This is a genomic window from Rheinheimera pacifica, from assembly GCF_900108485.1.
Taxonomy (GTDB): domain Bacteria; phylum Pseudomonadota; class Gammaproteobacteria; order Enterobacterales; family Alteromonadaceae; genus Alishewanella; species Alishewanella pacifica.
This window is the reverse complement of the sequence record NZ_FNXF01000001.1, coordinates 115343-230685: the sequence shown is the minus strand read 5'-3', so window position 1 is coordinate 230685 and position 115343 is coordinate 115343. Positions and strand designations below refer to the sequence as shown.

97 protein-coding genes and 1 pseudogene (2 of these 98 running past the window's edge) are annotated in these 115343 nt (G+C 51.1%); 46 read left to right on the top strand and 52 right to left on the bottom strand.

The window, feature by feature from the left end; genetic code table 11:
- The 3 genes in view from recD to recC are tightly spaced (each overlapping or abutting the next) and all read right to left on the bottom strand, a layout consistent with a single transcriptional unit that may run on beyond the window.
- On the bottom strand, nucleotides 1-450 hold the 5' portion of the coding sequence (recD, locus tag BLW68_RS01025; protein WP_092789265.1) for an exodeoxyribonuclease V subunit alpha. Its footprint begins 1503 nt before the window's first position; 450 of the gene's 1953 nt are visible here — the first part of the coding sequence; it begins with the start codon at nucleotides 448-450; the stop codon falls past the left edge of the window.
- A complete protein-coding gene (gene recB / locus BLW68_RS01020; protein WP_092789263.1) occupies nucleotides 440-4171 on the bottom strand; it encodes an exodeoxyribonuclease V subunit beta in 3732 nt (1243 codons plus the stop codon). Before recB ends, recD begins: the two co-directional genes overlap by 11 nt.
- On the bottom strand, nucleotides 4168-7560 hold the full coding sequence (gene recC, locus BLW68_RS01015) for an exodeoxyribonuclease V subunit gamma (protein ID WP_092789261.1): 3393 nt from the start codon (nucleotides 7558-7560) through the stop codon (nucleotides 4168-4170). The genes recB and recC overlap by 4 nt, the downstream gene beginning before the upstream one ends.
- 171 nt (nucleotides 7561-7731) lie before the next feature.
- On the opposite strand from recC, the gene BLW68_RS01010 reads away from it, so the two are divergent.
- The gene (locus tag BLW68_RS01010; protein ID WP_092789882.1) at nucleotides 7732-10113 is read left to right on the top strand and encodes a fatty acid cis/trans isomerase; all 2382 of its coding nucleotides are present in this window, start codon (nucleotides 7732-7734) and stop codon (nucleotides 10111-10113) included.
- A gap of 26 nt (nucleotides 10114-10139) precedes the next feature.
- Here BLW68_RS01010 and BLW68_RS01005 read toward each other — a convergent pair whose 3' ends face one another.
- The gene (locus tag BLW68_RS01005; RefSeq protein ID WP_177172118.1) at nucleotides 10140-11039 is read right to left on the bottom strand and encodes an NAD(P)/FAD-dependent oxidoreductase; all 900 of its coding nucleotides are present in this window, start codon (nucleotides 11037-11039) and stop codon (nucleotides 10140-10142) included.
- Between the two features lie 174 nt (nucleotides 11040-11213).
- Here BLW68_RS01005 and BLW68_RS01000 point away from each other — a divergent pair, with 174 nt between their 5' ends.
- Both BLW68_RS01000 and BLW68_RS00995 read left to right on the top strand, forming a co-directional pair.
- Nucleotides 11214-11630 (top strand): RrF2 family transcriptional regulator, encoded by a 417-nt coding sequence (locus BLW68_RS01000; protein ID WP_092789259.1) that lies wholly within the window; start codon nucleotides 11214-11216, stop codon nucleotides 11628-11630.
- A gap of 85 nt (nucleotides 11631-11715) precedes the next feature.
- Nucleotides 11716-12327, top strand: coding sequence for a DUF502 domain-containing protein (locus tag BLW68_RS00995; protein ID WP_092789878.1), 612 nt, complete (start codon nucleotides 11716-11718; stop codon nucleotides 12325-12327).
- Here BLW68_RS00995 and BLW68_RS00990 read toward each other — a convergent pair.
- Nucleotides 12324-12947, bottom strand: a complete 624-nt coding sequence (locus BLW68_RS00990) for a LysE family translocator (protein WP_092789257.1) — start codon at nucleotides 12945-12947, stop codon at nucleotides 12324-12326. The genes BLW68_RS00995 and BLW68_RS00990 overlap by 4 nt on opposite strands.
- Nucleotides 12948-13207: 260 nt before the next feature.
- Between BLW68_RS00990 and BLW68_RS00985 the strand changes: the two genes are divergently transcribed.
- From BLW68_RS00985 to BLW68_RS00975, 3 genes are all read left to right on the top strand, one after another.
- The gene (locus BLW68_RS00985) at nucleotides 13208-13468 is read left to right on the top strand and encodes a hypothetical protein (RefSeq protein WP_092789255.1); all 261 of its coding nucleotides are present in this window, start codon (nucleotides 13208-13210) and stop codon (nucleotides 13466-13468) included.
- 4 nt (nucleotides 13469-13472) lie between these two features.
- The gene (locus BLW68_RS00980; RefSeq protein WP_092789253.1) at nucleotides 13473-14018 is read left to right on the top strand and encodes a helix-turn-helix transcriptional regulator; all 546 of its coding nucleotides are present in this window, start codon (nucleotides 13473-13475) and stop codon (nucleotides 14016-14018) included.
- A 180-nt stretch (nucleotides 14019-14198) separates the two neighbouring features.
- Nucleotides 14199-16073, top strand: a complete 1875-nt coding sequence (locus tag BLW68_RS00975; RefSeq protein WP_092789252.1) for a hypothetical protein — start codon at nucleotides 14199-14201, stop codon at nucleotides 16071-16073.
- Between the two features lie 148 nt (nucleotides 16074-16221).
- Here the strand turns inward: BLW68_RS00975 and BLW68_RS00970 are convergent, their stop codons facing one another.
- Both BLW68_RS00970 and BLW68_RS00965 read right to left on the bottom strand, forming a co-directional pair.
- The gene (locus tag BLW68_RS00970) at nucleotides 16222-16620 is read right to left on the bottom strand and encodes a type II toxin-antitoxin system VapC family toxin (RefSeq protein WP_092789250.1); all 399 of its coding nucleotides are present in this window, start codon (nucleotides 16618-16620) and stop codon (nucleotides 16222-16224) included.
- Nucleotides 16617-16847 carry a ribbon-helix-helix domain-containing protein gene (locus BLW68_RS00965; RefSeq protein ID WP_092789246.1) on the bottom strand — a complete coding sequence of 77 codons (231 nt, stop codon included), beginning with the start codon at nucleotides 16845-16847 and terminating at the stop codon, nucleotides 16617-16619. Before BLW68_RS00965 ends, BLW68_RS00970 begins: the two co-directional genes overlap by 4 nt.
- Nucleotides 16848-17008: 161 nt before the next feature.
- On the opposite strand from BLW68_RS00965, the gene BLW68_RS00960 reads away from it, so the two are divergent.
- Nucleotides 17009-17467: an SRPBCC family protein gene (locus BLW68_RS00960; protein ID WP_092789243.1), complete on the top strand. Its 459-nt coding sequence runs from the start codon at nucleotides 17009-17011 to the stop codon at nucleotides 17465-17467.
- Nucleotides 17468-17480: 13 nt separating this feature from the next.
- Here BLW68_RS00960 and BLW68_RS00955 read toward each other — a convergent pair whose 3' ends face one another.
- The gene (locus BLW68_RS00955) at nucleotides 17481-18296 is read right to left on the bottom strand and encodes an AraC family transcriptional regulator (RefSeq protein ID WP_092789241.1); all 816 of its coding nucleotides are present in this window, start codon (nucleotides 18294-18296) and stop codon (nucleotides 17481-17483) included.
- Between the two features lie 172 nt (nucleotides 18297-18468).
- On the opposite strand from BLW68_RS00955, the gene BLW68_RS00950 reads away from it, so the two are divergent.
- Together BLW68_RS00950 and BLW68_RS00945 are read left to right on the top strand one after the other, a co-directional pair.
- Complete coding sequence (locus BLW68_RS00950; RefSeq protein ID WP_092789236.1) at nucleotides 18469-19266, top strand: alpha/beta fold hydrolase; 798 nt, start codon at nucleotides 18469-18471, stop codon at nucleotides 19264-19266.
- A gap of 69 nt (nucleotides 19267-19335) precedes the next feature.
- Nucleotides 19336-20349 (top strand): alpha/beta hydrolase, encoded by a 1014-nt coding sequence (locus BLW68_RS00945; RefSeq protein WP_092789235.1) that lies wholly within the window; start codon nucleotides 19336-19338, stop codon nucleotides 20347-20349.
- A gap of 66 nt (nucleotides 20350-20415) precedes the next feature.
- Here BLW68_RS00945 and BLW68_RS00940 read toward each other — a convergent pair whose 3' ends face one another.
- The 3 genes from BLW68_RS00940 to BLW68_RS00930 are packed head-to-tail and all read right to left on the bottom strand — an operon-like array spanning nucleotide 20416 to nucleotide 23030.
- Nucleotides 20416-21468, bottom strand: a complete 1053-nt coding sequence (locus BLW68_RS00940) for a DUF2955 domain-containing protein (RefSeq protein WP_092789232.1) — start codon at nucleotides 21466-21468, stop codon at nucleotides 20416-20418.
- A gap of 9 nt (nucleotides 21469-21477) precedes the next feature.
- A complete protein-coding gene (locus BLW68_RS00935; RefSeq protein ID WP_092789230.1) occupies nucleotides 21478-22542 on the bottom strand; it encodes an HlyD family secretion protein in 1065 nt (354 codons plus the stop codon).
- Nucleotides 22539-23030, bottom strand: coding sequence for a MarR family winged helix-turn-helix transcriptional regulator (locus BLW68_RS00930; protein ID WP_092789228.1), 492 nt, complete (start codon nucleotides 23028-23030; stop codon nucleotides 22539-22541). The genes BLW68_RS00935 and BLW68_RS00930 overlap by 4 nt, the downstream gene beginning before the upstream one ends.
- Before the next feature lie 197 nt (nucleotides 23031-23227).
- Here BLW68_RS00930 and BLW68_RS00925 point away from each other — a divergent pair, with 197 nt between their 5' ends.
- Both BLW68_RS00925 and BLW68_RS00920 read left to right on the top strand, forming a co-directional pair.
- Nucleotides 23228-24154 (top strand): M14 family metallopeptidase, encoded by a 927-nt coding sequence (locus tag BLW68_RS00925; protein ID WP_092789226.1) that lies wholly within the window; start codon nucleotides 23228-23230, stop codon nucleotides 24152-24154.
- A gap of 292 nt (nucleotides 24155-24446) precedes the next feature.
- Complete coding sequence (locus tag BLW68_RS00920) at nucleotides 24447-25241, top strand: isocitrate lyase/PEP mutase family protein (RefSeq protein ID WP_092789224.1); 795 nt, start codon at nucleotides 24447-24449, stop codon at nucleotides 25239-25241.
- Here the strand turns inward: BLW68_RS00920 and BLW68_RS00915 are convergent.
- A complete protein-coding gene (locus tag BLW68_RS00915; RefSeq protein ID WP_092789222.1) occupies nucleotides 25238-26137 on the bottom strand; it encodes a LysR family transcriptional regulator in 900 nt (299 codons plus the stop codon). The two genes, BLW68_RS00920 and BLW68_RS00915, sit on opposite strands and share 4 nt — an antisense overlap.
- A gap of 89 nt (nucleotides 26138-26226) precedes the next feature.
- Between BLW68_RS00915 and BLW68_RS00910 the strand changes: the two genes are divergently transcribed.
- Nucleotides 26227-27165: a DMT family transporter gene (locus BLW68_RS00910; protein ID WP_092789876.1), complete on the top strand. Its 939-nt coding sequence runs from the start codon at nucleotides 26227-26229 to the stop codon at nucleotides 27163-27165.
- Here BLW68_RS00910 and BLW68_RS00905 read toward each other — a convergent pair.
- Complete coding sequence (locus tag BLW68_RS00905) at nucleotides 27159-27422, bottom strand: Txe/YoeB family addiction module toxin (RefSeq protein WP_092789212.1); 264 nt, start codon at nucleotides 27420-27422, stop codon at nucleotides 27159-27161. The genes BLW68_RS00910 and BLW68_RS00905 overlap by 7 nt on opposite strands.
- On the bottom strand, nucleotides 27415-27669 hold the full coding sequence (locus tag BLW68_RS00900; RefSeq protein ID WP_092789210.1) for a type II toxin-antitoxin system Phd/YefM family antitoxin: 255 nt from the start codon (nucleotides 27667-27669) through the stop codon (nucleotides 27415-27417). The genes BLW68_RS00905 and BLW68_RS00900 overlap by 8 nt, the downstream gene beginning before the upstream one ends.
- A 112-nt stretch (nucleotides 27670-27781) precedes the next feature.
- Between BLW68_RS00900 and BLW68_RS00895 the strand changes: the two genes are divergently transcribed.
- Nucleotides 27782-28030 (top strand): DUF2442 domain-containing protein, encoded by a 249-nt coding sequence (locus BLW68_RS00895; protein WP_092789208.1) that lies wholly within the window; start codon nucleotides 27782-27784, stop codon nucleotides 28028-28030.
- 760 nt (nucleotides 28031-28790) lie between these two features.
- On the opposite strand, the gene BLW68_RS00890 is transcribed toward BLW68_RS00895, so the two are convergent.
- Nucleotides 28791-30251 carry an aminoacyl-histidine dipeptidase gene (locus BLW68_RS00890; RefSeq protein WP_092789206.1) on the bottom strand — a complete coding sequence of 487 codons (1461 nt, stop codon included), beginning with the start codon at nucleotides 30249-30251 and terminating at the stop codon, nucleotides 28791-28793.
- Between the two features lie 107 nt (nucleotides 30252-30358).
- Nucleotides 30359-33268, bottom strand: coding sequence for a ligand-binding sensor domain-containing diguanylate cyclase (locus BLW68_RS00885; RefSeq protein WP_245728244.1), 2910 nt, complete (start codon nucleotides 33266-33268; stop codon nucleotides 30359-30361).
- Between the two features lie 230 nt (nucleotides 33269-33498).
- On the opposite strand from BLW68_RS00885, the gene BLW68_RS00880 reads away from it, so the two are divergent.
- From BLW68_RS00880 to BLW68_RS00835, 10 genes are all read left to right on the top strand, one after another.
- A complete protein-coding gene (locus BLW68_RS00880; RefSeq protein WP_092789204.1) occupies nucleotides 33499-33984 on the top strand; it encodes a PaaI family thioesterase in 486 nt (161 codons plus the stop codon).
- A 203-nt stretch (nucleotides 33985-34187) separates the two neighbouring features.
- On the top strand, nucleotides 34188-34820 hold the full coding sequence (gene gmk, locus BLW68_RS00875) for a guanylate kinase (protein WP_092789202.1): 633 nt from the start codon (nucleotides 34188-34190) through the stop codon (nucleotides 34818-34820).
- A 45-nt stretch (nucleotides 34821-34865) separates the two neighbouring features.
- Entirely contained in the window at nucleotides 34866-35141 is a 276-nt protein-coding gene (gene rpoZ, locus BLW68_RS00870) for a DNA-directed RNA polymerase subunit omega (RefSeq protein ID WP_027670380.1), read from the top strand.
- Nucleotides 35142-35265: 124 nt separating this feature from the next.
- Entirely contained in the window at nucleotides 35266-37389 is a 2124-nt protein-coding gene (spoT, locus tag BLW68_RS00865; protein ID WP_092789200.1) for a bifunctional GTP diphosphokinase/guanosine-3',5'-bis pyrophosphate 3'-pyrophosphohydrolase, read from the top strand.
- A gap of 5 nt (nucleotides 37390-37394) precedes the next feature.
- A complete protein-coding gene (locus BLW68_RS00860) occupies nucleotides 37395-37787 on the top strand; it encodes a RidA family protein (protein WP_092789198.1) in 393 nt (130 codons plus the stop codon).
- Nucleotides 37788-37794: 7 nt separating this feature from the next.
- On the top strand, nucleotides 37795-38619 hold the full coding sequence (locus BLW68_RS00855; protein ID WP_092789196.1) for a substrate-binding periplasmic protein: 825 nt from the start codon (nucleotides 37795-37797) through the stop codon (nucleotides 38617-38619).
- A complete protein-coding gene (gene recG / locus BLW68_RS00850; protein WP_092789194.1) occupies nucleotides 38619-40703 on the top strand; it encodes an ATP-dependent DNA helicase RecG in 2085 nt (694 codons plus the stop codon). Before BLW68_RS00855 ends, recG begins: the two co-directional genes overlap by 1 nt.
- A gap of 66 nt (nucleotides 40704-40769) precedes the next feature.
- Nucleotides 40770-42209, top strand: a complete 1440-nt coding sequence (locus BLW68_RS00845) for a Fic family protein (RefSeq protein WP_092789192.1) — start codon at nucleotides 40770-40772, stop codon at nucleotides 42207-42209.
- Nucleotides 42210-42276: 67 nt separating this feature from the next.
- Nucleotides 42277-43065 carry a putative hydro-lyase gene (locus BLW68_RS00840; protein ID WP_092789189.1) on the top strand — a complete coding sequence of 263 codons (789 nt, stop codon included), beginning with the start codon at nucleotides 42277-42279 and terminating at the stop codon, nucleotides 43063-43065.
- A gap of 201 nt (nucleotides 43066-43266) precedes the next feature.
- Complete coding sequence (locus BLW68_RS00835; RefSeq protein ID WP_092789187.1) at nucleotides 43267-44295, top strand: porin; 1029 nt, start codon at nucleotides 43267-43269, stop codon at nucleotides 44293-44295.
- Between the two features lie 131 nt (nucleotides 44296-44426).
- On the opposite strand, the gene cysW (BLW68_RS00830) is transcribed toward BLW68_RS00835, so the two are convergent.
- The 8 genes from cysW (BLW68_RS00830) to BLW68_RS00795 all read right to left on the bottom strand — a co-directional run bounded on the left by cysW (BLW68_RS00830) (nucleotide 44427) and on the right by BLW68_RS00795 (nucleotide 51106).
- Complete coding sequence (cysW, locus tag BLW68_RS00830) at nucleotides 44427-45293, bottom strand: sulfate ABC transporter permease subunit CysW (RefSeq protein ID WP_092789184.1); 867 nt, start codon at nucleotides 45291-45293, stop codon at nucleotides 44427-44429.
- Nucleotides 45290-46126 carry a sulfate ABC transporter permease subunit CysT gene (gene cysT, locus BLW68_RS00825; protein ID WP_092789182.1) on the bottom strand — a complete coding sequence of 279 codons (837 nt, stop codon included), beginning with the start codon at nucleotides 46124-46126 and terminating at the stop codon, nucleotides 45290-45292. The genes cysW (BLW68_RS00830) and cysT (BLW68_RS00825) overlap by 4 nt, the downstream gene beginning before the upstream one ends.
- A gap of 61 nt (nucleotides 46127-46187) precedes the next feature.
- On the bottom strand, nucleotides 46188-47207 hold the full coding sequence (locus BLW68_RS00820; protein ID WP_092789180.1) for a sulfate ABC transporter substrate-binding protein: 1020 nt from the start codon (nucleotides 47205-47207) through the stop codon (nucleotides 46188-46190).
- A gap of 67 nt (nucleotides 47208-47274) precedes the next feature.
- A complete protein-coding gene (locus BLW68_RS00815; RefSeq protein WP_092789178.1) occupies nucleotides 47275-47442 on the bottom strand; it encodes a YezD family protein in 168 nt (55 codons plus the stop codon).
- A 138-nt stretch (nucleotides 47443-47580) separates the two neighbouring features.
- Nucleotides 47581-48138 carry an NAD(P)H-dependent oxidoreductase gene (locus tag BLW68_RS00810; RefSeq protein ID WP_092789175.1) on the bottom strand — a complete coding sequence of 186 codons (558 nt, stop codon included), beginning with the start codon at nucleotides 48136-48138 and terminating at the stop codon, nucleotides 47581-47583.
- A complete protein-coding gene (locus BLW68_RS00805; protein ID WP_177172117.1) occupies nucleotides 48119-48664 on the bottom strand; it encodes a DUF1993 domain-containing protein in 546 nt (181 codons plus the stop codon). The genes BLW68_RS00810 and BLW68_RS00805 overlap by 20 nt, the downstream gene beginning before the upstream one ends.
- Before the next feature lie 210 nt (nucleotides 48665-48874).
- Nucleotides 48875-50035 (bottom strand): trans-sulfuration enzyme family protein, encoded by a 1161-nt coding sequence (locus BLW68_RS00800; protein ID WP_092789171.1) that lies wholly within the window; start codon nucleotides 50033-50035, stop codon nucleotides 48875-48877.
- Nucleotides 50036-50047: 12 nt separating this feature from the next.
- A complete protein-coding gene (locus tag BLW68_RS00795; RefSeq protein ID WP_218141270.1) occupies nucleotides 50048-51106 on the bottom strand; it encodes an isopenicillin N synthase family dioxygenase in 1059 nt (352 codons plus the stop codon).
- 383 nt (nucleotides 51107-51489) lie between these two features.
- Between BLW68_RS00795 and BLW68_RS00790 the strand changes: the two genes are divergently transcribed.
- On the top strand, nucleotides 51490-54108 hold the full coding sequence (locus BLW68_RS00790; RefSeq protein ID WP_092789169.1) for a TonB-dependent receptor plug domain-containing protein: 2619 nt from the start codon (nucleotides 51490-51492) through the stop codon (nucleotides 54106-54108).
- Nucleotides 54109-54169: 61 nt separating this feature from the next.
- Here BLW68_RS00790 and BLW68_RS00785 read toward each other — a convergent pair whose 3' ends face one another.
- From BLW68_RS00785 to BLW68_RS00760, 6 genes are all read right to left on the bottom strand, one after another.
- Entirely contained in the window at nucleotides 54170-55333 is a 1164-nt protein-coding gene (locus BLW68_RS00785) for a YeeE/YedE family protein (protein WP_092789167.1), read from the bottom strand.
- A gap of 90 nt (nucleotides 55334-55423) precedes the next feature.
- The gene (locus BLW68_RS00780; protein WP_092789869.1) at nucleotides 55424-56347 is read right to left on the bottom strand and encodes a sulfurtransferase; all 924 of its coding nucleotides are present in this window, start codon (nucleotides 56345-56347) and stop codon (nucleotides 55424-55426) included.
- Between the two features lie 187 nt (nucleotides 56348-56534).
- Nucleotides 56535-58547, bottom strand: a complete 2013-nt coding sequence (locus BLW68_RS00775; RefSeq protein WP_092789165.1) for a cation:proton antiporter — start codon at nucleotides 58545-58547, stop codon at nucleotides 56535-56537.
- Nucleotides 58548-58661: 114 nt separating this feature from the next.
- Nucleotides 58662-60008, bottom strand: a complete 1347-nt coding sequence (gene chrA / locus BLW68_RS00770; RefSeq protein ID WP_092789163.1) for a chromate efflux transporter — start codon at nucleotides 60006-60008, stop codon at nucleotides 58662-58664.
- Between the two features lie 122 nt (nucleotides 60009-60130).
- On the bottom strand, nucleotides 60131-61972 hold the full coding sequence (locus BLW68_RS00765) for an SLC13 family permease (protein ID WP_092789161.1): 1842 nt from the start codon (nucleotides 61970-61972) through the stop codon (nucleotides 60131-60133).
- 147 nt (nucleotides 61973-62119) lie between these two features.
- The gene (locus BLW68_RS00760) at nucleotides 62120-63706 is read right to left on the bottom strand and encodes a PGAP1-like alpha/beta domain-containing protein (RefSeq protein WP_092789160.1); all 1587 of its coding nucleotides are present in this window, start codon (nucleotides 63704-63706) and stop codon (nucleotides 62120-62122) included.
- Nucleotides 63707-63932: 226 nt separating this feature from the next.
- Here BLW68_RS00760 and BLW68_RS00755 point away from each other — a divergent pair, with 226 nt between their 5' ends.
- Complete coding sequence (locus BLW68_RS00755; protein WP_092789158.1) at nucleotides 63933-64838, top strand: LysR family transcriptional regulator; 906 nt, start codon at nucleotides 63933-63935, stop codon at nucleotides 64836-64838.
- A gap of 23 nt (nucleotides 64839-64861) precedes the next feature.
- Here the strand turns inward: BLW68_RS00755 and cysW (BLW68_RS00750) are convergent, their stop codons facing one another.
- The 4 genes from cysW (BLW68_RS00750) to BLW68_RS00735 are packed head-to-tail and all read right to left on the bottom strand — an operon-like array spanning nucleotide 64862 to nucleotide 68620.
- The gene (cysW, locus tag BLW68_RS00750; RefSeq protein ID WP_092789156.1) at nucleotides 64862-65689 is read right to left on the bottom strand and encodes a sulfate/thiosulfate ABC transporter permease CysW; all 828 of its coding nucleotides are present in this window, start codon (nucleotides 65687-65689) and stop codon (nucleotides 64862-64864) included.
- Complete coding sequence (cysT, locus tag BLW68_RS00745; protein WP_092789154.1) at nucleotides 65686-66531, bottom strand: sulfate/thiosulfate ABC transporter permease CysT; 846 nt, start codon at nucleotides 66529-66531, stop codon at nucleotides 65686-65688. Before cysT (BLW68_RS00745) ends, cysW (BLW68_RS00750) begins: the two co-directional genes overlap by 4 nt.
- A 2-nt stretch (nucleotides 66532-66533) precedes the next feature.
- Nucleotides 66534-67538, bottom strand: coding sequence for a thiosulfate ABC transporter substrate-binding protein CysP (gene cysP, locus BLW68_RS00740; protein WP_092789152.1), 1005 nt, complete (start codon nucleotides 67536-67538; stop codon nucleotides 66534-66536).
- A gap of 17 nt (nucleotides 67539-67555) precedes the next feature.
- Entirely contained in the window at nucleotides 67556-68620 is a 1065-nt protein-coding gene (locus BLW68_RS00735; protein WP_092789150.1) for a sulfate/molybdate ABC transporter ATP-binding protein, read from the bottom strand.
- A 458-nt stretch (nucleotides 68621-69078) separates the two neighbouring features.
- Between BLW68_RS00735 and BLW68_RS00730 the strand changes: the two genes are divergently transcribed.
- The 8 genes from BLW68_RS00730 to BLW68_RS00695 all read left to right on the top strand — a co-directional run bounded on the left by BLW68_RS00730 (nucleotide 69079) and on the right by BLW68_RS00695 (nucleotide 79144).
- Nucleotides 69079-72159 carry a TonB-dependent receptor gene (locus tag BLW68_RS00730; RefSeq protein ID WP_092789148.1) on the top strand — a complete coding sequence of 1027 codons (3081 nt, stop codon included), beginning with the start codon at nucleotides 69079-69081 and terminating at the stop codon, nucleotides 72157-72159.
- A 128-nt stretch (nucleotides 72160-72287) separates the two neighbouring features.
- On the top strand, nucleotides 72288-73055 hold the full coding sequence (locus tag BLW68_RS00725) for a SapC family protein (protein WP_092789146.1): 768 nt from the start codon (nucleotides 72288-72290) through the stop codon (nucleotides 73053-73055).
- Nucleotides 73039-74100 (top strand): cupin-like domain-containing protein, encoded by a 1062-nt coding sequence (locus BLW68_RS00720; RefSeq protein ID WP_218141269.1) that lies wholly within the window; start codon nucleotides 73039-73041, stop codon nucleotides 74098-74100. Before BLW68_RS00725 ends, BLW68_RS00720 begins: the two co-directional genes overlap by 17 nt.
- A 31-nt stretch (nucleotides 74101-74131) precedes the next feature.
- Nucleotides 74132-75619: a tryptophan halogenase family protein gene (locus BLW68_RS00715; protein ID WP_092789144.1), complete on the top strand. Its 1488-nt coding sequence runs from the start codon at nucleotides 74132-74134 to the stop codon at nucleotides 75617-75619.
- Between the two features lie 23 nt (nucleotides 75620-75642).
- The gene (locus BLW68_RS00710) at nucleotides 75643-76332 is read left to right on the top strand and encodes a DUF6445 family protein (RefSeq protein WP_092789142.1); all 690 of its coding nucleotides are present in this window, start codon (nucleotides 75643-75645) and stop codon (nucleotides 76330-76332) included.
- 125 nt (nucleotides 76333-76457) lie between these two features.
- Nucleotides 76458-77804 carry a Fic family protein gene (locus BLW68_RS00705; RefSeq protein WP_092789140.1) on the top strand — a complete coding sequence of 449 codons (1347 nt, stop codon included), beginning with the start codon at nucleotides 76458-76460 and terminating at the stop codon, nucleotides 77802-77804.
- A gap of 237 nt (nucleotides 77805-78041) precedes the next feature.
- A complete protein-coding gene (locus BLW68_RS00700) occupies nucleotides 78042-78548 on the top strand; it encodes a hypothetical protein (RefSeq protein WP_092789138.1) in 507 nt (168 codons plus the stop codon).
- 44 nt (nucleotides 78549-78592) lie between these two features.
- Nucleotides 78593-79144, top strand: a complete 552-nt coding sequence (locus tag BLW68_RS00695; protein ID WP_092789136.1) for a nucleoside/nucleotide kinase family protein — start codon at nucleotides 78593-78595, stop codon at nucleotides 79142-79144.
- Nucleotides 79145-79235: 91 nt separating this feature from the next.
- On the opposite strand, the gene BLW68_RS00690 is transcribed toward BLW68_RS00695, so the two are convergent.
- Together BLW68_RS00690 and BLW68_RS00685 are read right to left on the bottom strand one after the other, a co-directional pair.
- Entirely contained in the window at nucleotides 79236-79505 is a 270-nt protein-coding gene (locus tag BLW68_RS00690; protein WP_092789134.1) for a type II toxin-antitoxin system RelE/ParE family toxin, read from the bottom strand.
- On the bottom strand, nucleotides 79492-79812 hold the full coding sequence (locus BLW68_RS00685; protein ID WP_218141268.1) for a type II toxin-antitoxin system RelB/DinJ family antitoxin: 321 nt from the start codon (nucleotides 79810-79812) through the stop codon (nucleotides 79492-79494). Before BLW68_RS00685 ends, BLW68_RS00690 begins: the two co-directional genes overlap by 14 nt.
- Before the next feature lie 107 nt (nucleotides 79813-79919).
- Between BLW68_RS00685 and BLW68_RS00680 the strand changes: the two genes are divergently transcribed.
- The gene (locus tag BLW68_RS00680; protein WP_092789132.1) at nucleotides 79920-80264 is read left to right on the top strand and encodes a 5-carboxymethyl-2-hydroxymuconate Delta-isomerase; all 345 of its coding nucleotides are present in this window, start codon (nucleotides 79920-79922) and stop codon (nucleotides 80262-80264) included.
- 82 nt (nucleotides 80265-80346) lie between these two features.
- On the opposite strand, the gene BLW68_RS00675 is transcribed toward BLW68_RS00680, so the two are convergent.
- From BLW68_RS00675 to BLW68_RS00650, 6 genes are read right to left on the bottom strand one after another with little or no spacing between them, the layout of a single operon-like run.
- Nucleotides 80347-82308: a sialate O-acetylesterase gene (locus BLW68_RS00675; RefSeq protein WP_092789130.1), complete on the bottom strand. Its 1962-nt coding sequence runs from the start codon at nucleotides 82306-82308 to the stop codon at nucleotides 80347-80349.
- A complete protein-coding gene (locus BLW68_RS00670) occupies nucleotides 82296-84869 on the bottom strand; it encodes a glycoside hydrolase family 3 protein (protein WP_092789128.1) in 2574 nt (857 codons plus the stop codon). The genes BLW68_RS00675 and BLW68_RS00670 overlap by 13 nt, the downstream gene beginning before the upstream one ends.
- A 49-nt stretch (nucleotides 84870-84918) precedes the next feature.
- A complete protein-coding gene (locus BLW68_RS00665; RefSeq protein WP_092789126.1) occupies nucleotides 84919-87381 on the bottom strand; it encodes a glycoside hydrolase family 3 N-terminal domain-containing protein in 2463 nt (820 codons plus the stop codon).
- A gap of 14 nt (nucleotides 87382-87395) precedes the next feature.
- Nucleotides 87396-88400, bottom strand: a complete 1005-nt coding sequence (locus BLW68_RS00660; protein WP_092789124.1) for a glycoside hydrolase family 43 protein — start codon at nucleotides 88398-88400, stop codon at nucleotides 87396-87398.
- 5 nt (nucleotides 88401-88405) lie between these two features.
- Nucleotides 88406-89923, bottom strand: coding sequence for an MFS transporter (locus BLW68_RS00655; RefSeq protein ID WP_092789123.1), 1518 nt, complete (start codon nucleotides 89921-89923; stop codon nucleotides 88406-88408).
- A gap of 29 nt (nucleotides 89924-89952) precedes the next feature.
- Nucleotides 89953-91293, bottom strand: coding sequence for a family 8 glycosyl hydrolase (locus tag BLW68_RS00650; RefSeq protein WP_218141267.1), 1341 nt, complete (start codon nucleotides 91291-91293; stop codon nucleotides 89953-89955).
- 137 nt (nucleotides 91294-91430) lie between these two features.
- On the opposite strand from BLW68_RS00650, the gene BLW68_RS00645 reads away from it, so the two are divergent.
- Nucleotides 91431-92891, top strand: a complete 1461-nt coding sequence (locus tag BLW68_RS00645) for a sugar porter family MFS transporter (protein ID WP_281246190.1) — start codon at nucleotides 91431-91433, stop codon at nucleotides 92889-92891.
- Nucleotides 92892-92972: 81 nt separating this feature from the next.
- On the opposite strand, the gene BLW68_RS00640 is transcribed toward BLW68_RS00645, so the two are convergent.
- The 3 genes and pseudogenes from BLW68_RS00640 to BLW68_RS21320 all read right to left on the bottom strand — a co-directional run.
- Nucleotides 92973-93341, bottom strand: a complete 369-nt coding sequence (locus tag BLW68_RS00640; protein ID WP_092789119.1) for a VOC family protein — start codon at nucleotides 93339-93341, stop codon at nucleotides 92973-92975.
- Between the two features lie 38 nt (nucleotides 93342-93379).
- On the bottom strand, nucleotides 93380-93964 hold the full coding sequence (locus tag BLW68_RS00635; RefSeq protein WP_092789117.1) for an RNA polymerase sigma factor: 585 nt from the start codon (nucleotides 93962-93964) through the stop codon (nucleotides 93380-93382).
- A gap of 229 nt (nucleotides 93965-94193) precedes the next feature.
- A pseudogene (locus tag BLW68_RS21320) lies at nucleotides 94194-94313 on the bottom strand (IS200/IS605 family transposase); the annotation flags it as partial.
- A 29-nt stretch (nucleotides 94314-94342) separates the two neighbouring features.
- On the opposite strand from BLW68_RS21320, the gene BLW68_RS00625 reads away from it, so the two are divergent.
- On the top strand, nucleotides 94343-94573 hold the full coding sequence (locus BLW68_RS00625; RefSeq protein WP_218141266.1) for a winged helix-turn-helix transcriptional regulator: 231 nt from the start codon (nucleotides 94343-94345) through the stop codon (nucleotides 94571-94573).
- 138 nt (nucleotides 94574-94711) lie between these two features.
- On the opposite strand, the gene xylA is transcribed toward BLW68_RS00625, so the two are convergent.
- Both xylA and xylB read right to left on the bottom strand, forming a co-directional pair.
- Nucleotides 94712-96031 carry a xylose isomerase gene (xylA, locus tag BLW68_RS00620; RefSeq protein WP_092789860.1) on the bottom strand — a complete coding sequence of 440 codons (1320 nt, stop codon included), beginning with the start codon at nucleotides 96029-96031 and terminating at the stop codon, nucleotides 94712-94714.
- A gap of 254 nt (nucleotides 96032-96285) precedes the next feature.
- Entirely contained in the window at nucleotides 96286-97752 is a 1467-nt protein-coding gene (xylB, locus tag BLW68_RS00615; protein ID WP_092789113.1) for a xylulokinase, read from the bottom strand.
- Between the two features lie 211 nt (nucleotides 97753-97963).
- On the opposite strand from xylB, the gene BLW68_RS00610 reads away from it, so the two are divergent.
- From BLW68_RS00610 to BLW68_RS00600, 3 genes are all read left to right on the top strand, one after another.
- The gene (locus tag BLW68_RS00610) at nucleotides 97964-99160 is read left to right on the top strand and encodes a XylR family transcriptional regulator (RefSeq protein ID WP_092789111.1); all 1197 of its coding nucleotides are present in this window, start codon (nucleotides 97964-97966) and stop codon (nucleotides 99158-99160) included.
- A gap of 182 nt (nucleotides 99161-99342) precedes the next feature.
- Nucleotides 99343-101082, top strand: a complete 1740-nt coding sequence (locus BLW68_RS00605; protein WP_092789109.1) for a glycoside hydrolase family 43 protein — start codon at nucleotides 99343-99345, stop codon at nucleotides 101080-101082.
- Nucleotides 101082-103967 (top strand): glycosyl hydrolase 115 family protein, encoded by a 2886-nt coding sequence (locus BLW68_RS00600; RefSeq protein ID WP_092789107.1) that lies wholly within the window; start codon nucleotides 101082-101084, stop codon nucleotides 103965-103967. The genes BLW68_RS00605 and BLW68_RS00600 overlap by 1 nt, the downstream gene beginning before the upstream one ends.
- Before the next feature lie 41 nt (nucleotides 103968-104008).
- Here the strand turns inward: BLW68_RS00600 and BLW68_RS00595 are convergent, their stop codons facing one another.
- Complete coding sequence (locus tag BLW68_RS00595; RefSeq protein ID WP_092789105.1) at nucleotides 104009-104428, bottom strand: GFA family protein; 420 nt, start codon at nucleotides 104426-104428, stop codon at nucleotides 104009-104011.
- 20 nt (nucleotides 104429-104448) lie between these two features.
- On the opposite strand from BLW68_RS00595, the gene zapE reads away from it, so the two are divergent.
- The 6 genes from zapE to BLW68_RS00565 all read left to right on the top strand — a co-directional run bounded on the left by zapE (nucleotide 104449) and on the right by BLW68_RS00565 (nucleotide 109914).
- Nucleotides 104449-105669, top strand: a complete 1221-nt coding sequence (gene zapE, locus BLW68_RS00590; RefSeq protein ID WP_092789103.1) for a cell division protein ZapE — start codon at nucleotides 104449-104451, stop codon at nucleotides 105667-105669.
- 148 nt (nucleotides 105670-105817) lie between these two features.
- A complete protein-coding gene (locus tag BLW68_RS00585) occupies nucleotides 105818-106543 on the top strand; it encodes a 5-oxoprolinase subunit PxpA (RefSeq protein WP_092789101.1) in 726 nt (241 codons plus the stop codon).
- A complete protein-coding gene (pxpB, locus tag BLW68_RS00580; protein ID WP_218141265.1) occupies nucleotides 106540-107259 on the top strand; it encodes a 5-oxoprolinase subunit PxpB in 720 nt (239 codons plus the stop codon). The genes BLW68_RS00585 and pxpB overlap by 4 nt, the downstream gene beginning before the upstream one ends.
- Nucleotides 107256-108200, top strand: coding sequence for a 5-oxoprolinase subunit C family protein (locus BLW68_RS00575; RefSeq protein WP_092789097.1), 945 nt, complete (start codon nucleotides 107256-107258; stop codon nucleotides 108198-108200). Before pxpB ends, BLW68_RS00575 begins: the two co-directional genes overlap by 4 nt.
- On the top strand, nucleotides 108197-109051 hold the full coding sequence (locus BLW68_RS00570; protein ID WP_092789095.1) for a DUF4392 domain-containing protein: 855 nt from the start codon (nucleotides 108197-108199) through the stop codon (nucleotides 109049-109051). The genes BLW68_RS00575 and BLW68_RS00570 overlap by 4 nt, the downstream gene beginning before the upstream one ends.
- Nucleotides 109048-109914 carry a D-amino acid aminotransferase gene (locus BLW68_RS00565; protein WP_092789093.1) on the top strand — a complete coding sequence of 289 codons (867 nt, stop codon included), beginning with the start codon at nucleotides 109048-109050 and terminating at the stop codon, nucleotides 109912-109914. Before BLW68_RS00570 ends, BLW68_RS00565 begins: the two co-directional genes overlap by 4 nt.
- Nucleotide 109915: 1 nt before the next feature.
- Here the strand turns inward: BLW68_RS00565 and BLW68_RS00560 are convergent, their stop codons facing one another.
- Entirely contained in the window at nucleotides 109916-110497 is a 582-nt protein-coding gene (locus BLW68_RS00560) for an FMN-binding negative transcriptional regulator (RefSeq protein ID WP_177172116.1), read from the bottom strand.
- Between the two features lie 13 nt (nucleotides 110498-110510).
- The gene (locus BLW68_RS00555) at nucleotides 110511-110909 is read right to left on the bottom strand and encodes a GNAT family N-acetyltransferase (RefSeq protein WP_092789089.1); all 399 of its coding nucleotides are present in this window, start codon (nucleotides 110907-110909) and stop codon (nucleotides 110511-110513) included.
- 87 nt (nucleotides 110910-110996) lie between these two features.
- Here BLW68_RS00555 and pdxR point away from each other — a divergent pair, with 87 nt between their 5' ends.
- On the top strand, nucleotides 110997-112436 hold the full coding sequence (gene pdxR / locus BLW68_RS00550; protein ID WP_245728242.1) for a MocR-like pyridoxine biosynthesis transcription factor PdxR: 1440 nt from the start codon (nucleotides 110997-110999) through the stop codon (nucleotides 112434-112436).
- Here the strand turns inward: pdxR and BLW68_RS00545 are convergent.
- Entirely contained in the window at nucleotides 112433-115000 is a 2568-nt protein-coding gene (locus BLW68_RS00545; protein ID WP_092789087.1) for an EAL domain-containing protein, read from the bottom strand. The genes pdxR and BLW68_RS00545 overlap by 4 nt on opposite strands.
- A 99-nt stretch (nucleotides 115001-115099) precedes the next feature.
- A protein-coding gene (locus BLW68_RS00540) for an isoaspartyl peptidase/L-asparaginase family protein (protein WP_092789085.1) crosses the window boundary here: on the bottom strand, nucleotides 115100-115343 show its final stretch. It continues 743 nt past the right edge of the window; the window shows 244 of its 987 coding nt (coding positions 744-987); the start codon falls outside the window, past its right edge; it ends in the stop codon at nucleotides 115100-115102.

The window sequence follows — 115343 nt, the reverse complement described above, 5'->3', positions numbered from 1 at the left end:
GTTTAAATACAAGCGCTCGTCGGCCAACACCAGCGGCGCGCCGGCCTCCCCTTGCAGCCAGGCGCTTTGCGCCAGTGCCGCGCGATAATCCTGCAGTGTTAAGCCCTGCAACATGGTGGAAGGCCTGTCGCTAAAGCGTTGTAAAAACTGGTTTTGTGGCGGCAGGCTAAGCAAGCCGTCGGGGTCGCTGAGTAAATCCTGCAATAAAATACAGCTGTGGCCGCGGCCATACTGATGACACAGCAAGGCGCTAAGCAGCCAAACCAGTGGGTTGGGCTCGGCAGCCAGCTGATGCAAGGTTTGCGGTAACTGCGCATCTAAAGCACGTAGCCAGCGCCGTTCAGTCCAGCGCTGCAACAGCGCCTGCATCTGGTTTAAATCTGTCAGGGCGTTGTTGGATGTCGTCGGCTGTTGCCCGCTGTTTTGCTGAGCAAATAAATCAAACTGCATAATCAGTCTCCGCCGCTACCGGCTCACCGGCAAATAAGGCATCTAATTGCTGCAGCAGCCTGATATCGGCATTAAGCAGCAATTGGCCCTGCTGTGGCGCGCGGATAAACCAGTATAGCGCGCCGCCGATATAGTTTTGCGGCGCCTGCAGATAGCCGGGCTGGCGCAGCTTTAACAGCCGGTGCAGTGCTAACATATACAGCGCCGCCTGCACATCGTAGCGTTTATCCAACAGCACCTGTTGCATGCTGTCCGGGCTATAGCTGCTGCTCTGTTCGCCCAACCAGTTCGATTTATAATCCAGCACCCAATAGCGGCCATCGCTACCTTGCAGGGTTAAGTCGATAAAGCCTTTTAACATGCCGTTTAGTGTATCGGGCAGCAATGCCGGCCGTGGCAAGCCAGGCAGTATGGCGCGGGTAATCAGCGCATCAAGCTGCAGTACGTTGACGGCACAGCTTTGCAGCCAGAACTCCAACTCGGCTTTTACCTGCGCTAACTGGTTCAGCGCCAGTTGTACACCAGACAATGGCACCTGCAGCAGCTGTGTCAGCCAGCTATGCAACACCGGTTGCCAGCTTAGCCAGTTATGCTGGCTTAAGCTGCGTTGCAGCAACTGTGCAATAAAAGCGTCATCGCATTGGGCAAAGCCCTGTTGCTGCGCATCTTCCAGTAATTGGTGTAAAAAGGTGCCGGGCACAGCACCGCGCGGAAAATCGTGTATCGATACCTGTTGCTCGCTGTAGGCGGCCAGTTCAATGGCTTCTTCCTGCAACAGTGCATCCAGCGCAGTATCGGCTGCCAGCAGCGCTGTCGCCGCCTCAGCTGCCGGTTTATTGCCGCTGCGCAGTGCTGAATAGCTTGCTATCCACCAGTGCTCACGCTTTAACGGCGCGTTAAGCTTAAGCGCCGCCGTAAGCTGGCTAAGCTGAGCATCTGGCATGAACTTACAAAACTGCGGCAGCGGTGTGTGCTGCCACGGCAATGCTGCCAGCGCCTGCTGTAAGTCCGCCGGCGTCGGCTCATCGGCGATGCCAAGCAGATAACCGACAGCACTTTGCGACAGTTTGCTTTTTTTCGCCGCGCCTTCGCTAAACAGCGCTAAGCCCAGCCAGCAGGCATACACCGGCCGCGTTAGCGCCACATACAATAAACGGATATCTTCCAGCAGCCGTTCGCGCTCGGCTTGTGCCAGCGCAGTATCGTCCGGGGTTAAATCCAGCACCATTTGTGTGCCGTTAAAATAGCGCTGTGGCTGGCCTTTTTTGACATTTTTAAAGCCGCAGATAAAGGGCAGAAACACCAGGTTATATTGCAGGCCCTTACTTTTATGGATGGTGACCACCTGCACCAGCTGCTGATCGCTCTCCAGCCGCAGTTGCTGCTCATCGCTGCTGGTCGGGCTCTCCAGCTGCTCGGCCAGCCAGCGCACTAAACCGCTTTCACCGTCGCGTTGCTGGCTTTCGCTTTGCAGCAGTTCAGCTAAATGCAGCACATTGGTTAAGCGCCGCTCGCCCTGCGCTTGCGACAGCCATTTCGCCGGCAGCGCAAAGTAATGCAGCCAGCTGCTTAGCATCGCCAATACGCCTTTAAAGCGCCAGATTTGGCGAAACTCGCGTACTTGTTCGGTCAGTTGCTCCCAGGCTTGTTCGTCATTCAGCCACAGCTGTAACTGGGCATCGCTGTTGCCGGATAACGGCAGCGCCAGTGCCGCGCGCAGCAGGTTTTCATCTTCCGGTTGCTGGCAGGCACGCAGCCAACACAGCACAGCGTTGGCCTCGATAGTTTGGAAAATCGATTCATTATCTGATAAATATACCGAGCGCACATTACGCGCAGTCAGCTCGCGTCTTACCAGCGCCGCTTCATTTCTGTCGCGCACCAAAATAGCAATATCAGCCGGCTGCAGTGCGCTAAAGCTCTGCTCACTGCTAAAGCCATCAGCGCTGCCAAAGCTATCGGCGCGGCTAAAACCTGCCTTACCGGCTTTGGCTTGCTGCAGTAAGTTAGCAATCTCATCAGCACAGGCCTGTGCCATCAGTGCCTGATAAGCGCCTTTTTTCAGCTCCGCAGCATCGGTGTCCGGCAGATAGTAATTCACTGCCGGTAGCGCCCTGTCGGCCAGCACTAACTGCTGCGCTTTACCCTTAGCCTTAACCGGCAAAAACGGCAGCGGCGTAGTCTCGCTGTTGCCAAAACCAAAGGCGCCCTGCTGCTGCTCTGCCTGGGCAAACAGCTGATTTACGCCGTCGACCAGCGCCGTGGTGGAGCGAAAGTTAGTGCCCAGGCTGTAATGGCGGCCGGCGGTTAAACTGCGGGCGCTAAGGTAAGTATGTAAGTCGGCGCCGCGAAAGCTATAGATCGCTTGCTTGGGATCGCCGACCATAATCAGCCCGGTATCGCGGCTTTGCACATCGGGGTAAATGGCGCGAAAAATGGCAAACTGCAGCGGATCGGTATCCTGAAATTCATCGACCATCGCCAGTGGATACTGGGCACGAATGCGGGCAGCCAATACCGCACCACCCTCGCCTTGCAGCGCCTGATGCAGCTGCAGCAATAAATCATTAAAATCCAGCTCAGCGCGCGCGCGTTTCTGTTTGGCGAACTCATCGGCTAACCACAGCGCAGCATGGTGGCGCACCGCCAGTGCCAGCTCCGGCTTGGCCGCCAACAACGCCGTGCTGTGGTTAAATAACTCAAATAACGCATGACTAACCAGCGGCTGGCCTTTCTTTTGTGCCGCTGCCAGTTTGTCGCCACTGAATTTTTGTACCATGGCAGCAAAATCGGTCTCGCGGCTATTCAGCAGCTGCGGCTGGGCTAATATCGCCTGCCACCATTGCCGCTCAGCGCTCCAACTGGCCGCTCGGTATTTAGTGCCGTTTAACCAGCCGTTGGCGTAGGCATCGTCCAGCAACATTAGCGCATCGGCTGTTAACGCCTGTTGCAGCTGCCGGCAGTGGCTATCAAGCTCAGTTTGCCATTGCAGTAAGGGTGCGGCGGCCTCTGCCGGGCTTAATGCGGTTGGCAACGGCAGGCCGGCAGCGTTAAAGCGCAGGTTTACTGCATCGGCCTGCAGCCAGGGCCGCACTTCGCTAAGCAGGGTTTCCGGGGTTTTGGCAATGGCGCCCAGCGCCTGCAGCACATTAGCGTCAGCCAGCGGGTATAAAAAGCGGCGCCAGTAATCACAGGCCAGCATATGTAACAGCTGCTGATTGTCATCGCTCAGCGCCTCGCCAAAGCGCATGCCGGAGTCAAAGGCATGCTCGGCCAGCATACGCTGACACCAGCCATGAATGGTAAAGATTGCCGCTTCGTCCATCCATTCGGCTGCACTGCTTAACTGTGCGGCGCAGGCGGCAAATTGCTCTGCCGGGGTGTCGGCCAGTAAGCGGCGTAAAAATTCATCCTCTGTGCTGGCCAGACGAAAAGCTGTTGCTGCCTCGACCAGCCGGGCACGAATACGGTCGCGCAGCTCGGCCGTGGCAGCGCGGGTAAAGGTCACCACTAAGATTTCCGGTGGTAATAACAGCCGGCTAAAGCCTGTGCCTGCCTCAGCATTAGCGTTATCACTATCTGCCGCACTGCCATGGCCCAGCACCAAACGTAAATACAATGCCGCCAGGGTATAGGTTTTACCGGTACCGGCGCTGGCTTCAATTAAGCGGCTGCCATGCAGCGGAAAGCTCAGCGCATCTAAGGCTTGTACGTCGCTCATGCGTCGGCCTCCTGGTTAGCCTGTTCTGCCAGCGGGGTTTGCAACAACGGGCCATACAGCTTTTGCGCCCAGTCGGCAAAACCGGCCTGCAGTAAACTGGCAAAATCGGGGTAATAACGCTGCAGCTCCGGCGCGCTTTCTACCTCACCGGCAAAGTTATAGCCGCCTTCAAACAGCTCGCGGCATTTGGCTTCATCCTGCGTTTGCACAAAACACAGCGCTGTTTTCGGTAGCAGCGGCAGCGGCTGCGTAAGGCCCTGCTGCCAGTACTGCACTAAGGCGTCCAGCTGTGCAGCTGCGATGCGTTGCTGCTGCGGTAATAACTGCACCGCATCATCCAGGCCATACTGATAGGTGCTGACCGCTTCGCCGCCGGCATTGGCTGCCAGTTGCTGTAGCCAGGCGGTGCGCAGCGTATGCCAGCGCAGCTCGCCTTTATTGCGGATGGCGGTGGGCCTAAGCTGCAACAGTGCCAGCTGGCCGGCCGGGCTTTGGTAAACATTTGTCAGGCTGTCATGCAGCGCTATACCAGCCGGATTCAGCTCCAACCGCAGCGGCGTAGCGCGGCGCTGCCAGTCGATACCCCCGGCGCGGTAACGGGCAAACACTACGTTAGCTTCGCGGCCAATTTGGGCGCCGGTTAAGCTACCAAACAATGCCAGTGGCAATTTGGCTTCACGCGCCAACTGAGCCATAGCCGCATCGACATCCAACTGCGGCTCAGCTAACAGTTGCTCCAGCAACTGCTGCTTTAACTGATACAGTTCAAGCGCATTTAACACAAAGGGTTCAGCATCATCACTTGCCAGTTCGCTTTGGTAAAAACGGGTTTTAAAGCGCTGTTGTAAGTAATGCCGGCACGGGTTGGCGAGAAAATCATCCAACAGGCGTAAGGTCAGCAATGGCAGCTCCGGCTGCACGCTGCTGTTGGCAACTATTGCCGGCATGGCCTCATGCGCAGCCTGCCATTCATGGGCATAGGTGGCGTAGTTGCCGTTAAAATACTGCCGCGAAAACGGCTGCAACGGGTAGCTGTGACACAAGGCCACTGAGGGTTTATCGCCATCAGTATGCTGCCAGCCGCTATCGAGCAGATCCAGCAACTGGCTTAACAGCACGCTTGGCGGCAGCTCGCTGTTATTGCGGATATCGCGGCCAACCCAGCTTAAATACAAAACCTCGCGTGCACTTAGCAGCGCTTCTAAAAACAGGTAACGGTCATCATCACGGCGCGAACGATCGCCCGGCCGATAGTCCCCGGCCATTAGGTCAAAGTCATCGCGCATGCGTGAGCGCGGGTAGTCACCGTCGTTCAGCCCCAGCAGGTAAATACGCTTAAAGGGTATGGCGCGCATTGGCATTAAGGTAGAAAAGGTTAAGCTGCCGGCAAAAAAGCGCTGACTTAAGCCACTGCTGCCGGCTTGCTCCAGCCAGGCATCACGCAGCACTGCCAATTGTACCTTGCCGTTAAAGTCGCCGCTGTGCGCTGCGCTGACCAACTGCGCCAGGCCCTGGCTTAAGCGGGCGTAAATCAGTTGGTCCTGCTCGTCGCTAAAATCAAATAAGCTGTGCAGCAGGCCGTTATCACTTAACAGCAGTTGCTGCCAGTCGGCCAGCTCACGCGCGCTGTGTCCGGTTAACAGCAAATGCCAGCGTTTCAGTTGCTGAATAAACTGCAGCAGCGGGCCAAGCTCAGCGGCGGCCAGACCGGCGACTTCGGCATAGGGCGCGCGGCCCTGCCACAGCGGCACATCGCCGATGGCAAAACCGAGCAACATCCGTTCAATGGCAAACATCCAGCTGTAGCTATCGCCGGGCGCAGCTAAATCGAGGCTGGCGCGCTGCTGTGCATCCAGCCCCCAGCGCACTCCGGCTTCGGTCAGCCACAACCTTAACTGTGGCAACGCCTCGCTGTTAATGGCAAAGCGGCGCTGTATTGCCGGCACATCGAGTAAATCGCACACTTCACTTAGGCTAAAGCGCTGGCTGGGTAAATCCAGCAGGTATTCCAGCGCCAGCATCAGTGGCTGGCTGCCGCGCAGGCTCTGGTCTGCTAAGGTGTAAGGCAAAAAGCGCGCATCGTCCTGCGCCAGCCGGCCAAACACCGCATGCACATGGCTTTGATACAGGCTGATATCCGGCGTCATAATGATCACATCGCGTGGCTTCAGCGTCGGGTCAGCCGCAAAGGCGGCGATCAGGTTATCCTGCAGAATTTCCACTTCACGCTGGCGGCTGTGGGCGATATGAAAGCTGATACTGCTGTCGCCATCGGCCACTTGCCGCGGCGGCTGTGGCGTTGGGTTAAGCTCGAGAATATCTTGCTGCAGCTGGGCTAATAACGGCAGCTGGCTGATATCATCAACCGGATCGGAGAATAAATCGATACGGCCGTTAAACCAGTGCTGATACCGGCTACTTTGATCAAAACCATCCAGCAGGCTGATATAATCACGGCCCTGCTTACCCAAGCTAGCCAGCAACACCGGCGCATGTAAATACAGTGCATCGGTATCCAGCACCGGCGGTAAGCCCGGCTTGCGGCCATGCCGTTGTTGCGCGGCGCGGATCTCATCTTTGGCGTGGGTAATATCGCCCCAGAAATGCCGGCACGGGTTAAGTACCGTCAGCAGCACCTGACGCTGTGCGCCCAGTGCGGCCAGCAGCTCTACCGTTTGCTGCGGCAGTGACGACACGCCAAACACTACTATGCGATCGGGCAGTAGATCCGGTCGTTGCAGCTTACCCTGCTGCAGCGCGGTTAACGCCATGGTATGCACATCGGCACGGCTGGAAAACGCCAGCTCACCCACCACGCTGGCTAACTGGCTTTGCAGTAAACGCCACAGTGCCGGCTGCCACAGTTGGTCGTCTGGTACCTGCTGTTTTTTGCTGTTGGGTAATATGTTGCTGCCACTGCGCCAGCTTTGCAGCCAGTCGGCGCGGTACACCTGATACTGATCGAACAAATCGGCCAGCCGCAGCGCCAGCTGATAGCTTTTACGGCCGTCACTGTCGTCCTGTAAATAGCGTTGTAATGGCTGAAACACCGCATCAGTGAGTTGCGGCAGCAGGCCCAGCAAACGCCAGCTTAAATTGATCTTATCGTACGGCAGGCTGGTTGGAATGCTGTCGCCCAGTACAGCACGGTACAGTTGCCAGACAAACTGGTTTGGCAGCTCCACTTTTAAGCCGGCAGCAATGCCGGGGTGGCCGTTAGCGGTTTCGGCCAGCGCCATCTTCAGCCACTGCGCTATACCGTTACTTTGCACCAGAATTTGCTCCGTGCCCAACACCGGCACCGGCTGTTTGCTAAGCCACTGTACTAACAGCTCGCGCAGCGTTTCCAGCTGATTGGCGTGGATCACAACAAAACCGGGCTCTGGCATGCACTTTCTCTGGTAAAACAACATGCTGGCAGGTTAGCACAGCAGCCGGGGTTTGAGAATGCGGGGTTATCGCGGCAACACCCCACCAGCTGCAATTTTTGCATCCGCCCGCATCTGGCATTAGTATTGGCCGATTATGCCCGCCAAACAGCGTGGCCCCGCGGAGAAAACATGCATTTGACAGCCACATCACGCAAAACCCTGGTTATTATTTTATTACTCGTTTGTGTTGGCTGCGCTGCGCTGGCCAGCCGGCAATTAGATGCACAATACGGCAAGGCCGCAGTAACTAACCGCGCAGCAACTGCCAGCGACGATCTGCTGAGCGATCATTACAACAAGCATATTAAACCGGTTATCGACGCCCGCTGCGTGGTATGTCATGCCTGCTATGACTCGCCCTGCCAGCTGAATATGGCCTCCGCCGATGGCATAGAGCGCGGCGCGCATAAAGAAAAGGTGTACGACGGCGCACGGCTGCTGGCGGCCACTCCCAACCGGCTGTTTACCGACGCATTTGGCACCGCAGCATGGCGTGAGCGCGGCTTTTTTCCGGTATTAAATGAACGCCAACAAAGCCCGCAAGCTAATACGCAGGCTTCGGTACTGGCACGCACTTTGTTATTAAAGCAACAGCACCCGCTGCCACCAGGCGATATTCTGCCTAAACCTTTTGATTTCAGCCTCGATCGCAACCAAAGCTGCCCCACTATTGAAGAATTTGACCACTATGCCCAAAGCCAGCCTTATGCCGGCATGCCCTACGGTTTGCCCGGGTTAAGCAGTGCAGAACACGATGCCTTGCTTGATTGGTTAAAACGCGGTGCCGCTATGCCGCAGGCCAGCGCGCTGCCAGACGCCGAACTGGCCGAAGTAGCCAGGCTGGAGCAATGGCTTAACGCCGATAACCTGAAGATGCAGCTTAGCGCCCGCTATATTTACGAGCATTTATTTACCTCGCAGCTGTACTTCAGCGCGCTGCATGCAAAACATCAACCCCCGCAGTTTTATAATCTGGTACGTTCAAAAACCCCGCCCGGCCAGCCGGTTGAGGTTATCGCCAGCCGCCGGCCGTTTGATGATCCAGGCGTAAGCCGGGTGTATTACCGGCTGCAACCGATACACGCCACCATCGTGAATAAAACCCATCAACCCTATGACATTAACGCTGATTTGCTGGCCAAATGGCAGCAATGGTTTGTTGAGGCCGACTATCAGGTGAGCAAATTGCCGGGTTACCAACCGGAGGTAGCCGCCAACCCGCTTACCGCCTTTGTGCAACTGCCGGTTAATGCGCGCTACCGCTTTATGCTGGAGCGCGCCGAAAACACCATTATGGGTTATATCAAAGGCCCGGTGTGCCGTGGCCAGGTAGCATTAAATGTGATTAACGACCACTTTTGGGTGTATTTTGTTGCGCCAGAGCTGGCAGGCGCGGCTGAAGTAGAAGCGTTTTATTTGTCGCAACAGGATAACTTGCGGCTACCGGCGGAAAAAGAAAGCACTGCCAGGGCATTGAGCTGGGTGGCCTTTGCCAAGCGCCAGGGTAATTATTTACGTGCCCGCAGCGATTTTATGAACAACGCTTTAAAAGATGGCCAGCACCTTACCACCGACGGTATCTGGAATGGCAACGGTAATAACCACAATGCCAGCCTGACAGTATTTCGCCACTTTGATAACGCTACCGTGGTAAAAGGCCTGCAGGGCCAACCACCGAAAACCGCCTGGGTGATAGATTACGCCTTGCTGGAGCGCATTCACTACCTGCTGGTAGCCGGTTTTGATGTGTACGGTAACTATGGCCACCAGTTAATGACACGGCTGTATATGGACTTTTTGCGCATGGAGGGCGAGTCTAACTTTCTCGCCTTGCTGCCGCCGGATGTGCGGCGGCGTGAATTTAACGACTGGTATCAAAAATCCGGCCCTGAGCTGACTAAATTTATCGAAGGCGATATCAACCCCTTTCACCAGCCAAGCGGTATCAGTTATAACACTGACAACCCTAAGGCTGAACTTTATCAGTTATTGCAGCAGCATCTGGCAGACGTACAACCGCAGCGCTATCAGCTGCATAACAGCAAGCTGGCTGCTAACAGCAAAGCACTGCTGGCACAGCTGGGTAAAATCAGCGGCCACGGCGCAGCCATTTTGCCGGAATTAACCATGATAATGCTCGAACCGGAAAATGGTGCCACGCCGGAGCTGTTTACCTTGATCCGCAACAGCGCACATTACAACGTTAACAGCTTGTTTGCGGAAGAACACAACCGCAACCCGGCGCAGGACAATATGACCCTGGTGTACGGCCTGCTGGGCAGTTACCCGAATGCATTCTGGCGGGTAAAAGAAGCTGATTTAGCCAAACTGGTGGCGCAGGCGCAGCAAATAAGCAGCGAGCAAGATTATGCCAGACTGCTGGATAACTTCGGCGTGCGGCGCAGCGCAGCCGATTTTTGGGCCTTTAGTGATAAGGTCAACCAGCAGTTTATGCGCCAACACCCGGTAGACAGCGGCTGGCTGGACTACAACCGGCTGGAAAACAGGTAACCCGCCAGCGCTAAAATGCAGCTAACTTAGCCCAGCATCAGATAACGATGTGCCGCCGCACCGGCTTTAACCCCGGCCGCTGCGGCCAGCATACCGTTATGCATCGGGCTGGCCATATCACCGGCGGCAAACAAACCGCTTACCGAACTTAGCTGCATGGCATCAGTTTTAATGTAAGCGCCCACCGGCCCTTGCTCCAGCTCACAGCCCAGTTGCTGCGCCAACGTATGGCCAAAGGCCGTTTTCGGTGCCACATACACCACTTTTGCCGGCACATGGCGGCCATCTGCCAACAGCATATAGCTGATATCAAAGCCTTCGCCTTCTACCGCCGTTACGGCAGTGTGCTCCAGTGTTACGCCGCGCCGTTGTAACACTGTCAGCTGCTCCGCATCCGGCATAAACTTACCCTGGCTAAAATAGGTTACCGGGCCCCAGTCAGGCAATATCGCCGCCTGATGCACTGACGCCTCGCCGGTGGCAATTACCGCTATAGGTTGCTGACGAAATTCATAACCGTGGCAATACGGGCAATGGATCACCGATTTGCCCCAGCGCGGCGCCAAACCCGGTATATCCGGCAAAGTGTCGGTAAGCCCGGTGGCCAGGATCAGCGCCTTGCTGTGATATAGCTGCTCTGTTTCATCACTGATACAGAAGGTGCCGTCGGCCAGCTTTTGCGCACTGCTAACCCGGCTTTGCCGGAATTGCACTGTTGGGTAGGCCATAAGTTGTTGCCAGGCCCGGCAGCGTAACTCACCGGGTTCAGCACCATCGGCGGCAAAAAAACCATGCGCCTGCGCCGCAAAGCGGTTACGCGGCTCACCGGCATCAATCAGTAACACCTGGCGCTGGCCGCGTGCCAGTTGCATAGCCGCCGAAAGCCCGGCAAAACTGCCACCTATCACTATTGCATCCCATATCATTTGAGTACCTCACTTTTGTATGAAACAGCGGATGTATTAAACAGCTAATGCGTTCAACCGCCGCCTTAAGAAACATCATAAGTTACATAAAATACAAAAACAACTCTTGTAACATAAAAAGTGTCTTAAAACTGCGGTAGAATAGCCGCCACTACAGCGCTTAAAGAGTAACTAATGAGAAAAGACAGCCGTTTATCGCGCATGCTGCATGTACTGGTGCATCTGCATCAGCTGCAACAAGCCGTTACGTCAGACCAGCTGGCGCTAATGCTGCACACCAACCCGGTAGTGGTGCGCCGCACTATGTCTTTGCTGCGCGAGCAGGGCTACGTCAGCGCCGTAAAAGGCCATGGCGGCGGCTGGACGTTAGCCAAACCGCTACACGAGATCACGCTGCTGGATATTCACCGTTCGCTAAGTGAAAGCTCGTTATTTACCATTGGTTTAACCGACGAGCACAATAATTGCCCGATAGAAAAAGCGGTAAACCTGGCAATTGACGATGTATTACAAGAAGCAGAAGCGCTGGTGCTGCAACGCTTTGGCGAGGTAACACTGGATAAACTGGCCACGGGTTATACACCCCGATAATACCCGTGCTGGCGCAGCGCTTTGCATAACTGTTATGCTGCAACCATGTTGTTTAGCTGCACTACTAAAACCTGATAAGAACCTGATGAAAATCATTGTTAAAAGTTTATTTAAAGGCCTGGCAATTGTTCTGCCACTGGTTATCACTATCGAGCTGTTGCGCTGGCTGCTGTTAACGGTTGAAACAGTATTAAACCCGGTGTTGCAAGTGGTATTGCCGGGTGAATGGTACCTGCCGGGTATGGCAATACTGGGGTTTTTACTGGTATGCACTGCCATTGGCTACAGTTCACGCTGGCCAAGCTTTAACTGGCTATGGCAGGTGCCCGGCAAAATTTTAATGAAGCTGCCCGGCACCAAGCAGGTGTATGGCATGCTGCAGGATATTATTGACGTAATGGCCGGCAAAAACTTTACCGATGGCTCGGTGGTGATGGTTAAGCTACCTTCGTCCGAAATTGAGTTAATTGGTATTGTTACCAAGCAAGGCGGCCAGCCGCATGATCGAATGTCGTCGCTGATGCAGGAAGATCAACTGGCGGTATTTATTCCAATGGCTTACAACGTCGGCGGCTATACCATTATCATACCCCGCAGCTGCACGCGAAATATTGACATGAAACCCGCTGAAGCGCTGCAACTTGTACTCAGTGGCGGTTTGGGCAGCGCTAAAGCGCCAGGCACATTAAAGCGCTAACCCAGCAACATCCACAGCGCCACGCCAAACATCAGGCTGGCGCCAATGCGGTTTAAATACTGCACCCGGTTTGCCTTGCCAAAAAACAGCGCCAGTGCTTTACCGCCACTGGCATATAGCAGCATAGATAAAAACTCCAGCAGCACAATAATAGCCACCAGCACTAACAACTGCGGCCAGAATGCCAGTTGAGTATCAATAAACGGCGGCAACAGCGCCATATGAAATGCCCAACCTTTGGGGTTAGACACCGCTGTAATAAAACCCTGGCTAAATAATGTACGCCGCGCCATCAGTGGCGGCAACTCGCCCGGTTTAGGCAACGCCAGCTTGCCCTTAGCGCGCCACATTTGCAGGCCAATATAGCCAAGGTAACAAGCACCAATAACTTTAAACCACTGAAAAACCCCAGGAAACTGCAGCATTACCGCCGCCACACCGCATACGGCCAGCACCGCTACCAGTGCCACACCAAGCATTTCGCCCCACATCATCCAAAAAGTACGCCGCACGCCCTGGCTCATACCCAAGGTCATCGCCAGTGTCATACACATACCCGGTGTTACCGACACAAATAAAAATGTCGGAATAAAAGCCCCCATCAGCGCCAGATTAACCATAACCACCTCAACAGCAAAGTAGCGCTATTCTGGCTGGTTGTATCAGTGCCAGCAATAGGGTTAGGCAGGGTTTTTAGTCAACTTAGCGCAGTTGATCAGGTAGTTCATTGCACATGCTCACAGCGCTGCCAATCTACACACAGCAAACACCAATACAATTTAATAAATTTAAATTAACAAAAATACACGGCAACAGCGCCTCACTTTGGCTGTCACTTGACAACCAAAGTGTACGTAACTAGAATCAACGAGGATTACACGTGCCACGGAAAAAGCATCCTAAAAAAGACATTGAAGACGCTTTGCAATATGCAGAACAGCACGGCTGGTTTATTGATGTAGGGGGCAGCCATGCCTGGGGGCGAATGTATTGCCCTTATAACGACACCAACTGCCGCTGTGGTGAATTTTGTATTGCCAGCATCTGGAGTACACCCAAAAATCCAGCTAACCATGCCAGGCAAGTTAAACGGGTGGTAGATAACTGCACCGCACAACGAACCCAAAACTTTGAAGATTAAGCAGATGACATTATATGAGTTTACCTTAAAGTTTGCATTGCCCGATGCTAATAAGGATCCAGCAAATTACATCGAGCAGTTGGCACAGGCAGGCTGTGACGACGCCCTCATTGGTATCGGCCAGCAAGGCCGTATCGCGCTGCAATTTAGCCGCGAAGCAAGCAGTGCTTTTGCTGCGATAACCTCTGCGATTAAAGACATTAAAACTGCCATTCCAAACGCAGCCATAATTGAAGCCACACCTGATTTAGTTGGCTTAAGCGACATCGCCGATCTACTCGGCTTTAGCCGGCAAAATATGCGTAAACTTATGCTAAATCATACTCAAAGCTTTCCTGCTCCACTGCACAGCGGCAGCAGCAGTATCTGGCATTTGGCCAAGGTGCTTAACTGGTTTGCCAAACAGCAAAATAAAACAGTACCAACAGAAATTGCAGAAGTCGCGCAAGTAACCATGCAGGTGAATATCGCCAGATCACTAAGCGAGCTGCAACCCAACACTCGCCACGAGTTTATGCAAATTCAGGAAGAGCTTGCGCAATATCGTTGAACACAAAAATTGCAGCCCCGCATATAAATGCTGTTTACCAGTTGCTCATACTACCCAAAGTTGCGCATCTACAGGTTATGTTCTAGATTGGGTACTCGATACAACTAAATAAATACAAGAACTTCAATTACTTTTGAAAGAAGCTCTTCATTTGGCAAAACAACAAGAAAAGGAAGTCTTATGAAGCTTAACCATATCCTGTCTGTACTAAACCAAATAGAAAAATCCAAGTTTATTACGTGCCTGGATAAACTATGCTCATCTGCCGCGACCAATGATGAAGTCATTTCAAAAGCGCTGAACAAAGTAAATCGCCAAATTAAAGATGCGTCCGGCAGTGAAATTACGCAGCTATTTAATGCCGTTTCGGCACAATACCAATATTCTATTCGTGAGAAGTTGGCGCTATGTGATGCTTCGATGGCCTTACTGGTAAATATCCTTACCCGTGATGGCAATGGTATTGCGCGTATTTCTTGGATTGAACAACTTTACGCCCGCGAGTGGGAAACATTAGATACGCTGGCACGGCAAATTCAGGTGGATATCGAGAGTAATCTGGCCGAGGACTACGGTCATGCCCATCGATTAAAGATTTTCCGCGATTGCCTGAATATCGCCTATAAAAACGATGAGAAAATTAATCGTCAAGCCAATATCACGGATGATGAGCGCAGTATTCTGAATGTTTTGGCACATCACCTGAAAATCTCCCATGATGAACTGGTTGCTATTGAGCACCTGTCAGAGCCAATCAAAGCTGGCAAGCAGACCGTGGACAACTGCTTACAGGAACTACGTGATATGGGTGTCATATTCATAAATCGCAAAAGCTCGGAAGTCCTTATCCCCGACGAAGTGGTAGCCGTGCTAAATCAAATTCAGGGCAAAGAGCTTGCCGATAAACACTTGCTGCGGATCTTGCGAGTACTGTCTGATGCGGAACTATCTAACATTTTAAAAAGCTACGGCAAACGGATCCGTGGCGTTAGCCGGGGCGAAAAAATCAGTACTATTCTGCATTCCGGCATCGCTGTGAGGGATATGCTATCGCGTGATCTATATGACGACGCTGACAACCAGAATAAACGTAAGGAGCGTTTGAAGCAGTTAATAGCGGATTTAGATATCGACGCAGAAAGAATCGGCTTCACACTGGATGAACGTATCGACGTGATTCTGGCAAGTCTGAATACCGCTGCCGACCGTGAATTTGATGCCATTAGCGCAACCGGTTATAAAGAGATGTTCGACTCTCTTGTGCAGAACTTCCAGGGGCTGGATGCCGCCGGTAACCCGGAAACACTAACTCAGCGTATCAGGCAAGAGTATGAACTGGAGGAAAACGAGGAGATCAATGTCGAGCGGCTAAGGGCTCTTAGTATCACACCACACGATGTGCTGTACCTGCTGACTAATGACGAAGTAAAGGAGTTACGAGACAATCTGAAGTTACCGAAAAAAGGCAATCCGAGGTCCAATATTCTGGAAGCCTTTGCCAACGCCAACGATAAACTGATCGAAAATTATGCCGCGCTGGCTAAGCGCGACCTGCTTACGCTTAAAGCTGTTGGCATTGAAATTAATGAAACTGACGTTGGTGTGAAATTTGAAGAAGCAACGAAAACGATTCTGGAGCAGCTTGATCTGGTCGTTGATGAAGAGCTGCGAAAATCAATTAACACATCGAAAGATAAAGCCGACATTATTATTTCTATTAGCGACGATGACATTATTATCGGCGAAGCAAAAACTTGCAAAAATGGCGACTTCGCCAAATATTCCACAACATCCAGACAAATCAAAGCGTATGTAAATCGCTGTGAAAATCAGGGCAAGCGTGTGGCACAAGTGCTGATCATCGCGCCAAGTTTTTCTCAGGATTTTATCGAGTCAGCAGAGATGGATACCGAAGTGAATATTTCTCTGCTAACAGCAGAGGGCTTAAAGCAAATTTATGATGCTTACAAAGCCAAACGCCGCCCCAACTTCTCAGCCAAGCTGCTAACCAAAGGCGGATTACTCAAGGCCGAGTTGATAGCTAAGAGCATTTAACAAAAATAAACTCAGAACATCACCACTATTCAAGGAATATGGATGGACATCCTAATAAGAAATGAGATTTTGATATCTGAGTCCAAAATTAGAGAAGCTCTCGATAAACAGATAAAATTATCCAAAAAATTAAATTAGCCTATCAGAGTTATTCAAACCAATTCTCTACAATCAGTCCAGAAGCTCGGGAGAATTCACTGGTATTGCGCGTAACAAGTATTGCCCCTGAAGCTTTTGCGCTGGCGGCAATAAGGTTATCCAGCGGGCCTATCATTCGGCCCTGCTGTTCTAAATCGGCGCGCACATCCGCTGCAATACGGGCTGCTTTAGCATCAAAAGGGATAATTTGAATAACTTTTAATAGCTCATTAAGTTGATCACGTCTTTTAGCCGGAGCCTGCGATTTAGCAATACCTGTTTCAAGTTCAAACAATACCACCGCGGGTAATAAAATATCGCTTGGGGCCTTTGCTAACAGTTTTTGCTCAACCTTACCCATTCCTTTAAAAAAGTAAATCAGTGTGTTGGTATCCAGCGCATATTTCATAGAGGCTCTCGCGGAATGTCTTTGCCTTGTTCTGCGCGGGTCTCTTCCTGCTGCGGAAACACCTGCCAGCTGCCTGCCATCTCCCGCACAGATAAGGGCCAGTCAGTATGGCAATGCTGTCGAATGAGATCAGCAATCCATTGGCTTTGCGATACCTTCGCCTCAGCGGCAGATTGTTTCACCTGCTGGATTAACTCGTCATCCAGATAAATAGTAATTTGCGCCATAGCCACCTCCAACCACACATATAAGTACAAGTATAATTTTACTGAGCGGAAATGCAAAATATTGAGACATGAAAAAATCCACTACGCTGTCGAATTCATGCCTGCTGCTTCGACTAAGCTGTGATACGTCAAACTAATGCGTTTAACACAGGGGGTTAATTATGTCAGGCAATACCGTAATACTGCACCGGGTTATAAAAACCACACCAGAGCGGTTGTACCGCGCCTTTTTAGATGCCGATGCGCTGGCAAAATGGTGCCCGCCGCATGGTTTTACCGGCAAGGTGCATAGCATGGATGCGCGGGTGGGCGGCGGTTACAAAATGAGCTTTACTAACTTTAATACCGGCCAGAGCCACAGCTTTGGTGGCACTTATCTTGAGCTAAAACCAAACGAGCTGATCCGCTATAACGACCAGTTTGATGACCCAAGCCTGCCCGGCCAGATGCTGGTTACTATCCGGTTAAAGCCGGTACTGTGCGGCACTGAACTGAATATTGAGCAAAGCGGTATACCCGAGGCAATACCGCTGGAGTTTTGCTATGCCGGCTGGCAGGAGTCATTGCAATTGCTGGCGCTTTTAACTGAGCCGGAAATACCGGATCAAGACTTTAACTAACTGCCACGCCGCACTATTGCTGTTGCAGCCACTCTCTGGGGCTGGCGCCGGTTTTACGCCTGAATGCCCGTGCCAGTGCGGACGGGCTTTCGTAGCCCACTTCATCGGCAATCAGCGCAATGGGCCGGCCTTCGCGCAGGCGCTTTTGTGTCAGGCTAACGCGCCAGCTTAGCAGGTAGTCGGCCGGGGTTTTACCTACCACTTTATGAAACTGCGCCGCAAAGCTGGCGCGCGACATACTGGCCGCACTGGCCAGTTCGCCCACCGACCAGGGCTTGGCCGGCTGGTCGTGCATTAGGGTAACCGCGCGGGCTAAACGTAAATCAGCTAAGCCAGCCATCATACCGGATGACATGCTGCTATTGGCCATAACATGGCGTAGCAACTGGATCATCACCAGTTCAAACAGCCGGTTTAACACCGCATTTTTACCGCAGTTTTGCTCTGCGGCTTCGCTGAATAACCACAATACGCTGTCGCTAAGAATGGGTAACTCACTGACAGGCAGCAACATATAATCGGGTAAGGCCGTGGTTAACGGGTTATCCAGGCCACCATCGAAACTTACCGCCGCACTGACCAGCTGGGTATTGTCTGTCACCGATGCACTTAACTGGTGTTTACAGGGCCGGGGAATAAACAGCAGACTCGGCTGGCTGATAACAATCTCCTGCTTTGCTATATGTAAGCGGGCCTTGCCGGTATTAACCAGATGCAACTTGCCACTACGCTCCTGTGCGTCATAGGCCAGTTCCCCGCTAAAAGTGCCGGCATAAAAGGTTGTGGCGTGCATACCAAATTGCGCCAATAAGGTTGAAAGCCTGTCCATATCACCTCCATTTAGACTATCTGCATCATAATTTAGACAATATGACGCCAAAAGACAAGATTAACCGCCTAATATACTCCCAACGCTTGCAACTGAATTGAAGCTAAGCAGTACGCCACTTTAGGCATGACGTTAACCAACGAAAACACTATTAACTGAAAAGGAATACATTATGACTAAGTTCAAATTTCGCCACATCGCCGCTGCTGTTGCTACTACAGCTTTAACATTAAGCAGTGCCGCCTTTGCCTTTGCCGCAGACAAACCCACTGTCGTGCTGGTACATGGCGCCTTTGCTGAATCGTCCAGCTGGAACGGCGTAGCCGCTAACCTGCTGCAACAAGGCTACCCGGTGGTTGCTGTTGCTAACCCGCTGCGCAGTTTAAGTGGCGATGCAGATTACGTTGCCGACCTGGTAAAACAAACCCGCGGCCCGGTTGTACTGGTTGGCCACTCGTACGGTGGTGCGGTAATCAGCAACGCTGTAAAGGACAACACTAATATTACCGCCCTGGTATATGTTGCTGCCTTTGCCCCGGAGCAAGGCGAAACGGTACTGGAATTGTCTGGCCGTTACCCGGGCAGCACGTTAGGCCCGACACTGGCAGCGCCGGTAGTGCTTAAAGATGGCAATAAAGACTTATACATCCAACAAGACAAATTCGGTAAGCAGTTTGCTGCCGATGTACCGGCGGCCGACGCCGTACTGATGGCCGCTACCCAGCGCCCTATTACTGAATTGGCATTAACAGAGCCCGCCGGCCAACCTGCGTGGCACACAATACCGTCATGGGCTATTTATGGCACTGCCGACAAGAATATTCCGGCGGTTGCAATGAAATTTATGGCACAGCGTGCTAAGGCGAAAAAAATTGTTGAAGTGCCGGATGCGTCTCATGTGGTAATGACATCTCATCCCGATAAAGTCGCCGCGCTGATTATTGAAGCAGCCACGGCCACCACGAAATAACCGCCACTAACTACGGCACACTGAACCGATATTAACGTTAAACGAACTGAATAGATTGAGGACACTACCATGAAAACATTAAATACAGTTATCACAGCCAGCCTGTTAGCCTTAAGTATCGGCAATGCGTTTGCAGCTGGTTCACCGGGTGTTGAAACCCAGACCCAGGGCTTTTTAAATGCGTTAGCCCAGGGCGGCGGTAAGCCACTGGAGCAATTATCCGTAGCCGATGCCCGTGCTGTGCTGGTGGGGGCGCAACAAGGCGCTACTTTGTCGGCAGCCAATGTCAGCGAAAAAACCATTAATGTAGATGGCCAGAGCATAAAACTGGTGATTGTAAAACCACAGGGAGCTAAAGGTACGTTACCGGCCTTTATGTTCTTCCACGGTGGTGGCTGGGTGTTGGGGGATTTTCCTACTCACGAGCGTTTAATCCGTGACTTAGTACAGCGCTCAGGTGCCGTAGCAGTGTATGTTGATTACACGCCATCACCGGAAGCCAAATACCCAACGGCGATTAACCAGGCGTATGCAGCAACCAAATGGGTGGCACAACATGGTAAAGAGATTGGCGTTGATGGCAGCCGTTTAGCGGTAGCCGGTAACAGCGTTGGTGGTAACATGGCCGCAGTAGTGGCGTTAAAAGCTAAAGAAGCCGGCACCCCGGCGCTGAAGTTCCAGTTGCTGCTGTGGCCGGTAACCGATGCCAGCTTTAACAATACCTCGTATCAAACTTATGCTGAGGGCCACTTTTTAACCCGTAATATGATGCAGTGGTTTTGGGATAACTACACCACCAGCCAGGAGCAGCGCAACGACATTTACGCTTCGCCACTGCGTGCTACCCCTGAGCAGTTAAAGGGCTTACCACCGGCGTTAATCCAAACGGCTGAAATGGACGTGCTGCGTGATGAAGGCGAAGCTTATGGCCGCCACCTGAATGCCGCCGGGGTAACCGTAACTACAGTGCGCTACAACGGCATGATCCACGACTTTGGCTTGCTGAATGTGTTAAGCGACGTACCGGCAGTGCAGGACGCCTTAGACCAGGCCGGCCGCGAGCTGAAGGACCATCTGAAATAAGTAAACAGCCCGCAGAAAAGACCCCGCCCGGGGTCTTTTTGCTTTATAGCGTCAGCCCATAAACCGCTATGTTTGCAGCCGCGTAGCGCTAAAGCGGTTGAGTAACTGGTGCATAAGATACACAGCAATTAAGGTACAGATCACTGAAATAGCCACCGAGCTAAAGCGATACAGCGCGCTGTATACCAGATCTTTTTCTGGCGTAAGATACTGGCCAAATAAAATGCCCATTGTGGTCATAGCGCCAAAACCGGCACCGGCCTGGCCGCCTTCAAACATATGATGCCGGGCAAACAGCATGATGCTTAGCCACATTGCCAACGCGACAAACAGCAGCACGCCGGCATGGTTATACAGCAGCAGTTGGATCAACAACCCAACATTACAGCCCACTAAAGTGCCGATTGCCCGGTTCCAGCCGGCTTTACCGGCACCGTGCCAGTTCAGCGGAAACAATACCAGCACCGATGCCACCTGCGCTGACAGTGAATCAACCAGATCAAAGCTTTGAAATACCAAAAACGATAAGGTCGCCACAGTGGTAGCCAGGATCACCTCATGGCGCTGGTTACTTAGCGGTTTAACCGGCAGCTGCCGCCCTTGCCGTGGTGTGGTGTCCGGAAACAGGGTATACATTAAAAAGGTAATAAACAGCGTAACAGCACCGGCCACCAGGTTAGACATCACAATATCGCTGACCTGGGTAACAGGCGCCGGATAACTGGCAAAGTGCAGCTGCATGGATAAGCCCACCATGGTCATGGCGCCAAACAGAAAATTGACGCCACGTGTCATGCAGCGAAATAAAAAGCCAAACTGCAAAATAACCAGCAGTGTCATCGCCAGTGGTTTGTCACCAAACAGGCCCTGCAATATCAAAATGCTGATACTGACAAACAACGTACTGGCAATAAACTGGCGCAGTATATGGGCATTAAGCACCGGTACCAGCCCCAGCAATAACATGGGGTTAACGACAAAAAAAGTACCGTAACTCCAGCCCATTAGCTTGCACAGCACAAAACCCAAAGTACCGGCAAACGCAATACGCAAACACTGGCGCAGATCGTTACTGCTTAACTGTAATTTTTGTGGCGTAATGCTCAGGGGCGAAGACATAGCGCTACCTTAATAGATATAATGCAGCAGGCTGATAAACCGCGCCTGCACCTGCCCCAACCAGCGGGCCGGGCCGCTTACAGGATACAACTGCACCGTGGCACGTGCGCCGCTGGGTAAAGCTGCCAGCACCTGATCATTATCCTTTAATGCCAGATGCAAACGCAGATACTGGGCATCGCGCACCCAGCGATCAGAACTTTCCGGGTTAGCCAGGCTGCCATCGGCCGGCAACTGGCCGTCTTTAACCCCGGCATCAACCGACGCTACCGTGGCCGCAAACACCTGGCCTGGCAAGCTGTCAAACATGACGCTGGCCGTAGTACCAACGCTAACCTTCATCAGCGATTTTTCACGAAAATCGGCAATAATATCGGCTTTCGCTGCCACCAGCGCAGCCAGCGCTTTACCGGCAGTGGCATAGTTGCCGGGTACCAGTTGCAGGTTGCTTATAACGCCATCTACTTTGGCCTGCACAGCGGTGTACTGCAGGTTTAGCCTGGCATTGGCTAAATTATTGCAGGCCTGGCGCAGCAACAGGTTGTCATCACCGCTGGCCCCGCGGCGTACCATCAGCTCGTTTACCTGGGCTTTAGCGGCCTCTACCTGTGCCAAAGCACCGGTGTAATTGGCCCGGGTTTGATCAACTAACTGCTGCGATACGCTTTTGCTGCCAATAAGCTGCCCCAGCCGCTTTACTTCCAACGCCAGTTCATCGGCGCTGGCCTGATACGCCGTTACACTGGCGCGGGCTGCGGCAATAGCGGCCTCCAGTTGGGCGTTTTCCTGCTTTGCCGCTTCCAGCGCCAGTTCGGCTTTGTCTACCGCCAGCACGTAAGCGCGCTGATCCAACGTAAACAACGTATCACCGGCTTTTACCGGCTGGTTGTTTTGCACCAGCACTTGCGTTACCTGGCCGCTCACGTCGGGCGCTATGCCCACCACAGGGTGCATTACCCGTGCCTGGGTGCTTAGCGGCATCCAGATATCTGCACAAATAAAATAGGCAAAGGCCATAACAAATACCGCTAAAGCGCCCTGCACCCAGCGTTTAAAAATCTGATCCGGTGTCATGCTTTATTCTCTGTAGCGGTAGCAAGCAGCAAAGTACGGGCGTTACGCTCCATAATGTCTAACGACTGCATTAACTGCTGTACCGCAGCCGGGGTTAAATCCTGGTACAGCGCCTGGCGGATTTGCATAGTGCGCTCAATCAGCTTCGCCAGCATCTGCTGTCCGGTTGCGGTGAAATACAAACACTGCGCTCTTTTATCGGTAGGGTGTGGCTGGCGCTGCAGCATATCCTGCTCTACCAGCTGGCTAAGGGTACGGCTTAGCGACGGCATTTCGATACCCAGCTCCTGCGCCAGTGCTTGTTGGGTAGCGCCTTCGCCCAACATTTTCAGGTGCAACATCGCTGTCCAGCGCGCTTCGGTCATACCCAGCGATTGCACCGACGCAGTAATAGCACTGCGCCATAAGCGATGCACCCGCCCAATCTGGTTACCCAGCGGCACTTTGAGCATAGCTTTCATCTCGGTTAAGTTGGTTATTTCAGTCATTACATGCCCATAAATTAGTTAGCATGCTAAGTATTATATGGCTGACAATATACTTAGCAAGCTAACTATATTAATACTGCGGTAAACGGCGTTCTGAACAAGTTAAATGCAGCGGTAATGGCCGTTGTGGCAGCATCAATGGTATAGTTGAGCCATGTTTTACGCTGCCGCTGGCGGCCTTTATTACAGGAATACGCATGAACACTATCTACCATATTGGCACTGTCGGTCAGCCCTGGGGCGAAGCAGAAAAAACGCAGTGGCTTAGCGAACAACAGATAAAACGCAGTTTCTTCGACGAGGTATTACCGGCTATAGAAGCACTGCAAACTGAGTTTGATATTGAGCAATACGGCGAGCTGAATTATCAGCAGGTTTGCGGCAAAACCTACCCGCTGTATGCGGTAAAAAGCCGCAACTGGCAAAGCGATAAACCCACTATTTTAGTAAGCGGTGGTGTGCATGGTTATGAAACCAGTGGAGTGCATGGTGCACTGCGGTTTTTACAAACCATGGCCAAAGCATACAGCGACAAAGTAAACGTATTGGTGTTGCCCTGTATCAGCCCCTGGGGTTATGAAACTATCAACCGCTGGAACCCCGAGGCGATAGATCCGAACCGCAGTTTTAGTTCTGATGGCAAGGCAACAGAAGCACAACAGGTAAGGCAGTATCTGGCTGGTCTGAATACCTCGTTTGCGCTGCATATTGACCTCCACGAAACTACAGACTCGGATAACAGCGAGTTTCGCCCTGCCAAAGCGGCACGCGATGGCACGGTGAACAAAAACTGGAATATCCCCGATGGCTATTACACGGTAGATGACACCGAACACCCCTGCCCGGCGTTGCAGAAAGCTATTATCGACAGCGTAGCTAAGGTGACGCATATCGCCGAAGCTGGTGAAAACGGCGAGTTAATTGGCGAGAAAATTGCTCAATTTGGCGTAATTAACTATGCCAAAGCCAGCCTGGGTTTATGTGGCAGCGTAACCGATGCACCGCTGGTTAGCACTACAGAAGTGTACCCGGACAGCCCAAGCACCACGCCGGAGCAATGTATTCAGGCCCAGGTAGCCGCTATTATTGGCGCGCTGGATTATTTACTGCAGCAAAAAAGCTGATTAAACGCGAAGCAACAGACTCTGATGTGCTCGCCATAGCAACTCCCTCAGGCTATCGCCTTCGGTCAGACACTCTATGGCTGCGCTAACAGAGCCTGTTACTTCAGATCAAAGCAGTTCCCAGTCAGGTGGTAAATCTACTTTTCAGGGTTACAACCTTTGGTTTTACTACTGTGAAAAAATACCCATCGCAATAACTTAAATACTATTTACTGGTCAGTGCCGGATATGGCCAGACATCACCGGGTTTCTTATTTAGCATACTGCTGACACATCAGACAGGAGAATCATTATGTCGGCAGCAGTGCAACGTTTTATGCAATTACATCAACAATCACAACCCTTTATTCTGGTCAATGTCTGGGACGCAGCCAGCCTGATGCTGGCGCAGCAACAAGGTGCAGTCGCCGTGGCGACCTCCAGTGCAGCGCTGGCATGGTCGCTGGGCTATGCCGACGGTTCCGCTTTACCGGCTACTGAACTGATAGCAGCAGTACAGCGCTTGCTCCGGGTGAGTACAGTGCCGCTGAGTATTGATATTGAACAAGGCTACAGCGATGATCCTCGGCAGGTAGCACAGTTGGTGAAACAATTGGCGCAAGCCGGTATCGCCGGCATTAACCTGGAAGATGGCCGTGATAAGCCGGAGCAATTAGCTGAAAAAATTACGGCATGCCGTCAGTTACTGGCCGGAATACCGCTGTTTATCAACGCCAGAACCGATGTTTATCTGAGCCAACTGTGCAACGCTGATGCCGCAGTCGATGAGTGCATAACCCGGTTAAAGCGGTATCAGCAAGCCGGAGCCGATGGCGCTTTTATACCGGGGTTAACTGATTTAGCCGCAGTAACACAGCTGCACCGGCAACTGACATTGCCAATTAATCTGATGGGGTGGCCGGCAGACGCAACGCATAACACATTGAATGAAGCCGGAGTAAAACGCATCAGCAGCGGGCCGGCTTTGTTTTTACAATGCTACAACTACTATCAGCAAGCCTGCCGCAGCTTTTTGCAGATTGAACAATTGGAAGAACAAGCGTTAACTTATGCCGGCTTGAATCAGCTATTCAGCCAGCCGCACTAATACTCTGCCGGTGCGGCTTGCAGCAGATATTCAATAAGCAAACGCAGGCGCAGGGGTTGATTATCGCGGTCGCGGTATAACAGATAGGTTTTACGCAACGGCCCCAGCCAGTCTGTGGCCAACGCAACCAGCCTGCCCTGCTGCATATGCTCCTGCACCACCCGGCGCGGCAAATAACCAATACCTACGCCGGCTTCAACCGCCTGCATGGCAATATTCATATCGTCAACAAACAGCCGGACATTGCCCTGCGGGCGAAAGTCAAAGGACTCGCGGCGTTGCTGATGCTCAAAACGCCAGACATTAATCGGGCTGCTGACAACCAGCGGATAGTTTATCAGCTCAGACGGGTGCTGAATGTGATGCCATTGCGTAGCCTGATTGCCGGCACACAGTAACGATTGCACATTGGTTAGTGGCCTGGCGATCCAGCCTTGCAGTGCCGGCTCGCCTACGCGGATCGCCAAATCAATAGCATGTTCACCAACATCAATAACCCAGTTTGACATGCGAATGTCTAAATCAATCTTGGGATAACGTAACTGAAACTGATTCAATGCGCCCGCCAGCCAGCGGTAAGTGGTATTTACCGGTACTGCAATACGCAGCAAACCGGCAGGCTCATGTTTCTCCGCCTGCAAGTCACCGGAAATATCATTCAGCTCGCTAAACAAAGGGCCGCAGCGCTGTAAATATTGCTGGCCGGTGCCGGTCAGGTTAATACGATGCGCATCGCGGTGCAGCAAGCGTAACCCCAGCGCTTGTTCCAGCGCATTAATGCGCCGGCTTAGCGTAGACGGCGGAATACCTACCTGCTCTGCCGCCTGGCGAAAACTTCCGGCTTGTGCCACCAGCCAAAACAGCCGCATATCATCCAAAGAATAGTTAGGTTTCATTTTTGGCACTTAACCTGCTGTTAGTTGATATTTATTTTATTTATGAAACAAATAAACTATACGGCAAGTTAAACTGCCAGAGCAATACCATGAGCCGCCAATCGCCATTCGTTACCATTTTATTATTGTTAATCAGTATCTTTTGCTGGGGCAGCGTGTTTCCTGTGTCAAAGCTGGTGCTGGATCAGATGTCACAAAACTCCCTGGTAGTGTGGCGCTTCAGCATCGCTGCTCTGTGTTTGCTGGGCTACATACTGCTTAAGGGTGAACGTTGGCCAACCCTGGCCTGGCAGCAATATACCTGGTTGATCGCCATCAGCCTGGTGGGTGTCGGCGGCTTTAATTTATTACTGTTTACCGGTGTGAAGCATACTGCCGCCACTAATGGCGCACTGGTGATGGCATTAAGCCCGTTAGTTACCTCATTATTGGTCGCGGCCCTGTCACGCAAGTGGCTTAGCCGCTCACAAAGTGTCAGCCTGGTAATAGGCTTAGCCGGCGTATTGCTGGTTATTACCAAAGGCAGTTGGCAAGCGCTGCTGCAGTTTGAGTTTAACCGCGGCGACATCACCATTATCGCCGCTATGCTGTTATGGTCGGCCTACACCACGGCGTCACAAAAAATGACTACCTGGTTGCCACTGCTGCCTTTTACGTTAATCAGCATGTTAGCAGGCGATGCCTTTATTCTGGGCTTTAACAGTATCCAGGGCGATATTCATCCGATTACGGAACTGTTGCAACTGCCGCTGCAGGGAGTATTGGCGGTGTTTTATATCGGCGTGTTTGGCACTGTAATAGGGTATTTATTTTTCTTAAATGCGGTGCAGCGGCTGGGTTCGGCGCCTGCGGCATTATTTTTCAACTTAATTCCGGTGTGCGCTGCGTTAACAGCATTGCTGATGGGGCAAAAGGTCACATCTATTCAGGTTACCGGTATGGCGGTTGTGTTGCTGGGCCTGATGCTGCCGCAGCTATTAAAACTAATACGCCAGCGTAAAACTGCACAAATACCTGTAAATCAGTAATGATAACGGCAGGAAATAATGGTTAGCTCACTATCATCCACCGCATACACCAGCCGGTTGGTGTCATCAATGCGCCGCGACCAGAAACCGGATAAATTCTCCTTTAACGGCTCGGGTTTACCGATGCCGTCAAAGGGGCTGCGCTTAGTTTCAGTAATCAGTTTATTAATGCGTTTCAGCGTCTTTTTATCCTGGCTTTGCCAGTACAGATAATCGTGCCAGGCTTCATCTGTCCATGACAATAGCCTACTACTCATCCACTAACTCTTTGTTTGTCACCTTGCCCGCTTTGAACTGCGCAATAGAGCGTTGCAAGTGCGCAGCGTTAGCTGGTGAGCGCAGCAAATGCACCGTTTCCATCAGACTGTTGTAGTAATCTAAAGACATAACCACAGCATCGTCAGAGTCACGCCGCGTAATCACGGTGGCATCAGCGTCATTAACCACTGCATCCAGCACGGCTTTTAAGCTATTTCTGGCTTCGGTAAAAGATACAACTTTCATAGGGCCTCAACATGTACATTTAACCGCACAAGTATAGGCTTAACATCAAGACTTGTACAGAAGACAGAACATGTACAAAATAGCAGGCAACGTATTACGCAGAAGGTGAAAAATGTCCGCACTATCGGTAGTTAATGCTCAGCATATAACAGGGCATATTCTGGACATCACGTTTAGTGACGGTCACAACACTGTTGTCGACTTTGCGCCCTTTATATTCTCTGTCGGGCACCCGGATTATGAGCCGTATAAAAAGCAGGATAATTTTCTGGCGTATAAGCTGGAAGACGGCAACCTGAATTGGGATGACTACACGATGATTTTTCCGGTAGAAGACCTTATACCACAATCGCCTGTTTAAGCACCTCTCATAGCGGGTATTTAATATGTCGTGCCCAAAAAATAATAAAATACAATTAGCTCAACCAAGTTTTACTGTACCTAAAACCCTGCTAGAAAATAACTTATCTATTTGATTTATAAAAATTGTTATTCATACTTTTAATATATCATCTCCAGAATTTTGCAAAATCCTCACTAGCTGATCTAAGATTGCCTCTGTCAACACAACGGGAAGAAACATGTGACTGTAAAGTTGGCTAATACTTGGGAATAGTGAAGGTAAAGAGCTCTTTTCTGTAGTAATAAAGTATTGATAGAAAAATAAATTTTACCGTAAAAGTTTGCATAACACGAGCAGTTCTTCTAACGCTGTCACCGTGGTTAGTGATTGCCAACATCAAGAAATGAAGTCTTTTTTTTACGGTTATCGAGCCTTGCAAGTTGTTTAGCTTCGCACTATCTTGTGAGCAGTTTTTAGGTAGTACCTAAAACAAAAGGGGCAGCCCTAGGAAGCCGCCCCTTTATATGGTTCGTGAGATCGCTCTCACTAATTTTGCCCTGACAGTTTCGGATAAGATCCTTACATTGTCAACACAGAGCGGATCTCACGGTGTCTTCTAACCTCAGATCTGGAGTAGAATGCAATGTCATTTTTCCAATCCATCGCAGAAACAGTTATAGCGACATTATTTGTCCAGTGGCTGTCATCGTTGCTTAATAAAAAGCAGTAAACTTGGGGGCTTAGGCCCCCTTTTACTTAGTTTCGAGAATAAGCTTACTTAACTCCGTGCTGGAATACGCTCCAGCACTGCTAACAACAACTCCCAGTATTGGCCTACAGTGGTGATATTAACCATTTCATCCGGGCCGTGCGGGAAGCGGATAGTGGGGCCGATAGATACCATATCCATATCCGGATACGGCTTTTTAAACAGGCCGCATTCTAAACCGGCGTGAATCACCATAATGACCGGATCTTTGTGGTAAATGTCTTTGTAGGTTTGGTTTACTATCGCCATTACCGGTGAATCCGGGTTGGGTTTCCAGCCAGGGTAGGCACCGCTGAATTTCACTTCTGCGCCAGCTAATTGTGCCAGTGAGCCAAGCATGCTTTGCACCTGTTCACGGCCGGAATCGATTAACGAGCGGATTAAACACAGTACCTGCACGCTGTTGTCTTTGGTGGTGATCACGCCCATATTCAGCGAGGTTTCGGTAACGCCCGCCACCTCATCGCTCATGCGCATTACGCCGTTAGGGCACACATTTAACAGGTTGATAAGCGTGCTTTGTGCTGCTGGCGTTAATACCTGCGTCGGTGTAGCCACTTCAGCCAGACTTAGCTTTAACGCCGGCTCTACGGCGGCCAGTTCAAACTGCAACAGCGCTTCAAACTCTGCTACGGCCTGTTGTAACAGCGCCAGCTTTGCCGCTGGTACCGTTAAGGTAACACTGGCTTCGCGCGGGATGGCATTACGCAATGAACCGCCGTTAAACGCCACTACGGCTAATTGCAGCACAGCGGCTTTATCGGCCAAAAAGCGCGCCAACAGCTTATTGGCATTACCACGGCCCAGGTGAATATTCACGCCGGAATGGCCGCCTTTTAAGCCGGTCAGGCTCAAGGTAAACGCCGTTACGCCACCCGCCGGTGCCTGCCACTGCGCTGGTACGGTAAATTCAGCGTCTACGCCACCGGCGCAGCCCATGTAAATTTCACCTTCCTGCTCGGAGTCGGTATTGATCAGAATTTCGGCTTGCAGCATGCCTGGTTCTACACCAAAGGCACCGGTCATACCGGCTTCTTCATCTATTGTCAGCAGCACTTCCAGCGGGCCGTGTTTAATTTCGCTACTGCCTAAAATAGCCAGCGCTGATGCCATGCCAATACCATTGTCGGCGCCTAAGGTAGTGCCGTTGGCTTTTACCCAATCGCCGTCAACATAAGCTTCAATCGGGTCTTTGGTAAAATCATGCACTTTATCAGCGTTTTTCTGCGGCACCATATCCAGGTGCGCCTGAATCACCACAGTTTTGCGGTTTTCAAAGCCGGTTGTTGCTGGCTTTTTAATAATCAGGTTACCGACTTTGTCTTCCAGCACACTTAAGCCTTTGTCGCGTGCCCAGGCCTGGATATGCTGGCTTAACGCGTGCTCGTGCTTGGACGGGTGTGGGATGGCGCATATTTGCGCGAACCATTGCCATAATGGCTGCGGATATAAACTTGATAATGCTGACACTGCAGGCTCCTGTATTACTGGCGCGGCAAAAAGCTTACCGGCGAAAAGGCGGCTATTTTAGCACAGCGGGCTGTTAGCTTCACAGTGTCGGCGCTAACGCGAAAATATCAGCCTGGCTGTGTAGTAAAGTCTTTGTTACTGATGGCGTGCAGTTTACCTTCTGCCAGTAAACTGGTTATTGAGGTGGTATCCGCCAGCGTGTCGGCTGGCAGCGGAGCAACAGCCTGCAGCAACATATAACCATCACGGCCATGCTCTTTTACCCAGTACAGCGCCTGATCAGCCAGGCGCAGGCTATGCTGCCAGTTCCAGTCTGTTAGCTGCGCCACCGCACCAATTGAGCAGGTTAACGGTTGTTGCAGGGCCATATTTTTTTGCCAGGGGTATTGGCGTATAGCATCCTGAATACGCTGTAACACTAACTCGGCATCTTCACTGTGTTCGAGGATCAATAAGAACTCTTCCCCACCCCAGCGAATTGCGTGATCAGAACCCCGGCTGTTCTGGCGCAGAATATCGGCAACTACCATTAAAATATTGTCGCCGGTTTGATGGCCAAGGCTGTCATTGATGCGTTTAAAGTAATCCAGATCGAGCAAAACCCAGATCAGCGGTTCGGCGTGGCGGTTGGCACGCGCTAATATCTGCTGGATATTACTATCCAGATAATGCCTGTTGTGCAAGCCTGTCAGGGCATCCTGCATACTCATGAGTTTTAGTTTTTCATTAGCCTGGTGTAATTCCTGGGTACGAGCGGCCACCAATTTGGCTAGCTGGCGCTGCGAACGGGCCAACGCCAGCAGGCGCCAGCGGTATAGGCCCCACAATAGCAATATAAACAATACGGTTAATACACCGCGTGCCCAGGTGGTTTCATGCCAGTAGGGCGTTAAGCGTATGTCCATGGTTACTGTGTCACTCCAACGGTAATCGGCCGCCACCCGTACCTGTACGTTAAAGCTGTAATGGCCGGGCGGCAGGTTGGTATAAAAGGCCTCGCGCCGGTTGCCTGCATCAATCCACTGGGCGTCGTAACCTTGCAACTGGTAACGAAACTGCACTGATGACGCCTGCACATAGTAAGGTGCGGTAAAACGAAAATGCCAGTCGCGCTGCTCTGGCGGTAATCTGGCTTCGCTGTTGCGGTAGTGTTGATCGTCAGCAGATAAACTTTCCAGTACGGGCAGAGGCAAAGGGCCATGCTGGATTAACTGCTGCAGCGGCAGAGATACCACGCCGTCCAGTGTCGGATACCACACCCTCCCCTGATGCACAGCGCCTTTGCTGCTGCCTGCGCCATTGCAGCAACGATGTGAATCGGTGGCAGCTTCCGGCCTGCGGTCATCCACCAACATATATAACTGCTCTACGCGGCCTTCCAGCAAACTACGGTAATTTACGCGGTAAAATCCCTGAAAATTGCTGATTAACAACTGATTGTCGACCAGTTCAGCATGCAGGGCTCCGCTGCCGGGTAAGCCATTTTGCTGGTTAAACCATTGCCACTGCCCCGGCTGCCCCAGTACAAAACCCTGATCAAGGCCGCCAACTAATATAGTGCCATCAGCAAATTCTTTAATGGTACTAACAAAACTGCCCGACAACGGCATATCGTCAACCCGGTTAAAGCCGTTGGCATCACGTAAGTACAAGCCATTTTCGGTGCCTACCCATAGCCGTTGCCGGCTGTCTGGAAACACTATCCGCACTTTGGCCTGACGCAGTGCTTCTGGCACTTCTTGCTGCTGCAGTTCATCCTGCTGCAAATAAAACAAACCACCGTTGGTACCAACCCAAATGCGCTCATCTTCCTGCGCCAGCGTGGTTACCAGCAAATGGGCTATAGCCGCATAGTTACGCTGCCAGGCCAGTGTTGTGCCATCAAGCTGGCTTAAACCGGCGCGGGTGCCTACCCACAGCCGCTGCTGCGTGTCCAGCAACAGGCTATACACAAAGTTATTTGGCAGGTACTGATTGGCGGTTAATGGCTGAAACTGCCCGTATTGCAGCAAAGCTAAACCATTACTGGTGCCAACCAGCACATGTTGCTGCCAGGGCATCAGAGCCCAGACATAAGGGTCGGGTATACCCTGCGCCCGGCTAAACCGCTGCGTGGATGCGCGGCGTAACCGCTTGAGGCCATGAGAATGGCTGCCCAGCCACAAATTGCCGTGCTTGTCCTGCAACATACTTTCAACCCAGACAAAATTGCCCTGCTTGTCGCTGACAAAATCAGTTTCAACTAAGACACCTTTGTGTATGTTGTAAAGCTTGTCATAGGTGGTTACCCACAGTTGTTGCTGTGGGTCCCGGTAGAGTAACTCTATGCGGGTATCCGTTGGCTGCCCCGGTAAAGCTAACTTTTGCCACTGTTTGTTTTGCCAGCTAAACAACCCCAGGTTTGATCCCAGATATACATCAGTACCCTGTACGGCTATCTCAGAAATTTGCAGGGCCGACACCTGCTCGGGTGCCGGATACCACTGATAACCATCGGCATTAAGTGTGGCAAAGCCGTTTAGTGCGCCAATCCATACCGTGTCATGCTGCTGATACAGCTGAAATACCTGGCCATCGTGTTCCGCTACCGGCTGTAATTGTTTTAATTGCTCATGCCAACGGAATAACCCGGTGGCACCAATCAGCATAGTGCCGTCTGCCAGCTCAGCAAAACTGCTTACTGCCCCCAGAGTATCTTGCTGTTGATCCAAACGGCTGAATTCATGTTGCTGCAACCGTACCAGGCCATTAACAGTGCCAACCCATAGCCGTTGCTGCGCATCTATGTGTAGTGCTGAGATCAGGTTAGAGGGTAACGCCGGAGTATTGGCGGTGTTGTATACCTTAAAGTTCAGGCCATCAAAGCGGGCCAGGCCATTTTGCGTACCCAACCAGATAAAGCCCTCGGCATCCTGTGCTATTGCCGTAACTGAAATTTGTGGCAGCCCGGCCTCTACCGACCAGATACGGTATAAGTAATCATCCTGTGTCAGCACCAAAGCAGTTGCCTTTGGCACACTCAGACAGCTTAGTAAGAGGGAAAAAAGTAACACCAGATGATACCAACGCACGTTATTAATATCCGCTACCTGCAAAAAGTTAATTTTAATTCGACTTTACTATAGCTTGCTTTACCCGGGGCAGTATAAACCTGACGAGTGGTATTTTTTGCAGCATCAACGGTCAGGTTGCAGCAATGGTCATACCAGTGTAAGCTCAAGCCAAATTTCGATACAGGAGCCATGCGATGGCTATTTCCCTGCGCAAAGCCAACTGGGGCTTAAAATTATTCGCCTGGCGCTATATTCCGCTGATTGGCTTTTGTTCACCAAAAATTGTGCGAATGAACAGCAAAACGCTGGAAGTCACCATGCCACACAGCTGGCGTACCAAAAACCATTTAGGCAGTATCTACTTTGGCGCCCTTGCTATAGGTGCTGACTTAGCCGGCGCCTTCTTAGTGTTCAGCAAAGCCAAAGCGCGTGGCGTAAATGCCAATTTTGCCTTTAAAGATGTGCAGGGCCAGTTTTTAAAGCGGCCGGAAGCAACAGTACATTTTACCAGCCACGACGGCGATATTATTGACGCCATGATTGACGAATCGTTAGCCACAGGCGAGCGCATTAACAAACCGGTGTCGGTAGTAATAACCTGCCCAACCTTACATGGCGACGAGCCGATGGCAACCTTTACGCTGACGTTATCGGTTAAAGCTAAAAAGCAGAAGAATTAACCCATCCAGCTCTGGGGCACCCGGAGCCGGTATACCCACATCAACACGCCGTAAACCCATCCCTGGGGGCTCGATTCGGCCATCCTGGCCTGCAACGGTTGATTTAGGGTACACCGACTCCTTGCTAAACAATCTCATCTTATTTGCAGCAACAGCCAACAGCGTCTAAAATCCGCATTCTTTCATTTTCAGGCGTCAACCCCATGCAGGAACTTGCCGGTAATCTGTTTATTATTTCGGCGCCAAGCGGCGCCGGCAAATCCAGCCTGATCCAGGCACTGTTAAAAAATCACAGCGATATGCAGGTTAGCGTATCGCACACCACCCGCGCGCCCAGACCGGGTGAGCAAGATGGCGTGCACTACCATTTTATCAGCGTAGAGCAGTTTAAAGCGCTGATTGCCAGGGATGAGTTTTTAGAGTGGGCTGAAGTGTTCGGCAACTACTATGGCACGTCAAAAAGCACTATTCGCGCCAGCTTAAGCCAGGGTATAGACGTTTTTCTCGATATCGACTGGCAGGGCGCCCGGCAAATTCGCCAACAGGCACCGTCGGCTAAAGGCATTTTTATTCTGCCGCCCAGCCTTGCTGAGCTGGAACAACGGTTAAACCAGCGCGGCCAGGACTCAAGCGAGGTTATTGCTAAACGTATGGCGCAGGCGCACAACGAAATGAGCCATGCTGACGAATACGAGTACCTGATTATTAACGATAACTTTGACACCGCTTTAGCCGAGTTTGAGCGCATTGTACTGGCACAGCGCAACGGCTATGGCAGCCAGGCCAGCAAGCACAACCTGTTGCTTAAGCAACTGTTGGCGAAAACAGCAAATTAGCGTAAACTAGTCTGTCTTGTGATGGCCCGAACACTGGAGTGGTAAATGGCACGCGTAACTGTTCAAGATGCAGTAGATAAAATTGGTAACCGTTTTGACTTAATTCTGGTGGCCGCACGCCGTGCCCGTCAGTTAGCGGTAGAAGGCAAAGAGCCGATGGTAGATGTTGAAAACGACAAGCCTACCGTAGTTGCCCTGCGCGAAATTGAAAAAGGTTTTATTACGAACTCCGTACTGGATGAGCAGGAACGTCGCGACCAGATCCAGCAGGAAGCGTCAGAAATGGCTGCTGTAGCTGCTATTATCGGTTCAGACCACTAAAAACCCCTCCATCTACAGGCCAGCGGCGTTTAGCCGTTGGCAACTGTGATAAATAGACGTATATTCATAATAAATCCCGCGCTTAACGGCGTGTTTTATTTGCTGTCGCAGTTTGGGAGCACAGGTGTATTTATTTGAAGGTCTGAAAAACCAGATTAGTGCCTATTTGCCGCCAGAGCAGGTTGCCTTAGTGCAACAAGCCTATGTAGTGGCAAGGGATGCGCACGCGCCACAAACCCGCTCCAGCGGCGAACCCTACATAACCCACCCTGTTGCCGTAAGCAGTATTCTGGCCGATATGCATATGGACCACGAAACCTTAATGGCTGCCCTGCTGCATGATGTCATTGAAGATACCCCGGTAAGCAAAGAAGACTTAACCCGGCTGTTTGGTAATACCGTTGCAGAGCTGGTGCAGGGAGTAAGTAAGCTTGATAAGGTAAAGTTCAAAGACTATCAGGAATTTGAAGTTACCAACCTGCAAAAAATGTTTATGGCCATGACGCAGGATATCCGCGTTATTTTAATTAAACTGGCCGATCGCACCCACAATATGCGTACTTTAGGTGCCCTGCGGCCAGAAAAGCGCCGCCGCATTGCCAAAGAAACCCTCGAACTGTACGCCCCTATTGCTAACCGCCTTGGTATTCACAATATTAAAAACGAGCTGGAAGACTGGGGCTTTCAGGCGCTGTACCCTATGCGTTACCGTGCGTTATCCACAGCGGTAAAGCAGGCACGCGGCAACCGCCGTGAGCTGCTGGAAAAAATTCAGCATGAAATTTTAGGCCGCTTAGAGCAAGCCGGTATTAATGCCGATGTCAGCGGCCGCGAAAAACACCTGTACAGCATCTACCGTAAAATGAAAAACAAAGAGCTGATGTTCAACGACGTAATGGACATTTATGCCTTTCGCGTAGTGGTAGACAGCGTTGATCACTGCTACCGCACTTTGGGTGTAGTGCATAACTTGTACAAGCCGATTGAAATCCGCTTTAAAGACTATATCGCCATCCCTAAACAAAATGGTTATCAGTCGCTACATACCTCTTTAATTGGCCCGCACGGTATACCGGTAGAAATACAAATGCGTACCCGCGAAATGGACGAAATGGCCGACAAGGGTATTGCTGCGCACTGGATGTATAAAGCTAACGGCCAGCACCAGGACACTACCGCGCAAATTCGTGCCAGAAGGTGGATCCAAAGCCTGCTGGAATTACAGCAAAATGCCGGTAACAGCGCTGAGTTTGTCGAAAATGTAAAATCAGAACTATATCCCGACGAGCTGTATGTGTTCTCCCCCAAAGGTAAAATTGTTGAGCTGCCGATTGGCGCCACCGCAGTAGATTTTGCCTACGCCGTACATACCGACATTGGCAACCGCTGCGTAGGAGCCAAAGTAGACCGGCGCCCCTACCCGCTGAACAAACCACTGGAAACCGGGCAGACAGTAGAAATTGTTACCAGCCCGGGCGGTAAACCCAATGCCAACTGGCTAAACTACGTAGTTACCAGCCGGGCTATTTTGGGCATTCGTAATTACCTGAAAAAACAGCAACAAAATGAATCTATTAGCCTGGGCCGGCGCTTGTTAAGCTCAGCGTTAGGTGAAGTTAAACTGGAAGATATCGCCCCGGAGCGGATAGAACAGGTACTGCAAAACACCAAACAAAAATCATTAGACGAGCTTTGCAGTGAAATTGGCCTGGGTAATCAGCTGGCCATCGCCGTAGCACGGCGCCTGCTGGGCGAGTTTGATTCTGATGAATCCAGCAGTAAAGACAATAACGGCCCGATGCCGAAAAGCAAAGCCTTTATTATTGGCTCTGAAGGTATGTTACTGACATTCGGCAAATGCTGCCGGCCAATACCGGGTGATGATATTATTGCCAACGCTACGCCGGGCAAAGGTCTGAACGTACACCGGGCCGATTGTCGTAATATTAAAGGCTGGGATAAAGAGCCGGGTAAGTTCTTCCCGGTACGCTGGGACAAAACCGGCGATAAACAGTTCCTGTGTGATATCCGCGTGTTTATTGTTAACCGGCAGGGCGTGTTGGCTAAACTTACCACCCTGATTGCCTCGCAAGGGTCTAATATTCAGGACTTAGCCACTGACGATCGCGACACCGGTGAATACGTGATTAAAATTACGCTGTCGGTGCGTGACAGGGTGCATCTGGCCAATGTAATGCGCAAAATCCGCGTGATGCCAGACGTACAAAAAGTTTACAGAAGGAAATAAACAGCATGTCTAAAGTGATTATCCGTACCAGCGATGCCCCGGCCGCCATTGGCACATACAGCCAGGCGGTAAAAATTGGTACCACAGTATATTTGTCCGGCCAGATCCCACTGCTGCCAGCTACTATGCAGTTGATATCAGAAAACTTTGCCGAGCAAACCCATCAGGTATTTAAAAACCTGGCTGCAGTATGTGACGCCGCCGGTGGCAGCCTGAACGACATGGTAAAGGTAAATATATTTCTTACTGATCTTGGCCAGTTTGCCACGGTAAATGAAATTATGAGCCAGTACTTTGCCGAACCTTACCCGGCCCGCGCCGCTGTACAGGTATCGGCCCTGCCGCGCGCCAGCCAGATTGAAATAGATGGCGTGATGGAAGTGCCCTCTACGCATTAGGCCGACAATGACCAAAGCCCGTCTGCTCTGCCTTACTGTTACCGTTATGCTGGCCAGTTGGCTGGCAGCTGCAACAGTGCAGGCAGAAGAGCCGCTGCCGGGCGAAAGCGAGCCGCAGCTGCTTTGGTGTCTGGATCATTTTTCCCGCTTTCATCATTATGAAGATGTCAGCACACCTTACGGCCCGTCGGTTGATTTAATGCAGGAGTTAGCCCGCCGCGCAGGCTTTAAGCTGATTTTTACACCACAAACGCCGGTAGCCCGTTGCTTTCGGTTAATGGCAGAAGGCAAAGTAGATTTAATGTCTAACCTGAAATTCAGTGCCGAGCGTGACGCCATCATGCACCTTTTGCCCTACAATAAAACGGTGCCGGAAAGCCTGTTTGTCCGCCAGGATGACAGGCGCCAGGTAGAAACCGAAGCGCAGTTGCAACAACTAACACTGGTGAGTATCCGCAGCTATGTTTATTCACCGGCGCTAATGGCATTACTAAAGCAAAAACAACGTCAGATTGTTGAAGTAGACTCGATTGAAGCCGGGCTGGAAATGGTCATACGGGGCCGGGTAGATGGTTTAGTCGCACCTACCGTCAGTACATCTGAAGCTATTAACAGTGTCAGCAGTTACCATAATAAATTCCGTAATGCGGGTATCGACTTCAGCCGCGGCCAGTCTGGCTTTATTCATGTTGGTTTGTCACGGCTAAGCCCGTATGCAGCAATGGAACCTATACTGCGCCAACATCTGGCTACAATGTTAAACGACGGCACGGTAGAACGTTTATATGCAGAGCCCATCAGGCCTGCCCCCCAGTTGAATACACAGCCCTGATGACGTTAGCCGATTCTGTTGCCAGACAACCTGTTTCTGCCATTAAAGGTGTAGGCGCCAAAGTGGCCGAGCGGCTGGAAAAACTGGGCATACAAAGCGTACAGGATATTTTATTTCACCTGCCGCTACGTTATGAAGACCGCACCCGCATTTATGCTATCGCTGATTTAATGCCACTGATGCATGGCACTGTGCTGGGCGAGGTTACCAGCAGTGAAATACAAATGGGTAAAAGGCGCAGCTGGCTGGTAAAAATTAAAGATGGTAGCGGTTTTCTTACCCTGCGCTTTTTTCATTTTAGTGCCGCACAGAAAAACGCTGTTACTCCAGGCGTGCTGCTACGCTGCTTTGGTGAAGCCAAGCGCGGCCCGCGCGGGCTGGAAATGCTGCACCCGGAATACCGTGTACACAGCGACGAACTGCTGACCGAAGTAAGTGAAACCTTAACCCCCATTTACCCCACCACAGAAGGCTTACGCCAGGCCACCTGGCGCAGCCTTACCGATGCCGCGCTACTGTATTTACAGCGCAGCCAGCCGGATGAATATTTGCCTGCTGATATGCTGCGCCAGCCGTGGTCGCTTACTGAAGCATTAACTTATATTCACCGGCCGCCACCTGACGCCAGCCTGCAATTACTGGAGCTGGGTAAACACCCGGCGCAGCAACGGCTGATTATTGAAGAGTTAGTGGCGCAGCAACTGAGCATGCACAAACTGCGCAGCCAAAGCCAGCAACAACAGGCTATAGCGCTGCATATTGACAACAGCTTGCAGCAGCGTTTTTTAGCCGCACTGCCGTTTTCGCCTACGAAAGCCCAGCAGCGGGTAACTGACGAAATACGCCACGACTTAAGCCAAACGCTGCCGATGTTACGCTTAGTACAGGGCGATGTTGGTTCAGGTAAAACGCTGGTAGCAGCATTAGCTGCACTTACCGCTATAGGTAATGGTTATCAGGTGGCGTTAATGGCGCCCACTGAATTGCTGGCCGAGCAACACGCGGTTAACTTTGCCCGCTGGTTTGAACCTCTGGCTATCAGCGTGGCCTGGCTGGGCGGCAAAACCAAAGGCAAAGCGCGCCAGACAGCCCTTACAGCCATTGCGGATGGCAGCGCGCAAATGGTGGTAGGTACCCATGCTTTGTTTCAGCAGCAGGTAGAATTTAATGCCTTAACGCTGATCATTATCGACGAGCAACACCGCTTTGGCGTGCATCAGCGCTTAGCGCTGCGTGAAAAAGGCGGTATCGAAGGTAAGTATCCGCATCAGCTGGTGATGACCGCCACGCCGATACCGCGCACGCTGGCGATGACGGCTTATGCTGATCTGGATACCTCTATTATTGACGAACTGCCGCCCGGCCGCACACCGGTAACCACCGTGGCAATACCGGATACGCGGCGCGATGATATTATCGATCGGGTACGTAGCGCCGTGCAAAGCGAGCAGCGCCAGGCGTACTGGGTATGCACCTTAATTGAAGAGTCTGAAACGCTGCAGAGTCAGGCTGCCGAAGATACGCTGGTATTGCTACAACAGGCACTACCCGACTTACGCATTGGCCTGATCCACGGCCGGTTAAAAGCCGCTGAAAAACAAACGGTAATGCAGCAATTCAGCAGTGGCGAACTGGATTTACTGGTCGCAACTACCGTGATTGAAGTTGGCGTAGATGTACCCAATGCCAGTTTAATGATTATTGAAAATCCCGAGCGGCTCGGCCTGGCCCAGTTGCATCAGTTACGCGGCCGCGTTGGCCGTGGCAGCACCGCCTCACACTGTGTATTGCTGTACCATGCGCCGCTGTCCCGCACCGCGCAATCGCGGCTTGGCGTACTGCGCGATTCTAATGACGGCTTTGTTATTGCCCAGCGTGACCTTGAAATACGCGGCCCTGGTGAACTATTGGGCACCCGCCAAACGGGTATTTTGCAGTTTAAAATTGCCGATCTAGCCCGCGACGCCGACTTACTGCCGCAGGCACAACAACTGGCCACACAGCTATGGCAACACAACCGCCCCGCCAGCCTGGCGCTAATCAAACGCTGGCTGGCCAATAAAGAAATTTATGGTAATGCCTGAAGTCTCTGCCACTATAAGCTATTGCTTACATACAATATGCAGCCAGCGGTATGCCAAAGGAGTGCTATGAACCTGGCCGACTTAAATCAGCTACTCGCTTGCGGCGAAGATAGCCGCAACCAGTTTAAGCGCGATGCAACCAACGCTGACAGCCTGAGTGCCGAGCTGGCGGCATTCGCCAATAGCGGCGGTGGCTGCTTGTTTCTCGGTGTGGCTGATGATGGTTCGGTTGTAGGGTTGGATGCTGCAGCGGTTCAACGCTTAAACCAATTGCTTAGCAACGCCGCATCGCACAATGTGCGCCCGCCGGTACACCCGACTACTGAGAATGTACAAACAGATGCCGGTATTGTGATGGTGGTGCGCGTACCCGATGGATTGGCCAAGCCTTATATAGACAATCAGGGCCGTATTTGGGTTAAACAAGGTGCAGACAAACGGCATGTTACTTCCCGCGAGGAAATGCAACGCATGTTTCAGCGCGCAGGTTTAGTGTATGCCGATGTGGTGCCGGTATCAGGCAGCTCGGCGGCGGATATTGATGATAAAGCTTTTAATAACTACTTCAGCCGCCGCTACGGCCAGAACAACGAATTTGCCAGCCAACCGCTGGAACAACTGCTGCGAAACCTGAGCCTGAGTGATGGCCGCGAGCTCAATCTGGCCGGGCTGATGTTGTTTGGCCGTAACCCGCAACGCTACCGCCCCGCCTTTGAGATTAAGGCCGTGGCATTTCCAGGTACAGCGCTTTACGACACCCGCTATCTGGACAGTGAAGACATTCGCGGCAATCTGTTGGAGCAGTTTCGTGGCGCCTTTGCATTTATCAAACGCAATTTGCACCATGTACAACGTGGCCGGGGCTTTAATACGTTGGGCGAGTTAGAGATTCCTGAAACCGCACTGGAGGAACTGCTGGTAAATGCTTTGATTCACCGCGACTATTTTACCAGCGCGTCGATCCGGCTAATGGTTTTTGCAGACCGGTTAGAGATTATCAGCCCCGGCCACCTGCCCGACAGCCTTAGCGTGGAAACCATTCGCCAGGGCAAAACCAATCGCCGTAATCCAACGCTCACAGAACATGCCTCGCAGATATTGCCCTATCGCGGCATAGGCAGCGGTATTCCCCGCGCACTGCAGGAGTGGCCGCGCATCGAGTTGATAGATGACGTAGCGGGCAATCAATTCAGTGCGGTGATCTGGCGGCCAGAGGCGGAATGGGTTGCTAAGCCTTACCTTACCCCCGAAGTCACCCCCGAAGTCACCCCCGAAGTTGCGCGTTTACTCGCAGTAGTCAACGGTGAAATGAGCCGGACAGAAATCATGGCGGCGTTGGGGTTAAAAGACGAAAAACATTTTCGGCAGCATTATCAGCAAACCGCCATTAGCCAAAAACTGATAGAAATGACACAACCCGATAAACCACGCAGCCGCTTACAAAAATATCGCTTAACCCCCGCCGGGATGGCATGGTTACAACAAAAAGCCAGCAAAGATAAATAGATAAAATTCAGGTACTGCGCTTAATCTATAGTAAGCAGCGTAAATAATTTATAAAGTGGAGACCGTTATGTCCTCAATGCTTAGCCCTTACCAGTTACGCCAACAGTGTCGCAGTGGTGCCTTTAGTGGCAATACTTCGGGTTTTGCGCCGGGTTTTGTTCAGGCCAATATGGCAATACTGCCCAGGCAGTACGCCGCCGATTTTCTGCAGTTTTGCCACTTTAACCCCAAGCCCTGCCCGCTTTTAGGCATGGCGGCAACACCTGGCGTTATTGATATGCCCTCTTTGGCCAAAGATCTGGATATCCGCACTGATCTGCCAAAGTACCGCATTTTCCGCAACGGCCAGCTAACAGATGAAGTAACCGATGTGCGTGATGTATGGCGTGATGATTTAGTCACCTTTTTAATTGGCTGCTCGTTCTCGTTTGAAGAGTCGTTATTGGCTGACGGCCTGGAAATCCGTAATATCACAGAGAAAGTAAACGTGCCGATGTACCGCACTAATATCGCCTGCACGCCGGCCGGGGTATTTCATGGTGGTATGGTGGTAAGTATGCGGCCAATGAAACCGGCCGATGCTATCCGGGCAATACAAATTTGTTCGCGCTTTCCGCAGGTACATGGCGCGCCGGTGCATTTTGGCGACCCGGCTGCTATTGGTATTGCTGATATCAGTAAACCGGATTTTGGCGATGCGGTAACCATAAAGCCCGGCGAAGTGCCGGTATTCTGGGCTTGCGGCGTTACCCCCCAGGTAGCCATAGCCAATGCTAAAGTAGATTTTTGCATTACTCACAGCCCCGGTCATATGCTGGTAACTGATTTGGCTAACAGCAAGCTGTCAGTATTCTGACTACGGCAATTTCCCTGAACTGCTGCCGCTGAGCCACGGAAGGCAATATACATTCACTTATTTTATATTCCTTTAAAGAATAAAAACTCAATTTACTATTTCAATTTTAACGTATAAATTTACCTTACCACAGCAGCACTGCCCCCCGTTTACCCCTAGTTAAAAACGACAATTAATTAAACCAAACACAGGATATCTATTATGAAATACGCTATTACAAGCGGTATTGCTGCTGCCGTTATACTGGCGCTCAGTGCCCAGGCACAAGCTGCCGATGTCAGCATTTATGGCCGCGCCCATTTATCACTGGATCAGCTGGATAACGGTGTAGACAGCGGCACCAATGTGTCCAGCAACTCCAGCCGGTTAGGTTTTCGTGCCAGTACCAAGCTGGAAGATGGCCTGGAAGCCTTTGTCCAGTTAGAGCAAACCATTCGGTTTGATGAGGGCAGTGGTCAGTTTGCAGACCGGGATTCTTATGTTGGCCTACGCGGCGAATTCGGTACGCTAAAAGTAGGCCAGTTTGATACGCCGCTAAAAGCCATTCGCAGTAAAGTTGACCAGTTTGGTGACCGCATTGGTGATATCCGCAACCTTACCCGGCTTAATACCGGTAGCAGTAATATTGGTAACGTGTTTGATGAGCGATTTAAAAATGGCGTAGCCTATGAAAGCCCGCAATTTAACAATATCAGTTGGGCCTTTCATTACACACCGCATAATACTACCGGCTCCACCACCGACAATGTACGCGAGTCTTACAGCACCTCTTTAACCTATGAAGTAAAAGGTCTGTATCTGGCAGCCGCTTATGAAAGCTTTGAAGGCATAGAGGGTATTGACCCTAAAGCCATCCGGCTGGGTGCCTATTACGATATTGGCGCTCAGCTACGGGTATCGGCGTTGTATCAAAATGCCAGTGATATTCCCGGCGGCGACCGCGATGTTTATGGTGCGGGTGCCAGCTACAAGCTGAATAAATATGTACTGCGTGCCCAGCTGTATCAGGTAAGTGATAACGACACCCCGGATACTGGCGCCACGTTGGCAGTGGTAGGCGTTGACCGTAACCTGGGTAAAGATCTGACGCTGTATGCCGCTTACGGTATTACCTCAAACGATGAAGCGGCACTTTACAGTATTTCTGGCGGTGGCCGCGGTACAACAGCCCCTGCCATTGCAGGCGAAAACAACACTGGTTTGTCACTGGGTATTATTTACAGCTTCTAAACAGGTATTAGCTGTAACACCGTTTTTATGGATGAATTGCAGCGCCACGGATTGGCAAATGCACCTTCCTCCTCCTGTTGAAATAACCGTTTTGGTTGCCCCGCTTGCGGGGCTTTTTTTTAACGTCAGCATCAGGCGGTTTTATGTTTGCGCTCGTCTTTGTATTCCACATAGCTTTTGATCACTATGGTCACCAGGGCCAGCCCGGTTAACAAGGACGACACCGCAAAGGCGGCGGTAAACATATATTCGTTGTACAGCACTTCAATATGCAATGGCATGGTATTGGTTTCACCACGAATACGGCCCGACACCACCGCTACGGCGCCAAACTCGCCCATGGCGCGGGCATTACACAGCACCACGCCGTAGATCAGGCCCCATTTAATGTTTGGCAAAGTAACGTACCAGAACGTTTTCCAGCCACTGGCACCTAAGGTTAACGACGCTTCTTCTTCATCTTTGCCCTGTTGCTGCATTAGCGGTATCAGCTCACGCGCTACAAACGGCAGAGTACCAAACAGAATAACGATAACAATGCCCGGTACAGCAAAAATAATTTTGATGTCGTGTTGCTGTAGCCAGGGGCCCAACCAGCCATGGCTGCCAAAAAAGATCACGAAAATTAACCCGACCACTACCGGCGATATTGCAAACGGCATATCAATAATGGATACCAGCAAAGTCTTACCGCGAAATTCAAACTTGGCTACGGCCCAGGCTATTGCCACACCAAAAATAGCGTTCAGCGGCACCACAATAACCAGCACAAACAATGTCAGCTTAATTGCTGCCACGGCGTCCGGCTCAGTAACTGCCTGCCACCATACCCTAAGCCCGGCTTCAAAGGCGCCATACAACACAACCGACAACGGCAGCAGTAAAAACAGGCTTAAAAACAGCAGCATTATACTAATTAAGCTATAACGTACCCAGCGCGGCTCAGTAGTCGCCTTTACCAGTGGTTTTGCCGGTATTGCAACGCTAACGTCTGTCATATTGCACCTCCATTGCGTTTATTGGTCCACCACTGCAAGCCGTTGATCAGCAGCAATAGCAAAAATGCCGCGACTAACATCACCACACCAATAGCTGCGGCGCCCTGATAATCATACTGCTCGGCCTTTGCCACAATCAGCAACGGCGTAATTTCAGTGCGGTAAGGCAAATTGCCGGAAATAAAAATGACTGAGCCGTATTCACCCAATGCCCGGGCAAAGGCCAGTGCGTAACCGGTTAACAACGCTGGTAATATGGCAGGTAAAATAACCCGTCTTACCGTAGTCCAGCGGCTGGCACCTAAACTTGCAGAGGCTTCCTCCAGCTCTTTTTCAAAATCGGCCAGTACCGGCTGTACCATGCGTACCACAAAAGGCAAGCCAATATAGGTAAGGGCGATAATCACACCAATTTCAGAGTAAGCGATACGAATATCCCATACCTGCAGATACTGGCCTACCCAGCCGGTAGCGGAATACAGCGTGACCAGCGCGATACCGGCCACAGCGGTAGGCAGCGCAAATGGCAAATCAACCAGTGCATCTACCACCTTTTTGCCCGGGAAACGGTAGCGCACCAGTACCCAGGCGGTAAGGCTGCCAAATATTGCGTTAATTGTCGCGCCGGCTAAAGATGCGCCAAAAGATAACTTATAAGACGCAACCACCTGCGGATGGCTGATAGCACGCCAGAAATCGGCCCAGCTCATTTGCAGGGTAAAGATTAGCAAACCGGCTACCGGCAGTAAAAATAATAAACTCAGATAAAATACTGAAAAACCCAGCGTTAAACCAAAGCCGGGAATAACAGTTCGGGATACTACAGTTGCCATATAAGGCTCCGCGTTGTCGGGTCGCTAAAGGCGCTGCCATAGCAGCGCCTTATTCAGTGAACTAACGGTTTTTATTAATAGATTCCAGTACCTTGTCAAACACACCACCATCGTTAAAGTGGGTTTGTTGTGCCTTGGTCCAGCCGCCAAACACCTCATCAATGGTAAACAGGTTTACCTTAGGAAAGGCGCTTGCATACTGGCTGGCAACGGCCGGATTAGACGGCCGGTAGTAGTGTTTAGCCGCCAGATGCTGGGCATCGTCGCTGTACAAGTGCTGTAAATATGCTTCTGCCACTTTACGGGTGCCTTTGCGGTCAACATTTTTATCCACCACCGTTACCGGCGGTTCAGCCAGGATACTGACACTGGGCACCACTATGTCAAACTGGCCCTTGCCTAACTGCTCTACCGACAAAATGGCTTCGTTTTCCCAGGCAATAAACACATCGCCAATACCACGCTGCACAAAGGTATTGGTCGCACCACGGGCACCGGAATCCAGCACCGGCACGTTTTTAAACAGCTTTTCTATAAATTCGTAGGCTTTTTCTTCCGAGCCATATTCTTTCAGCGCATAACCCCAGGCTGCCAGATAGTTCCAACGCGCACCGCCGGATGTTTTCGGGTTAGGGGTAATCACCTGTACATCCGGGCGGACTAAATCGTCCCAGTTTTTAATATTTTTCGGGTTACCCTTACGCACCAGCAGCACTATGGTAGAGGTATAAGGCGAGCTATTTTTATCTAACCGGCTTTGCCAGTCGGCCGGGATCAAATTGCCATTGTTGTGCAGGGCGTCAATATCATATGCCAATGCCAGGGTAACTACGTCGGCATCCAGGCCGTCGATTACCGAGCGCGCCTGTGAGCCAGAGCCACCGTGCGACTGGCGCACTGTAGGCGCAGTATTGCCCTGTGCCTGCCAGTGTTTGCTGAACAGCTGATTATATTCGCGGTAAAACTCGCGGGTTGGGTCGTACGATACGTTTAGGATAGTAGTGTTAGCAACAGCGATAAAACTGCTGGCAGCCAATATAGTGCCCAGTGTGAGGTGTTTAACTAAAGTGCTGATCTTCATTTCGAAATCCTTTATTAATAATTTTATTATTGGCAAAGGCTTCCGGTGGTCCGGTCAGCGGGCAGTGCTATTTGGGTTGATGTTCCAGCCTTAGCTTTTCGTTCTTTTCCAGTTGCACTAATTTGCCATGGTGGAAAATCAGCTCTACCGAACCAAACTCTATCTGGCCCACCAACCGCTCCAGTAATGCCAACAGTTGCGGCAACGCATCTTTGGCTTCATCAGTTACTGTCATGTTGTGCTCCTTAGCGCAGCGGTTGACGGCTTTATCATAAACACGAATACAAATAACCAATAAATAGCAAATTATGATTATCTATATCAAAAAGAAATAAACAGATATTCTGCAGCAGCAAACGCAGCCTGTCTGCTGTTAAGCCGCGAAACGCAGCTTGGCAGCTACCAGGCTGGTAGCTTGTTGGGTACTGAAACGAATGCGGGCCAGTGCTTGCTGATCGGTAAGCAAGGTGCTGTGTATACCGGGTAGCGTACTAAAAGCTGAATGCGGCAGGTAATTATCTATTGGCATAACAAACAAGCCAAAATGATCCAGCAGCGGCCGTAGCTGTGTATCCAGCAAAGGCGAATATAAACCATTGCCGGTTGCCGCTATCAACGCTACCTTGCCGCGCAGCGCGGTAAGATCAAGCAAGTCAAAAAAGTGTGTAAACAGCCCCGGCAACCCGGCGGCATACTGTGGCACACTAAAAATCAGCAAGTCGGCATCCAGTACGTCCTGATACGCCTGGGCAGCAGTATCAGACAATTGCAGCAAACTTTCAGAACAACCCAAATCTGCCGCTATCTGGTGTAAATGCAACACCTGTACTGTGGCTGTAGGCTGCTCAGTTGCCGCCTGTGCAAACACCTGCGCCAGCGTTACATTAATATGGTGGTAGCGCGGTGCGCCATTAAATACCAGAACCCGCATCCTGGAATCCTTGATTACGATATAAATTCAGCCCCAAATAATCCTGTTTGCCTATCTCTACCCCGTTATGGCGCAAAATGTTGTAGGCAGTAGTAATATGAAAATAGAAATTAGGTAAAGCATAAAACAGCGCATAACCGAGTGAGGTATAGCGTTCATCATGTTGTGGCGGCAAGGTAAAGCTTTGCTCCAGCACACCTTCAAACTGGCGGGGGGCAACGGTAAGCAGGTAACTAATATTGTGGTTCACATAGGCAATATGTTGCTCAATACTGACCACCTCCTCTACAAAGCTGACGCTATTTTTACCGCTATATAACTCAATGGTTTCGCGGGCAATATCAGCTGCGCGTTGTACTTGCAGTGATAACTCATACATATCCGGATATAGGCGGCTTTGCAGCAGCAGTGCTGCCGGGTAGCCTTTTAACGCAGCCTGATAACCTGCCTTGCGCAATAAACTGGCCAGGTTGGTTAAACTGCGGATAAATACCGGAACGGTTACGTCATATAAACTGATCGTCATATTACTTCTCCTGTGCCTGACAAACGTATTTTGCATCCTGCACTGTGAAAAAAACGCGGCAGCCAAAGGATGCCGCGAAAAGACAAGTGAAAAAGCAGGAGTAAGCAACGCTTACACAATCATCTTAATATAACTATTTTAAGATCATATTTATTTATTAATTCCATTTAGGAATATGTAAGTTGTTTTATACCTAATACGTTAACAACCTTATGCCTGCAAAGCTTGCTGCAGGTCGGCAATTAAATCAGCCGGGTCTTCAACACCAATACTCAGGCGGATTAAGTCATCTGTTACCCCTGCAGCTAAACGGCTTGAAGCATCCATAGCAGCATGGGTGGTGCTGGCCGGGTGGCAGGCCAGGCTTTCTAAATCGCCCAGGCTTACCGCCTGGGTAAACAGCTGTAATTGATCCAGAAAACGTGCAGCGCGAGTGAAGCCACCAGCCAGCTCAATACTAACCATACCGCCAAAGGCGCCCACCGTTTCGGCCAGTACCGGGTAACCGGCGTCGCTGGTTAAACCAGGATAAATCACCTTAGCCACCAACGGATGCTGTGCTAAAAACTCTGCTACTTTTGCCGCACCGGCTAAGTGTGCATCCATCCGCAGTGCCAGCGTGCGCAGGCCGCGTTGCAGTAAATACGCTTCTTGCGGGCCTATTGGCGCGCCGATATGTTTCAGCGCTATGGTGCGCACCTGCTGCATCAGCTCGGTGCGGCCTGCTACCACGCCGGCAATAATATCGCCATGGCCACTTAGGTATTTGGTGGCGCTGTGCATCACTAAATCAATGCCATGCTCCAGCGGTTTAAATAAGTACGGCGTTAAAAAGGTATTGTCGCACACGGTAATGGCACCGGTTTTAGCAGCGGCAGCTTTAACTTTGCGATAATCACTGACTTTCAGGTTAGGGTTAGTAATGGGCTCAAACAGCACCAGTTTGGTGCCGGGGTTAATATTAGCCAGTAAGTCATCATCACTGGCATAACGGCTTACGGTAATACCGGCCCGGCTTAGAGTATTAATTAAAAACGCTGCGGTGCCACCGTATACCGGATCAATAAAGGCGACTTCGTCACCGGCACTTACCAGCGCATAAAAAATACTGCTAACGGCCGCCATACCACTGGCTACTACCAGTGCTTCGTCGGCCCCTTCCAGCGCCGACAGTTGTTGTTCCAGCGCCTGCACTGTCGGGTTGCCCATGCGGCTGTATATAAAGCCTGGCTGTTCACCGGCAAAACGGGCTTTGCCGTCTGCCGCCGTGCCGTAGGTAAAGGTGCTGCTTTGGTAAATTGGGGTAGTTAAAGCGCCGGTTTGTGTGTCGGCACCGGCACTACTGTGCAGCAATTGGGTTTTAAATTTCATCAGTTGTGTCCGTTAAACAGCGGTCTTTTTATCTAAGCCGGTAATAGTCGAATAGTGCGCCTGCGCCACATCAGGGTGTGAGCGCAAACGGCCTTTTAATACATTTTGCCCCACCTGATAAAACAGTGGGTTAAGCGGATCACTGGCCGGGCCCTTGGCTTGTAATGCCAACTCCTCCGGCAATGGCAGCAACGGTACTGTAGCATCCAACTGCGCGGCCATAAAAAAGGCGCATGACAGGCGTTCAACACCGGCAGGCGGGCTAACCACACGGTGGTAAGTTGCGCGCAAATAGCCATTTGACGCCAGCTCCAGCAGCTCACCAATATTCACCACAAAGGCGCCCGGCAAAGGCACTGCGCTTAGCCAACCTTTTTCGGTTAACACTTCAAGGCCGCTCTGGCCGTCCTGTAATACCAGGGTTAAATAACCCGGGTCTTTGTGCGCGCCTACGCCTTGCTCCTGCTCAGGTGCACTGCGCCCAGGATAACGGATCAGTTTCATATGGCGGTATGGGCCATCTTTAATGGTGCTGTCAAAGGCGTCTTCGCTTTGCTGCAGTACCAGCGCAAAGGCGCGTAGCAGCGTTACGGTAAGATTGGTTAACTGATCCTGCCATTGCAGCAACGCCGGTTGCATGGCCGGTAATGCCGCAGGCCACAGGTTCGGGCCATATAAACGCCACCAGGCCGGTTCATCTTTTTGCAGTACCGGCGCGCTGTGCTCGGCCATAATGTCAAACTGCTCGCGCTGATCAGCCTTACCCAGCGTTAACTCGCCACCTAAGCGGGTATAACCGCGAAAATGCGGCGAATTTACCATTTGCACGGCAGTTTTCTCAGCCTGAGGCAAAGCAAAAAACTCTGCAGCCAGTTGTAAAATTGCCTGCTGCTGCGTTTGTGCGATGCCGTGGCCGGTCAGATAAAAAAAGCCGACATCGCGTGCAGCCTCGCCCAGCTGTGCCAGAAACTGGCGGCGTAGCTCACCGCCAGCACGCCATAAAGCTAAATCCAGCACCGGAAGTTGTAATGTCATATTGCGCTCACATTGCGGGTTGTTCAATGTGCGCATTCTATGCCTGTAATAACAGGCGCCGAAGGATTTGATAACTATTAGTTATATAAAACAGAAATAACCGGCCGCTTGGATATATAGCTAGCCGGAAGCTCAGATGGCTGGATGACAGTTTTTACACCGTTACAGGTTCAGGACTACCGTTGCCCGCACTAGATCTTTTTGTTCTAAGTTAAAACAAAACAGCCGTTCAGACGGCTAAAATAACAACAAGAATTGCAATTAATATATTGATATTAAACAAATTAAAACAAAAACAACGCGGCCAGATACCGATATTTCAGCGGTTGACGACATAGCTTCATCCAGTGATATCATTATTCCATAAAATTAAATAATATTTATTTTATATACCAAAAAAGAATATATGGAGTCCCACAATGTCCGTGCCAACCAAAGCTATCCCCGTATTACTTACCCCCCTGGCCTTACTGATCAGCCAGCAAGCCTATGCCGATGACACTGTGCCTCCGGAACGGGTAGAACGAATTGCGATTACCGGCTCACACATTAAGCGTGTTAACACAGAAAACGCGACACCGGTTTATCAGTTAAGCGCTGAAGATATTGCTGTCAGTGGTAAGATTTCCCTAACAGAGGTACTGCGCGATCTCACCATTAATGCCGGTAACAGCTATGACGAACAATATACCAGTAGTTTTTCTGCGGGTTCTGCGTCTATTGCCCTGCGTGGCTTAAGCCCGAAAAACACCCTGTTGCTGGTAAACGGCCAGCGTGTGTCTAACAATGGTTTCGCATTGAATACTCAGGATACTTTTGTTGATTTAAATGCCCTGCCACTAAGTGCGGTAGAACGGATTGAAATTCTTAAAGATGGTGCCTCAGCAGTATATGGCTCTGATGCCATTGCCGGGGTAGTAAACATTATTCTGCGTAAAAACTATCAGGATACCGAACTTAAATTGTCCGGAGGTAATGCCACTGAAGGCGACCTGGAACAATATGCCGCTGGCCTGGTAACAGGTATCGGCGACCTGCAGCAGGATGGTTACAACCTCACAGCCAGTTTCGACTTTTTAAAACGTGAACGCCTGGATGCCAGCGACCGCAAACTTACGCGTTCCGGCGATTTCCGCCATTTACCGGGGGGCAAACTGGCAGGCTGGAGCAGCCAGGGCGGTGGTTATGTGTATTCAGCCCAGAACCGGGTTGCGTTTGATAACTGCCCGCTAGGTTCCGATAAACGGCCATGGGCTGATTTTGACAGCCCATTGGCAGGCGATACCTGTGCTTTTAATGCCCAGCCATTTAACACACTGCAGCCTGAGATCACGCGGCGGCAGTTTTCCTTGCTGGGTACTGTACAGTTAAACGACAATCTGCAGGGCCATGCCGAAGTACTGTATAGCAATAATGACTCTGCGCAGATCTTTGGTGCCCCACTTAGTATTGGTGCCGGTTTGCGTGCTTATGATCAGGCCAGCGGCACTCTGATTGATATTCCGGTAGTGTTACCGGTTGACCATCCGGATAACCCCACCTCTTCTCCTCTGGCATTTGAATATACCTTTTTTGATCTAGGCCCACGCCTGAAAAACAACCAACAACAGTTCAGCCGTATACTGGCGGGCTTAAACTATGGCGGTGAACACTGGGACTGGCAATTTACAGCCCTGACATCAGAAAGCCGCCAGCGTGAATATGTGGACAATTTTGTTAACCGCTATGCCTTTGAACAGGCACTGGCCGATGGCAGCTACCGTTTTACTGAAGGCGGCAACAGTGCCGACGTGATAGACGCACTGCGCCTGCAAACCCGCCGCCCCGGTGATTACCGCATTGATTCGCTGAATTTCAGCGCCAGCCGCATACTGGCAGAGTTGCCCGCCGGGCCACTGGCATTCGCTGCCGGGGTAGATTTACGCCGTGAAAAAATGCAGGCAGGCACCTCATATGAGGTACTTTCCGGCACTGAGTTGCGCCCGGCGATTAATCTGGTAGATGGCAAGCGCGAAGTCATAGCCGCTTTTACCGAGTTTACTATTCCTCTGCTGACCGATTTAACATTAAGTGCCGCTGGCCGGGCCGATCACTATGACGATTTTGGCAGCGCATTTTCACCCAAAATTGGCGCACACTATGTTCTGAATGATGACTGGCTTCTGAGGGCATCATGGTCACGCGGTTTTAGGGCCCCGTCATTGCCGGAAATATCTGACAGTAATACCGTAAGCTATAGCTCAGTCATAGACCCTTATGACCCGATAACACCGGGCAGCAGCCGCGGCTTCAGCCAGTTCCGGGCCGGTAATCCGGATTTAAAAGCAGAGCGTTCTACCAATATTAATGCCGGGGTTATCTGGTCTGTTGGCCGTCATTCCAGTATTGGCATTGATGCCTTTCGTATTGAGCAACAAGATGTTATCGCCTCAGACAACGCGCAGTTTATTATTAATAACCCACAGCTATATCCCGACCGCATTCGCCGTGACGAACAAGGCAGGCTGCAAATTATTACTAACCAGTACCGCAACCAGGGGGTACGTGAAGTCTCAGGTTTTGATCTGGATTTCAACCACCGCTGGCAACTGGGTGAAGGCCAGCAGTTAAGTCTGAATAGTGTCTGGTCTCGTCTTATCAGCTATAAGCAGTCTCTGGTAGCCGGGCAACCCAGTATAAATGGTGCCGGTAGTAATCAGTTTGGCGCCCTGCCACAATGGCAAAGCAATACCAGCCTGAACTGGCAGTACAGCGACTGGCAGGCTACGCTCGGTGCTGAATATACCAGCAGCTATGAACAAAAAGTGGCAACAGCAGCTAGCAACCCCGGCCTCAACAGCAAAGTAGATAGCCATCTGCAGTTTAATACCCAGCTCAGCTACGGTGGTTTTGCTAATACTGTGCTGGCTTTGTCAGTAAATAACCTGACCGACCGGGACCCACCCTTCGACCCTGCTGCCGGTTCATACTATTACGATATGACCCAATATAATGTGCGGGGCCGGGTATTAAACCTCTCTGTTAGCTACAAGCTGTAACACTGAGCAAACATCAGCACGCCTCAGGCACCGGCTACCGGCCGGTGTCTGGTTAAACATATCACCGCTGCCTTAACCACCAACCGGCATATAAACCTGCACTGCAACACAGCAAAAATATCCAGCCAGACAGCGCCGATGCCATAATACCGGATAACAGCACGCCGACAGTGCAACCCAATGCCAGCATTGCGCCAAAGCCCATTAAAATGCCTCCACCAATTAACCTTGGTAAATCCCGCAACCTTGGCAAGCTTGGTTTAAAATCGCCAGCCGGTAAGGCAGCAGCAAAAGCACCAGCAATTAATGCCAGAATAAAAACCCCGTTATTACTCAGCAGGGTTTCTTTTACCACAGTGGCGCAGCCCCGCATGGTATCCAAACCTTCGAACCGGGTTGGAAAACTGCTCAGCTGACTGCCCAGGCTGCGGCTGATACTACCAAGCTCTGCAGTTACACCAAGAGGAGCCACCCGCAGGTAAGCCAGAGTAGCAATAACAGCCACCAGGATCCCGCCCACAAAGGCAGGCCAGCGGGTGACAAATATAGCCTGATACGTTGTGGCAGCAGCAGGGGCTTTATCACGGCCAAACCTAAACAGTAAGGCAGCTAAAAGCGCAAGCACAGTCAGTTGAACCAGCAGCGAGCCGGCATAACCCAGCTCGGCGGGCAGCCAGATAGCCGGGCTTTGCTGCATAAACTGCAAATACACACTGTTCCAGCAATAAAAACCCAGTAAAAAGCCCAGTAATACCGACGGCAGTACCACCAAACCACTAAAAGCGCCTTCACCAAGGCGGTATAGCACCGCACTGATACAGGAGCCTGCCAGTGCCATACCCAGACCAAATGCGGTTGCGCCAAACACCAGGGCCCAGCTAATGGCGCCAATATGGGCGCCGGGAGGCAGGCGGCCAACACTGGCATCAGGTACAAAAATACCAAAAACCGCATGATAACCAACCAGCCCCAATGCCAGCGCCGTTAGCAACCCCAGCAAGCCACGGGTTTCGCGCCGTTCGATAAAATCACGGCTGATACAATAAAAACAAAAACGCGAGCGCTGAATAACATAGCCAAAGGCTGCACCGCTGAGTAATGAAAAACTCAACTGAGCTTCGTACTGCAAATACCAGGCGGCGAGGCCAAGCACTGCTGCCAACACCAAGGTAACACTCCAGCGTATACGGCTATTAAAAGATAAAAATAAGGCAGGTGAGCTCACAACAACTCCCGTACAAATGGGGACATGCTGGTTTTAGCATGGCAAAGAGGGCCAAACGGCCCTCACAAAATGGATAAATCAGCAGTTGGCTTACTTGCCACCCCATACTGTACCGGCAACATTGGTAATGGGCACACCAACACTATTACCATATTCAGTCCAGGAGCCATCATAGTTGCGTACGTCGTAACCCAAAATTTTCTTTAGCGCAAACCAGGTATGGCTGGAGCGTTCACCAATGCGGCAATACACCACTACCGGCTTACTACCATCTATACCGACTGCAGCATATAACTGTTTTAACTCTTCTTTTGATTTAAAACTACCATCCGCTGCCACTGCAGAACCCCAGGGTACATTAACTGCGCCCGGCACATGGCCGGCACGTACCGCCAGTTCCTGCACACCGGCAGGCGCAAATATTTTGCCTTCATATTCATCTTTAGAGCGGATATCTACCAGGCCATAATCGCTGCGTTTTTCAGCAATTTCCAACACATCCTTTAAACCGGCACGCAGGCTGTAGTCAGGTTCTCCCAGTGTAATATTGCCCGGCTTAGCTGCTTTTTGCGCTATCGTCAGAGGCCGTTTTTCAGCTTCCCACTTACTACGGCCACCATCGAGTAGTTTTACATTCGGAACCTGATAAATATCAAATATCCAGGCCCCCCAGGCAGCAAACCAGTTATTGGTGTCTCCATACAGCACTACAGTGCTGTCAGACGATACCCCGGCTTTGCGCAGTAGCTGCTGGAACTGCTCTTTGCCAACAATATCGCGCTTTACCGTATCAACCAGATCAGTATGCCATACCAGGTTAGTCGCACCGGCAATATGGCCACGTTCATACACTCCCGGATTAACGCTGACTTCGATCAGCCGCACTTTCGGGTCTTGCAGGTTTTTCTCCAGCCAGTCGGTACTCACCAAAAAATCGCTGGCGATGCTACTCCAGCTGCTGACAGCAACCAGCACTAAAATACCGGCGCGGCTAAACAATGTTTTCACTGACATAACAGGCTCCATTTATTGTTATATAAAAGTTTGGGGGCATATCGCCTGTGGTGATTTCAGTCTAGAGGGGAACAATCTATAACAACAAAGAATAATTATTCATAAAACTATATCAAAAAAACATATGAAAGTTGGCAGTATACCCACGACGGTACTTAACACCTTACCCAATCATAACCATGAAGCTCTAAGCTGCCGGCAGCGTTAAGCTGGTATCCTGAATCTCGGCAGGATAGATAACCAGCAAGTTGGTTGCCGGAAACTGGCTGGCCAGCTGGTTTTGCAGATCCGGCAGCGCCGGTGTCCAGGCCAGGCCCCCCTTACGCACGCCGTATAACACCAGTAAATCACCCGCCGGGGTTTGTTGTTGCAATTGCTCTGGCAGTTGCAGCCAGTCTGCAGCAAGCTGCCATTCGGGTTCGGGCAGTGTTTTAAAACGCGGTTTTAGCCGCGCCTGTTGCTCCTGCTGACAATACACCTGCAGCGTTAGCCCCAGTTGCTGACACAAGCGCTTTATTAACACTATAGCTTCGGCAAAACCGGCTTCCAGCTCGGCGTTGGGTGGCAACAACCAACACAGCTTTCTGCCATGTTGTAATGGTGCAACCTGTCTTTTAACCAGCAAGGTATAACTGCGATCCGCCAGCAACCGGCTGAGCATTGAACCAAACAGCAGCTCAGACGCGCTGCTATGCTCGCTCCAGCCGACAATAACCTCGGTAGCCCGCAGTTCACGCCGGGCTCGCAAAATACCATCGCTGATATTCAGATCTATACGGGTTTTCGCCTGTGCCGGAATATCTGCTGCGGCCAGATAATTTACCGCAGCAGCCAATAACTGCTCAGCCGACTTCAGCTTAACTTCCTGACTATTGCGCTCTTCAACAATCGTCATCGGGTAAACCGGTTGCAATGAGCCGGGCTGGCGCAGCCATTTGGCTAATTGTAAAAAAGACTCGGCCGCTTGCTCTGGCGATAGGGCCACCATAATGCGCTGCTCTGTACTGCTTTCTTCCGGCTGTTGCTGCTGAGTAAGCGCAATTTTCCGGCCATAGCGATCCACCAGCCAGGGCGCCAGAAAACACGTCACCAGAATCATTAAAATGGCGCCATTAACCACGGCCTCATCAAATAAGCCTATTTCATAACCCACCATGGTGGCGGCCAGTGTGGCAGCGGCCTGGGCCACACTCAGGCCAAACAATACCCGGGCTTGAGGCCGGCTGTAACCCAGCAGCAGCCGGCACAGCTCTGCTGCGGCCCACTTCGTCAGAATAACAGTGCCCACCATTGCCAGTGCCACTACCCAGGCGCGCGGGCTGGCAAGGAAAATACTGACATCCAGTAACATACCAACCGACAATAAAAAGAACGGGATAAAAATCGCTTCACCGGTAAACTGCAAGCGGTTCATTAATGTGCTGTGGTGCGGGATAATGCGGTTCAGCGCTAAGCCGGCTAAAAAGGCGCCGATAATAGGCTCAGCCCCAGCCAGATGGGAAAAGCTGGCACAGATAAACACCATCGCCAGTACAAACACAAATTCCGCCACCCCATCACCGCCAACACTGCGAAAGAACCAGCGCGCCAGTTTGGGCAGTAACAGTAGGATAACCAGAATATACAGGCTAAGGCTAACACCCAGTTGTAGCCAATAGTGCTCGCTCAACTCGCCCTTGGCCATAGTGGCAATTACCGCCAGCACCAGCAAGGCCAGTGTATCGGTAATAATGGTACCACCTACCGCTGTGGTAACCGCCGGGTTACGGCTAATGCCAAGCCGGCTGGTAATAGGGTAGGCCAGCAAAGTGTGTGAGGCAAACATACTGGCTAATAAAATAGCCGCCAGCCAGTCAAACCCCAGCAGTAAGGCTATTGCTGTACCGGTGGCCTGCGGGATAGCAAACGTTAATAAACCAAATAGCAGCGTATGAGACTTAGAGCGTTTTAGCTGCTGCATATCTATCTCAAGCGCAGCGATAAACATAATGTACAACAAGCCCACAGTACCAAACAGAATAAAGGACTGATCACGCGCCAGCACATGCAGTGCGTTAGGGCCCAGCAAGGCACCGGCAAACAACAACCCCAGCATACCGGGTAACCGGTAGCGTGCTAACAGTAACGGGCAAAGCAAAATAAGACTGGCCACTAAAGCAAAAACGATAACCGGGTTAGTTATCGGAAAAAATTCTGTCATAAATTAACCAGTTACAGCAGCCGCAAAATGGCTGAAAGTGTACCCGAAGGCCCGAGTAATAAAAAGTAGCACCGTGCTGTTAACTGCCAACAACATCTGCTGTATGCAGCAACCTTAAAAGGCTGTTGTTACCATGCCCAATAACGCTGCCACCGTCAGCACCCGCATTATGCCCTGGTTATAGCGAAATAACGCCACACCAGCGGCGATACCCAGCAGTAATGCAAACCAATCGAAATTGCCGCTTAACCCCTGCGGCCATAACACATGATAGCCAAAAAACAGCGCCAGATTAGCAATAACACCCACCACCGCCGCCGTAATAGCGGTAAGGGGGGCGGTAAAGGCGGCTTGCTTACGGCTGCTTTCTACCAGCGGTGCGCCGACTAAAATAAACAGGAATGACGGCAAAAAGGTAAAGAAGGTCACAATAGCAGCCGCCAGCATACCAGCCAGTGGCAGCATGTTTGGCCCAAATAACTGCTCAGTCCAGCCGGCAATAAAACCGACAAAGGCCACCACCATAATCAAAGGGCCGGGGGTGCTTTCACCCAGCGCCAGCGCGTCTATCATTTGCAAGGCGGTTAACCAGCCATACTGTTCAACAGCGCCCTGGTACACATAAGGCAATACCGCATAAGCACCGCCAAAGGTTAGCAGTGCTGCCTTGGTAAAAAACCAGCCCAGTTGCACTTGCGGGCTATGCCAGCCATACAACATTACCAACACACCAAGCGATGCTGCCCAGATCGCTATGCCCAGCGCTATACCGAATATAAACTTGCGCCAGCTAAATAACTGCCACTTTGGTAATGCAGTGTTATCGTTTACTACCGCAGCATCTGCCGTAGCACCGGCTTTGGCACTACCATGCGATGCTGGCGCCACTTTAAGTTGCGCTGGCCACCAACGCATCAGCACTAAGCCAATAAGCGCCGCCGCGATAACAATATACGGAAATGGCATTTTAAATACCGCTATGGCAATAAGCGCGGCCAACGCCAGCAGTTTAAGCACGGCGGTATGTAAGGTTTTTTTACCGATACGCCAGGCGGCAAACAGCACTATGGCGGTAACTGCCGGTTTTACGCCATACAACAGGCCTTGTAACAGCGGCACGTCGCCATGCGCCAGGTACAACCAGGCCAGCAGGCTTAAGATAAAAAACGACGGCAGGATAAACAGCAAACCGGCAATTAAGGCACCTTTAGCGCCGTGCAATAACCAGCCAATATAGGTAGCCAACTGCTGGGCTTCCGGCCCGGGCAGCAACATGCAGTAGTTCAGCGCATGTAAAAAGCGTTGCTCCGAAATCCAGCGCCGTTTTTCTACCAGTTCCTGATGCATCATCCCCAGCTGCCCCGCCGGGCCGCCAAAGCTGATAAAGCCCAGTTTCAGCCAGTAGCGGAACGCCTCACGCAGGCTAACGGCTGTAGCAGCAGAAGATAAGGGCTGTGACATAATCTAAGTTATCCTGTTTTAGCGCACACTGTTTAACGTATTCAGTGTTGACGTGTGTTGTGTTGAATCAGTCTAACGCAGTATGCCCAAATAGTATGACAGCAGCAGTATTTAATCCGGCTTTATTGCGCCGGGTATAACGGAAACAACAGCGGCACCAGCAGCACGCTTACCACTAACACCAACAAGGTAAAGGGCAGCCCAATCCGCACAAAGTCACTGAATTTATACTGCCCCGGCCCCAATACCAGCGTATTTACCGGCGACGACACCGGCGTCATAAAAGCTGCCGAAGCGGCCAGCGCCACCATCATAGCAAACGGATAAGGTGATGCCCCCAGCGTTGTGGCCAGCGTAACGGCTACCGGGGCTAATAACACGGCAGTGGCAGTATTGGAAATAAAAGCACCGGTTAGGGCTGTTAACACAAATAGTGCCGCCAGCAGGGCGTAATCACCGCTGTCACCGAGCACATACAACAGACTACTGACTGCCAGCTCGATACCGCCGGTTTTTTGCAATGCCAATGCAAAGGGCAGCATACCAATAATCAGTACCAGGCTGGGCCAGTGAATAGCTTTATAAGCGCTATTTAAATCAATACACCGCAATGCGCCTAACAGCAGGCAGGTGATCAGCGCTGCTATTACGTTGGGTACTATGCCAGTTACCATTAGCAGCACCATCAACGCCAGACAACCTAGCGCATGCGGCGCTTTGCGGGCAGCGGGTGTCACTTCATCTACTTCAGCCGGCAGGCTAAGTACCAGAAAATCGCGACCCTGGCGCTGCAGGTTGTGAATATCCTTCCAGTTACCGGCTACCAGCAAAGTATCGGCCTGTTGCAGTTGTTCATCTACCAGTACACCTTGCAGCGCCTCGCCGCGGCGGCGCAGCCCTACCACATTCAGCTTATGCCGGCTGCGAAACGACAGTTGCTGAATCGTTTTACCCGGCAAAGCGGACTCCGGCGGAAACGCCACCTCAGCCAGGCCAAGCTCATGGGCGTACAGCGAATAGTAAGAACTGGTTAAAGGCTGCGCTTCCAGCCCCAGTTGGCGGCAAATTTGCAGTAAGTCCTGCGCCGGGTACATCAAATCAACCAGCAGCACATCACCGGCCTGCACTACCGTATTACCGGTAGCATTAAGTAATAAGGTACGGAATTTTTGCAGCCGCTCTACCGCTACTACATTAATGCCATAGCCTTTGCGCAGCGCCAGTTCATTTAATTGCTGGTTTAGTAACAGCGATCCCGGCAATACCTTTAGCCGGTGTTCGCGCTCGTTTAGGCGGTAACTTTGCGCCAGCGCGCTTAACGTCAGGCGCGGTGCTCCGCTCTGGCCCGGTGCTAACTGGGGTTTAAGCCAGCGCCGCGCCAGCAGCATATACCCAATACCCAGTACCAGCACCACTAAGCCAATAGGCGTAAAACTGAAAAAGTTAAAACCTTCCAGGCCATTTCGCTGCAATTCGCTGTGCACTACCATATTTGGCGGGGTAGCCACCAGCGTTTGCATGCCGCTGATCAGCGCAGCAAAAGCCAGCGGCATCATCAAGCGCCCCGGCGCAATATTCATCCGGGCGCAAATACTTAACACCACGGGGATAAAAATAGCTACCACACCGGTAGAGCTCATTACCGAGCCTAATAGCGCCACCGCTAACATCAGCAGCACCAGCAGCCGGGTTTCACTGTTTGCCGACACCCGCACCAAAGCATCGCCCAGCCGGTATACAATGCCGGTGCGTACCAGGCCGTCACCAATAACAAATAAGGCAGCAATAAGAATAACAGCAGGATCGCTAAATCCGGCCAGCGTTTGCTGTAAATCCAGCACACCGGTTAGCGGGAATAGCACCAGCATCAGCAGCGCCACAACATCGGCGCGGGGTTTATTCGCGGCAAAACAGCCAATACAAAACAGCAGCATAGCCAGCACGCACAGGAGTTCAGTGTTCATTGGCTACGGGCTCCGCTTAGCGTTAAAGGCGTGATAGTAAGATAAACAGAGTAAGCTTTCTTAGCGGCAGATCAACAATAGTAATTTGCCATGACCCCTTTTACCCCCCCTTTTTCACCTCGCGGCAATGCTTAGCAGCATAGCAACTCAGGACCAGGGCCTGGCCTCTATACGCAATGAACCCCGCAGGCCAGGGCGGGTTTTCTGCTCAATCGGAATATTAAACACAAAACCCTGGCTCGCATCGCCCGTGCTTAACAACTGCACCTGTGCATCTACGCCGGGTTTACCGGGGTTGATATCCTGATAACCATATTTAACACGCCAGCCCCCCAGTGCGTTTTCATCAGGAAAAGCTTCCACCAGAATTAACTCACGGAAGATAAAACCGCCCTCATAATGCCGCTTGATAAACAGCACACCATTCACCTCGTAATCGGGAACCAGCACCTTTACGTCAAAGGCAAAACTGACAGATTTCGACGTTTTCACACTCTTTCTGGGATCGAGAAATACGGAAAAAAGGTGCGGGCTCATCGCACGGTCCGGCACACGTTCGGTGCCGTCCTTACCGGGAAAAAGCTGACCATAGCTGCGAAAGATAGCAGAGTTTTCGCGAACCTCGCGCCGGGTCATCTGCCACTGGCAACCCCGCACACTGGCGGCAATTTCAAACTGGTATGACGCCCGCACCTTTTTGCCATCTTTGAAGGCTTTTTGCACTTCCATCGGCAGAGTAATATCGTCCACATTCAGGATGCCATCAACACGCAGCGTACCAAACAGGAAACGGGTGAGGTTCTGATACCCCTCTTCAGAATTCACAATGCCATAGTGCCCGGAGTGGCTGCGGTGCACAAAAGCGCGTGGTGAGGTGACATCTTTGCCATCCGCGCCCGGCCCGTGGGTAATGGCATTTTCAATACGCACCAGGCCGTCGCTGGCGTCACCGGCCGCCCAGGCCGAAATACCACCCGCTACGTTGTAGTCACGCGGGTTGGTGCCAACAAGGTTGAAGATCCGCTCAGGTGGAAAGTTTTTTACAAGACTTACGTCGTCGCCTCTGGGTACATCGAGGTATGCCGCCATCTTCTCGCGGTTGAAGTTGTTAACGTCACCAAATGAAAGCCAGCCCGGTATGTTGCGTACAATACGCATATCAATACCATTATGCGGCGTGGCATAGGTAAAAACCTTATCTACCGCCGCACGCGCGGCTGCCGAACCCAGCTTGGTATTTTGCAAAAAAGCACGACAAACCAATCCGCCCATAGAATGGGCCACCAGATGTACGCGAAAGTCTGCCGGTGTCATATTGTTTGCCTTATTGGCACACACTTTATCCCGCAAGCGCAGGATAAGTTGATCCAGCCCTTTGGCAAAATGCTCAATTGGTGGCGTTTCGCCGGTGCCAAAATCTTTAGAGGCTTCGTCGTAGTAGCGGTAAATAATGATACTGCGATACGGCACCGGGTGATTATTGCGCTCGGCTGCGACCAGATCATCACCGTCGACAAAAACATCCTCGTACTTGTGATCACTCATCAGGCGTACCAGTGGCGACTCGAAGTAAAAGCGTTTGACGTCACCGGTCCAGGCTACACGAGACTTAGTTGAACCAACATTAAACCCCATGTAAGGGTCGGCGACCGTTTCCTCAATCTCGCCCTGAGTGGCAGCAAAGCCGCGGACATAAATAATCGGATGATAAGGATGTTGTGAATTCGTGGCCATAGCAGAGGCTCCGTGTTGAAGTAAATTGGGTCAGGGTTTGTAATCACAATCAATGACACCCGAGCTAACACTGCTGAGCTGTTAAAGTGCGCTGATGTACAGCATTTATTAATCAAAAACTTTAGTTTAAAAATTGATAAAACGTGAGGCGTTGTACGTATGATTAAAAATGGTATATTTCTATGTATAAATGAATAATTCTCATATATGGCAGCACGGAAACGGCATGATTGAAAAAATTCACTTAAGTATTTTGCGCGAAATCGCCCGCGGTGGCTCATTAACGGCAGCCGCGGGCAGCTTAAACCTGACGCAGTCAGCACTTAGCCATACCATGAAAAAGCTTGAGCGCCAGTGCAATATCAATTTGTGGCTTAAAGATGGCCGTAATATCCGTTTAACCGAAGCCGGCAGCTACCTGTTAGAACAAGCTAACCGCTTGTTGCCGCAGTTTGAACGCATAGACGATACGCTGCGCCAGTTTGCCGACAACGAAAAAGGCAGCCTGGGCGTGGGCATGGAGTGCCACCCATGCTACCAGTGGTTACTCAAAGTAGTACAGCCGTTTTTGGCGCAATCGCCGGGGGTAGATATCGACGTAAAACAACGCTTTCAGTTTGGGGGCATGGCCGCGCTGTTTAACTACGATATAGATTTGCTGATAACACCCGACCCAATCAACAAAGAAAGCATAGTGTTTGAGCCGGTGTTTCCGTACGAGCTGGTATTGGTGGTTAGCCAGCACAGCAAACTAAATGGCTTAAGCCAGATAACCCCGGCACAGCTAAGCGACCAGGTGCTACTAACCTATCCGGTAGAAACGGCACGGCTGGATATTTTTCAGCAGTTTTTACTACCGGCGCAATGTATGCCCAAACTGCATAAAACACTGGAAGCCACCGACATTATTCTGCAAATGGTGGCGGCCAATCGCGGCGTGGCCGCTATGCCAAAATGGCTGGCACTGGAGTACGCCAACAGCCTGCCCATTCATCTGATCCGCTTAGGTGACAGCGGTATTCATAAACATATTTATGTCGGTTACCGTAAGCAGGAAAAGCTGAATAAACATATCCAGACTTTTATTACCCTGGCCAAAAGCAGCGGTGCAGCATTATCGGCAGAAGTGTAAACAGCACTCAGGTAAATGGCAGCTTAGTGCTGCCGGGCCAGTTTCCACTGTAAAAACGCTTTTACCACTAAGGTGGCAATAGCAATAAGTGTTAGCAAGGCGGCGGCAATAAAGGCCCCGGCAGTGTTGTAGTCTTGCTGCAGCAGTTCAATATGCAGTGGCAGTGTATTGGTTTGGCCGCGAATAGTGCCCGATACCACAGACACCGCACCAAACTCGCCCACCGCACGGGCGTTGGTTAAAATAACGCCGTACAGCAGCGCCCAGCGGATATTGGGCAAAGTAATATGCCAGAACACCTGCCAGCCACTCGCGCCCAGCAACACGGCGGCTTCTTCCTGCTCGGTGCCCAGTGTCGACATCAGCGGCACCAGTTCGCGTACCACAAAGGGGCAAGACACAAATACCGTAACCATAACCAGGCCGGGCCAGGCAAACATCAGCTGTATATCATGCTGATCCAGTAGGTTGGCAAAAGGCCCGTTGCTGCCGTACAACAGCAAATACAGCAAACCGGCCACCACCGGGGATACGGCAAACGGAATATCAATCAGCGTTAGCAGTAAACGCCGGCCGGGAAAACTAAAGCGGGTAACACACCAGGCGATCAGGGTGCCGAAAATCAGATTGATCGGCACCGTTAAGCCCGCCACCAGCAGCGTTAAACCAATGGCATGCAGCATGTCGGGATCGGTCAGGTTTTGCCACAGGCCGCCAACACCGGCAGAAAACGCCGCGACAAAAATAAACACCAGCGGCACCACTAACAGCAACAGCGTTAACACCACACCAACACTGATTAATAACGGCCGGATCCAGCGGCGTGAGCTGTTAAGCGCGGTTTGGCTCATTTAACACCCCCGGTAATATGCTGATAGCGCTGCTGAATGCCATTAATAATAAACAGCAGTATTAACGACGCCAGCAGTACCACGCTGGCAATAGCGCTGGCACCGGCGTAGTCGAATTCCTGCAGCCGGACAAAAATCATCAGCGAGGTCACTTCGGTTTGCCATGGCAAATTACCGGCAATAAAAATAACCGCACCAAATTCGCCCAGGCTGCGGGTAAACGACAGTGCCGTGCCGGTAAGCAGTGCCGGTTTTATTTCCGGCAAAATAATACGCAAAAAGGTCTGCCACGGGCTCGCGCCCAAAGTAGCAGAAGCTTCTTCGTATTCCGGGCCAAATTCTTCCAGCACCGGCTGCACCGAGCGCACCACAAAAGGCACACTGGTAAAAATCATTGCCAGCACTATACCCAGCCAGGTGTAAGACACTTTTATATCCCACAATGCCAGATACTGGCCAAACCAACCCTGGGTAGAAAACACTGCCGCCAGCGTTAAGCCTGCTACCGCAGTGGGTAAGGCGAAAGGTAAATCCATCAGGCCGTCGAGCAAAATGCGGCCGGGGAAACGGTAACGGGTTAAGATCCAGGCCATTAACAGGCCAAAAAATAAGTTAAACACACTGGCAACCAGCGCCGCCGACACAGTGACTTTGTAGGTGGCCACTACCCGCGGATCAGAAATAATAGCCCAGTACTGCGGCCAGCTTAGTTCTGCCGTTTGCACTATCAGCCCGGTAATGGGCAGCAAAATAACCAGGCTGATAAAAAACAAACTGCTGCCAAGGCTGATACCAAAGCCCGGCAGCACACGTTTACTGGTAAAACTGCGATAAAACGTCACGGTTAGCGTTTACCCTCGGCCAGCAATTGGTCCAGTACACCACCGCTGGCAAAATGGTTACTTTGCACGGCATCCCAGCTACTGAACAGCTCTTCTACTTTAAACAGTTTAGTTGCCGGAAACTGCGCCGCAGTAGCAGCAACCACGTCGGCATCTTGCACCCGGTAAAAGTGGCGCGCCAATACCTGCTGCGCAGCATTGCTGTATAAAAACTCCAGGTACGCTTTAGCTTGTTTTTCGGTGCCGTTGCGTTGGATATTGCGATCAATCCAGGCGACCGGGAATTCAGCCAATACATTGGTTGGCGGCACTATCCGTTCAAACTGCTGATCCGGGTATTGTTTCATAATGCCATTTACTTCAGATTCAAAGGTGATCAATACATCACCCAGTTGGCGGTCAACAAAAGAGGTAGTAGCGCCACGCCCCCCGGTGTCAAATACCACTACGTTGGCTAAAAACGTTTTTACCCAGTTACGGGCTTTGGCATCGTCATTGTCAAAACGCTGCAGTGCATCACCGTAAGCGCCTAAATAAGTGTAACGCGCGTTGCCCGAGGTTTTCGGGTTAGGAAATACCAGGCCAACACCGGGTTTAGCCAGATCCTGCCAGCTGTTAATCTGCTTTGGGTTACCTTTGCGCACCAGAAATGCCATGGTGGAGTAATACGGCGAGGCATTATTGGCTAAGCGCTCACGCCAGTTTGCCGGCAGCAAATTACCGCGCTGGTGCAATACATCAATGTCGGTGCTTTGGTTAAAGGTTACTACGTCGGCACGCAGCCCCTGCAAAATAGCCTGCGCCTGGCGCGACGAGCCGCCGTGCGACTGGTTAATGGTTAAGGTTTCACCGCTTTGCTGCTGCCAGTGCGCAACAAACAACGGGTTAATTTCAGCAAATAATTCACGGGCAATATCATAGCTGCTGTTTAGCAGCTCTTTTGCTGCCAGCGGTGTGCTCAGCAAAGCGGCAAACAGCAGCAACGCCAGTTTTTTTGAAGTGTGCATAGGTATAGTCCTGTAAATTAAATGCCTTCGCCAAGGAAGACTTTGCTGTAACGGGGCTGGATCCAGGCAATATCGCCCTGCGCCAGCGCCAGCTGTTTAAATTGCTCTTTCGGTAATTCAATATGAATAAGCTGTTGCTCAGTATCAGTTAATACTTCCAGCCGCGCCACCGGCCCGACAATAGTTACCAAATCCAGTTTTACTTTTAGCCCGTCGCTTACCGGCGCTTTAAATACCTCTATTTCGTGCGGCCGCACATAGGCAAAGCCGTCCTGCTCGTCACCATTGGTATGCTCCGGCGAGGCCAGCTGCACATTGCCAATAGTGGTTTGGCCCTGCTTTACCCTGGCATGGAATAAATTTACATTGCCAAGAAATTCATACACAAAAGGGTTGGCCGGGTGGTCGTAAACCTGCTCTGGCGTACCGTCCTGCTCAATAGCACCTTTGTTCATTACTACTATGCGGTCGGCTACTTCCAGTGCTTCTTCCTGATCGTGGGTGACAAACACACTGGTTACATGAATTTCATCGTGTAAGCGGCGTAACCAGCGGCGCAGTTCGGCCCGCACTTTGGCATCCAGCGCACCGAAAGGCTCGTCCAGCAGCAGCACTTTGGGCTCTACCGCCAGTGCCCTGGCCAGTGCAATACGCTGGCGCTGGCCACCGGATAACTGCGCCGGGTAGCGATCTGCGGTCCAGTCCAGCTGCACCAGTTGCAGTAATTTATTCACTTTTTTCGCAATTTCAGCCTTGCTGGGGCGAAATTTTTTCGGTTTTACTGTTAAACCATAAGCGACATTTTCAAATACTGTCATATGTTTAAACAGCGCATAATGCTGAAACACAAAACCCACACCGCGCTCAGACACATGCTGGCCGGTAATGTCTTCATTATTAAACTGAATACGGCCGCTGTCGGCTTGCTCCAGCCCGGCAATAATGCGCAGCAAAGTGGTTTTGCCCGAGCCAGACGGCCCCAGCAGAGCCGTTAATTCGCCGGTATTAATATTCAGGTTAACGTTGTCTACTGCCACAAAATCGCCAAAGCGTTTATTTACCTGCTCAATGCTGATACTCATAACCTGTTAGTCCTGTTCTGTTGTTACAGTGCCTGGCCGCTCAGGTTGTGGTGTGTTCCCAGGCGTAGCAATCGACAACGCTATCTTACGCCTGGCAGTTAATAACTTTAAAATAGCAAATAAGAATCTTCTATATCTTTTTGAAATATAAGCAGCCCAAAGCCTCACCGCGAAACAGTAAAACACAGCTCCGCCACAGCGTTTTTACTTTGCATTTGCAGCACATAATAAAAAAAGCAAGAAGGTAACGCATTTTGACAACTTCCCCGAAGTGACAAGATTACTACAATGATTGTCGGGGGTTGGCTATTCGGCATGGATGTGCAGGAAGCCGCTAGGTCAGCACCTGCACAAACGAACATGTTGGCAGCTCCTAATATCTGTAGTAAATAACAGCGCTGCTGCCCGATTGTTTGATTTGAATGACTTATAACAAATCACGAGGGGATGTAGATAAAATGGAAAACAGGAAAAAATTTAGCCGGACAGCACTGGCCAAAGCCGTGTCATTGCTGCTTGGCAGCACCGCGGGCATGCCGTTGTACGCGCAGCAAGCCCCACAGACCGAAGCTGTAACACCGGCAGACGTTGAAATAATACAAGTGCGTGGCGTACGCTCAAGTATGCAGGAAGCCGCTGATATAAAACGTAATTCAATGGGTGTGGTAGATGCCATCTCTGCTGAGGATATCGGTAAATTTCCAGACACCAACCTGGCAGAATCACTGCAGCGCATTACCGGTGTGTCTATCAGCCGCACCAATGGTGAAGGCTCGGAAGTAACAGTGCGCGGCTTTGGCGGCGACAATAATATGGTTACCCTGAATGGCCGCACCATGCCATCGGCCACCACTTATGGTGCAGGTTCAGGTGCTGACGGCACCACCCGTGGCGGCAGCGCCCGAGCTTTTGACTTCTCTAATCTGGCGTCAGAAAGTATCCGCGCGGTTGAGGTGTATAAAACCGGTAAAGCCAATATTGCCACCGGTGGTATTGGCGCCACACTTAACGTTAAAACAGCACGCCCGCTGGACACAGAAGAAACCGTGGCCAGTGTTGGCTTAAAAGCGGTGCATGACACCACTAACCGCACCGGCAATGATGTTACACCGGAAATATCCGGCATCTTCAGCCATGCGCTGGATAACGGCAAATTTGGTGTGAGTTTATCGGCCAGCCATCAACGGCGCGACTCCGGTTACACCGGCGCCACCGTAAACGACTGGCAGGTAGATTACTGGGACGATATCGCCGATGCCGACCGCAGTTGGAATAACGCTGATACTGAAGTGATTAATGCGCCACAGCAAGGCCAGCTATATGCCCGGCCAAATGATATCCGCTATGCCTTTTCCAATACCCGGCGCGAGCGCGACAATGCCCAACTTACGTTACAGTTCAGGCCGGTCGACAACTTTACCGCAACGGCAGATTACACCTTTGCCGAAAACAACCTGGTTGAGCACCGTGGTGAAGTAGGTAACTGGATGCAAACCGGTAGCAATACTAAGGTGGTAGAGTTTGACAATAATTTAGTGAAAACACCGTCTTATATTCAGGAAACCTATGCCAGCGCCGTAGACGAAGGCTATGAGCAACAATGGCGTGAACAAACCAATACACTGAAATCTGCCGGTTTAAACCTGGAATATCTGGTTAATGATGCGCTAACCCTGATGCTGGATGCGCACAGTTCTGAAATGTTCAGCCGCGGTACCGGGCCTCGCGGCTCTGGCGAACTGGCAGTGGGTTTAGGCGCACCTATTGTTACCTCGCGTGAATGGTTCTTCGGTGCCAATTTACCCACTTATCAAAACGTGTATGACGACACCATCCCGGAGAAAGGCGCCAATGCGAATGGCATGGTAGATGCCGGTGATGTCGGCTCATCCATTGCCCGTATTCGTAACGCCAGCCAGGAAAGCAAAATTAAACAGCTTAAACTGGACGGTATGTACGAGCTGGGCGATGGCCGCTTTGATTTTGGCGTAGAAATGCGCAAAATGGAGTCGCGCTCTATCCAGACAGCCGGTAACAATATCGCACTGGGTAACTGGAACGTAGGCAACCCAGGCGAATTTGGTGATTTAATTCAACCATTTGACTTACCCGGCGAGTTTGACGATTACAGCGCCCGACCCGGCGGCTACGGCTTTATTGCCGACCCGCGTGCGTTATACACCGCAGCGTTAGATTTATATCCCGGTATCCCTACCGGCGTCGAAAGCTCATTGTCGTATGACAATATCGTTGAAGAAGACACCAAAGCTGTGTACTTTCAGGTGGCATTAGGTGGTGAACTCGGCGGTATGCCGTTTGATGTGCTAACCGGCCTGCGTTATGAAAAAACCAAATCAAAATCCAGTTCACTGGTCAGCCAGGTGTATTTTAGCTGGGAAGATAATAACGACATTATTGCCTATGTCGATTCCACTGTACCACCAGAGCCGGCGAATGCAGAGAATGATTACGACTACCTGCTGCCCAGCCTGGATGTTACCCTGCACCTGAGCGATGACCTTGTCAGCCGCTTCTCGTACAGCAAAACCATAGCCCGTGCCGGTTTGGGCAGCCTTGGTGTGTCGGCATCTAACTTTGGTGGCGGCGGTGGCTCTACGCTGTTAGGTGCTCAGCCTACTGCCGATGCCTCTAACCCAGGCTTATTGCCGCTGGAATCAAGCAACTTTGATTTGTCGCTGGAATGGTACTACAACCCCTTTAGTTATATGTCGGCCGGGGTGTTTCAGAAAAACGTGATTAACTTTATCGGCAGCCGCCAGGTAGATCAGCCACTGCTGGGTATTCGTGACGTTACCGGCGGGCCACGGGCAATAGCGGCAGCCCAGGCTGTGCGCGATGCCGGCTTCCCGTTGGACGATACCTATTTGTTCGCCATGATGGCATTTAATGAGTTCCGTAACCATCCGGATATGATTGCCAGGTATGGCGCTAACCCGCAATTTACCGGTACGCAAGAACAAATCGACTTTTTGGCCAGTAACCCGGGCTTTGATTTACGCGCCACAGATGCCGATCCGGAAATGGTATTCCGCACCAGCACGCCGGACAACAACCGCGAAGCGAAAATATACGGTGCTGAATTTGCTATCCAGCATTTCTTTGGTGAAAGCGGTTTTGGTGTGCAGGCTAACTACACCATAGTGCGCGGCGATGTTGGCTTTAATAACAACGCTGATCCTGGCGAGTCACAGTTTGCGCTGATTGGCCTCAGTGATACCGCCAACCTGATTGGTATTTACGAAAAAGACAGCTGGCAAGCCAGGGTAGCCTGGAACTGGCGTGACAAGTATCTGGCCGAAGTAAACAAAGGTGGCTCAAATAACCCCAGATATGAAGAAGCCTACTGGCAAATAGATGTGAATGTCAGCTATGACATCAACCCGCAGTTAACAGTATTTGCCGAAGTGCTGAACCTGACAGGCGAAAACAGCCGCTCTCATGCCCGCAATGAAGCCATGTTGTGGTATCTGACGGATCTGGGGCCTCGCTATCAGATTGGTGTCCGCTACGACTTCTAACAACGGAGCCCGCCAGTCCGACTGGCGGGAATGTTGTATCAGTTGTACATTAAAAGCCAGGCCGCTATTACAGCGGCTTTTCCTGACCGAAGGGAGTTATTGCTACACAGCAGACACAGGATGTAAAAATGCCCCGACATGCACTATTAAACAATATCGACCACCAGCATACCCGTGTGCTACACCGGTTTGGCGCAGAATACGGCGACAATATCGCCAGCACGCTGGTGTTTCCTACCGAATTTACCGAACTACAAAAAGAGTACCCTATTCTGCTGCGCCGTGACGCTGATGATAATCAGTATCAGGCCATCGCTTTATTAGGCTTTGCCGCGGATGAAAATTTATACCTGAATAACCAGCAGCCGTCTGGCTGGGACGCGCGCTATATTCCGGCCAGCATTGAAAAAGGCCCGTTTCTGATTGGCTTTCAGCGCCAGAGCAGTGATCTGAACGACGAACCAGAGCCGGTAGTACATATAGATATCGACCACCCCAAAATCAGTGAACAATATGGCCAGCAATTGTTTTTACCCCAAGGTGGCAACAGCCCTTATCTGGAGCATATTTCGGCCCGCCTGCAGGCGATTCATCAGGGGCTGGCTATAGCGCCGGCGATGTTTGCTGCCTTTACCGAACTGGAGCTGATAGAGCCTGTCAATATAGAGTTCAGCCTCGACAACGGCGAAAAATACCGCCTGACCGGCAATTATTGTATTAATGCTGCCCGTTTGGCGGCACTGCGCGGCACCGGGTTAGAGCAACTGCATCAGGCCGGTTTTTTGCAACTGGCGTATGCCATTGTTAACTCGATGAGCAATATCCGCAGCCTAATTGAGCGCAAAAATCAGCTTAACCGGCAACAGGCTGTTGCTGTAAGTGACAAACCGTTATGAGCAAAGCGTTATGCTGAATATTAGCCGCCGTTGCCCTATTGTTGATACCTGCCAACCCGGCGTTTTACCGGCAGAAATCGTCAACGCCAAACAACCGGTAGTGCTAAAAGGCCTGGTAAACCACTGGCCCATGGTACAACTGGGGCAGCAAAATCCGGCCTTAGTGGCCGATTACCTTAACAGCCACTATAACGGCCAGCCCACTCAGGTGTATTACGGCGAACCCGGCCTGAACGGCCGCTATTTTTATAATGACGACGCCACTAAGCTGAATTTTACCGTGAGTTTAGGCAAGGTTGATCAGGTACTACGCGATATATTGGCCTGGCAGCAGCAAGCACAACCGCCTTCGGTTTACATTGCATCTAACCTGCTGCAGAGCCATTTTCCTACCCTGCCCGATCAGCACAATATGCAGTTACCCAAACCTGAACCGGGCTATGCCACTGAACCAGACCGCGTCAGCATCTGGCTGGGCAACCGCTCGTTGGCCGCCTGCCACTATGATACCTCAGAAAACCTGGCCTGCTGCGTACTGGGTAAACGCCGTTTTACGCTGTTTCCACCAGAGCAAGTCAGCAATTTGTACCCTGGGCCACTGGAACCGACACCAGGCGGCCAGGCCATCAGTATGGTCGATTTTAGCCAACCGGATTTACAGCGTTTTCCTAATTTCCGCCATGCCGTGGCGGCAGGCCAGATAGCCGAGTTAGAACCGGGCGATGCCCTGTATTTACCCAGCATGTGGTGGCATCAGGTAGAAGCGCCGGGCAGCTTTAATATTTTGATCAATTACTGGTGGAGCACAGCCCCGCGCTACACCGGCTCGGGTATGAACCTGTTGTACCACGCCCTGTTATGCCTGCGCGATAAGCCCGAGCATGAACGCCGCGCCTGGCAGGCGCTGTTAAATTACTATGTGTTTGATGACCCCAAACAAGCCGGACAACATTTGCCTGAAGCTGCCCGTGGTGTATTGGGCGGGCTGGATGAGATGCAGGCGCGCCAACTCAGAGCGATGCTGCTAAACCGGTTAAATCGCTGAAAAATATTATAAAAATCACAGGGAGCAGACAATGCAACACCATACAGTTAAAAAAGTAGTGATCGCCGGTGGTGGCACCGCCGGTTGGGTAGCTGCGGCCGCGCTGTCAAAACGGCTAAAAGGCTTAATTGATGTCGTGCTGATAGAGTCAGAAGAAATAGGCACGGTCGGCGTGGGCGAATCTACCGTGCCACCGGTGCAGCTGTTTCATAATTTGCTCGGTATCAACGAGCAAGAGTTTATGCAGGCTACCGATGCCACCTTTAAACTGGCCATTTCGTTTGAAAACTGGGGCCAACAGGGCGACCATTATTTCCACCCCTTTGGTGTCACCGGCAAAGGCAGCTTTCTGAGTGATTTTCAGCACTACTATTTACACGGCTTAAGCCAGGGTATAGCCGCACCTTTTGGCGACTATTGTTACGAGTTACAGGCGGCCAAACAGCATAAGTTTGCTAAAACTGAGCAATCTACCATTAACTACGCCTACCATTTGGATGCCGGCCGTTATGCCCGTTTTTTACGCCGCTTTAGCGAAGACTTATGTGCGGTGCGCATTGAGGGAAAAATTGCCCAGGTGCAGCAGCATGTTAACGGCGATATCCGCGCTTTGGTGCTGGAGTCTGGCCAGGAAATAACCGGCGATTTGTTTATAGACTGCACCGGCTTTCGCGCCTTGTTAATCGAGCAAACATTAAAAACCGGTTACGAGCGCTGGGATCACTGGCTACCGTGCAATAAAGCGGTAGTAGTACAAACCGAGCCCGGCCCTACTGTACCACCTTACACCCGGGCTATTGCGCATGACAGCGGCTGGCAGTGGAAAATTCCGCTGCAACACCGGGTTGGCAATGGTTTGGTGTATGCCAGCGATTATTTGTCCGACGACAAAGCCAGACAGCGTTTACTGGATGGCCTGGAAGCACCGGCCATTATGGAGCCCCGCGTACTTAGCTATCAAACCGGCCGGCGTAAAAAGCTGTGGCATAAAAACTGTGTTGCTATTGGTTTATCCAGTGGTTTTATTGAACCGCTGGAATCGACCAGTATTTTTCTGTTTATGAGCGGCATTATCCGCTTACTGCGGCTGTTTCCTTTTAACGGCGTTACACCAGCTCTAACCGACGAATATAACCAGCAATCTATTACTGAAGTAGAAAAAATCCGCGATTTTATTATTCTGCATTATCACCAGACCGAACGTAACGACAGCCCGTTTTGGGACTATTGCCGCACCATGACAATCCCGGATTCGCTGGCACACCGCATAGCGTTATTCCGCGAAAGCGCCCACGCCTTTCAAACCGGCGATGAGATGTTCCGGCTCGAATCCTGGAGCCATGTCATGCTGGGGCAGCGGCTGCAACCGCAAAGTTATCATCAGTTGGTGGCAGGCTTGGGCAGCGGCGAGTTAAGCCGCCACTTACAGCAGATCCGCGAAACGATTAACAGCGCCGTACACCGGCTGCCATCGCACCGTGACTTTCTGCGCCAATACTGCCCGTCTAACCTGACATAGCACCTGACCGAGCATAAACGCAGATGCAGATCACCCGGCTGACGACAGGCAAAGAGCACTCACCGCTGTTGGTGGTAGATAATTTTATACCGCAGCCTGAAGCGTTAGTTGAGTACGCCTGTGGCCAGCAATTTTTGGCCAATTCACCTTATTATCCGGGCGTGCGCTCTGCAGCACCTGAAAGCTATCGCCAGTTTATGCTGCAAAGCCTGCAGGCCACGTTAATAGATTACTTTGCATTACCGACAACGGCGCTGGGCTTTTCGGTGTGTCATTTTTCGCTGGTTACTACACCACCGGCACAACTCAAATTGCTGCAACGCATTCCGCATTTTGACACGACAGAAAAACACGCGCTGGCGGCGGTGCATTACTTATTTCAGGGCGATCAAGGCGGTACTGCCTTTTACCGCCACCGTAAAACCGGCTTTGAAATTATTGATGACAGCCGCACTATGGTCTATTACCGCGCACTGGAAGCCGAAAACGATGGCCCCAACCTGCCTAAAGCCAGCGATGGTTATATTGGCGGCGATACCGCACTATTTGAGCAAATTGGCGCGCAGCAAGGCATCTTTAACCGCCTGATTATCTACCGCCGCCATGCGTTGCACAGCGGCATTATTACCCAAAACACCAGCTTATCCGCCAACCCGCGTTTAGGCCGGCTAACCATTAGCAGCTTTATCGATATGCAGCCAAAGCATGGCTAAACACTACCAATACTTTGTTAGGCAATCCCACACACGCCTGTCATAACTCAAATTTTCGAATTTGCGTTTTAATAATAAAAAGCTTACTCTAAAAATCAAATAAGCAAGTCAATTAGAGATGCGTTATGGCTAAGTCAAGAGTTGAAAAACCACCAGTGCTCAGTATTCCTGAAGATTTTGAGGTTGTTATTCCTCTTTTGGAAAAATGTGATGTAACAGATTCTGATGGCCGTTATCTGCATTGGAGCCAATTCAAATGGAGAGTTCCAAAGGAAAATGCAGAAAATTTATGGAAAGCTGTCAAATTTAAACGTATGTCCCAATACAAGCCTATCGGATTATTTGATGAAAACGGGGCTCCATTTGTTTATTGCACTCCTCACTCTATGGAAGCGATCTTGTATCAACTGGTTAAAGTGACCGGTGGAAACGTGGGCGCAGTAGCTGATTCAGCTGCAAGTGATAGCCTGCAGAGTAGATTCTTGGTTTCTTCATTAATAATGGAGGAAGCTATTACCAGTGCTCAGTTGGAAGGTGCATCGACAACCCGGGAAGTTGCAAAAAAAATGCTGGAGGAAGGAAGAGAGCCGGTTGATGAAGATGAACGGATGATTCTCAATAACTATCTGTTACTAAAATACGCCGAGCAAAATAGCAAAAACACATTAACATTAGATATGATTCTTGAGTTTCATCGGATAGCAACAGCAGGAACTAGCGGAAACAATGTTATCCCTGGTCAGTTTAGGCAGCACAACGATATATATATAGAAGATGGTGATGGCAATATTGCACACCAACCACCGGATTTTTCTACGATAGAAAACCGGTTGCTGAAGCTGTGTGAATTTGCCAATAAAAACCACACCGGCATAGAGGGAAGTGACTTTATACATCCAATGATTAAGGCAATAACGTTGCACTTTATGATTGGATATGAGCATCCCTTCAGAGATGGAAACGGTAGGACAGCCAGAGCCCTGTTTTATTGGTTCATGTTGAAAAGTGATTACATTCTGTTCAAATACATCTCCATCAGTAAGCTTTTAAGAGAGAAACCAAGAGAGTACGGTTTGTCTTATTTGTACACTGAAAAAGATAGCAACGATCTTACTTATTTTATCTACTTTCAGTTAGATACAATACACAAAGCCTTCGACGAGCTGAAAAAATACCTGAATCAAAAGGCGACTGAGTTTCAAAAAATATCTGAAGTACTAGAAAGAACGTCCTGGGGTTCAAAACTTAACTTTATTCAAAAGGATTTAATTAAAAAAGCGGTTAAAGAGCCCGGTAGAGTTTTTAGCGCAAAAGAAGTTTCCAGCTCTTACTCAGTTTCAGAAAATACAGCACGAAGCTATCTGACAAAGCTGGTTGAAATGAAGCTGTTTTTCAGTACCAAAGATGGAAGAACGATAATCTACATCGCACCATCTGAGCTGCTATCCAAACTAAATGGAAAAAAAGCATAATAATTCGCACGCGCTATTAGAGATCAGCAATAAACGGGTTCAGACAGCTTAACCCGTACTTGCGCCACCAGCACAACTATCAGCTGTACCGATAAGTTATTGTAAGTTTTAAACAAGCGGTGTAGTGTTCTGTACATTTACAAAGGCAGGTTAAACCGTGTTTAAGTACGGATCAACCCGCCGAATAAACGTTATATTGCGCTTTAGTATTGATGCCCTTTCACTTTTGGAGAGTAAATGCAAAAAGGATTTGTGGGAATATTTGAAGCTGAGTCAGTAATAAAGACTTTATTACTTTGCATACTGACTGTTGGGGCCTATCTAATATATAAGCTCTATAATTTCTCAAACCTGATTAGTCAAAAAACTGAATATAAAATATCTAAATTATTTATTGTAACAACTATTTTATTATTCACCATGCACCTGGGCAGCTTGATTTATGCTTTAGCCAACCTGCATGATCCAGCTATTTTAATAGGCTCAATCAGCATTCATATCGTTTCAAGTATTTTTGACGTAACTTGGATAATTATGGTGCGAAATCGGATTAATTTAATTGCAGGTTCTAAGAGAGGTGACAAGCTTTGGTTAAAGCCATTAATCACGTCAGTTTTCCATGTAATCTATATGCAACATAAAATAAATCAGGGGTTGGCGATGGCCCAAGATAACAAACGAATATTATCGCCAGCAAAAAGCGCTGGCTGCGACGTTAACCCGCTGCACGGCTTTCCGCGCTAATTTGGGCGTTAGTTTACAATCAAATATAGGCGTATAGAGGCACTATGGATAGAGTTAAAGTCGTAGCTATTAGCGGTGCATCTGGGTGCGGTAAAACATCAACTGTTAGGCAGTTATCCAGTGATTTCGGTTGCCCTTTTTTGCATTTTGATGATTACGTTCATCAATTTAGCTATCCAAAAGACATGAAAAAGTGGAAAGAAAATGGGGCCGACGTATCCGAAATTTATACGCCTGATATGATCAATAATCTTCGACAATTAATTGAAAGCAGTCACTCGTATGTTTTTGTTGAAGAGCCATTTGGTAGAGAACGCAGCTGTATTTCTTCGTTTATAGACTATGTAGTCTTACTTGATCAACCTATGGATATTTGTCTTTCTCGGGTTATTAGGAGAAATATTGAACGCCACTCAAATGATTCACATAGTTCAGTTCTTAAATATCTGAGTAATTACGAAGATCACTTTAGAGATATTTATATTAAAACAGTAAATAAAGTTCGTAAAAACTGCGACCTAATAATTCAGGAAATTTGCCCTGTTTCAGTAACCGCAGATATTGTTAGCAAATGGCTAAAAAGCAAAGCAAACTAACAAGCGGCTGGTATCGCATCTTCGGGGCTTGGACGGCTTAAGCTACTCGACCGGCGCCCCAAAGCTCTACGTTATGTGATTTTTGGTGTAACTAGAAAATTTCGCTGTGAGAGCCAATTCGGGCAAGTTGCAGGGTGTTATTAGCAATTCTGTAAATTAGAACGAAGTCTGGCTTGATGTGGCAATCTCTAAAGCCGAGCCAATTTCCACTCAGAGGATGATCAACATTTTTTGCGGCGAGTGCTTCGCCACGCTGCAGCTGAGAGATGATATTCCCAACTTCCAGAATGTCGGGAATAGGCATCTTAGCAATTTTTTTGAAATCTTTTTTAAACTGAGTTGAATATTCAAGGGTGAGCACTTTGTACTTTGCCTTCGGTTAACTCGTTTAACATGGCATCAAGAGACTTACTTTGCTGGCCCTTACCTGCTGCCAGTTCTTGCATTGCAGCTACTGTAGTTTCATTTGGTTGGCGTGCTTTAATCTCAAAAGGTATACCGCCATGATTGATAACAGCACGCGCAAATAGCTTGAGTGCCTGAGATGGGCTTAGCCCGACATCATCACAAATGCTGGTAAATGCGACTTTTGTGTCATGATCTATGCGTGTGCTAAGCATTTCGCTTTTCAAGATAACTACTCCAAAGTGTGTTGCAATGTCAGACATTGTAGCACATGGTTGGACGATCAGATAACAAACGGCCGTTTGTGGCCTTTAGCCGCTGCGACGCTCACGCGCGGGGCGTTAGCAATTCAACACATAGAGGAAAAACAATGCCGCATTTTATAGTCGACTGCTCGGTTGAGGTGCTGGAAAGTCACCCTGAGGAATATATTGCAGAGCAAATTCATCTGGTTGCTGTTGCCTCTGATTTGTTTGATATCGGTGATATTAAAGTCCGGGTGAATCCTTACAGTAAGTATGTAGTTGGGGGAAAACGTGAGCTTTTCATTCACGTGTTTTCAAGCATTATGCAAGGTCGCACCACTGAGCAGCGGGCAAAGTTGTCACAATCGGTTGTTGAGAAGTTAGTGGCTATGTTTCCGCATGTTCCGAATATTGCGATGAATGTCAGTGAGTTTGAAAAGGCAACTTACTGCAATCGGAATATGCTTTGAGCGATACACCTGAATAAAATCGGGGCTTATAGAAACCCCGATAAGTAAATTTGCCACCAAGGGCAATGGCTGGATTTAGCAATTACTTTGGCTGAGCAATCTGAGCAGTAAAGGGTGACGCCGGTAGGCCTGCGCTGTTGTACAGCACCGCATCCGGGTTATCGGCCCAGGCGTAACGGACTTGCACCGGCGCTTTGATATCAGCATGCGACAGCACTAATTGCTTACCCCGCAGCTGTACCTGCGCCCAGCGATATTCGCCGTCGCTGCCAGCGATGGCAAAGCTCTGGCCGGGTTTTAGTACCAGTTGCTGATCAAAGCTAAGCAGTAATTGATTCCCCTGCGCTTGTACCGACAACAACTGCGGCCCCTGATACGGCACATCTTCGCCAAGCGCCACCGCTCGTGCCGCTAAAGCCAGGCGCTCTGCTAAGGTTTTTTTATCTACCGGATGAATATCGTTCCATTCGCCAACATCAATAGCCACCACCATAGCAGTATTGGCTTCTGTTAAGCTCTGGCGCTGCGCTTCGCGTAACCCGGCCCAGTGGCTGTCGGTGGGTTCTGGTGTTTTTTCCAGGTAATTAGCCAGCTGGACAAATAAAAACGGTAACGGCTGTTGCTGGCCGCTGTTTTGTGCCCATTTTGCCCGCCAATCGCGGATCATCGCGGTAAAACGCGGCTGATACTGCGCATACTGGCCAACATTAGATTCACCCTGATACCAGATCACGCCTTTAACCGGCAGATAAGTTAACGGCGCGGTTAAACCATTAAATAAGCCCAGCGGTTTCCAGCGGATAAAGGTATCACCGGGCAAAAGCTCTGCCTTAGCTGAGCTGTGCATTTTCCACGGCCCGCTTAAATCCAGTTTGTTGTGATCTGTGCCGAGCCAATAAGGTTTATCCGGCATTAAGCCGGTTTTGCCATTGGTGGCGGTAATACGCACTGCCAGCAGGTTGTTACCGGCTTTAAGCAGGTTTTCAGGTACGGCATAACGGCGCGGCGGGTATTGATAGGTGGTATTGCCCACCAAGGTGCCATTGATATACACCTCGTCGGCATCGACGATAGAACCCAGGCGTAAGGTATTGGCCTCTGCCGCTTGTTTGGCAGTGAGCTGCACCGTTTTACGCAACCACCAGACACCGGTAAAAGGTTCAGGCCGAAAACCCGGCACGCTAAAGCTTGCCCAGTTGCTGTCGTCCAACGCGCTGCTATACCAGGGCGTTTTGCCGTTTAAACCCGCATCACGCTGTTGTAAATCGCCATACCACTTAGCATTTTTTGCCTTGTCGGCTTCAGTCACCTCCTGGATCAGCTTATCATCGCGAAAACGGATAGCTTCGGCCAGCGCATCAGGAAATGGCTGCAGCGCCTGCTCGCTCATCCAGGCTTCAACCGGTGAGCCACCCAGCGCATTATTTAAAATGCCGATGGCGACACCGTCATCTGCAGCAGAATGCTCAAACAGTTCGCGGGCAAAATAAAATGCCAGTGCAGAAAATTCTGCAATAGTGTCCGGGCTGGCGGCAACCCAGTGGCTGCTGCTGAAATCCTGCTGTGGCGTTTTAAAGTTGTAATGTTGCGGTACTTTAAACTGGCGGATTAACGGATAGCTGGCACCGGATAGATCCTGCGGATAGGCCTCGGCCAGGCGTGCCATCTCCATTTCCATATTAGACTGGCCCGATGCCACCCAGACATCACCAAAATAAATATCCTGCAGCGTGATCTGGTTATGGCCGTGAAAGCTCAGCTGATAAGGCCCACCGGCAGCTTGTGCTGGCAGCTTAAGCTGCCAGCGGCCATTGGCAGGCTTAGCCTGCCCCACGGCTTTGCCGTTAAAGCGCACCTCAACCGTTTCGTCAGCAGCGGCCCAGCCCCACAGCGTAATAGCCGTATCACGCTGCAGCACCATACCATCGCTAATCAGTTTTGGCAGGCTGATATCGGCAATTGCCAGCGGGCTAAGCAGTAATGCCATACATAAGCCGGCTTGCCTGAGCCCTGCCATACTGTTGCCGGGCTTTAGTTGCCACATGTGGCGTTACCTTCGTTTTGCGCCAGCCGCACATTGGCCAGTTGCAACACCAGGCCGGCGCTACCTTGCAGCACCATCGGCCGGGTAACTTTGCTGATATCAAAAGTGCTGTCGGCTTCACTAAAACAGCGCAACGCAATTTTCATACTCTGCCAGCCCTTACCCTGCATTTGCGCCAACTGGCCGCTGATATCAATATTGGCACTGCAGTTATCGCCGCATTGCATGCCAAGCGTAGTGGTACTGTTGCTAAGTGCCAGCACCTGGTATTCCAGCTCCAGCGCCATATCGCCGTTAGACTGACGGGCTAAATCCAGCACCACACCATCGGCATGGGTTAACAGCACTGTACCGGGTTGTGCAAAGCTGAGCGTAACCGAGTCTTCCTGCTGCAACCGATCTGTGGCAGTGGCTGTTAATGCGCCACGGGCTGAGGTATGCAGTGCGTCTGTTACCCGCGTGATCTGGCCTTGATCAAGCAGTTGCAACTGCCAGGGTGTTACGGCTTTGCCGGCATGCAGATAACGGCTGGCATTGAGCATTTGATCAGCGCTGATACCCGCGTTTTCATGTAGCTGGCCAACTGTTGTGTTGTCGCTGTAACGCAAGCCATAACCGTAGGCAAACAGCGGCTTGTAGCCTGCATCGCCGACATTAAGCGGCTCGCCTTTGGCGTTATCCGGCCAGGAGAACGAAAGCTTGCCCTGAAAATCATGCCGTACCGCACCGCTTGGCGAGCGGAACAGCACATCGGCCACCGCCCCACCTTCGCTGCCGGGTAAAAACGCTGCGACAAAAGCATCAGACTGATTCAGCTCAGGGTTTACCCACAACGGCCGGCCGGATAAAAACACCGCCACGGTGGGAATACCCTGGCTTTTTAGTTGGGTAAGAATTTGCAGCCCGCGGTTGTCGTCAAACGCCAGATGGCTGCGATCGCCAATAAACTCGGCATAAGGCTCTTCACCAAATACTACTATGGCAACATCAGGCCGCTGGCTGTAACGGCCGTTTTCGCTAAGCTCAACACTGCCACCGCCGGCGGTAACCGTTTGCAGGATACCGGCATAAATAGAGTCGCCATTAGGAAAATCGCTGTTGGCATTACCCGAGCCCTGCCAGCTTAGTGTCCAGCCGCCGCTTTGCTTACCGATATTATCGGCACCATCGCCCGCCACCAGCACCCGGCCAGTAGTGTTTAACGGTAACAACTGTTGATTATTTTTCAGCAGTACCAGTGATTTACGCGCTGCCTCACGCGCCAGAGCCCGGTGCTGTGCATTGCCCAGCAGTTCATAACGCCCGGCCAGTGGCCGCTCGGACGGTTTTACCTGCTCAAATAAACCCATTTCTGCCTTAATACGCAGTATGCGCAGTACAGCCTCGTCCAGCCGGGCCATCGGCAGGCGGCCGTCTTTTACCTGCGCCAGCGTATTGGCATACAAAGCCTGCCAGCTGTCCGGCGCCATATACATATCCAGCCCGGCAATAACCGAGGCCGCACAATCTGTTGGTGTACAACCGCTTATCTGGCCGTGGCCGTTCCAGTCGCCTACCACAAAGCCATCAAAGCCCATCCGGTGTACCAGCACGTCGGTCAGCATAGGGGCAAAACCGTGCATTTTATCGCCATGCCAGCTGTTGTAAGACGCCATTACCACGCGCGCACCGGCCTTAATGGCACTGTAGTAAGGGGGCGCATGTATGTCGCGCAGGCCGGCTTCAGTATCAATATTATCGCCCTGATCTTTGCCGCCTACGGTACCGCCATCACCCAAAAAGTGTTTAACCGTGGCCAGCATATGCTCACCGCGCAAAAAGTCTGCGGCGCCCGGCATACCCTGAATACCCTGCAAAATATGCGGGGCATAGCTGGCGACCAACGCCGGGTCTTCACTGTATGATTCATAAGTGCGGCCCCAGCGGTCGTCACGCGCTACCGCGATAGTTGGCGCAAAGGTCCAGTCCAGCCCGGTTACCTGCATTTCAATGGCGGTAGCACGGCCAATAGCATGCAGTAGCTGGGGTTCGCGCATAGCACCCAGGCCAATATTATGCGGAAAAATCGTCGCACCTTTGACATTGCTGTGGCCGTGCACGGCATCGGTACCCCAAATCACCGGAATATAAGGCCTGCCATCGCTGGTGTCGGTGCTGGCCTGCCAGAAGGCATCGGCCAGCTGCAACCAGGCCGCCGCACCAACACGGTTATCGCGCCCCGGTGCCGAGTTGCCGCCGTTTAGTACCGAGCCCAGATAATAATCGCGCACCTGCTGGGGTGTAACCGAGGCAATATCAGCCTGAATAATCTGGCCGACTTTCTGCTCTGGCGTCATTTGGCTGAGCAAAGCGTTAATTTTGTCTTCTATCTGCTGGTTACGCGCAATCGGCGCGCTTTGCAGTGGCCAGTTTTGTGGCTGGATCAGCGGTTTTTCTGCACCCTGGCTGCTGCCATCAGGCGCCTGCCCGGCACAACCAACCAGCGCCAAACTGCAGGCTAATGCCAGTGTCAGCATGGCCGATAGCTGGCCACTGCCGTGATATTGCTTGCTTTGTTGCATAATTCCTCCCGCCAGTGCGGTTAGTTATGTTGTGATATGCCCACCGCGGTTATTTATTGCTGATCACGGCCTGGCTCAGATACGCCTTGTTGTTAGCTACCTCAGTCACGTCACCTTTGATAACAAAACTGCCTTTTAAGCGGATGTCTGCCGATGAGCTGCCCAGCATCAGGCGGATTTCGCCCGGTTCCACTACCCAGCGCATATGCTGATCAAAAAACGCCAGCAGGTTAACCGGCACGGTAAACCGCAGTGTGGCCTGCTCGCCAGGCTTTAGCGGCACCCGCTTAAAGCCGGTTAACTGCTGCACCGGCCGGGTGACACTAGCCAGCGGATCATTAATATACAACTGCACCACTTCAGTACCCTGGCGCTGGCCGCTGTTTTGCACTGTCAGGCTTATTTGCACTTCACCATTGGCGCGGGCGTTGCTGGCGTCAATTTGCAAATCGCTGTAGGTAAAACTGGTATAGCTTAAGCCATGGCCAAACGGGTATAACGGGCTCATGTCGTCAAATAAATAGCCGCGCTTGGCAGAGGCTTTATGGTTGTAATAGCTGGGAATATGGCCGGCACTGCGCGGGAATGTCAGCGGTAACTTGCCAGACGGGTTAACATCGCCAAATAGCACATTGGCTACAGCAGCACCGGTTTCCTGCCCCAGATACCAGGCTTCAATAATGGCCGGTGCTGTTTCGGCCAACTCGCCCAGCGCCAGCGGCCGGCCGTTAGTCAGCAGCAGTACTACCGGTTTGCCGGTGGCCAGAACCGCCTGCGCCAGTTGCAGCTGGTTACCTACCAGCTCTAAACTGGTGCGGTCGCCCAAATGGCTTTCGGCCCAGGCTTCGCGCGATAAACCTTCGTTTTCACCTAACACCAGCACCACCGCATCGGCGGTTTTTGCCACCGCAACAGCTTCGTCCAGCAAGCTTTTACGGTCGTTGTCGGTAGCCAGTGCTATAGGATCGTAGTTCCAGCGCTGCATAGAAAACGTACCTGCCGCCTGGCTGCGCTGGCGTATATCTGAGGTAATAAAGGCCTGATTCTCTTCCTGCGCTTTAGTCGCTGTTAAGACTTTGGTTAACAGCGTACCCCGGGCAAACTGCACTTGCGCTTTGCCCTGCAGTTTTTGTTTCAAGCCCTGATAAATGCTGATAGTCTGGCGCGGAATGCTGCTGTAACCGCCCAGCAATACTTCATCGGCATGCGGGCCAATCACCGCCAGCTTGCTAATTTTTGCTGCATTTAGCGGCAAGATGCCGTTATTTTTTAGCAACACCATCGACTTTTCGGCTACCAGCCGGGCAAAGTCGCGATCTTTAGCGCCCCCTACCAGCGCATTGGCCTGGCTGGCATCAACATAGGGGTTGTCAAATAAACCCAGGCGGAATTTCAGCGCCAGTACGCGACGCACTGCGGTGTCTATCGCGCTTTCGTCTAACTGACCACTTTGCACCAGTGCCGTTAAATGCGGGAAGGTTTTCGGATCCGGCGTTTCCATATCCACTCCGGCCAGCAAAGCGGCTTTGGCGGCTGCAGCCTCGGTATCAAACAAATTATGGCGGCTGTTCAGCTCTTCAATAGCAAAATAATCGCTGACAATAACGCCGTTAAAACCCCATTCTTTGCGCACTATGTCTTGCAATAAGGCGCGGTTAACATGCGACGGAATACCATCAATTTCATTGTACGACGCCATAATACTGGCGGCATGTGCCAGCTTTACTGCTGCTTCAAACGGCGGTAAAAACACCTCGTGCAGCTCACGCGGGGCTATATGTGCCGGGGCTATATTTAACCCGGCCTGCGGCTGACCATGGCCGGTAAGATGCTTTAATGTGGCGACGACTTTATCTGGCGCAAACTGGCCGGTTTTACCGGTTTTGCCCTGAAAGCCTTGTACTGCTGCTACCCCCATGGCCGACATCAGGTATGGATCTTCGCCCATGGTTTCTTCAATCCGGCCCCAGCGCGGGTCGCGGGCAATATCCAGAATGGGCGTTAAGGCCCAGTGAGCCCCGGTAGCGCGCATCTCGCGGGCAGCCAGTGCATACACATCGTGCATATCGTCTGGCGACCAGCTGCTGGCCAGCGCTATTGCCTGCGGAAAGCTGGTGGCATCAAAGGCGGCATAGCCATGCAGTGCTTCTTCGTGCATCAGCGCCGGAATACCCAGCCGGGTATTTTCTTTTAGCCAGCGCTGCAGTGCGTTGTTAAATTCTGCCGTTTGTTGTGGTGTTTTAAATTCGCTCGGCCGGCCAATATGGCCAATGCCAAGCGGGATAATTTGTGCCGCTTTGTCGGCTAAAAACTGCTGTTGCAGGTTTTCCATACCCCGGCGCTGTTGCCACACCGTTTGCAGCTGGGCGACTTTTTCTTCCAGCGTCATACGCGCCAGTAAATCGTCTACCCGTTGCTCGGTGCTCAGGCTGGCGTTCTGATAAGGCTGTTGCGCTAACACAGTAAATACTGCGCTAACCCCTAATAGTGCTACAAACAGTTGCCTGGCCATGCGGTGCCTCCTGTTTAGTCGCGGTACGGTGTTAAGGTACAGATCCGGCCCTGGGCGTCATGCTGCAGTTCAGCCATTTTTACCGAGCGCAAATGGGTTACCCCTTCAGACAGCACCGAGTCGTGGTAAAACAGATACCATTTACCGTTAAATTCACAGATAGAATGATGGGTAGTCCAGCCGATAACCGGCTCCAGAATGCGGCCCTGATAAGTAAAGGGGCCATAGGGGCTGTCGCCGGTGGCGTAGCAAAGAAAATGCGTATCGCCGGTAGAATAAGAAAAGTAGTATTTACCGTTATATTTATGCAGCCAGGACGCTTCAAAAAAGCGCCGCTCAGTATCACCGCCCAGTAATGGCTGGCCGTGTTCGTCCAGAATGATAATTTCGCGCGGTGCTTCGGCAAATTCCAGCATATTGTCGGTCAGCCGGGCCACTTTTGGCCCCAGTGCTGGCTCATCGGCAGCCGGTTCGGCATATTGTGCATCATAGCGGTTATTGCGGTACTGCTGTAACTGGCCGCCCCAGATGCCGCCAAAGTATAGATAATAGCTGCCGTCATCGTCGGCAAATACGGCCGGGTCTATCGAGTAACTGCCTTGTATCGGTTGTGGCTGTGCCGTAAAAGGCCCGGCTGGGCTATCACCGATTGCTACACCCAGCTGAAAGCGGCCATCGGCTTTTTTCGCCGGAAAATAAAAATAATATTTATCGCCTTTTTTTGCCGCATCCGGTGCCCACATTTGCCGCTCGGCCCAGGGTACGTCGTTAATATGCAGTGCTACGCCGTGGTCCACGGCTTTGGCATCCGGGCCGTCCAGCGACAGCACGTGGTAATCCTGCATGGCAAAATGATCGCCGTTGTCGTTAAACGGGATGCCAGCGTCAATATCATGCGACGGGTAAATATAAATACGGCCGTCAAATACATGCGCTGACGGGTCGGCAGTATAAATATGCTCTACCAGTGGCTGCGAAATTGCTTTGGCTTTTAATGCTTTATAATCGGTGTCTGACATTAGCGTTATTCCCCCTGCAGCAAACCGGCCGCGGCGCGCCGCTGGCTTAGCTCTTGTTCAATCTGAATTTCTTTATGTTTATTAATTTCATACACAAACATGCAGGCCACGCCTATTAAAAATGGCAGCGCCGCATATAAACTGACCGACAGTTTAATGCCGTTGATGGTGTCTTCTGCCTGGGTGGCTAACAGGGCGTCATAACCGTAATGCGCCAGAATACCGGCCACCAGAGCGCCGCCAATGCTTAGCCCCAGTTTGAGGCCAAAAATCATTGCCGAAAAAATAATGGCAGTGGCACGGCGATGGTTTTTCCATTCCGAATAGTCGGCCACGTCGGCAATCATGGCCCACAGCAGCGGAATAGTAATACCGTAAAAAAAGCCGTGCAGCAGCTGCGATAAAAACACCAGGCCAATAGCATCGGGCGGCAGCAGATAAAACAGCAGAATAAACAGCGTAGAAATAAACAGCGCCACAGCAAACACATCACGCTTGCCAAACCTATCGGCCAGTGGCTTGGCAAAGCTAATGCCGATAATCATGCAGATAATGCCACCGGCATTAAACAGGCTAAAACCGGAGGTAGGCGCATCTTTCGGCCAGAGAAACTCGTTTAAGCCCATACCGGTAAGCATGGCATTAAGCCCGGCAATAAAGCGGTTAAAGCCGATGTCGTGCAGAAAACCGGCGATATGGGTTTCACTAAGATAATGTTCAAAATAAAAAATATACATGCCGCCTTTTAACGCCAGCGTAATAAACACCAGCACTGTTAACAGCAGCAGAATAAACCAGGGTTTATTGCGTACCAGATCGCCTAAGTCCTGGCGGATACTGGAGGCACCGCTGCTAATGGTAAGCACCCGCTCTTTGGTGGTAATAAAGGTGATCAGAAAAAAAGCGATACCCACACAGGCAAACAGCGTCATGGTGTTTTCAAAGCCGACCGCTTTATCACCATCACCGAGGATCAGCACCAGCGGCAGTAACAAGGCCTGAATAATAAACTGCGCCACCATTACCGCCACGAAGCGGTAAGCCGACAAGCTGTTACGTTCGGCCATATTGCCGGTAAGTACGCCACTTAATGCCGAATACGGCAGGTTATTGGCCGAATACACCAGCACCAGCAGCACATAAGTAGTAAAAGCATAAATAATTTTACCCTGCGGGCTGAAATCGGGCGTACTGAACGCCAGCAAGGCAATAACGCCAAAGGGCACTGCTGTCCACAAGATCCAGGGCCTGAACTTGCCCCAGCGGGTTTGCGTGCGATCGGCAATCAGGCCCATCACAGGGTTAAAAAAGGCACCAATGACACCGCCGAAAAAGATAATCGCCGCCGCCGAGCCGGCCGGGATCTGATAAACGTCGGTATAAAAGAAAGCCAGAAAGGTCATCAGTGTCTGAAAGATCAGATTAGCCGCCAGATCGCCGAGGCTATAGCCGATTTTTTCTGTCACACTGAGTTTTTCTGTCGTGCTAAGTTTTGCTGTGACACCTGGGCTAGCTGTTTGCATCTTTGTCTGCCTGTTGATTATCGTTGTTTTTATTCTGTTTTATCTGTTTGTTGTGCGGGCAACCAGGCCTGAAACTGCCCACTTACATGCAACAATGCCATCATATACAACATACCATCATAATAACGGTAGTGGCCTTCTGGTACTGGCAGCTGCCACAGGGCCTGCACAAATTTACCGGCGTCCGGCCCTGTAGCTGCCAGGCTGGCCACGGCGTTCATTGCCACTAAGCCACTTTGCTGGGCGTTATCCAGCTTTTTGCCGTCCAGGCTGTACTGGCTGCTGTAATTACTTAACCCTTCACTGACAAAAAACGCCTGCAGCCGGTTGCTTAGCTCTATCGCTCTGGCATCCATGCGCCACCAGCTCCAGTCAAACGACCAGTTCATTGCAGTGCGCCAGGCATCAAAGCGAAAATCGGCCGACTCGGGCCGCCAGGGCGCCGCCCAGGGGCTGCCATCAAAGTTGCCGTAATCCGGTGTCAGGCCGGTTTTAGGGTGGGCTGCCTTGCTGAAATAATCGCGGCTAACCTGCGCGGCCTTTTGCCAGAATGCCCGGTCGGCTTCTGGCCCCATTCTGGCCCATACTTCATAAAAAGCCGGTAAATGGTATGAGGCATCGGTATGATCGGCGTTGGTTAAATCGGGTGTAAAGCGCACCATGGCGTGCTCGGGATGAAACAGGTTAGTGGCGGTCTGGCTACCGCGCTGCGTCTGGCCGGTAATAATGTTGCGATGGCGCATATGCTGCAGCAATTCATCGGCCCTGGCCTTGTACTGGTATATGCCGGCCCCGTCGCCCCAGCGCACAGAGGCAAAATATAACGCCGTGGCAAAGTATTCTTCGCCATCGGGCGCAGGCATTTCATCCAGCGCCACACCGTCGGTACCTACAGACCATGCAAAGTAGCCATAAGCCGGATGCGCCGGGTCGCTATGGTACATATGGCTGACAGCCCAGTTCCACAGTGCATCAAATTCGGTCTGTTTATTCATTTGTACGGCGATCATCATGCCGTATGACATGCCCTCAGAGCGCACATCATTATTATTAATATCCGCAATATACGCCTTGGTACCCTGGGCATTACTGCCATCAGCAAAGTACAGCGCCTGGGTATCTGGCGCGCCATAAAACAGTTGGTTAAAAGCCTGGTTAATTTTGTCGTCAATGGCCTGCTGGCTATGGCCCTGCTGAGCAAATAAGTTAGCGTAACGGCCACTAACTGCACTGCCCTGCTCTGCCTCACCATTCAGTGCCTGCCGGTTAGCGGTACAACCCGGTAACACCGATAACACCGACAACAAAAAAAGGCTGCAGGCCAGCACCAGTGGCTTAGTTAACGGCAGTATTTTTGCTTTAGGCATCATGGATATTGCTACTTTTATAATGACAATCTGACCGTACCATACAATGCCAGGCCACTTAGCGGATTAACGAAATGTACTGAAAGAATTATGTTTTTTAACAAGCACACTGCTTAAGTGCAGATTAAACTTTATGCTGCTTGCAGATAACTACAATAACAGGAGTCACTATTTTGCAGCCTAACTCAGTAACCGCAGCACTCACTGCGGCAGAAGCCGATAACCGCGGCTTTATTTTATTTATTACCATAGTCGCCACCTTAGGTGGCTTTTTGTTTGGCTACGACAGCGGGGTAATTAACGGTACCGTAGATGGCCTGCAGCAGGCGTTTAACTCGCAAAGTGCCGGTACCGGCTTTAATGTCGCCAGTATGCTGCTGGGCTGCGCCGTCGGCGCCTTTTTTGCCGGCCGGCTGGCCGACATCAGCGGCCGGCGTACCTTACTGCAGGTAGCGGCAGTATTTTTTGTTATCAGCGCCTGGGGTTCGGGCGTGGCTGACAGTTCAGTGGAGTTTGTGTTTTACCGTATTCTCGGCGGTTTGGCCGTGGGTGCAGCATCGGTGATGGCACCGGCCTATATATCCGAAGTAGCGCCGGCACGTTATCGCGGCATGCTAACCACAGTGCAGCAAATTGCCATTATCTTTGGCTTGTTTATGGCCTTTATCAGCAACTATCTACTGGCAAAATTCGCCGGCGCCTCTACCGCTGTGCTATGGCTCGATTTCTCAGCCTGGCGCTGGATGTTCTGGATGGAGCTTATTCCGGCGGTGCTGTTTTTACTGATGCTGTTGTTTATACCCGAAAGCCCGCGTTTTCTGGTACTAAAAGGCAAAACGGTGCTGGCGAAAACGGTGTTAACCCGGCTTTATGGCGACACGGCAGCAACGCGCAAATTAACCGAGATCCAGCAGTCGCTGGAAGGCAATCATCAACCACAGCTGCGCGATTTAGTGGACAAGCAAAGCGGCAAATTACGCCGTATTGTCTGGGTTGGCATTGGCCTGGCGACCTTCCAGCAGTTAGTTGGTATTAATGTGGTGTTTTATTACGGCGCTGTATTGTGGCAGGCGGTGGGCTTTTCCGAATCAGACGCGCTGTTAATTAATGTTATCAGCGGCGCACTAAGCATTGCCGCCTGCGTTATTACGCTGTTGGTTATTGATAAAATTGGCCGCAAGCCGCTGCTGAAATGGGGCTCTGTTGGCATGGCCATTACGTTGGCTATGATGGTGCTGGCGTTTGCCAATGCCGATCAGGACGCCAACGGCCGGCTGTTACTCGGCGACTGGGGTATGGTGGCGCTGATTAGTGCCAATGCTTATGTGTTTTTCTTTAATATGTCCTGGGGCCCGGTAATGTGGGTGATGCTGGGCGAGATGTTCCCCAACCAGATCCGCGGCTCAGGCCTGGCGGTAAGCGGTTTGGCGCAGTGGAGCAGTAACTTCCTTATTACCATGACCTTTCCGCTGTTATTAAGCGGCATAGGCTTAGCCGGTGCTTACGGTTTATATACGCTGGGCGCATTCTGTTCGATATTCTTTGTCGCCAAAATGGTGCATGAGACCAAAGGCACCGAGCTGGAAGATATGCAGGGTTAAAGCATCAGAAAATTAGATAATAGAGTTTTTTAAAAAACTTAAGTGGCAGCCGTATCAATCAGACACGGCTGCCACCAGCTTTTATTCAGCGCTTTCCTGATAAACCGATAAAATATAACCGTCTGGGTCAAGGAAATCTGCTGACAGCCCACCCGGTGCATGGCTAACGGGCGTTACGATAGTTACTCCTGCTTCGGCCAGATTACTGACCACCTGCTCAATATCTTCAGCCAGCTCAAACACAATAATTGGCGAAGATCCAATTTTCACTTCACCTTTAAAAAAGACCAAATCAACATTTCCCGGAATAGAAGCATGCAACCAGGGCTCGCCCTTGTCGTCGGCTTCCATTCGCTCTATCTCCAGCCCCATAGTGTCGCAGTAAAAAGCTTCTGTACGCTCAATGTCAGACACATAATAAACGATGGTACCTATGCGTAATGTTTTCATTTGTTTTTTCCTTAAGTATAAAGGCGAACTGCCCGACACTAAGTTGCCACCACACTACTTTTTGTGAGGTGTGAAATAATAAATAAATGCCCATCCGGGTCATGGCTGCCCAGTTTTCCGTTCTGCGCCAGCAGGGGTAAGAGTCGCTGGCGGATCTGCCCGTACGGCAAAGGTAACTTCAGCATACAAAACTCATGCGGATTATGCTGCCGGTATTGCAGTTGCTTGCGTATAGCACTAAGCCGTTGCCTTAGCGCCACATCAGATACCCCGAGAAGGTAACAGATTTCCTGCCGGTTATGCCCAGCCATAATTAAACGCGCCACCAACCGCTGCCCTGCGGGCAGATGCTGTAACCAACGGGTATCCGGCGGGAGCGGTTGTGCCACTTGCTGCGGCATCAACTGGTAATAACCGGTATCACGCAGGCGGCTGCGCACGGCACTACGGGCCCGCTCCAGTGCCAAGTGGCGAATAACACCCCGCAGCCAGCGCAGATTAGCCGCTAAGCTCAGCTCTGTTCGGCCTTGCCTGACAGCTTCAAGCAGCGCATCCTGCAATAAGTCTTCAGCTTCATGCTGCGCCCGACTGCAATAAATTGCATAACGCTGTAGTTTTTTCATCAACTGCAACGGGCCGCTCTGTGTATTTCTTACTCTCGTATTTACCTTCAAAATTTAATCAACCACGCAGAAAACAACACAGAAGCATCAGTATTTATTAGCAATCACACCATGATTACGGCTTTTCCAAGCTGCTATGGTGCTTGCTTATTAAGCTATATGGAGCCCTGACTTCCTGCAAGCAAAAAGTATTGTAAGCAGGGGTGGCTTTGCGTGAGCCATTAAGGGGCTAATTATTTTCAACATCCAGCTTTAATTGACGTTCCTCGTTTTCTCTCGGCACTTTATCCGGGTGCCTGACATAACGACAGATGATTTCTTCATTCGCTCCCACTGAATCCACGGTGTAATGGGTTACGTGGGCAACGAGGCATCAGGGTGCTAGTTCAAGTCGAGACCTTCCTCAAGTATAGACTTCTGCACGGCTTCACGGCTCTTGACGCGCTCATACCAGGCCTGGAGGTGCTGAAGATTGTCTCACGCACCGTGCATCCGACCATTCCGGTCAAAGTTGAATATGCTCTCACGCAGGATGGTCAGCGGCTGAACAAGGTCGTGACTGTCGTTGAGGAATTTGGCAAGTGGCTCAAGGCCAGGGATGCCACTTGATAAGCGGGTTCGCACTGAGGTATGCACGGCTATGATGCCTGCCCCTATCGTTCACGAAAACAAAAACATATTCCGGTAGTAATGTATAAGCAAAAAAAAGCCCGGCAAGCCGGGCAACAACAACGGGGTAGCACAACCTTAGCGGTACAGCACCAGATTAACCTGATTCTCCAACCTTTCCTGCTGGCCGCTTACGGCTTGCGGGTTCAGCTGTTCGCGCGCAACCATATCAGCCAGTGATTGCAGGCTGTGTTCGCCGCCCTGAATAGCTTTACCCAGCGTATTACTCCAGCCAGCGTAGCGTTTGGCTACAGCGGCGCTGAGGAAGTCTTTTTCCAGCAAGGTGGCAGCGCGTTTTAATGCCATGGCCAGATGGTCCATGCCGCCGATATGGCCATAAAACAGATCATAACGATCCAGACTTTGGCGGCGCAGCTTGGCGTCGAAATTAAAGCCGCCGGTAGATAAACCGCCCGATTTTAAAATTTCGTACATCACCAGGCTTAGCTCTTCCACGTTGATCGGAAACTGATCGGTATCCCAGCCGTTTTGCGCATCACCGCGGTTGGCGTCGATGCTGCCAAAAATGCCCAGCGAAATAGCGGTTGCCACTTCATGGTGGAACGAATGGCCGGCCAGGGTGGCATGGTTGGCTTCGATATTGACCTTGAACTCTTTTTCCAGGCCATACTGCTTTAAAAAGCCGTACACTGTTGCTGAGTCATAGTCGTACTGGTGTTTAGTTGGCTCTTGCGGTTTAGGCTCAATCAGTAAGGTGCCTTTAAAACCAATTTTATGCTTATGCTCTACCACCATTTGCATAAAACGGCCCAGCTGGGCGCGTTCCTGCCGCAGGTCGGTGTTAAGCAGGGTTTCGTAGCCTTCACGCCCGCCCCACAGTACATAGTTGTCACCGCCCAGGCGTTTGGTGGCGTTCATGGCGTGAAATACCTGCGTAGCGCCGTAACTGAATACTTCAGGATCGGGGTTAGACGCGGCACCGGCGGCATAGCGCGGGTTGCTGAATAAATTTGCGGTGCCCCACAACAGCTTAACGCCGGTTTGCGCTTGCTTTTGCTCCAGCACATCTACCATGGCCGCAAAATTATTAACGTACTCTTTAATACTGTTGCCTTCGGGCGCTACGTCGATGTCATGAAAACAATAATACGGAATGCCTAACTTTTGGAAAAATTCAAAGGCGACGTCGGCTTTGTGTTTTGCCTGTTGCATAGCATCACCGGCTGCCAGCCAGGGACGGTTAAATGTGGGCTGGCCAAACACATCCTGACCGTTCCAGCAGAAGTTATGCCAGTAACAGGCCGCCATACGCAGATGTTCTGCCATGGTTTTACCGAGGATTTTTTCACTGGCGTTGTAATGTTTAAATGCGAGGGGATTGGTGCTGTCGGCACCTTCATAGGTGATTTTATCTACTTGATCGAAATACTGAGCCACGCTGCTCTCCTTGGTTTTGCACATATGCTGCAGGTGTAATGTTGGGCAATGATGCGGCTTATCACAATTATGTTTTTTGAAAGCCATCTTGTTCTTTTCAACATATTGCCGTCGTCATTGCAGCTGTAGCGTTGTTGGCTGCGTGTCTTCGCCCCAATCACATAGTTTACTATGCTCATGGGGCTCATCAACTTGCCGCCTAGCTACAACAGCAATGACTTAGGCAATATTAGCTCTGGCTCTGAAGCTGTAGCTTAAAAATGTCCGGCCAGGCTCTGGTACAGTGCCTTGAATTTGGTGTAGCGCGGCAATAGCGCAGCATGGCGCTGGCTGTCGGGCAGATGCCGGCTTACCAGTTCAGGTTGCGGGCAAATATCGGCCATTGGCATGTGCGGTTCCATTGCCAGCCGTGCCAGCCGGGCTGCGCCCAGGGCAGGCCCCACTTCACCGCTTTGGCGAAAGCTAAGTGGCAGATTTAATATGTCTGCCAGTAGCTGGCGCCAATAAGCACTGCGGGCGCCACCGCCAATAAGGTTAATTTCTGTCGGCTGCAGGCCGCTGGCATGTAAGGCATCGGCGCCCTGCGCCAACGCAAAACTCACGCCCTCTAATACCGAGTAGGTAAGCGCTTTGCGATCTGTGCCGTGGCTTAAACCAAACCAGACGCCTTTGGCATTAGGATTATTGTGCGGTGTGCGCTCGCCAGACAAATAAGGTAAAAACAGCGGTAATTCTGTTATATCCGCACTTATATCCGCACCGCTCTGCTCCAGCTCAGCTAACAGTTCGGCCACCGGGGCGTGCGCCACCTGATCGGCGTACCATTGCAGGCAACTGGCGGCACTTAAGGTTACCGACATTAAATGCCAGCTGTCAGGCAACGCATGGCAGAAACTATGCACCGCCGACTGCGGGTTAGCCATAAACCCATCGCTGACCGCGAAATACACACCCGAGGTGCCAAGCGACAACATTGCCTGGCCAGCACTGACAATACCGGCGCCAACAGCACCGGCGGCGTTGTCTCCGCCACCGGCAACCAGTGGCACCTCGGCCATACCCCAGCGCTGCGCCAGTTCTGGCAGTAAAGTACCGGTGATCTGGTTGCCCTCATACAATTGCGGCATTTGGCGGCGGTGCAAACCACAGGCCTGCAGCAGGGCATCACTCCAGTCCCGCTTGGCCATATCCAGCCATAAAGTGCCGGCCGAATCTGACATATCTGAGGCAAAATCTCCGCTTAAGCAAAAGCGCAGGTAATCTTTTGGCAATAACACTTTTGCGACACGGGCGAACTGCTCTGGCTCATTTTGATGCAGCCATAACAATTTTGGTGCAGTAAAACCGGGCATGGCCAGGTTACCGGTAAGCTGTTGCAATTGCGGCACCTGTTGCTCCAGTTGCCGGCACTGCGCAAAAGCGCGGCCATCGTTCCACAGTATCGCCGGGCGGATCACCTGGTTGCTGCTGTCCAGCAAGGTGGCGCCATGCATTTGCCCCGCCAGCCCGATGGCTTTTACGCCGGCTAACGACTGGCGCTGGCTTAGCTGTGTCATGCATTGCTGCAGGCCAGCCCACCAGTGCTGTGGGTCTTGCTCTGACCATAACGGATACGGCCGGCTTACTGAAAGTTCGCTACTGCTGCTATCGATAACGCTGCCGGTGCTACTAAGTAAAATAACCTTTATCCCGGATGTGCCTAAGTCTATACCTATATACATTTGCAATAATTATCCGAATGTTAGCGCTGATAAACGCATCTTTGATGAGCCGGCTACCAGCAGCAATTACGAAAATTCATAATTAGTGGCTGAATTATGTTTTCTCATTTGCCAGCAGCGCTGGCTGGTCTAATATTGAACACGCTTGCACTATTTTAGTTAAAAATAAAAAACAAAAATAATAATCAGATAAACCAGACGGGGCGGGGATATGTTTAAAGCAAAACACAGCATTACGTTGTTGTTTAATGCGAACAAAGTTTACGATCGACAGGTTATTGAGGGTATAGGGCACTATTTACAGTCATCTAAAGTGGATTGGGATCTGTATCTGGAAGAGGATTTTCTCTGCCGGCTGGAGCATATCCACGAATGGAGCGGCGACGGCATTATTGCCGATTTTGATGATATGAATATTCAGCGCGCACTGGCAGGTTCAGTGAAACCGGTGGTCGGCGTGGGTGGTTCATACAGCAACGCAGCCGATTATCCGGCAGTACCCTATGTGGCTACTGACAACTATGCCGTAGTACAAAGCGCCTATGAGCATTTAAAACGCAAAGGGCTGGACCGTTTTGCGTTTTACAGCGTGCCTGCCGATGAACAACACCGCTGGGCAAAAGAGCGCGAAAATGCCGTGCGTGCACTTACCGCACAAGATGGCTACGACTGCCAGGTGTATCAGGGCCACTGCACGCGGCCAGAAACCTGGCAATATGCCATGAACCGCCTGACCGACTGGATCCAGAGCCTGCCTAAACCTATAGGTATTATTGCCGTAACCGACTCCCGCGCCCGCCATTTGCTGCAGGCCTGCGAGCATGTCGGTATTATTGTGCCGGATAATATTGCCATTATCGGCATCGATGATGATGACATAGCCCGTTACCTCAGCCGTATTTGTTTAAGTTCGGTAACCCAGGGCTGTTTTGAAATGGGTTACAAAGCCGCCAAGCTGCTGCATATGCAGCTGAACAATATTGACGTGGGTAATAAGCGGATTCTGGTGCCACCGGTGGGCGTGGCGGCGCGCCAGTCTACCGACTTTAAAGCACTGCGCGATCCTTATGTGATTCAGGCCATGCATTACATTCGCCGCAATGCTACCCGTGGTGCCAAGGTTGAGCAGGTGACTGACTTTGTTGGTATTTCGCGCTCTAATCTGGAACAACGCTTTCGCTCAGAGCGTGGCCATTCAATTCACACAGAATTGCATAACCAGAAACTGAGCAAAGCCTGCAAAATGCTGAAAGAAACCCAGGTTAACCCCACTGAAATTGCCAAAATGTGCGGTTATCCGTCGTTGCAGTATATGTATGCTGTATTTCAGCGTCATTTCAGCCAGACACCAAAAGAGTATCGTACTGAGCGCAATGACACCTTTAATGGCATGGCGGTAAATGACTAATCCTTACAGCGGCTGCCACCTGCCCCGCCGGCGCTTTACGTAAAAAAACGCACAGCGCAGACGTATTTTCATAACACTAAGGCCATTGATGAATATGGCCTTTTTCCTTTTAATAACACTACCTTTTATGTTACGGGGCCAGCGCACAGGCTGGCACGGCATTAACAGCGGGAGTGTTATAAATGACAAACAACTATCGGGCGGTGTTACGACAATCGGTGCTGGGGCTGATATTTTGCTTAAGCGCCTGCCAACCCGCTGTTGATACAGCGGCAAACAACACCACTGCAACTGTACCTGGACCTGCAGCCGCACACATTAACTGGTTTGAATATCAGGGGCTTGACCCGCTGTTTGCTGAGCCATTACCGCAGGGCACCTATCAGAACCCGGTGCTGGCGGGGTTTTTCCCCGACCCCAGCATTACCCGCAACGGCGATGACTATTATATGACGGTGTCGTCTTTTACCTACACGCCCGGGCTACCCATTTTACATAGCCGCGATCTGGTAAACTGGCAGCTTATTGGCTATGCGCTAACGCGCCAGTCGCAGATGGAAATGGACGGCTTGCAGGTATCGCGCGGTATTTTCGCCCCTACGCTGCGCTACCATGACGGCACTTACTATATTATCACCACCGTAGTAGACAGAGGCGGTAACTTTATTCTTACAGCCACCGATCCGGCTGGCCCCTGGTCTGACCCTATCTGGTTACCAGAAGTAGAAGGCATTGATCCGGATATCTTTTTTGATGACGATGGCAAGGTGTATATTGCCCATAATGGCGACCCTGTCGAATCACTGTACGAAGGCCATAAAGCCATTTGGTTATGGCAGTACGACCCACAAAGCCAAAAAATTGTAGCGGATTCACAACGGCTGTTGGTTAATGGCGGTGTTGACTTAAGCACTAAGCCTATCTGGATTGAAGCGCCGCACCTGTATAAACATGATGGCTGGTATTATTTATTGTGTGCTGAAGGCGGCACGGCAGATCAGCATTCGGCGGTAATTTTTCGCAGCCGCAGCCTGGCAGAGCCCTTTGTACCTTATAGCGGCAACCCAATTCTGACCCAGCGCGATCTGGCGCCTGAGCGGCCAGATCCTATTACTACCGCCGGCCATGCCGACTTTGTGCAACTGCCCGATGGCAGCTGGTGGGCGGTATTTCTGGCCAGCCGCGCCTATCAGCAGCGCTATTTTAATACCGGCCGCGAAACCTTCTTATTGCCGGTTAGCTGGCAGGATGGCTGGCCGCATATTTTACCTGCCGGCGAAACCATTCCTTACCGCCTGGCTGCACCAACCAGCTTAGCCACTGTGCCGGTAGCACAGCCGTTAACCGGCAATTTTACCTGGCGTGACGACTTTAGCGCTAACACACTGGATTTAAACTGGAATACCCTACGTAAATATGACCAGAGCTGGCTTAGCCTGAACAACCAGCAACTTAGGCTGCAAGCTGGTGCCAGCGGGCTGGATTCGTCAGAACAACCGGCGTTTATCGGCCGGCGCCAGCAACATACCCATTTTGATGCCAGCACCAGCTTAGCGCTGCCCGGCGGGCAACCCTCTACTGACACATTTTCTGCCGGAATAGTCGCGTTTCAGAACGAGCAATATCACTACTATCTGGGTATTAAAAACCAGGGTGAGCAGGTGATCATTTTTCTGGAACAGGCCAACGGCGGCGCACCACAGCAAATAGCCAGCCAGCCGCTAACCAAAGCCACTGACCAAATCTGCCTGAAAATAAGCGGCCGTGCCGGCAGCATCAGCTTTTACTACGCACCGGGCAACGATGACTGGCAACCACTGGCAGGCACCCAGGACGCCACACTGCTAAGCACGCAGGTAGCCGGTGGTTTTGTTGGCACCATGCTGGGTTTACATAGCCGACAGGAAACCGGGGGCAACTGATGAAACCGTGTTTACTACTGCACTTTGTATTACTGCACTGTTTACTGCTGTGTTGTGTGCTGTTTAGCCTGAGTACTTACGCCTTACCGGGTAATTATCTGGCACTGACACCCGGTAAAGCTGACTTTGCACTGGTAGGCAAAAACAGCCAGGCCACTATTGTGGTTGCAGAGCAGGATCATAAAGGCTTATTGCGGGCTGTTAACAGCCTGCAACAAGATATCGCCAAAGTCAGTGGTAAACAGCTGAACATCAGCCACAGCGCCAAAAATGAGCCAACCGGGCAAGTGCTGATTATCGGCACCCTGGGTAATAACCCGCTGCTGGATCAGCTGGCAGCCGCGGGCAAGCTGGATACCAGCACTATTGCCGGCAAGTGGGAAGCCTATCTTATTCAAGTAGTAGAGCAACCGATGCCGGGCATAGCGCAAGCTCTGGTTATTGCCGGCAGTGACAAACGCGGCGCGATTTACGGCGTGTTTGATCTGGCCGAAACCCTTGGTGTTTCACCGTGGCACTGGTGGGCTGATGTGCCGGTAATTAAGCGCGATCAGCTGTATATTAAAGCGGGCACCACCATCAGTGACGCACCAAAGGTAAAATATCGCGGCATTTTTCTGAACGACGAACACCCGGCATTAACAAACTGGGTACACGAAAAATTCGGCGACTATAACAGCCAGTTTTATATCCATGTATTTGAGCTGTTACAAAGGCTTAAAGCCAACTTTTTATGGCCGGCGATGTGGAACAATGCCTTTGCCGATGATGATCCGCAAAATGCTATTCTGGCCGATGAAATGGGCATAGTGATGAGCAACAGCCATCACGAGCCGATGATGCGCGCCGACAAAGAGTGGAACCGTTACGGCGAAGGGCCGTGGGAGTACTCTACCAACCGCGACAATATCTATAAGTTCTGGCAGCACGGCGCACAGCGGCATAAAAACCTGGAAAGTATTTTTACACTGGGTATGCGCGGCCAGGAGGATGAACCGATGAGCGAAGGTGACAATATTGAGTTACTGCAACAGATAGTGGCCGATCAGCGCACTATTTTGCGGGAAACCTTTACCGACCGTCCGGTTGAAACTGTGCCGCAGGTATGGGCGCTGTATAAAGAAGTACAGGGCTTTTACGAACGCGGCATGCGGGTACCGGACGATGTTACCCTGCTGTGGGCCGATGATAACTTTGGCAATATCCGCCGTTTGCCTACCGCCAGTGAGCGCAACCGGGCAGGTGGCGCTGGTGTTTATTATCATTTTGATTATGTAGGCCACCCCCGCTCTTATCGCTGGATTAATACCGTACCCCTGGCAAAAATCTGGGAGCAGATGAACCTGGCCTGGCAATTTCAGGCTGACCGTATCTGGATAGTGAATGTTGGCGATCTTAAGCCGATGGAATTTCCTATCGACTTTTTCTTACGTATGGCCTGGAACCCGGACGCCTTTAACGCTAACAATTTGCAGCAATTTGCCACTGACTGGGCAACTCAACAATTTGGCACAGCGCATGCTGCAACTATCGCTGAATTAATTCAGGGCTATACCCGGCATAATGGCCGGCGTAAGCCTGAAGCGGTAGAACCCGGTACTTATAGTATTTTTCACTACAGTGAAGCGCAGCGTATCAGTGACGAACTGGCGCAACTGGTGGCGACATCAGATCAGGTGCAACAGCAATTAGCCCCCGCTATGCAGGATGCTTACATTCAGTTGGTTGCCCACCCGCTAAAAGCCAGCCAGGCGGTGTTTGAGCTAAACCGCGCGGTGGCCATAAACCAGCTGCATGGCGCGCAGGGCCGGGTAAGCACCAACTACTGGGCGCAGCAGGTACGGTTTTGGTTTAACCGCGACGCCGAACTGACAGCGCAATACCATAGCCTGGGCAATGGCCGCTGGAACCACATGATGTCGCAGCCGCATATCGGTTTTACTTACTGGCGTAACCCACCGGCTAACCTGATGCCGGTTGTCTCGGTAGCTGAACCTATGGCGGTGGCTGATATGGGCGTAGCCGCCGAAGGTTCGCCACTGTCGTGGCCAATAAGCGAGTATCAGGGCCAGCAACTGGCAATGGAGCCTTTTTACCCGCATGGCCAGCAGCAACGTATGATTGAAGTGTTTAATAAAGGCACAGTGCCGTTTGAGTTTAGCGCTAAAGCCTCAGCAGATTGGGTAACACTGAGCCACAGCAGCGGCAAAATCGGCGTTGAGCAGCAAATTGCCGTATCCGTTGACTGGAGCAAAGCCCAAACCGGGCTGAATAACGCCGAAGTGCATATTCAGGGTACCGGCTGGGGCGGTGCCAAAATACAGCTGGCCGCAGTAAAACCCGCTACAACAGCCACACAGGGTTTTGTTGAAGCTGATGGCTATATTGCTATCGAAGCCGCCAGTGGCAAAACGGTTGCCAATAACAAGCAAGCCTGGTGGCAGGAAATTCCCGGCCATGGCCGTACGCATTCTTCAATGTCGGCTATGACAGTGCCGGATTATCAAGCCGGCCCAGTAAAACAGGCGCCTTACTTGGAGTATCCGCTGTTTTTTCACAGCACCGGTAGTTTTACCCTGCACAGCATAGTGGCACCCACGCTGGACTTAGTGCCGGGGCGCGGCCTGCGTTTTGCCGTGGCACTAAATAACAACCCGCCGCAACTGGTTGATACTCTGGCCGATAACAGCCAGCAGGTGTGGGAGAAGTCGGTACTGGATGGTGTGCGTATTATCAGCAGCCCGCTGCAGGTAACTAAGCCCGGAGCCCATACACTGCGTATTTATCTGGTAGACCCGGCGCTGGTGCTGCAAAAACTGCTGATAGACACCGGCGGCCTTCAACCCAGTTATCTTGGCCCACAAGAAAGCAAACGGCTGCGCTAGCAGCTGTTTGCTGCCAGGTTACACCAGCTTTGCCCACCTATTTATTGTGCTGGGGCGAAAGCAGCAAACATCTCGTCGCAGGTCATAGTAGGTGTGTGTTCGGCAAAGTTGTAATAGCCCGGTTTGCTGTCGATACACACCTGATGATCGAGCACTAAATCATCGCTGTTATCAAATAACCCTGCCGGCATAATATATTGGCCATTCTGGCTTAAGCGGTAAAACAAATGTGTACCACATTCGGCGCAAAAACCCCGCTCGGCCCAGTCGGATGAACGAAAAGCCCGGATATATTGCTCACCGCTAAACTTAACGTCTGTACCACAATCAATCGCCAGCAGTGGCCCGCCACCCCAGCGCCTGCACATATCACAGTGGCAGGCGCCTATCTTACCTTCTGCTTTTGCCGCACTGATAATAACTTTGCCACACAGGCAACTGCCTTTACGTTGAATTGACATGTTATGCTCCCTTCTGGTTAATGCTACAAACTTTAGCACAGCACTATTTTTATTCGCGTCCGGCTCTGAACATTGCGACAATAATTGTGTGCCCGGTTACACCTGACAACCGCTTAAGAGAGGCTGTTATTCCAGTTACCATTTACCAACAACAGGTTGCCACAGCAGCGCTAAGCTACGACGAAAACCAGTATCAGTTGCTGCAACGCTTATCGCTGCTGGCACAAAAGCTAAGTACCGGCCGTAGCACCGGTGATCAGTCTGTGCTGCGCGGTTTATATATCCAGGGGCCGGTTGGCCGTGGCAAAACCCTGCTGATGGATCTGTTTTACCAACAGTTGCAAACACCGCAGAAAATCCGGCTGCATTTTCATCATTTTATGGCACGTATCCACCAGGAGCTGCACCAGCTAAGCGGCCAGCCAGATCCGCTGCAGCATATTGCCGCTCAGTGGGCAGCGCAGTACCGGGTATTGTGTTTTGATGAGTTTTTTGTCAACGATATCGGCGATGCCATGTTACTCGGTACGCTGTGGCGCCATTTGTTTAATGCTGGCGTGGTATTGGTTACCACCTCAAATGCTTTACCAGAGCAACTATACGCCAACGGCCTGCAACGGCAGCGTTTTTTACCCACTATCGCCTTACTACAGCAACACTGCGAAGTGGTGACTCTGGACAGTGGCGAAGATTACCGCCTGCGCCAGCAACAAAGCTGGCCATATTATCTGCAGGGCGCCAGCCTGACAACCTTGCAGCAAAAAGCAGAACAGCTCAGTGGCCCCCTGACAGCTTTGCCGGCTATTAACTTGCTAAGCCGCACTGTACCGGCACTGTGGCATAACCAACGCCTTATTGGTTTTAACTTTAACGCCCTTTGCGCCGGGCCGCGCAGCCAGCTGGATTATATGGCGCTGTGTGGCCAATACGCTGCCATTGCCGTGCATGGCGTGCCGCAATTTAGCTACCTGGCCGATAAGCCGATAGTGCACGGCGTTGAAGACTGTTATCAGCGTGAGCACAAAGAATACTACGTAAGCAAACTGGACAACGAAGCGCGCCGCTTTATCGCCCTGGTAGATGAATGCTACGACAGAGGCACCTTGCTACTACTTAGCGCCCAGGTGCCGGTTAACGAACTATATCAGGCCAGACAACTGGCATTCTCCTTCGCCCGTTGCAGCTCGCGGCTGCATGAAATGCAAAACCGGGTGTTAAAACACAACACCGCCATCACATAAAGCAGTTTTTGCCAACAACAGGGCATACTTGCTACCCTGCTTATAGACTTATGCGACCAGCAGACAGCAGCAACTGGTCGCATCCGACTAGACTATTACTAAAATTGAACGCAATATGAATAAATTATTTTTCCATTGCGGAGGGAAGATGAAACTGAACTGTGATCTCGGTGAAAGCTTTGGCAGCTGGCAAATGGGGCTGGACAGCGATGTGATGCCACATATTGATATGGCCAATATTGCCTGTGGTTTTCATGCCGGTGATGCGGATGTAATGGCAAAAACCTTACAACTGGCAAAACAGCACAGTGTTATTGTAGGTGCACACCCTTCTTACCCCGATTTGCAAGGCTTTGGCCGGCGCAGTATGGCCTTGTCGCACAGCGAAATAGTGAACTGTCTGCATTATCAGATTGCTGCACTGGATGGTATGGCACAAAGCGCGGGGTTAAGCCTTAGCTATGTCAAACCACATGGTGCTTTATACAACGATATGATGGGCAAACCAGCTGTATTTGACGCGGTACTGGACGCCGTGGCCCGCTACTATAAACCGCTTAAATTGATGATTTTGGCCACAGCAGAGCAGCAACAATACCGCGATTTAGCTGCCGCCAAAGGCGTTACTCTGTTATTTGAAGCCTTCGCCGACCGGCGTTACACCGACGATGGCAAACTCACCCCGCGCAGCCAGCCGGGCGCCGTATTACATGCTGATGAGATGCTGACACAGGTTGCCCAGCTGGTTAAACACGGCACAGTAACCACCGCAACCGGCAAACAACTGCCGCTTAACGCCGATACACTGTGTGTACATGGTGATAACCAGGCCGCTATTGCCCAGGTGCAGCAAATAAGGGCCCTGTTAAAATGAGTATGGGCATAAGTAAGCCGCAGTATCAGCTGACTGTCGCCGGTGAAAATGCTTTGATGCTGTATTTTGACCAGCGCATTGACCCGGCCATATCTGCCTTAGTGCAGCAGGCTTGCGTGCTGATCCGTGCTGAACTGGCAGCAGATCTTATCGACGTACTGCCCTCTTATGCCTCGGTGCTGGTGATGTTTAATCCGCTTTGCACTGATCACTTTCGCGTACAGGCGCAGTTACAGCACTGCCTGGCGCAATTACAAAACAGCGAAAGCCACAGCTGTAAACGGGTAGAGCTGCCGGTGTATTACAGCGAAGAGAGCGGGCCGGATTTAGCTCTTATCGCCCAGACAAAAAATATCAGCATTGATGACGTTATTCAGCGTCATCAGGCTGTCAGTTACCGTGTTTACGCCATTGGGTTTGCACCCGGTTTTGCTTATTTAGGTGAGGTAGACCCACTCTTACAAATGCCACGTTTAGCCACACCACGCGCAAAAGTGCCACGCGGTGCCGTCGCCATTGCCGACCGGCAAACTGCAGTATATCCGGCAGCTTCACCGGGCGGCTGGAATTTAATTGGCCTGTGTCCAACGCGGATGTTTAACCCCCAGCAAACGCCGGCGATGCCTGTATCGGTAGGCGATGAAGTACGCTTTGTCGCGATAGATAAAGCAGAATTTTTACGCCTGGGCGGTGAACTACAAGGTGCTGAACTATGAGCAGCTTTGAAGTAATAGCTGCCGGTGTATTAAGCCTGTTGCAGGATAACGGCCGTTTTGGCCAGAGTACGCTGGGCCTGACCACCGGCGGCGCCATGGATGCCCCTTCTGCCCGTTGGGCTAACCGGTTACTGGGCAATCACAGTAACGCCACCCTGATAGAGTGCAGTGTTGGCGGCCTGCAACTGCGCGCTGACTGCAGTAGTTATATTGCCATTACCGGTGCAGAACTGCCACTTAGCATTAACGGCAACGCGGCTGAGCTTTGGGCAGTGCATAAAATACAGCCAGGCGATGTCATCGAACTGGGCATGGTAAACAAAGGCCTGCGGGCTTATCTGGCGGTGGCCGGTGGTTTTAATATAACGGCCCAGTTTGGCAGCGTATCTACCGTGCTACGCGAAGGTATTGGCGGCTTAAATGGCAATAAACTGCAAACCGGCGATTTGCTTGCAGCACAGGAGGTCAAGCAGCTACCAAGGCTAAGCCTGCCGCAGGCCTACCGGCCACAGTTTAACCGCGTCCTGACACTACGTTTGATTGAAGGTTATCAGGCAGAAAGTTTTTCTGTTGCAGAGCGCCAGCGTTTTTACCTTAACAGCTATACAGTGACGCCGCAGGCCGATCGCATGGGTTACAAACTCAAAGGCGCAGCCATCAGTTGTCAGCAAAGCCAGTTGTTATCAGAAGGCATCTGCTACGGCGCAGTGCAGATACCGCCCGATGGCCAACCGATAGTGCTGTTAAATGACCGCCAGACGCTGGGTGGCTATCCGAAAATTGGCTCAGTACTCTCACTCGATTGTGCACTGCTGGCACAGGCTGTGGCGGGTACAGAACTCTACTTTACCCCAATCAGCCCTGAACAGGCGCATAATGCACTCTGTTTAGCCAAAGTACGTACTGATGCAATAACAAGCCAACTGGTGAGCCTGAAATGACAGCACTGATCCCCGATTATCTGGCGTTAAGCCAACAGATAGAACAGCTATTAGTGCGGCAAAACCTGCGCGGTATGGCGGCACTAAAACCGCATTTGCGCGCCGGTTATATTCTGCGCGCGGCGCGGTTGATTAACCAATGCCGTGGTACTGTGCTGATCGGCACCGGTTTTCCGGTGCTGGATACCTTTGAAACCGACGGCCCGGTCGGCGCTATTGCTTTATATCAGTTGCTAACTCAGTTGGGGGCAAAGCCGGTTATCGTCTGTGGCGATCCGCTATACAGCGCATTAAAAGCTGATTACCAGTGCTACCAAATTACGGTAAATCAGTATGAAGCGTTGCCAGCCATCGCCAGTGCTGCGCTGGCAGAATTACAGCCGCAGTTGGTGATATCCATCGAGCGGCCCGGTTTTAATGCACAGCAGCGCTACGCCAATATGCGTGGTGAAGATATCAGCGCCCGCTGCGCCAGCTTTGATTATTTTTTAACCCAGGCGCCCTGCCCGACTATTGGCATTGGCGATGGCGGCAATGAAATTGGCATGGGTAATTTATTGCAGGCTGTTAGCGCACTAAACATTACTCCGGCGGTAACCGAATGCGATGAGCTGATTGTGGCCGATGTATCAAACTGGGCAGCCTGGGGCCTGGCGGCAATGGTGTCCTTGCTGCGCAATGAAAACCTGCTAAGTGATGCCGATCCGCTGGCGATTTTGCAGTATTTATCGGCCAAAGGCAGTGTGGATGGCGTTACCCGGTTAAATACCCTGACCGAAGATGGCCTGCCGCATACTGAAGGCCTGCAACTGATTGATGATTTATGTAGCTTATTAAGAGAACCGCAATGACAACAGTATATTTAAACGGCGCTTTCGTACCGGCCAGTGAGGCTAAAATATCGCCGATGGACCGCGGCTTTTTATTTGGCGACGGCATCTACGAAGTGATCCCAAGTTATGGTGGCCGCTTTGTTGGTTTTGGCCCACATATTGACCGCATGCACAGCGGCCTGGCACAACTGTCGATTGACCCCAAGCTAAGCCTGGCTGACTGGCAACATATAGCTGATAAACTACTGGCAGATAACCGTGCAGAACTGGGCGATAACCTCGGCGTGTATTTTCAGGTTAGCCGCGGCACCGATACCAAGCGCGGTCATGCCTTTCCTGCCAATATAGCGCCAACGGTGTTTGGCTTTGCCTTTGCCATTCCGTCCGAGCCGGTGGCCGATAAAGCCAAAGCCACCACCTATGCCGTGGTTACCGGCCAGGATTTACGCTGGCAGCGCTGCCATATTAAATCGACATCATTATTGGGTAATGTGCTGCATTACCAACAAAGCTACAGTCAGGGCGCGCAGGAAATACTGTTGTTTGATAAAGACGGTAACTTAACCGAAGGCGCAGCAGTAAATGTGTTTATCGTAAAAGATGGTGTTATTGCCACGCCGCCATTAAGCCATAAATTACTGCCTGGTATTACCCGGCAACTATTGCTGGCGATTTTAGCCAAACACAGCAGCATCAAAGTAGAAGAGCGCGATATCAGCGAAGCCGAAGTACTGGCCGCCGATGAAATATGGCTTACCAGTTCCAGCAAAGAAATTGCGCCAGTGCTATATGTTAACGACAAGCCAGTAGCTGACGGTAAAGTAGGCGATGTCTGGCTTACAGTACAACAGCTTTTCAGCGCACATAAGTTCGATTATTAACCTAATGCTGCGATAGCATCATTTGCCATACCGTGGCTGGCTGTTCAGTTTGCTGCAAATAACGGATAACCGCCTGCTGCTCTGCAGGCGTTTTGTTTTGCGATAACTTAAAACGGCCCGTTACACTGCTCAGGTTAATCTCAACACCGACTATGGCATTAACTAATTTTTTTTGGTAGTCAGAGGCTTGTGCCATATCCGGTGCGCTGTGCGCTTCCTGTTTTCTGACCAATGCCAGCGTTTGCTCTGCATCTAGCAACCGTGCTGTGCCTTTTAGTTCAACCAGGGCGTAATTCCAGGTGGATACCGCCGGTTGCTGCTGGTAACAACTGGCGGCAATAAAAGCATGCGGCCCCTGAATAATAATAGTAACCGGCGCGCCGTCTAACTGGCTTAGCTGCGGGTTATTACGCGCTAAATGGCAATACGCTTTATCACCCGTGCTGTGCCAGTCAAATAAAAACGGAAGTGGTGTGTAGCTCAAACTGGTGTTACTACTAAGCAGTAAACCAAAATAATGTTGCTGCAAAAACGTCTGCAGTTGTATGCGGTCATCGCTGTAATAAAAAGCTGGTGGATACACGGCTGGCTCCCGGTTAGTACTGGCGCTGAATATGAAAGGCATTATCTATCGCGGTAAAACCCACCTGCGGGTAATACTGCATGGCAGAAGGCGCGCTGCGCAGTAATTGTTGCACCTGCGGCCCGGTGGCCTGTTGTACCGCAGCCAGCAGCGCTTTACCTATCCCCTGCTGCTGGTAAGCTTGATCTACCAGCAGATCACAGATATACACCACATAAGCTTTATCGGTTAAACAGCGCGCCAGCCCCAGTAGCTGGCCATTTTGCCTGGCGGTGAGCAGCAAATTGCTACTTGCCAGCATAATGGCCATTCTTGCACTATTGTCTGTTGGCCGGTTAATGCCTGATGCGCGGTATAGCGCCAGCATTTCGTCCAGATTAAAACTGCTTTCCTGTTGGTATACGATGGTCATTGGCTATCTCCTTCTTGTGCTGCCATTAGCATAACGACTAAACTGGTATCGTAAAAAGTACCGGTTTTAACAAAGTGAGAGATCCAGTTGCGCCTACTAACCGACAACCTGCAGCTTAGCGGCCAGGGTAGCCTGCAACTGCAGCTATACCAGTTGTTACAACACCAAATGCTGCAGGGGCTCTGGCCCAATGGCGCCTTACTGCCCTTCAGCCGTCAGTTGGCCGCAGACTTAAAACTAAGCCGCAACACGGTAAATCAGGTGCTACAGCAATTGGTAGCAGAGGGCTATATCGAAGGTCAGCCAGGCCGCGGCTATCAGATTATTGCTGTGCCAGAGCAGTATTTTCAGCCGGATCCTGCCCGGGCTTTACCACTTAACCAGCTAACACTAAACCACTATGATTTACCGCAAAAACAGGGAGCGGCAACTGGCTTGCTGCAGCCCGGTGTACCGGCTTTGCAGCAGTTTCCTTATGCGTTATGGCAACGTCTGCTGTCGCGCCATAGCAGCCGAGAGCAGTTAAGCGGCTTTGCTGAGCCTCTGGGTTACCTGCCGTTGCGTCAGGCACTGGCTGTTTATCTGCGTCAGTCGCGCCAGGTGGTATGTGACGAGCACAGCATACTGATCACCGCCGGAGCACAGCAGGCACTGTTTATTGCAGCCAAACTGGTGGCAAAGGCAGGCCAGCAGGTATTGATGGAAACTCCCGGCTACCCGCGCCTGAAGCAGGCGTTACAGCTGTGCGAGTTGCAGGTGCAGCATCTGGATGCTAGCTCTGCTAGTGGTCTTGATATCAAAACACTGCCCGACAAAACTGAGGCAAAAGCATTGTTTTTAACACCTGGGCATCAGTATCCGCTGGGAGGTATTATGCCACTGGCAAACCGGCTGGCCGTGTTGCAATGGGCGCGCCAACATAATTGTTGGCTGGTAGAAGATGATTACGACAGCGAGTTTCAGTATCAGCACCGGCCTGTTGCCAGCTTACAGGGGCTGGCAGGGGGTGAAGGTGTGTTATTTGCCGGTTCGTGCAGCAAAACCTTATTTCCGGCGCTGCGCCTCGGTTATCTGGTTGCACCCAAAGCGGTTATCGCTCAGGCCGCCAGCATTTTACAGGCTTTGCATGGCGATGTACCACTACTGCCGCAAGCCGCATTGGCCGACTTTATCAGTGAAGGCCATTTTGGCCGCCACCTGCGCAAAATGCGCCGCTATTATCAGCAGCAAAAGCAGTTTGCAGCACAGCTGCTGCAACAAGGGTTGCCGCAGTGCCGCTTATATGCGCTGGACGCTGGCTTACATTTAGTGCTGGAATTTCCTGAACGGCTTGATGATATTTGCTTACAGCAACAACTAACAGCGCTAGGTATTAAAACCCAACCACTTAGCCGCTACCTGTTTAATGCTGAGCCACGCAGTGGCCTGGTGCTGGGCATTGGCCATAACACAGTGGCGCAGTTAACCAACGCTTTGGCTGCGTTAATAGCTCTCTGCCGTAATGCATTACAACGTAATACAGGTTAGTTTTGCATTTCATGCCGCTGGCGGTAGCGGGTAACAAAACTGGTTTGCGGCATCGGCTCACCAAAAAAATACCCCTGAAACTGCTGGCAGCCCAGGTGCAGTAACTTACTGTATTGCGCTTCGGTTTCTACTCCTTCGGCAATAACGGCCAGCTCCAGGCTTTGCCCCAGCGCCAGTATGGTTTTAATAATGGCTTTGTCGTTAGGATCGGTAAGTAAATCGCGTACGAAAGAGCGGTCAATTTTTAGCTGTTTTAATGGCAATAGTTTCAGATAACTGAGCGATGAGTAGCCGGTGCCAAAATCATCCAGTGAAAAGCGTACCCCCAGAGTATTAAGTTGCTGCATCTTATCAATAATGGTGTCGATATCCTGCAGTAACTGGCTTTCTGTCAGCTCCAGTACCAGTTTTTCCGGCGCCGCTCCGCTTTGCTCCAGAGCGCTTACCACCTCCTGCACAAACGCCGAAGAATGTAACTGCCGGGCACTGATATTCACCGCCAGATACCAGTGGGCCGTGTCGGTGTGTCTGGCCCATTCAGCCAACTGCAGGCAACTTTTTTCCAGCACCCAGCGGCCTATTTGCAGGATCTGGCCACTGCTTTCGGCCACAGGTATAAAGCTGGCTGGCACTATCATGCCGTGCTGCGGATGTTGCCAGCGTAGTAATACTTCTGCACCTACTACACCAAGGTTTCGCTCCAGCTGTGGCTGAAAATACAAGACAAATTCATCCTGTAACAGTGCCTGGCGTAAACCGGTGGCAATATCCGAGCGGGCACTGACATCTGCCTGCATCTGCTGGTTAAAAAACCGCACGCTATTACGGCCGCGCTCTTTGGCATCGTACATTGCCAGATCAGCATGCTGCAGTAATTCGTCACTGTTGCAGCCGTCCGAAAACATCGCCACACCCACACTGGCAGAAATAGAGTATGGCCGTTGCTGCAACATAAATGGCTCAGATAACAGCTGCACCACTTTTTCAGCAATCAGCCCGGCTTTCTGGCTCGACAGCTCAGGATCTGGATGCAAATCGGTCAGCAGCACCACAAACTCATCGCCTCCCAGCCGTGCCAGTGTATCGACCTTTCTCAGGCTTGCCTGCAACCGCTGGGCAACTTGTTGCAGTAGCTGATCGCCCATGGCATGGCCTAAGGTATCGTTCAGATCTTTAAAGTGATCCAGGTCGATAAACAGCAATGCACCTTGTGCAGTATTGTTGTGCCGCAAGCCTAATTGCACAGCCTGTTGCAGCCGGTCAAGCAGCATACGGCGGTTGGGTAAACCGGTTAGCGCATCATAAAATGCCAGCTGATGAATTTCCTGCTGGTGCTGTTTATGCTCGGTAATATCAGTGGAGATACCACATAACGCATAAATATTGCCATTGCTATCGCGTAAAGGTAACTTCACTGACAGGTAGGTACGTGTTTGCTGGCTGTCCAGTGAGCTGTTGGTTTCTTCCTCTACCAGCCGTATGCCTTGTTGCAGCACTTTTAAGTCATTCTGTTGTAAATTAGCGCTGGTTGACTGGTCAAAAAAAGCGTCATCACGCCGCCCTATTGCCTTGCACGGTTCACAACCAAACAACTCTGCGGTTTTACGGTTAATATACTGATAGCGCAGTTTATTATCTTTAATATAAATATGCGCATCTACGCTGTTTAAGATCGTACTGAGCCGCTCTTCACTGGCACGCAAATGGCGGGTTTTATCGGCAACTTGTCGTTTCAGCCACCAGGCACCGCATAGCGCCAGTAACAGCAAGCTGCTTAGCATCGCCAACAACAACCAGACTTTTTCCGGTAATTTGGGCTCAGGTACCTCAGTACCCCAACGCTGCAGAATTTGGTAATAAGGTGAGCTGATATTGGTTTGCCACTGCGCCAGGTGGGTTTCGATAACCGTCAGCAAATCCTGATTGTGCTGCTTTTTGGTGGCATAAAAAAACTGCAGCGGCTGAAAGATGACATTACTTTGTTCCAACTGATACTTTGCCAGCTGGAAATGGCCGGAATAATGATTCGCCGCTACCGCGTCAGCCTGACCGGCTGATGCCATCGCAAAAGCCTCGGCCATTGAACGGGCACGCAATAACACCACATCCATACCCGACTGCGTAATCATATTTTGCAGATATTGCTGCTGCACAGATTCCTGCAATACTATGACCCGCTTGCCATCCAGTGCAGCCAATGACTGCAGCTGCACACCTTGCGCGGTATATAGCTGTGACCAGCTGTAAAGCGCCGGAGTCTGGTGAAAATCCAGTTGTAAACTACGCAGTTCAGTAAAGGCAACATCGGGCAACAGATCAATTTCGCCCGACTGCAGCATTTGCAGGCAATACGCCCAATCACACTGCACTGCTTTAATCCGCCAGTTTTGCTCTGCTGCTATTACTTGCAGTAAATCACCGAAAATACCTGATGGGCTGCCATCTGCGGCAGCCACAATTTTCGGAGTATTCTGATACACACCCACAACAACTTCACGGCCTTGCGCTGCAGCAAGCTCGCCGCATATCAAAGCGGCAAGTAGCGCTGCGTAACATCTAATCATCTAATCTCCGGCAAACTTTGCCTTAGCATTCTCTCATCAGCTTAAGCCAGCGTCTGTTAAATGCCAAGGTTGATGCCGAATTAGATAAAGCTGCGGTGTTCAGCCCGTTAGCAATGCCGTTGCGGCATATAGCTTACTTTCGCCCTGGTGCTGCACGGCATAATTAAAACCCGGCTGCAGGCAATAGCTGCCATATTCACCGTTTTTATTCAGCGCAATAAAACCTATTTGGGTGTCGGCAATATTGCCTTTGCGCAGTTGCAGCTTGTGATAAATCCGCTGTACCGCCTGCTCACACGCCTGCTGCGGGCTGTAGCCCTGACGCATCAGCTCTACCACCAGA

What these genes read in the sequence shown, in the direction of transcription:
- BLW68_RS00685 (WP_218141268.1), bottom strand. Translation starts at nt 79,812, where the DNA reads ATGTCTGACATTGCAACACACTTTGGAGTAGTTATCTTGAAAAGCGAA.
- BLW68_RS00760 (WP_092789160.1), bottom strand. Translation starts at nt 63,706, where the DNA reads ATGGCCACGAATTCACAACATCCTTATCATCCGATTATTTATGTCCGC.
- BLW68_RS00705 (WP_092789140.1), top strand. Translation starts at nt 76,458, where the DNA reads ATGGCTAAGTCAAGAGTTGAAAAACCACCAGTGCTCAGTATTCCTGAA.
- cysW (WP_092789184.1), bottom strand. Translation starts at nt 45,293, where the DNA reads ATGACAGACGTTAGCGTTGCAATACCGGCAAAACCACTGGTAAAGGCG.
- BLW68_RS00980 (WP_092789253.1), top strand. Translation starts at nt 13,473, where the DNA reads ATGACATTATATGAGTTTACCTTAAAGTTTGCATTGCCCGATGCTAAT.
- BLW68_RS00855 (WP_092789196.1), top strand. Translation starts at nt 37,795, where the DNA reads ATGACCAAAGCCCGTCTGCTCTGCCTTACTGTTACCGTTATGCTGGCC.
- BLW68_RS00670 (WP_092789128.1), bottom strand. Translation starts at nt 84,869, where the DNA reads ATGCAACAAAGCAAGCAATATCACGGCAGTGGCCAGCTATCGGCCATG.
- BLW68_RS00810 (WP_092789175.1), bottom strand. Translation starts at nt 48,138, where the DNA reads ATGCGGGTTCTGGTATTTAATGGCGCACCGCGCTACCACCATATTAAT.
- BLW68_RS01010 (WP_092789882.1), top strand. Translation starts at nt 7,732, where the DNA reads ATGCATTTGACAGCCACATCACGCAAAACCCTGGTTATTATTTTATTA.
- recC (WP_092789261.1), bottom strand. Translation starts at nt 7,560, where the DNA reads ATGCCAGAGCCCGGTTTTGTTGTGATCCACGCCAATCAGCTGGAAACG.
- BLW68_RS00925 (WP_092789226.1), top strand. Translation starts at nt 23,228, where the DNA reads ATGAACACTATCTACCATATTGGCACTGTCGGTCAGCCCTGGGGCGAA.
- BLW68_RS01005 (WP_177172118.1), bottom strand. Translation starts at nt 11,039, where the DNA reads ATGATATGGGATGCAATAGTGATAGGTGGCAGTTTTGCCGGGCTTTCG.
- BLW68_RS00605 (WP_092789109.1), top strand. Translation starts at nt 99,343, where the DNA reads ATGACAAACAACTATCGGGCGGTGTTACGACAATCGGTGCTGGGGCTG.
- BLW68_RS00945 (WP_092789235.1), top strand. Translation starts at nt 19,336, where the DNA reads ATGAAAACATTAAATACAGTTATCACAGCCAGCCTGTTAGCCTTAAGT.
- BLW68_RS00650 (WP_218141267.1), bottom strand. Translation starts at nt 91,293, where the DNA reads ATGATGCCTAAAGCAAAAATACTGCCGTTAACTAAGCCACTGGTGCTG.
- BLW68_RS00950 (WP_092789236.1), top strand. Translation starts at nt 18,469, where the DNA reads ATGACTAAGTTCAAATTTCGCCACATCGCCGCTGCTGTTGCTACTACA.
- BLW68_RS00700 (WP_092789138.1), top strand. Translation starts at nt 78,042, where the DNA reads ATGCAAAAAGGATTTGTGGGAATATTTGAAGCTGAGTCAGTAATAAAG.
- BLW68_RS00790 (WP_092789169.1), top strand. Translation starts at nt 51,490, where the DNA reads ATGTCCGTGCCAACCAAAGCTATCCCCGTATTACTTACCCCCCTGGCC.
- BLW68_RS00695 (WP_092789136.1), top strand. Translation starts at nt 78,593, where the DNA reads ATGGATAGAGTTAAAGTCGTAGCTATTAGCGGTGCATCTGGGTGCGGT.
- BLW68_RS00735 (WP_092789150.1), bottom strand. Translation starts at nt 68,620, where the DNA reads ATGAGTATCAGCATTGAGCAGGTAAATAAACGCTTTGGCGATTTTGTG.
- gmk (WP_092789202.1), top strand. Translation starts at nt 34,188, where the DNA reads ATGCAGGAACTTGCCGGTAATCTGTTTATTATTTCGGCGCCAAGCGGC.
- BLW68_RS00680 (WP_092789132.1), top strand. Translation starts at nt 79,920, where the DNA reads ATGCCGCATTTTATAGTCGACTGCTCGGTTGAGGTGCTGGAAAGTCAC.
- BLW68_RS00775 (WP_092789165.1), bottom strand. Translation starts at nt 58,547, where the DNA reads ATGACAGAATTTTTTCCGATAACTAACCCGGTTATCGTTTTTGCTTTA.
- BLW68_RS00800 (WP_092789171.1), bottom strand. Translation starts at nt 50,035, where the DNA reads ATGAAATTTAAAACCCAATTGCTGCACAGTAGTGCCGGTGCCGACACA.
- BLW68_RS00820 (WP_092789180.1), bottom strand. Translation starts at nt 47,207, where the DNA reads ATGAAGATCAGCACTTTAGTTAAACACCTCACACTGGGCACTATATTG.
- BLW68_RS00815 (WP_092789178.1), bottom strand. Translation starts at nt 47,442, where the DNA reads ATGACAGTAACTGATGAAGCCAAAGATGCGTTGCCGCAACTGTTGGCA.
- BLW68_RS00715 (WP_092789144.1), top strand. Translation starts at nt 74,132, where the DNA reads ATGCAACACCATACAGTTAAAAAAGTAGTGATCGCCGGTGGTGGCACC.
- cysW (WP_092789156.1), bottom strand. Translation starts at nt 65,689, where the DNA reads ATGAGCCAAACCGCGCTTAACAGCTCACGCCGCTGGATCCGGCCGTTA.
- BLW68_RS00610 (WP_092789111.1), top strand. Translation starts at nt 97,964, where the DNA reads ATGTTTAAAGCAAAACACAGCATTACGTTGTTGTTTAATGCGAACAAA.
- BLW68_RS00805 (WP_177172117.1), bottom strand. Translation starts at nt 48,664, where the DNA reads ATGACGATCAGTTTATATGACGTAACCGTTCCGGTATTTATCCGCAGT.
- BLW68_RS00990 (WP_092789257.1), bottom strand. Translation starts at nt 12,947, where the DNA reads ATGGTTAATCTGGCGCTGATGGGGGCTTTTATTCCGACATTTTTATTT.
- BLW68_RS00675 (WP_092789130.1), bottom strand. Translation starts at nt 82,308, where the DNA reads ATGTGGCAACTAAAGCCCGGCAACAGTATGGCAGGGCTCAGGCAAGCC.
- BLW68_RS00730 (WP_092789148.1), top strand. Translation starts at nt 69,079, where the DNA reads ATGGAAAACAGGAAAAAATTTAGCCGGACAGCACTGGCCAAAGCCGTG.
- BLW68_RS00970 (WP_092789250.1), bottom strand. Translation starts at nt 16,620, where the DNA reads ATGAAATATGCGCTGGATACCAACACACTGATTTACTTTTTTAAAGGA.
- BLW68_RS00755 (WP_092789158.1), top strand. Translation starts at nt 63,933, where the DNA reads ATGATTGAAAAAATTCACTTAAGTATTTTGCGCGAAATCGCCCGCGGT.
- BLW68_RS00545 (WP_092789087.1), bottom strand. Translation starts at nt 115,000, where the DNA reads ATGATTAGATGTTACGCAGCGCTACTTGCCGCTTTGATATGCGGCGAG.
- BLW68_RS00840 (WP_092789189.1), top strand. Translation starts at nt 42,277, where the DNA reads ATGTCCTCAATGCTTAGCCCTTACCAGTTACGCCAACAGTGTCGCAGT.
- BLW68_RS00920 (WP_092789224.1), top strand. Translation starts at nt 24,447, where the DNA reads ATGTCGGCAGCAGTGCAACGTTTTATGCAATTACATCAACAATCACAA.
- BLW68_RS00660 (WP_092789124.1), bottom strand. Translation starts at nt 88,400, where the DNA reads ATGTCAGACACCGATTATAAAGCATTAAAAGCCAAAGCAATTTCGCAG.
- BLW68_RS00765 (WP_092789161.1), bottom strand. Translation starts at nt 61,972, where the DNA reads ATGAACACTGAACTCCTGTGCGTGCTGGCTATGCTGCTGTTTTGTATT.
- BLW68_RS00975 (WP_092789252.1), top strand. Translation starts at nt 14,199, where the DNA reads ATGAAGCTTAACCATATCCTGTCTGTACTAAACCAAATAGAAAAATCC.
- BLW68_RS00910 (WP_092789876.1), top strand. Translation starts at nt 26,227, where the DNA reads ATGAGCCGCCAATCGCCATTCGTTACCATTTTATTATTGTTAATCAGT.
- chrA (WP_092789163.1), bottom strand. Translation starts at nt 60,008, where the DNA reads ATGTCACAGCCCTTATCTTCTGCTGCTACAGCCGTTAGCCTGCGTGAG.
- BLW68_RS00640 (WP_092789119.1), bottom strand. Translation starts at nt 93,341, where the DNA reads ATGAAAACATTACGCATAGGTACCATCGTTTATTATGTGTCTGACATT.
- BLW68_RS00725 (WP_092789146.1), top strand. Translation starts at nt 72,288, where the DNA reads ATGCCCCGACATGCACTATTAAACAATATCGACCACCAGCATACCCGT.
- pxpB (WP_218141265.1), top strand. Translation starts at nt 106,540, where the DNA reads ATGAGTATGGGCATAAGTAAGCCGCAGTATCAGCTGACTGTCGCCGGT.
- cysP (WP_092789152.1), bottom strand. Translation starts at nt 67,538, where the DNA reads ATGCACACTTCAAAAAAACTGGCGTTGCTGCTGTTTGCCGCTTTGCTG.
- xylB (WP_092789113.1), bottom strand. Translation starts at nt 97,752, where the DNA reads ATGTATATAGGTATAGACTTAGGCACATCCGGGATAAAGGTTATTTTA.
- BLW68_RS00710 (WP_092789142.1), top strand. Translation starts at nt 75,643, where the DNA reads ATGCAGATCACCCGGCTGACGACAGGCAAAGAGCACTCACCGCTGTTG.
- BLW68_RS00835 (WP_092789187.1), top strand. Translation starts at nt 43,267, where the DNA reads ATGAAATACGCTATTACAAGCGGTATTGCTGCTGCCGTTATACTGGCG.
- BLW68_RS00955 (WP_092789241.1), bottom strand. Translation starts at nt 18,296, where the DNA reads ATGGACAGGCTTTCAACCTTATTGGCGCAATTTGGTATGCACGCCACA.
- BLW68_RS00600 (WP_092789107.1), top strand. Translation starts at nt 101,082, where the DNA reads ATGAAACCGTGTTTACTACTGCACTTTGTATTACTGCACTGTTTACTG.
- BLW68_RS00655 (WP_092789123.1), bottom strand. Translation starts at nt 89,923, where the DNA reads ATGCAAACAGCTAGCCCAGGTGTCACAGCAAAACTTAGCACGACAGAA.
- BLW68_RS00995 (WP_092789878.1), top strand. Translation starts at nt 11,716, where the DNA reads ATGAAAATCATTGTTAAAAGTTTATTTAAAGGCCTGGCAATTGTTCTG.
- BLW68_RS00900 (WP_092789210.1), bottom strand. Translation starts at nt 27,669, where the DNA reads ATGAAAGTTGTATCTTTTACCGAAGCCAGAAATAGCTTAAAAGCCGTG.
- zapE (WP_092789103.1), top strand. Translation starts at nt 104,449, where the DNA reads ATGCTACAAACTTTAGCACAGCACTATTTTTATTCGCGTCCGGCTCTG.
- BLW68_RS00635 (WP_092789117.1), bottom strand. Translation starts at nt 93,964, where the DNA reads ATGAAAAAACTACAGCGTTATGCAATTTATTGCAGTCGGGCGCAGCAT.
- BLW68_RS00940 (WP_092789232.1), bottom strand. Translation starts at nt 21,468, where the DNA reads ATGTCTTCGCCCCTGAGCATTACGCCACAAAAATTACAGTTAAGCAGT.
- BLW68_RS00780 (WP_092789869.1), bottom strand. Translation starts at nt 56,347, where the DNA reads ATGTCAGTGAAAACATTGTTTAGCCGCGCCGGTATTTTAGTGCTGGTT.
- BLW68_RS00665 (WP_092789126.1), bottom strand. Translation starts at nt 87,381, where the DNA reads ATGGCCAGGCAACTGTTTGTAGCACTATTAGGGGTTAGCGCAGTATTT.
- rpoZ (WP_027670380.1), top strand. Translation starts at nt 34,866, where the DNA reads ATGGCACGCGTAACTGTTCAAGATGCAGTAGATAAAATTGGTAACCGT.
- BLW68_RS00895 (WP_092789208.1), top strand. Translation starts at nt 27,782, where the DNA reads ATGTCCGCACTATCGGTAGTTAATGCTCAGCATATAACAGGGCATATT.
- BLW68_RS00845 (WP_092789192.1), top strand. Translation starts at nt 40,770, where the DNA reads ATGAACCTGGCCGACTTAAATCAGCTACTCGCTTGCGGCGAAGATAGC.
- BLW68_RS00860 (WP_092789198.1), top strand. Translation starts at nt 37,395, where the DNA reads ATGTCTAAAGTGATTATCCGTACCAGCGATGCCCCGGCCGCCATTGGC.
- BLW68_RS01000 (WP_092789259.1), top strand. Translation starts at nt 11,214, where the DNA reads ATGAGAAAAGACAGCCGTTTATCGCGCATGCTGCATGTACTGGTGCAT.
- BLW68_RS00595 (WP_092789105.1), bottom strand. Translation starts at nt 104,428, where the DNA reads ATGTCAATTCAACGTAAAGGCAGTTGCCTGTGTGGCAAAGTTATTATC.
- BLW68_RS00930 (WP_092789228.1), bottom strand. Translation starts at nt 23,030, where the DNA reads ATGACTGAAATAACCAACTTAACCGAGATGAAAGCTATGCTCAAAGTG.
- BLW68_RS00965 (WP_092789246.1), bottom strand. Translation starts at nt 16,847, where the DNA reads ATGGCGCAAATTACTATTTATCTGGATGACGAGTTAATCCAGCAGGTG.
- BLW68_RS00795 (WP_218141270.1), bottom strand. Translation starts at nt 51,106, where the DNA reads ATGCGCACATTGAACAACCCGCAATGTGAGCGCAATATGACATTACAA.
- recB (WP_092789263.1), bottom strand. Translation starts at nt 4,171, where the DNA reads ATGAGCGACGTACAAGCCTTAGATGCGCTGAGCTTTCCGCTGCATGGC.
- BLW68_RS00935 (WP_092789230.1), bottom strand. Translation starts at nt 22,542, where the DNA reads ATGACACCGGATCAGATTTTTAAACGCTGGGTGCAGGGCGCTTTAGCG.
- recG (WP_092789194.1), top strand. Translation starts at nt 38,619, where the DNA reads ATGACGTTAGCCGATTCTGTTGCCAGACAACCTGTTTCTGCCATTAAA.
- BLW68_RS00915 (WP_092789222.1), bottom strand. Translation starts at nt 26,137, where the DNA reads ATGAAACCTAACTATTCTTTGGATGATATGCGGCTGTTTTGGCTGGTG.
- cysT (WP_092789182.1), bottom strand. Translation starts at nt 46,126, where the DNA reads ATGGCAACTGTAGTATCCCGAACTGTTATTCCCGGCTTTGGTTTAACG.
- BLW68_RS00905 (WP_092789212.1), bottom strand. Translation starts at nt 27,422, where the DNA reads ATGAGTAGTAGGCTATTGTCATGGACAGATGAAGCCTGGCACGATTAT.
- BLW68_RS00880 (WP_092789204.1), top strand. Translation starts at nt 33,499, where the DNA reads ATGGCTATTTCCCTGCGCAAAGCCAACTGGGGCTTAAAATTATTCGCC.
- BLW68_RS00585 (WP_092789101.1), top strand. Translation starts at nt 105,818, where the DNA reads ATGAAACTGAACTGTGATCTCGGTGAAAGCTTTGGCAGCTGGCAAATG.
- BLW68_RS00575 (WP_092789097.1), top strand. Translation starts at nt 107,256, where the DNA reads ATGAGCAGCTTTGAAGTAATAGCTGCCGGTGTATTAAGCCTGTTGCAG.
- BLW68_RS00960 (WP_092789243.1), top strand. Translation starts at nt 17,009, where the DNA reads ATGTCAGGCAATACCGTAATACTGCACCGGGTTATAAAAACCACACCA.
- BLW68_RS00570 (WP_092789095.1), top strand. Translation starts at nt 108,197, where the DNA reads ATGACAGCACTGATCCCCGATTATCTGGCGTTAAGCCAACAGATAGAA.
- BLW68_RS00555 (WP_092789089.1), bottom strand. Translation starts at nt 110,909, where the DNA reads ATGACCATCGTATACCAACAGGAAAGCAGTTTTAATCTGGACGAAATG.
- BLW68_RS00565 (WP_092789093.1), top strand. Translation starts at nt 109,048, where the DNA reads ATGACAACAGTATATTTAAACGGCGCTTTCGTACCGGCCAGTGAGGCT.